A 111,296-nucleotide genomic window follows, 5' to 3' on the forward strand; every position below is an offset into this window, starting at 1 on the left:
CGCCCAGCCCCACGGCAGGCCCTCGTCCGCGCGCTCCGCCGGTGCGGGAGCCGCCGCGGCGGCCGGGGCCGGGGCGGGGTCGGCCGAGCGTGAGGGGGCCGGGGCCATGGCGGTGGTGCCCGCCTTCACGACGTGCTCGGCGTCCCACGGGAAGCCCGGCGGCTTCACCGGCCCCCAGTAGTCGGTCACGGTCCCGCCGGTCTGGCTCGGGAACGGCGGGGGCGCGACCTCCAGGCCGCCCGGCACGGTCAGCTGACCGAGGTTGTACGGCGCGAAGATCCCCTGCACCCCTTCGAGCTTCCACGTGCCCTCGGGCACCTGGATCGTGGCGGCGTAGTGGGCCGGCTCGGCCAGCCGCGTGCCGGGGAAGTCGAGCACCTTCACCCCGTCGGTGAGGCGCAGCCCCGTCTGCATCTCGGACGCGGGCCCCTCGAAGGGGTGCGTCCCGTGCTGGAGGACCCAGTAGCCGATCGTGTACGTCGCCCCCGGCTCGATCGCCCGGGGGAAGGTGTCGAGTTCCGTCACCGCCCACGCGCCGGCGTTCGCGGGGAGCGCCGGGAGGAAGACGGCGGCGACGACCGCCAGGGCGGCCAGAATTCGTCGTGTCATACCCCTGCTACCGGCCCGCGCGGGAAAAGGTTCTCAGCGGTGCACGATCAGCCACGTCGCCACGGCGGTCACCTCGGCCGACCGGTTGCCGATCAGGTGGGGGCGGTCGCACGGGAAGGTGACCGAGTCGCCGGGGCCGAGGGTGACGGTCTCCGACTCGAACTCGACGGTCAGCTCCCCGGCGGTGACCGTGCCGACCTCGTAACCGTCGTGCTTGAGGAACTGGCCGTGCGCGTTGGAGATCGACAGCGGCGGATAGGTCGACTCGAAGAACTCGACGTCGGGGGTGGGCGACGGCGACAGGCGCCGGAACGTGATGCCGCCGCTCAGCAGGATGGGCGCGACCTCCCCGGCCCGCCGGACGGCGAAGGCCACCGGCTTCACGTCGGCGGGGTCGAACACGTCGGCGAGCGGGACGCCGATCGCGGTCACGTAGGCGATCAGCCGGGAGACCGACGGGCGCATGAGGCCGCGTTCGATCTGCGAGACGGCCGACGGGGAGATGCCGAGTTCCCTGGCGACGGCGCGCAGGGACAGCCCGGACCGCCGGCGCAGCTCACGTAGCCGGGCCCCGAGCTGTTCTGTTCCGAGGGCCTCGGCTTCCATGGCTCCTTACCGATTGTCACAGCGGGTTAACAACGGCGAAACGGGTCGAGCGTTAAGTGATTGCTTAACACCATCACGATACCCCCGAGGAAGCTGTGATGACCGACGTCCAAACAGGCCTCATCAAACCCGGCTACGATCCCCGCCTCGCGAACGAGGACCTCGCTCCGCTGAAGAAGCAGACCTGGTCGTCCTACAACATCTTCGCCTTCTGGATGTCCGACGTACACAGCGTCGGCGGTTACGTCACCGCCGGTTCGCTGTTCGCGCTCGGACTGGCGTCGTGGCAGGTGCTGCTCGCCCTGCTCGTCGGCATCGTCATCGTCCAGGTCTTCTGCAACCTGGTCGCCAAGCCCAGCCAGGTCACGGGCGTGCCCTATCCGGTCATCAACCGGGCGATCTTCGGGGTGCTCGGCGCGAACATCCCCGCCATCGTGCGGGGCGCGATCGCGATCGCCTGGTACGGCGTGCAGACCTACCTCGCCTCGCAGTCGCTCCTGATCATCTTCCTCAAGTTCTGGCCGTCGACGGCCGCGCTCAACGAGTCGACCTTCCTCGGCCTGTCGCCCCTCGGGTACATCTGCTACGCCATCCTCTGGGTAGCCCAGGCGGCGGTGTTCTGGAAAGGCATGGAGGCGATCCGCCGGTTCATCGACTGGGCCGGTCCCGCCGTGTACGTCGTCATGGTCGTGCTGGCCGTCTACCTGGTCGGCGAGGCCGGGTGGGAGAACATCTCGCTCGACCTGAGCGCGGGCGAGAGCCTCGGGTTCGCCGAGTCGATCCCGGTCATGCTGGGCGCGATCGCCCTGGTGGTGTCGTACTTCTCGGGGCCGATGCTGAACTTCGGCGACTTCTCGCGGTACGGCAGGTCGTTCGACGCCGTCAAGCGCGGCAACCTGCTCGGGCTCCCGGTGAACTTCCTGTTCTTCTCGATCCTGACGGTCATCACCGCCTCGGCGACGGTGCCGGTGTTCGGTGAGCTGATCACCGACCCGATCCACACGGTCGAGCGGATCGACACGCCGTTCGCGATCCTGCTCGGCGGGCTGACCTTCGTCATCGCCACGATCGGGATCAACATCGTGGCCAACTTCATCTCGCCGGCGTTCGACTTCTCCAACGTGTCGCCGCAGAAGATCTCGTGGCGGATGGGCGGCATGATCGCCGCGGTCGGGTCGGTCCTGCTGACGCCCTGGAACTGGTACAGCAACCCCGACGCCATCCACTACACGCTCGGCGTGCTCGGCGCGCTGATCGGGCCGCTGTTCGGGATCCTGATCGCGGGCTACTACGTGATCAGCCGGCAGTACGTCGACGTGGACGCCATGTTCACCATGTCGCCGACCGGGCGCTACTACTTCAGCGGCGGCTACAACCCGAACGCGATCTACGCGATGCTGGCCAGCGGCATCCCGGCGATCCTGTCGGTGATCGTGCCGAAGCTGATCGGGTCGGGTCTGTGGATCGCCGACTACTCGTGGTTCATCGGGTGCGGGCTCGGCTTCGTGGCCTTCATCGCCTTCGAGCGGCGCAGCCCCCGGATCCTGGTGGACGCCGGGTGACCCACGTCAAGGTGATCAACCCCAACACCTCCCGGGACATGACCGAGCTCATCGGCGCGTGCGCCCGGGAGGTGTCGGCCCACGTCACCGCGGTCAGCCCGGCCATGGGCCCGGCCTCGATCGAGAGCCACTACGACGAGGCGCTGGCCGTGCCGGGGATCCTGACCGAACTGCACGGCGCCGACGCCTACGTGATCGCCTGCTTCGGCGATCCGGGCCTGGACGCCGCCCGCGAGGTAGCCGACGGCCCGGTGGTCGGCGTCGCCGAGGCGGCCATGCACGTCGCGACCCTGGTCAGCCGCAGCTTCAGCGTGGTCACGACCCTGGGCCGGACCGTCCAGCGGGCCCTGGACCTGGCCGACCGCTACGGCTGCGCGCGGGCGTGCCGGGGGGTGCACGCGTGCGAGATCCCGGTCCTCGACCTCGACGACGAGGCCTGCGACCTGGTCGCGGAGGTCGCCGAGGCCGCGCTGCGGCACGACCGTTCCGAGGCGATCGTGCTCGGGTGCGCGGGGATGGGGGCGTACACGAAGGAGATCGCGCGCCGGATCGACGCCCCGGTGATCGACGGGGTCCAGGCTGCGGTGACCCTGGCCGAGTCGCTCGTCCGGCTCGGCGTCACCACCAGCAGAAAGGGCGAGTACGCCGCTCCCCCGCCGAAGCCCTACGCGGGCCTGCTGAGCGAATTCGCGTTGCGGGCGGAAAGCCCGATATGAAGACTGTGCCGCATGATTCCGCTGCGGCAGATCAGGGCCCGCCACGACGAGCGCACGATCACCGTCTACCAGGCCTACAACCCCGAGATCGGTGAGTACGCCGCCACTCACGGCCGGTTCGCGCCCTCCTACAACCGGAACCGGATGACCTGGGTGAAGCCGTCGTTCCTGTGGATGATGTACCGCTCCGGCTGGGCGACCAAGCCCGGCCAGGAGCGCGTGCTGGCCGTCACGATCACCCGGGAGGGGTTCGAATGGGCGCTGGCCCATTCGGGGCTCAGCCACTTCGACTCGGCCGTCCACCACGACCGGGCGGCGTGGACGGCGACCCGGCACCGGCCGGTCCGGATCCAGTGGGATCCGGAGCGCTCGCCCGCCCTGCACGCGCTGCCGCACCGCTCGCTGCAGATGGGCCTGTCGCGCGAGGCGGTGGACCGGTACGTGGACGAGTGGATCGTCGGGATCGAGGACGTGACCGCCCTCGCCCACCGGATCCACGCGCTCCCGGCCGACTCCCGTGCGGCCGAACTCCCGGTCGAGCGTCCCTATCCGCTCCCGGCCGGCATCGCCGCCACCTGCGGGCTTTCCTCATGATCGAACAGGTGTTTGATATCCTGACGGACTATGAGCGCAGTGTTCCAGCCGTCGCTGCTCGACGCGACGGCCGACCACGAAGGGCCGGGGCCGCTCGGCGGCCACGTCCACCGCACCCTTCTGTCTGACGGCGCCTGGATCGACGTCCGCCCCGGCTGGATCTCCGGGGCCGACGCCCTCTTCACCCGCCTCGCCGACACCGTCCCCTGGCGGGCCGAACGCCGCCGCCTGTACGACAACGTGGTCGACGTCCCCCGCCTCCTCGCCTTCTACGACGAGGGCGAGCGCCTGCCCGACCCCCTGCTCGACCAGGCCAAGGCGATGCTCGACGACCACTACCGCGAGGAGCTCGGCGAGCCGTTCCGCACGGCCGGCCTGTGCCTCTACCGCGACGGCCGCGACAGCGTGGCCTGGCACGGCGACCGCATCGGCCGGGGCTCGACCGAAGACACGATGGTCGCGATCGTCTCGGTCGGCACCCCCCGGGCGCTGCTGCTGCGGCCCCAGGGCGGCGGCCCGACCATCCGCCACGACCTGGGCCACGGCGATCTGATCGTGATGGGCGGCAGCTGCCAGCGCACGTGGGAACACGCCATCCCGAAGTCGGCGAAGGCGCGGGGCCCGCGGATCAGCATCCAGTTCCGGGTGAGAGGGGTCCGCTGAGAGGTCTCGGCGGACGTCGAGAGAAGGGGACATCGACAGTGGACATGAAACTCGAGGTCATCGTCCTGCCCGTCGCCGATGTGGACCGGGCGAAGAGCTTCTACGCCGCGCTGGGCTGGCGCGAAGACGCCGACATCGTCACGGGAGACGATTTCCGCGTCATCCAGTTCACCCCGCCCGGGTCGCCCTGCTCGATCATCTTCGGCACCGGGGTCACCTCGGCGCCGCCCGGCTCGGCGCGGGGTCTGCACCTGATCGTCGACGACATCGAGGCCGCGCGGGCCGAACTGGCCGCCCGGGGTGCGAACCCGAGTGAGGTCTTCCACGACGAGGGCGGGATCTTCCACCACGGCGGCGGACAGGCGCGGGTCTCCGGCCCGGCCCCCGGCCGCGCCACCTACGGGTCGTTCCTGTCGTTCGACGACCCCGACGGGAACGGGTGGTATCTCCAGGAGATCACCACTCGCCTTCCCGGTCGGTAATCCTTATTCGTCCGGATAAATAGCGCTAAGATCGTCGCCCTGTCGTCAATAGCCGGGGAATGACGTGTCCATTCGAATTGCGACGGTAATTGTCGGCATTTATTCCGTCGCCGTGCTCGGCGCTCTCGCGTGGGCGATACTCACCGGGGATTGGCACGTCTTCTTCTTCGTGACCGTCTGGGAGCACCACGACTCCGCCTCTTCGCTCCTGGTGGTCCTGGTGCTGCTCGCGGCCGGGTTACGCGGCTGGGTGATCTGGACGGTGCTGGTCCGCCCGCCTTTCCAGGGGCCGCCCTGGACGCGGGTGCTGCGGTTCCTGCTCTATCTGAACGCCGTCCTGTTCGTGCTGGGCCCGGCCGTCTCCCTGGTCGCCGGATACGCCGCCTACCTGGTGAGTCTTCCGGTGCTCGCGCTGCTGCCCCTGGTATTCCGGCAGGTGCCCCTGGCGGTCCGGGTGGTCGTCGCGGCCGTCGGGGTGGCCGCGTGCGTCCTGCCGCTCTTGGTGGAGCTGCCGGGCGTGATGCTGGTCTGGCCGATCGCGGTGGTGCTGTTCCAGGTGTTCTGCCGGTGGAGCCCGGTCACCTGGGGGCTCGGCCTGGCCGCGCTCGTCCACGCCGGCGCGATGAGCCTGCTGCCGGTTCGGTTCACGACGTATGACACGAGCCCCGCCTGGCTGCTGCTGCTGCTGGACGCCTTCGCGGTGATCCAGGCGCTGTGGCTGGCCCACACCGCCGCCGACCTGGGCCGCGACCACGCGGCCGCACCGGCCGCGCCGCTCGCGTTCCGGCTGGGCGCGGTCGTGCTGGCCTCGGTGGTGGCGGGGACGGCGGCCGTGGCGGCCCTGCGTCCTCCGGCGGGGGCCGTCGACGAGGTGCTGGTCGTCAACGCGCTGACGAGCGGCGAAGAGGACTCCGCCGACCCCGTCGCCGGCTGCGAGCCCTGGACGGTACTCGGGAAGGAGTACGTCACCACCCTGCCGCACGACCGGGAGAAGGCCTACCTGTGCCTCACCCGCCACGACGACCGGCGGCCCGACGCGGCCCTGCTGGCGGAGGGGCGGGCCCTCTGCGCCGCCGAAACGCTCTACGGCGGCACCATGGAGCGACTGGTCTACCTGTGCCCCGAGCGGGTGGCGGCGGTGGCGCCGGGCCTGCTGCTCGGCCGGACCGTCATCGACGCGCTCCACGCGGCCTGCGCCGATCCCTGGCCGCGCGTCCGGTCAGGCGGGCAGTTCCCCACTGTGCCCCATCTGCTGGAGAAGCCCGGCGAGGGCTACCGCGTCGTCACCCATCGCCTGCACGACGGCCCGCCCGGCTGGCTCGACGAGGAGCCGGTCGCCGTCGGAGCGGGCGTGCAGGGGGTGTGCCTGACGTACAAGACGGTGAAGCGGCCGCCGCCCCTGCGGGCCGGCGGGTGGCGCAGCGTCGTCGAGGTCCCGCTGCGCTCCCACGGCTCCGTGGCGCTGCGCGACGGAAACCTTCTGGACGAGATCGGCGAGGGCCGCCAGCGGATGCGCGTCTACACCCGCGACCTGGCCGTTCCGGGCCTGAAGGCCGAACAGCACCTGATCGTGGCCTTCCCCGGCCGCTCTACGGAGCGGGTCGTGCACAAGTGACCCGGGTGTGGATCGTCGCTGACGGCCGGCCGGTCTATGTCTTCGTGGCCATGGACCTGGGCGTCCTGACCCGCTGGTGGCCGCGCACCGCCCGCGAGGCCGATCGCCGCCCGGTGGGAAAGGTCGTGCCCGCGTGAGGCGGCTCCTCGGGTTCCTCGTGTACGGCCTGGTGGTGGCCGCGACGCTGGACACCCTCGCCCTGCAGGTCGCGGCCTGGAGATCCCTGTGGCCGGAGCTCCCCGTTTACTGGATCGCCGGTGTCATGTCGGCCCTGCTGCTCGCTTCGCGCGCCCACGTGGCGTGGGAGCTGCTGCGCGCCCGCTGGCCACGAGACGTGCGGCAACGCTGCTTCCGCGTGGCCGTCTGGCTGGGGTTCGCGAACTTCGTCGAGCTGGACGACCTGCTGCCGCTGCCGCGCGCGGTCGAACCCGCCGTCGAGGTCGTGCTCGAACTGGCGGTGCCGGTCATGCTGCCGGTCCTGCTGACCTCGGCGCCGCTGGTCGCCCGGGTGTTCCTCGGCCTGGTCGGGGTGGTCGTCTATCCCGCCGAGACGCCCATCTCGTGGTTCTGGGTGGCGCTGGTGCTGCTGGCCCAGACCATGGACGGGCGGTGGAGCCGTTCGGTGCTGTGGCTCGGCTGGGCCTATAGCGCGGTGCTGCTCATCGGCGGGGTCTTCGCGCACTCGTGGTTCATCGTGTCGATACCGCTCGACGTCCTGCTGGTCACGCAGATGTGGTGGCTCGTGCGGACGTCCGTCGAGGCCGATCGCCTGGGTGGCGATCGGCCCGCGCGGTTCAGGCGACCGGCTCCACCGGGGCGGCGACCGCCGTCCGTGGCGCCGTCAGGACCGGGCGTTCGACCAGGGTGACGTCGACCTTGAGGCCCGGCGCGAGGCGGACGGCCTCGTGGCCCGGGACGTCGGCCAGGACCTCGCCGCCGCTGTCGAGCTGGACGCGCAGCCGGGCGATGGAGCCCCGGAACGACGAGGCGAGGATGAACCCGCGACCCTCCTCCGACGGGCTCACCCGCACGGCCTCCGGCCGGACCAGGACGTCGACCTCCTCGCCGGGGGCGGCGCCGTCGAGCGGGAGGAAATGGCCGAAGACCTCGACCGTCTCCCCGGACACGCGGCCCGGCAGGTGGTTCATCGTGCCGACGAACTCCGCGACGAACGGGGTCGCCGGGCGGTCGTACACCTCCGCCGGAGGGGCCACCTGCTCCAGGCGGCCCGACTTGAGCACCGCGACCCGGTCGGCGACCGAGAGGGCCTCCTCCTGGTCGTGGGTGACGAAGATGGTCGTGATGCCGAGTTCGAGCTGGAGGCGGCGGATCTCCTCGCGGAGGTTGACCCGCACCTTGGCGTCGAGCGCCGACAGCGGTTCGTCGAGCAGCAGCACCTTGGGCTGGAGGGCCAGGGCGCGGGCCAGGGCCACCCGCTGCTGCTGGCCGCCCGAGAGCTGGTGCGGGTAGCGCTCGCCGAAGCCGCCGAGGCCGACGAGTTCCAGCAGCTCGGCGGCCCGGCTGTGGCGCTCGGAGGTCGGCCGCCGCCGGACCCGCAGCCCGAACGCGACGTTGTCGCGCACGTTCAGGTTGGGGAACAGCGAGTAGCTCTGGAACACCATCCCGGCGTCGCGCCGGTTGGCGGGGACCCGGGTGACGTCGGCGCCGTCGATGAACACGGCGCCGGTGTCGGGGCGTTCGAACCCGGCCACGCAGCGCAGCGCGGTCGTCTTCCCGCAGCCCGACGGGCCGAGGAAGGCGATCAGCTCGCCCTGCTCGATGGTCAGGCTGAGGCCGTCGAGGGCGACCGTGCCGCCGAACGAACGGCGCAGCTCACGGAGTTCAACGGTCATTTCGACTTCCTTCCCGCTCCCGAGAGGGTGAGCAACAGCAGCCAGATCAGGCCGAGGCTGAGCACCGACAGCGCGACCGAGAGCTGGCCGTCGCTGCCGGAGACGGTGACGATCCACACCGGGAAGGTGCGGTAGCCCATGAGGGCCGCGATGGTGTACTCGCCCATGACGAGCGCCAGGCTGAGGAACGAGGCGCCGGCCACGGCCGAGCGCAGGTTCGGCAGGATCACCCGGAACAGCACGTACGGCCACGAGGCGCCCAGGTTCCGGGCCGCCTCCACGAGGGTCCGCACGTCGACGGCCCGCAGGCCGGTGTCCAGCGAACGGTAGGCGAACGGCAGCGCGAGCATGACGTACGCCAGCACCAGGACGACGGGGAAGTCCTCGTCCTGGATGGAGATGAGGGTCTGCCAGAACGGCGTGGCCGCCAGGGCGTCGGTGCCGCCGCGCAGGGCGTTGGCGATGCCGACCACGTAGGTGATCGGCGGCACGATGAGCGGCAGCGTCGTGATGGTCTCCAGCACCGGGCGCAGGCCGGGGGCCCCGAGACGTACGGCCAGCAGGGCCGGCAGCGCCAGGAGCAGGACCAGCACGATCACCGCGGCGCCCAGCAGCAGCGACTTGAGCAGGCTCTCGCCGAAGCCGGGGGCCGACACGATCCGGCCGTACGCGCCGAGGGAGAAGCCCAGCGACTCGTTGTAGACGGTGAACCAGACCGCGATGGCCAGCGGCACCAGGAAGTAGACCGCCGCCACGCCCAGCGTCAGACGCCGCCACGTCACGCCAGCCATCGGGAGCTCCTCTTCTGCAGCGGCAGGTAGACGGCCATCACCAGCAGCGCGATCACGATCATGTCGACGGACAGCGCGAGGGCGATGTTCTCGTACCCGATCAGGACGTTGCCCGTGAGGGCGTCGGCGATCTGCAGCGTCACCAGCGGCACCGACGCGCCGACCATCGCGGCGGCGGTCGCGTAGGCGGCGAACGCGCCGCCGAACAGCAGCACGCCCCCGCCGAGCAGCGCGGGGCCGAGCACCGGGATGCCGACGTGCCGCCAGAACTGCCAGGTGGACGCGCCGTTGTTCAGCGCGGCCTCCCGCCACTGCGGCTTGAGCCCGTCGAGCGCGGGGGCGATGACGAGCACCATCAGCGGGATGGAGAAGTAGAGGTACACCAGGGCCAGGCCCCAGAAGTTGTAGAGCACGCCCGAGCCGAGGCCGAGGGCGGCGGTGACCACGCCGGAGTTGCCCAGCGTGGCGATCCAGATGAAGGCGAGCGGCACGCCGCCGAAGTTGGCCAGCACCCCGGACGCGGTCAGCACGGCCTCCCGCAGCAGCCCCGACCGCGAGGTCAGCACCGCCTGCGCGAGGAACGCCCCGAGGACGGCGCCGAGGATCGCGACGACGGCCGACAGCTTGACGCTGCTCCACAGCGCCCCGATGTACGGCTCCTGCATCGTCGCCGACAGGTTGTCGAACCCGAACCCGCCGCCCTTGACCGAGAACGCGCCGACGCCCAGCACCACCGTGGGGATGCCGAACGCGATCAGGGTGACGACGAGCAGCGGGGCCGCCGCCAGCCACCCGGCGCCGCCACCGCGGCGCCGGGAACCCGTGAGACCGGCCATCAGCCCGCGACCGCGGCGCCCCAGCCCGAGGCGACGGCTTCGTTCGCCTTCGTGACCTGGTCGGGCGTCGGGAAGGCAGGCTCGCCGTCGACCGGCGGGAGGGCGGCGGAGGCGGCCTGGTCGACCGAGCCGTCGGCGATCATCGCGGGCAGCAGGACCGGGCGGGCGAAGCCCTTCAGGTACAGGTTCTGGCCCTCGGTGCTGTAGAGGAACTCCTGCCACAGCCGCGCGGCGGCCGGGTGGGGGGCGTCCTTGTTGATGGCCTGGGCGTAGAGCTGGAAGTACTTGCCGTCGCTGGGGATGACGGTCTTCCAGTCGAGGCCCTTGCCGGCCATGATCGGCGCGTAGGCGGCGTTGTTGTAGTCCCAGTCGATCGAGATCTGGGTCTCGCCCTTCTCGATGGTCGCCGGGGTGGTCTCGACCGGGTTGAAGTTGCCGGCGTCCTTGAGCTTCTTGAAGAAGTCGATGCCGGGCTGGATGTCGTCGAACGAACCGCCGTTGGCGAGCGCGGCGGCGTATACGCCGGCGAAGGCCGAGCCCGACTTGGTCGGGTTGCCGTTCATCGCGACCTTGCCCTTGTACTCGGGCTTGAGCAGGTCGGCGAAGGTCTGCGGGCAGGCGGCGATCTTCTTGGCGTCGCAGCCGATGGAGACGTAGCCGCCGTAGTCGTTGAACCAGAGGCCGGTCGACTCCTTCTGGCCCTCGGGGATCTTGTCCCAGTTCTCGACCTTGTACGGCGCGAACAGGCCCTCGGCCGCGCCGCTGATCGCGAACGACTGGCCGACGTCCAGGACGTCGGGGGCGCGGTCCTGGCCCTTGCGGGTCTTCACCGCGTTGATCTCGTCGGCGGAGGAGGCGTCGGGGGTCTCCTCCTCGATCTCGATGCCGGGGTACTTGGCCTTGAACGCGGCCAGGATCTCGCCGTAGTTGGCCCAGTCGGGCGGCAGCGCGATGACGTGCAGTTTGCCCTCGGCCTTGGCCGCCTCGTACAGCTTGTCGACCCCGCCGAAGTCGGCGGCCGAGGTGGCGGTACGGGCGTCGACCGCGGCGGCGCCACCCGGGGCGGCGGCGGAGGACGTGGAGGTTGCCTCGGTACCGGGCGCGGACCCACAGGCCGCGACGGCGATCAGCAGACCGGCGGTGAGGCCGGTGAGACGGACTCGGGAAGAGACCACGGTGAACTCCCACTGGAGCGATGTGCACAGAACTTGTTCAAACAAGCTAGGGACGCCACATCGCCCGCCACCGTCCTGCCGGTGAACAGTCGGAGGCCATTCGTCAAATGGCTAAACACCTACTTTTCCGAACGTTTCGTTGACCGTACGGTGAGGGCCGTCCCTGTACGCAGAGAGCTGGGAGCCGCCGTGCACCCGCGTTACGCGCGCATCGCCGACGAGCTCCGGGCGGCCATCCTCGGCGGTGAGCTCCCGGTCGGCGCGCCCCTGCCCTCGGAGACGGTGCTGGCCGCCCGGCACAAGGTCGCGCGGGGGACGATCCGCCAGGCCGTCGCGGTGCTGACCGCCGAAGGGCTGGTGGGCTCCCGCCAGGGTGCCAGACGGATCGTGCTGGGCCGCGAACGCAGCCAGAACTTCGCGGTGCTGCACAGTTTCGCGGAGTGGGCGCGGGCCGCCGGGCACGAGGTGACCGGCCAGGTGATCGACCAGCGCCGCCGCGTCGCGGGCGCCGCCGAGGCGGCCCGGCTCGGGCTGACCGTCGGCGACACGGTGCTGCAGGTGCTGCGGCTGCGCCGCCTCGACGGCGTCGCGGTGCTGCTGGAACGGACCGTGTACGCCGGCTGGCTCGCCCCCGCGGTCGAGCGGTTACCCGCTGACTGCGACTCGGTCACGCGGGCCCTCTACGAGTCGAGCGGGCTGGTGTTCGCGTACGGGGAGCATCTGATCGACGCCGTCGCGGCCGGGACGGAGGACGCCCGCCTGCTCGGAGTGCGGCGGGGCGGGCCGCTGCTGCGGCAGCGGCGGGTGACGACGACGCGGGAGGGGCGCCCGGCGGAGTGGTCCGACGACCGCTACCGGGCCGGCAGCGTGACGTTCGCGATCCGCAACGCGGCGGGCGCCCTGGCGGTGCACCCGCAGGACTAGCCGTAGTAACCGCTCTCGATGCGCTGCTTGAACACCGACTGGATGCCCTGGTGGGCCATGACGCCCTGCGAGACCGTGTAGTCGATCAGCAGGACGCTCGCCTCGAACCTCAGGTTCTCGGTCACCCGGGTCCCGGCCGCGCCGAGGTCCTCGAAGGTGATCGTCTGGTGGGTGATGACGTTGGGCAGCGTCCACGAGTCGACCTCGTAGAAGTAGCCGGCCGCGTTGATCCGCTGCTGGGCGTGGGTGTTGATCGGGGTCGCGGGCAGCCCCGGCTGGAGCGGCGTGTTCTCGATCGCGGTCTGGTTGACGGTGCGGACCCCGCCGGAGGTGGTGTCGGAGTGGACGACCACCCGCTGGAGCAGCGGGTTCGCGCCGATGTGGTTCTCGAAGTTCGAGTAGATCGCGAAGACCTCGTAGCGCGGGGCGGCGATGTCGACCGAGATGCTCTGCGACCGGGCCGCCCTGCCGAGGGCGGGGTGGGGGTGGTTCAGGGCCTCGACCAGGGTGTACGTGGTGCGGGCCAGCTCCCACTGGAGGGCGATCAGCGGGTCGGAGTCGGCCCTGGCGGGCGAGCTCATGACGGACAGGACCATCGTGAGGGCGAGCAGTGGAGCGCTTAACAGCCGGAACGGCTTCTTTCTCATGGGCACATCACACCCCAGAAGCCGTTGGAACGCTCCTGGCAACAACTGCCAGTATTTTCAGGGCACCAACCGGTACCCCACTCCGCGCACCGTTTCCACGACATTCGGCTCGCCGAGTTTGGCCCGCAGATGCGCGATGTGGACGTCGAGAGTGCGCGCCGCCGAGCGGCTCAGGTCCTTCCAGTTCTCCAGCAATAACGTCTGCTTGGTGACGACCTCGCCGGGCGTCTGCACGAGCCGCCGGAGTAACGCGAACTCCTTCGGCGTGAGCGGCACATTGCGGCCGTCGCGCCAGACCAGATAACGCCGCGCGTCGATCTGGATGTCGCCCGCCTGCAGCACGTCGGTCTTGCCGCCCCGGGTGCGCCGCAGGACCGCCTCCAGGCGGGCCTCCAGCTCCTCCATGCAGACGGGTTTGACCAGGTAGTCGTCCGCACCGGCGCGCAGCCCGCGGACCCGTTCGGCCCGGTCGTCGCGGGCCGACAGGACGATGATCGGCACATCGCTGACCCGCCGGATCTCCCGGCACGCCTCGGTCCCGTCGTCGCCCCGTACGCCGAGAAAGACGACGTCATATCCGAGTGTCGCCGTCCGGTCGGATCCGACCGTGACCGAATATCCGCTTTTCGCCAGCGCCGCCTCGATCTCGGCCGCCGTCTGACTATCTTCGTCCACGACGAATACCCGCATGTCTCCCCGTGTTTAAAGCTGTGGCCCCCGCCCCGTCCGGGCAATACTGGTGGGTATCCGTTGACCTGTCAATAATTGCCGAAGAACCAATTACGGACTCGTCAAATGAATGGCGGCCTCAGCCGTGAACGGCAGGAAGGTGAACGACTCCTGGAGATAGAGCGTCACCGTGGCGTCGGTATGGCTCAGATATCCGATGGAGACGTCCTGCCCGAGGTGCAGGTCGAAGTCGCCGCCCCGGGTGGTGAGCACGACCGCGCCGCTGATCGCCGGGGCCCAGATGATGTCGCCCGAGACGAACCGCTGGAGGTGCTCCAGCACCGGATAGCCGTGGTCGGCCGTCTCGGCGACCCCGGTGTAGGCGTCGGCCGACAGCAGCACCGAGTAGGGGCCGTCGACCCCGGCCATGCGCAGGATGCCGAGGGCCTGCGCGATGGCGTCGGGATAGCCCCGCACGTCGGCCGGGAGCACCAGCGGCGCGTGCGCGCTGAGCGGGATGACGCCGGAGATCTGGCCGGGGCCGTACCCCTCGAAGACGGCCCGGTCCTCGGCGATGGCCAGCGCGGCGGCGGCGTCCTTGACGGGCTGCCAGTCGGAGTCGTTGGAGCCGCGCTCGACGTCGTCGACCGCCTCCCGGTCGAGCTCGAACGGCCGGCGCAGCTCGACCAGCCGGGACACCTCACGCTGCCGGGCCTGGACGCCGGTCGCGGGCGGCTGGATCGGGGTCGTGTGTCCGGTCGACACGGCCGACAGTTCGGTTCCGTCGGGGCCGTGCACGTCGACCACCCGGCGTCCGGCGATGTGCCGTTTGAAGGTACGGGCGGCCTCCTCCTCGATCTGCGCCCAGGCGGCGTCGGAGATCGGGGCCAGCTCCCGATGGAGGTTGTTCATATCTGCGGCACTCCCTTGAGGTCACCGATGATCAGCCGGCCCGACGACACGGGCTCCGGCGGGTCTTCCAGGAAGGCACCTGAGGGGACGAAGTAGAGGGAACCGGTCAGCGCGGTGGAGAAGTCGAGGATCCGGTCGTAGTTGCCGGGCGGGTCCCCGATGAACATGTTGGTCAGCATGCGCTCCAGCAGGCCGGAGGTCCGCGCGTAGCCGATGAAGTAGGTGCCGAACTCGCCCCGCGAGGCGTTGCCGAACGGCATGTTGTCGCGCAGGATCTTCAGCTCCTTGCCGTCCTCCTCGATGACCGTGAGGGCGTTGTGCGCGTTCGGCGGCTTGACGTCGTCGTCGAGCTCGACGTTGGAGAGCTTGTGGCGGCCGATGACCTTCTCCTGGTCTTCGGTGGCGAGCCGGTTCCAGGTGGCCAGGTCGTGGACGTACTTCTGGACCAGGACGTAGGAGCCGCCCGCGTAGTCGGGGTCCTCGTCGCCGATGAGCACCGAGTCGTAGGCCAGGTTCCCGGTGGGGTTCTCGGTCCCGTCGACGAAGCCGAGCAGGTCGCGGGCGTCGAAGTAGCGGAAGCCGTGCACCTCGTCGGCGCTCGCGACCGCGTCCCTGAGCCGGTCCATGATCAGCCCGGCCAGCTCGAAGCAGAGGTCGTGACGGTTGGCCCTGATGTGGATCAGCAGGTCGCCCGGCGTCGAGGGCGCGTAGTGGGCGCCCCGGATCTCCTGGAACGGGTGCAGCCCCGCGGGCTTCGGCAGCCCCGGGAAGAGCCGGTCCCAGAACTCTGAGCCGAGGCCCAGCACGCACGACAGCCCGGGGTCCAGCGACCGGAACCCGACCGTCCGCAGCAGCCCGGCCAGGTCTTCGCCCAGCTCCCTGACCGCCTGGTGCCCCGTCGGCTTGATCGTGGCCACGATGAAGATGGCCGCCGGGCTGAGCGAGCCCAGGACCGCCTGCACACCGCTCCGATGGTCGTCCACCCCGTAAGGCGTCGCCGGTGACATGGTCGATGAACCTCCTGATCCGGTACGGGTTCGGCTATGCCCGGTAGTGGGAGACGACGGCCGGCTGGCCGGTGTAGTTGGGCCCGGCCGTGTCGTCGGCGCCCAGGTATTCGTAGGGCAGCTCGACCACGGCGGGGCCGGTGCGCGAGACGCGCTTGTTCCTGGGGTCGTAGACGAACCCCCGGCTTCTGAGCGCGGCCAGCAGCTTCCGGCGCGATCCGGCCTCGACGGAGGCGACGTCGAAGTTGGCCACGAATCTGCCGTGCTCGGTGAGCCATCCGGCGATGTCGGTGAGCGCCCTGAGCTTGTCGCCGAGGTAGTGGAGGCCGTGGACGACGGTGACGAGGTCGTATCGCTTTTCTGGCCGCCAGCCGGGAATGGACGCGACGACCAGTTCCAGGCCCTTTCCGGGAGGCACGGCGAAATGGCCGACCAGGTCGACCCCGGTGACGTCGGCGCCGAGCATCGCGGCCTCGGCCAGCGCGTGGCCCTCACCGCAGCACAGGTCCAGCCACGTCTTCCCGCTGACGGCTTCGGGCAGGTTCAGGCCCAGCTCACGGGAGTAGGCGCGCAGCCGGCGGCCCCGGTTCATGGCGTTGTTGGCGACGACGGAGGAGGCGTCGAGCTCGGCCGGCCCCAGCAGCCTCATGCGGCGCGGAACTCGTGGACGACCTCGATCAGGCCCACGATGTGCCGGTTGAACTCGTCGAGGTCCTCGGCCGGGACCCACAGTTCGAGGATCGTCTCGCCGCCGGCCTGCTGAACCGGGTAGCGCTCGGCGAACTCGGCGTCCACCTCGAATCGGGTGACGTAGCCGACGCCGGAGGCCGCGACGTTCCAGTCACGGGCGATCCTGACGGCGTAGTCCTCGTTGAGGACCGGATAGAAGATCGGCTGCTCGGGCAGCCTCGGGGGCCACGCGGTGAAGCCCGACCGGCGGACCAGCTCCAGTTCCTCGGGGCCGGTGGGACGCCACAGCGTCATTGTGCGCATACGTCCTATTTTGTCGCCAACTGCAGAAACCGGCGGGCATTTCGCACCGCCGCGCCGGTGGGGTCGTTGTTGAAGTAGACGTAGCCGTCTTCGGGAAGCCTTTCGAGCCAGGTCTTCATCGCCCGGTCGCCGTATTCGGGCGGGTGCTTCTTCGACGTTCCCTCGTGAAAGCGCACATAGGTCCAGGTCGTCGTCCGCCACAGCGGCCCCTGGAGCCGGCCGAGCCGGTCGCTCCAGACCAGGGCGGCCGACCGCCTTTCCAGAATTCGCCGCACGTCGTCGTTCCACCACGATTCGTGGCGCGGTTCGACGGCCAGCTCGACGCCTTTCGGAAAACATTTCAGGCAGTCGTCGAGGGCGTCTTCCTCATAGCGCAGAGTGGGCGGCAGCTGGATGAGGATCGGCCCGAGTTTGTCGCCGAGCCCCTCGGCCACTCCCATCAGACGCCCCACCGGTTCCTTCGGGTCTCTGAGTCGTCTGACATGAGTCAGATAGCGACTCGCCTTGACCGCCATGACGAAATCGTCGGGCGTGCGGTCGTGCCATTCTTCGAAGGTCTCGCGCCGGGGCAGCCGATAGAAGGCGCCGTTGTTCTCGACGGTGCCGAATTCCTCGCCGTAGTGTTCCAGCCAGCGTTTCTGCGGCAGGCCGGGCGGATAGAGCACTCCGCGCCAGTCGGCGTACTGCCAGCCGGACGTCCCCACCACCATTCCCTCAGCTTAGGCTTCGGCGGGTGAACACCAGGGAGATCGCCCGCCGCTTCGCCCAGACCTGGCAGACCGGCTGGGCCGCCCACGACGTCGACCTTCTTCTCTCCCTGTACGCCCCGGGCATCGTCCACCGCTCGATGCCCTTCCGCGAGCCGCACCGGGGCCTCGACGCGCTCAGGGACTATCTGACGTGGTCGTTCTCCGAAGAAGACGTGCTGGCCGTGGAGTTCGGGGAGCCGCTGGTCGACGGCGACACCGCGGTCGTCGAGTTCCGGGTGCGCGCCCGCGAGGGCGACCTGGCGGGGTGCGTGTTCGTGACGTTCGACGAGGCGGGATTGGCCGTCGCGACCCGCGACTATTGGCATATGTCAAACGATTCCGAATTATCACCATGAAGCGATTCCTGCCGGCCCTCCTGCTCGTGGCCGGGTGCGGCGCCCCCGAACCCACCCACGCCTACGCCTACGCCTGCAACGGACATCCCGTCCCCCTGGCCCAGCTGACCGGCCCGCCGGCGACGCGACTGGGGCCTGACGGCAGGGCCGCGCTGCAAGGGCAGGAGGTCGGGCGGGTCGAAGAACTGGAGAAGTGGCACATCGTCGAGGAGAGCGCCGATCGGGTGGCCCTGATCCGCGAGATCGACGAGCCCGTCCGCGCGGACTCCGGCGACAGCACCCACCAGTACCTGTCGATCGAGCGCCGGCTCCCGGGCGGCGGGTGGATGCTGAACACCTCCACCCGCTGCGACCTGAAGCGGGTCGTCCCCGGCCTGGGGCCCGCCGACGTCGCCCTCGGATCGGCGTCGGGCACCCGCCTGAACCTGCTGGTCACCGAGCGGGCGTGCGCGAGCGGCCAGTCGGCGGCGGGGCGGATCGAACTGGTCGAGCTGGAGGAGACCGACGAGGAGGTCCGGCTGACCGTGGCGGTCCGGGAAGGACAGTGGGGCGAAATCGTGACATGCCAGGGCAATCCACCCACGCCGTTCACCGTCGAACTCTCCCGGCCGCTGGATGACAGGGCCGTGCTGAACGTCGGGGTCCATCCCGCCCGGCGGCTGTAGCATCGCCCGGTGAATCTCCCCGCGTGGTACGCCGCCCTCCCGGTCGCCATCTCCGCCGCCGGTGTGCTCTTCACCGACGACGACGGCAGGGTGCTGCTGGTGCGGACGACGTACAAGAACGACTGGGACATCCCCGGCGGGGTGATCGAGGTCGGCGGCGGCGAGACACCCGCGGCGGCGGCCCGCCGGGAACTCCGCGAGGAGCTCGGCCTCGACCGCCCGGTGGGTGACCTGCTCAGCATCGACGTCCGCCCGGCCCGCCCCGACCGCCGCCCGCTGCTGGCCTTCCTCTTCGACGGTGGCGTCCTGAACCCCGACGACGTGGCCGCGATCCGCTTCGTCGACGAGGAGATCGCCGAAGTCCGCTTCGTCGCCCTCGATGAGATCGGCGGCCTGACCGAGGCGGCGCTGGCCCGCCGCATCCGCGCCACCCTCCGGCACCCCGGCACGGGCCTGCTGTTCCTGTCGGACGGCGAGCCGACCGGGGATGATCGTGCCCATGGATCACATGACCGCCCTGATCGACCAGAACGCCCGCTTCGCTGACCTGCTCGCCGACGCCGACGAGACGACGGAAGTCCCGACCTGCCCCGGCTGGACCCTCAAGCAGCTCTTCCGCCACGTAGGCCGGGGCGACCGCTGGTCGGCCCAGATCATCAGCGACCGGGTCGGCGAGTACCTCGACCCGCGCGAGGTCCGCGACGGCAAACCCCCGGCTGACCTCGAGGGCGCGTTGGCCTGGTTCGCCGAAGGCCCCCGCATCCTGCAGAGCGCCGTCGACGCGATCGGCCCGGACACGTACGTGTGGACGTTCTCGGGCCCCCGCCCGGCCGAGTGGTGGGTACGCCGCCGCCTCCACGAGGCGACGATGCACCGCGCCGACGCCGCCTTCGCCCTCGGCCTGCCCTACGACCTCGCACCCGAACTGGCCGCCGACGGCATCGAAGAGTGGATCGACACCGTCGCCTCGACCCGGCCGACCCTCGACCCGGGGGTGACCGTCCACCTGCACACGACCGACGTGCCCGGCGAGTGGATGCTGCGCGGCGAGGAGGACCGGGTGGTCTGGGGGCTGGGGCATGGGAAGGGCGACCTGGCGGTGAGGGGGCCTGCGACCGACCTGTTCCTGGCACTGCTGAACCGGCGCGAGGGCGACCTGGAGATCTTCGGGGACAAGGGGATCTGGACGTCGTGGCGGGAACGCGCCCGCTTCTGACTGCTGGGGAACGACCACGGCACGAGACCGACCGACTTCCTCACCAATCACGGTGCCGCCGACGCCTTTCTGGACGAGTGCGGCGCCCCCGAGGAGGTCTGGTCGGCGGGCCTGCTGCACGCCGCCTACGGCTTTCTCGACCGGTCAGAGCGCGCCATCCTGCGAGCCGCCATCGGCGATGACGCGGAACGGCTCGTGTACGCATACGCCTCCTGCGACCGCGCCGCCACCTACTTCGACCTGACCCGGTTCCGCGACCGCTTCACCGGCCAGATCACCCATCCTGACCGGCGGGCATTCCTCTTCGTGCTGACGGTGGCCGACATTCCCCGGACCATCGCCTTCTACCGCGACGTCCTGGGCATGGACGCGGTCACCTTCGGCGAGGGCCGCGACGCCCTGGTCTTCGGCCGCAACAAAATCAACCTTCACCGGGCGGGCGCGAGTTCAGCCCGCACGCACTGCACCCGGCCCCGGGCACGGCCGACCTGTGCCTGATCACCACGAGCCCGCTGGAGCGGGTGGCGGCCCGACTGACGGTGAAGGGGTGCCGATCGAGGGCCGGTCGAGAAGACGAGTGCTCTGGGGCTCATGACCAGCGTCTACGTCCGCGACCCCGACGGGAACCTCATCGAGATCGCCTCGTACGGCTATACCTCGAAGACCATCGACGCGTCATAGAACCGGCTGCGAGACGTTCTCCCTACGACGGCGACTCGCTTCAGGCGAACTTTCACCGAGCCCCACAACAAATTCCTGGCGAACGCCGAACCAACTGTCCTTTGTCATAGAGTCGCTTCCGTCAAAGGATCGACCGTCGAGTCCCTCTTGTGAGGAGTGCAGTCCACATGGGTTTTCTCCCTGCGATGACCATCGCCGAGGCTCTCAAGAGAATCCACAAAGGGGCCTGGGTGCTGCCGGCCATCCAGCGAGAGTTCGTATGGAACACCAACCAGATCAGAAGCCTGTTCGACAGCCTCATGCGCGGCTACCCCGTGGGGTCGTTCCTCTTGTGGGGCCTTGAGAAAGAGCAGGTCGAAAAATTCACCTTCTACGACTTCCTCACTGACTACCACGAGAAGAACCAGCCCTATGCCCCCACGGCCAACGTTGCCCATGGAGAATCCGTCATCGCCGTACTCGATGGCCAGCAACGCCTCACGGCAATCAACATCGGCCTTTATGGAAGCTACGCCGAGCGCCTCAAGTACAAACAAGCCAACAACCCGGAAAACTACCCCCGGAAGTGGCTCTATCTGAACCTGCTCGGCTCCGGCGGCGACGATGAATTAGGGCTCAAATATGACCTGCGATTCCTCACGAGCGCAAAGGCGGCTGAGCCGACGACTGACGGCAAGCGTCCCTGGTTCAAGGTCGCGGAGGTGCTCAAGTTTCCTGACGGCGGTCCGGCGATCATGGATGCGGTGGGAGCCCGAGGCTTGGACGTGGCTGAATTCCACTACGCCTACAAGCAGCTTTATGAGCTCTACCAGGCCATCCACACACAGCAGGTGATCAACGCCTTCCAAGAGGACTCCCAAGACCCTGACCGCGTCCTGGACATCTTCGTGCGCGTCAACAGCGGCGGGACCAAACTGTCCAACTCCGATCTGCTCCTGTCCATGGCCACCAATCAGTGGAAGGAGCTGGACGCGCGAGAGGAAGTCCGGTCTCTGGAGACGGAATTCACCGCCGGGCCGGGTCAGTTCAGATTCAGCAAAGACCTCATCCTCAAGGCCGGACTGATGCTGACGGAAGCGCCGGACTTTCAGTTCAAGATCTCGAACTTCACGCAGACGAACATGAGTCGCCTTGAACACGGCTGGGCGGAAATCCGAAGCAGCCTACTGAGGGCGGCCAACCTGCTCGCTTCGTTCGGGTTGTCCGCGAACAACCTCACAGCCGACAGCGTCGTCATCCCCGTCGCTTATTACCTCCACCGCCACGGACTCGGCGACAAATACCTGACGGCCTCCACCTTCGCCACCGATCGAGCCCTCGTTCGCCGATGGGTGTTCAAAAGCCTCATCAAGCGGGGGGTGTGGGGCTCAGGCCTCGACACCCTGCTGCGCTCCATCCAGGCAGTGATCCGTAGTTCGGCAACACCGGAATTCCCGGTGGATGCTCTGGAGTCTGCGATGGCCAGCCGCGGCAAGGGCTTGTCGTTCACCGACGAGGAAATCGACGGCGTCCTGGAGCTGCAGTACGGCAAGCCCCAGACCTTCCCGGTCTTGGCCATGCTCTATCCCGGGCTGGATCTCACCCAGCAGTTCCATGAAGACCACGTCTTCGCCCGCTCGCGTCTCACTCCTCAAGCGCTCCGCAAATCGGGCATTTCTCGTGAGCAGCACGAGGACTACACCAGCCGCGCCAATGGACTGCCCAACCTTCAGCTGCTGGCCGGCCTGCCGAACATCGCCAAGGGAGACGCCTGGCCCTGGGAGTGGCTCGACGGCCCGCACTTCACGTCCGACGCGGCGCGGGAGAACCATCTGGCGCAGAACGACCTGGACCTGCTGCCGCACGACCTAGCCGGCTTCGTCGACTTCTACGACGCCCGGAAGAAGCGCATGGCGGAGAGACTCTCGAAGCTGCTTGGGCTTCGGGCCGAAGTTCCCGAGACGTGACGTCAAGACGGACCCGGACAACAGCCGAGGACTCCAGATGCGTCGGAGCGCCTGCCCTAGGCATGAAAAAATCCCAGGCCAGAACAGCTCTGACCTGGGATTTTCGCTGTGCGCCGCCAGGGACTCGAACCCCGGACCCGCTGATTAAGAGTCAGCTGCTCTAACCAACTGAGCTAGCGGCGCTTGAAGCCCTTGTAGGTTACCGCGACTCCGAACCCCCACCAAATCGGGCTACAGTAGAACATCATTCGGTACGCCCAAGGGGAAGCCCACGTGACCTGGTTCGCCTCACCGTCGGAAGCCGTCACCCGTCTCCGCCAGACCGGATACCTCTCCGACGACGCCATCGCCACCTCGGTCTTCCTGGCCGGCGTACTGGAGAAACCCCTCCTGGCGGAGGGCCCGGCAGGCGTGGGCAAGACCCAGCTGGCCAAGGCGATAGCCGAAGCCACAGGCGCAGACCTGGTCAGGCTCCAGTGCTACGAGGGCCTCGACGAGGCCAGGGCCCTCTACGAGTGGAACTACAAGAAGCAGCTGCTCCGGATCCAGGCCGACGACGACGCCTGGGACGACATCTTCGCCGAGGAGTTCCTCCTGGAGCGGCCCCTCCTCAAGGCGATCAGGTCAGACCGCCCCACCGTCCTGCTGATCGACGAGACCGACAAGGCCGACGTCGAGGTCGAGGGCCTCCTGCTGGAGATCCTCTCGGACTTTCAGATCACCATCCCCGAGCTCGGCACCGTCGCCGCCACGAGGAAACCGTTCGTGGTGCTGACCTCGAACGCCACGCGAGAACTCAGCGAGGCCCTCAAACGCCGCTGTCTCTACCTCCACCTCGACTACCCCACCCCCGAACGCGAGCGCGACATCGTCCTCGCCCAGGTCCCGGGCATCGCCGAGACGGTCGCCGAGCAGCTCGCGCGGACGGCCGCCACGCTGCGCGCCCTGGAGCTGAAGAAGTCGCCGAGCATCGCCGAGACCGTCGACTGGGCGCACACCCTGCTCGCGCTGGGCCGTGAGGTGCTCGACGAGCAGACCATCGCCGAGACGCTGGGTGTCGTCCTGAAGCACCATTCCGACCAGCAGAGGGCCGCCAAGGAACTGGGCCTGCGGGCATGATCGACCGGCACATCGGCTTCGTCCACGCCCTGAGGGAGACCGGCCTGCCCGTCTCCCTGGCCGAGGGGCTCGACGCCGCCCGCGCCCTCCGGCACATCGACCTCGCCGACCGGGAGATCCTCCGCCAGGCCTACGCCGTGACGCTCGTGAAGCGGCCCCAGCACCGGGAGGGCTTCGACGTCCTGTTCGACCTCTGGTTCCCGTCCACGACGCAGGGGCCGCCGAAGCACCGAGCCGAAGATCCCGAAGACCTGAGAACCGAACTCGCCGAACTGCTCGGGGGAGATCCCGCCGCCCCCGAATTCCGTGCGTTCGCGCAGGCCATGGTCGAGCGGTTCGGCCGGGTCCAGGCCGGGCCCGGACGCCAGTCGTGGTTCTCCTATCCGGTCATGCGCGCCCTTTCCCCGCAGACCCTGATCGCCCGCCTGCTCGGTGAACGCGGCGGGCTGGCCGAGAAACTGGCCCGTCAGCGCGTCACCGCGAACATCGCCGCCTTCGAAGCCGAAGTGGCCTCAGACGTCAGACGCAGGATCGCCGAGGAACAGGGGCGCGAACGCATCACCAGATCGGCGGTGAGACCCCCGATCGACCGCCGCGACTTCCTCCGCGTCACCAAGGCGGAACTCGCCGAGATGCGCAGAGAGATCCATCCGCTCGCCAGGAGGCTGGCCACCCGTCTTTCGATGAAACACAAGAAGGGCGACCGGGGGCGCCTCGACTTCCGCCGGACGGTCCGCGCGTCGCTGCAGTCGGGCGGCGTGCCGCTGACCACCCATCTGAAGCCGCGACGCCCGCACAAGCCGGAACTGGTCGTCGTCACCGACGCCAGCGACTCCGTCGCCGGCTTCGCCCAGTTCACCCTGCTGCTCACCTTCGCGCTGCGGGAGCAGTTCACCAAGGTCAGGGCGTTCGCCTTCGTCGACACCGTCGACGAGATCACCAGGTATTTCGCGCCGGGAACCGACGTCCTCGACGCCATCACCCGCATGACCAGTGAGGCCGACATCTCGCGGTTCGGGCGCACCGATTACGGCCACGTCCTGAAGACCTTCGAGGAACGCCATACGAGCGTCCTCACCCCGAAAACGAGCCTGCTGATCCTCGGCGACGCCAGGTCCAACCACCAGCCGCCGAACACCGAGACCCTGAAACGCCTCGCCGGAAAGGTGCGGCACGCCTACTGGCTCAACCCCGAACCGCGAGACCAATGGGACACCGGCGACTCGGTGGCGAGCGGCTACGCCGCCATAATCCCGATGTATGAATGCAGGAACGTCCGGCAACTCGCCGCCTTCATCGAAGAGACCGTCGGCTGAGCTCAGGCTGGTCGTTCCCATCTGGAACGGCACCCTTCTCCTGGCGGACGTCGAGGCCATCGACGGTTCGGGGCCACTCAAGGAGGCATTCGTCGCTCCCGGCCGATTCGCGGGCGCGACCGACAACAGTCTCACCGCGCTGAGTGACTTCAACACCCGTCATTCCGACCTCATCCTTCAGCGCTGGAGCGAAGAACCGCCCCTCGACGTCGACTCCGACTCCGACTCCGCCGAACTGTCCGTTCGGCTGGCCTCGGGAAAAGTCGCACCCCATCTCCCCGTCGGCGGCGCGGTCCACGAGCACATCGATCTTGGCGCGCCCGGCCTGACCTGGCGACTGCGCGTCTTGCGACATCCCACCGGCGTGCCAGATGACTACGACGACGACGAAGACGACCCGATAGACGAGACGTTCGTCTTCCAGTTCTGGCCTGCGTAAGCCGTTCCGTCACGGCGCAGCCACAACGGGCGCAGGCGCACCCGGCACCCCTGGCTACTATGCGGTCCATGCCCTGGAAGACCGGGATGGTCGCCCGTGACCCATCCGAACCACACCGCACCGCCACGCCCCTTGAGCTGCTGTTCGACCTGGTCTTCGTGACCGCGGTCGCCCAGGTCGCCCTGCAGCTCGACCACGCCCTCCTCGAAGGGCACACCGCCGAGGGGATCGTCAGCTATCTGATGCTCTTCGGCGCGATCTGGTGGGCCTGGATCTCGTTCACGTGGTTCGCCAGCGCCTTCGACCCCGACGACGGGCCCTACCGCATCTTGGCGTTCGTGCAGATCGCCGGGTCGCTCGTGCTGGCCGCGGGGGTGCCGGCGGCGTTCAACGACCTCGACTTCCGCTGGACCGTCCTCGGCTACGTGATCATGCGCATCGGCTACGTCGCCCAGTGGCTGCGGGCCGGGCGGGAGCATCCGGCGGTCCGGACGCTGGCGATCAAGCTGGCGGCGGGGACGACGGCCGTGCAGGTCCTCTGGGTGCTGCAGCTGCTGCTGCCGGACGACTACCGGATCTTGGCCTTCATCGTCCTGTTCCTGGTCGACCTGTCGGTGCCGTGGTTCGCGGGCTGGAACGCCGACCAGGGCGGCTATCACGCGCACCACATCGCCGAGCGGTTCGGCCTGTTCACCCTGATCGTCATCGGCGAGTCGATCACCGCGGCGACGCTGGCCATCCAGTCGGCGTTCGAGGCGCAGGGCCACGTCGTCGAACTGCTGGTGCTGGCCGTGGCGGCGCTGCTGATCTCGCTGTCGATCTGGTGGCTCTACTTCGGCTACATGGACCACAAGGCGCTGACGACCAACCCCAGGACCACCTACATCTGGTCGTACGGCCACTACTTCATCCTCGCCGCCATCGCGGCCGGGGGCGCGGGGGTGGCGGTGATGGCCGGGTCGGTCGGGGGGCACGGCGCGCACCTGCCCGAGTGGGGGGCCGCACTGGCGGTCACCGCTCCGGTCGCGGTGTTCCTCTTCGCGTACGCCGCCATCGACGCACTGGGGAACGGCAGGCGGGACCTGAAGCCGGTCGTGTTCGCCGTCACCGGGGTGATCGTGCTGGCGCTCACGCCGCTGGCGACGGTGATCGGGGGGCCGTGGACGACGCTGGTCACGGCCCTGATCGTGGTCGCCCTGCTGGCGAAGGAGCTGCTAGCGCATCCGTCGGAGGATGCGCGCAGCCGTGCGGCCGAGTAGCTCGACCTGCTCGGCCGTCAGCTCCGCCGTCGGGTTGCGCCGGATGAAGCCGGGGATCCGCCTCGGGTAGGCCACGGTCAAGCCCTCGCCGCTGACCACGCCTGCCCTGTTGGCGATCGTGCACCCGTGCAACGCGAGCACCGGGCTGATGGTGACCGGGATGCCGGTCTCCTTCGACAGCACCTCGGCCAGGTCGGTCGCGGCCCCGATGAGGCCCTTGGCGACGCTGGTGCCGTACTTCTCGTCGAAGAAGAGGCGCTTGCCGTGCTTGGCCACGATCGTGTCGGGTGAGTAGGCCTCGTTGTCGACGATCCACAGGCCGCCCGGCCCGATGATCAGATGGTCGACCGAGGCCTTGCCCGGCACGGCGCGGCCGTCCATCACGTGGTAGCCGCGACGGCGGAGCATCGCCCGCAGGAGGCGGCCGGTGCGGACCTCGCCCCGGCGTTTCCCCCGCCAGACGGCGGTGCGTTCGTGGGACCGCCAGGCGATGAAGGCGTCGGTGCCGCCCGCCAGTCCGGCGAGGACGATCCCGGTGGCGACGACGTTCCAGCCGAATCTGCCGGCGAGGAGGCTTCCGGCGATGAGCCCGGCGACCGCGTAGGCGGCCCGGAGCCGGAGACGGTTCTTCCGGCCGGCGAGCCAGAAGGTCAAGTACAGGTTCTGCGGCGACGAACCGGTGAACTTGTCGTCGCGCGGGACATAGATGGACCCGTTGGGCACCCTGCACTCCCGGTTAGTTAGGACTGCTTTGCCTAAGGCGTACCCGATCGGGGATTCCAGATCCCCGATGGTGAGGGAACTAGCACACTTACGCCACCACCGCCGGAAACGACCTCGTCTTGACCGACCAGTCGGTATGCTGGTCGTCGATCAGAGGAGGCCGGCATGGCGCGTTTGGGCACGTCCGTCGAAGAACCGGTACGCCAGCGGTTGCTGTCGGCGGCGACGCGCCTGTTCGCCGAGAAGGGCTTCGAGAGCACTTCCGTCCAGGAAATCGTAGCGGCCGCCGGCGTCACAAAAGGGGCGATGTACCACTATTTCGACTCGAAAGATGATCTTCTTCAGGAGATCTACGGACGGGTCCTGCGCATGCAGATGGACCGCCTGCAGCGTTTCGCCGACGGTGAGGGGACCGTCGCGGAGCGCCTGCACGCGGCAGCCGCCGATGTGATCAATACCACAGTCGACAACCTGGACGATTCGAAGATCTTTTTCAGGTCCAATCATCAGCTGGCCCCCGACACCCGCAAGATCGTCCGCGCCGAACGCCGCCGCTACCACGAACGCTTCCGCGACCTTGTGATCGAGGGCCAGCAAGAGGGCGTGTTCCGCGACGACGTCCCGGCCGAGATGGTGGTCGACTTCTTCTTCGGCTCCGTCCACCACCTCGGCACCTGGTACCACCCCGACGGCCCGCTCACGGGCGGCGAGGTCGGCCGCTACTTCGCCGACCTCCTCCTCCGCTCGCTCACGCCGGCGAGCTGACCCGCCGACCGTCTGCTCCGGCCGCTCACACCGTCAGGCTCGCCCGTTCTCATTCTCCGTTACGGCTCCGCCCACCCGACCCCGCCCGCCGCCCCGCCTTGCGCCGCGACCGGCGCTGACCGGCCGCACCCACCGCGCCGGGTGACGACCCCCGGCCGTGCCGACTACTCCGGTCCCGGCAGGCCGACCAAGGGCGCGAGAGCAGTCCGATGGTCGCCGGGGGTGCCGAAGGCGATCGCGTCGGCCTTGGCGCGCTTCAGGTAGAGGTGGATGGGATGCTCCCAGGTCATCCCGATGCCTCCATGAAGCTGCAGGGCCTCCTCCGCGGCCCGTACCGCGACCTCGCCGCAGTGGGCGGCGGCGACCGCCACGGCCACGCGGGCATCGCCCCCGGCGGCGAGCTGGTCGGCGGCGTTGCGCGCCGCCGCCCGGGCGCCCGCGACTTCCAGCCACAGGTCGGCGAGCCGGTGCTTGAGCGCCTGGAACGACCCGACGGGCCGCGCGAACTGCCGCCGCTCCTTCAGGTAGCCCACTGTGGCGGCGAGACACCACTCCGCGATCCCCACCTGCTCGGACGCGAGCAACCCGGCCGCGAACAACAGCGCGTCCGGCACCGACCCCCCGTCGAGCACCATGGCGGGAGCCCGCTCGAACGTGACCGTGGCCAGCGGCCGCGTCACGTCGAGGGACACCACCGGCTCGATCCGCGCGTGCGCGCTTTCGACCAGGGCCACCAGGCCGCCGTCGCCCGGCACCACGAGCAGGTCTGCGCCGAGGGCGCCGGCGACCCCGGTGAACCGGCCGCTCACCCTCTCGTTCTCCAGGATCACCGCGGCGGCGACCGCCGATTGCCCTGCGGCCGGGTCGGCGTCGACCACGGCAGCCGGGACGTCGCGATAGGGCGACGCGGCCAGGGACACGCACAAGGCCGCCGTAGCCTCGCCAGACGCCAGCCGGGAGATATCGGCATATCCCGCGTCGACCAGCACCCGGGTCGCCAGCACCGACGAGGTCAGGAACGGCACGGGGGTGCCCGCCCGCCCCAGCTCCTCCAGCACGACCGCGACCTCGCGGGCCGACGCGCCGGCGCCGCCCAGGTCCTCGGGCACCAGCAGGCCCGCCACGCCGATGTCGCGGGCCAGCCCGTGCCAGGCCGCCGGGTTCTCGCCCTCGGCGGCGACGGGGGCCTTGTCGGCGAGGAGGTCGCGGACGGCGGTCCGCAGTTCCTCCTCGACCTCCGTGTAGAGCAGGGTCATCGAGGCAGGTCCTTCCAGGGCGCGGCGACGTCGGTGCGGGGTTCCGCCGGCAGCCCGAGCACCCGCTCGGCCACGATGTTGCGGAGGATCTCGGAGGTGCCGCCCTCGATCGAGTTGCCCTTGGCCCGCAGGTAGCGGTAGCCCGCCCCGCGGCCGAGGAAGTCGACCCCGTCGGCGCGGCGGAAGGTCCAGTCGTCGTAGGTCAGGCCGTCTTCGCGCAGGAACTCGACCTCCAGGGCCGAGACCTCCTGGTGGTGCCGGGCGAACAGCAGCTTCATGCCCGACCCCTCGGGGCCGGGGTGCCCGGCGAGGAGCTGCTCGCGCAGGCGCTGCCCGGTCAGCCGCATCACCTCGCCCTGCACCCACAGCTCCAGCGCCCGCCGGTGCAGGTCGTGGCTGCGCAGGTCGGGGCGGGCCTGCCAGGCCTCGGTGAAGACACCCATCATGGTCCGGCGCGGCGAGCCGGACGCGCCGATGGCCACCCGCTCGTTCATCAGCGTCGTCTGGGCCACCCGCCAGCCGTCGCCGACCTCGCCGAGCCGCAGGTCGTCGCCGAGCCGGACGCCGGTCAGGAAGACCTCGTTGAACTCGGCCTCGCCGGTGATCTGGCGCAGCGGCCGGACCTCCACGCCGGGGTCTTCCATGTCACACACGAAGTAGGTCAGGCCCCGGTGTTTGGGCAGGTCGGGGTCGTGCCGGGCGACCAGGATGCCCCAGCGGGCGAGGTGCGCGCTGGACGTCCAGACCTTCTGGCCGTCGACGATCCAGTCGTCGCCGTCGCGGACCGCCCGGGTCGCCAGCCCGGCCAGGTCGGAACCGGCGCCCGGCTCGGAGAAGAGCTGGCACCAGACCTCCTCCCCGGTCCAGAGGGGGCGCAGGAAGCGCTTCTTCTGCTCCTCGGTGCCGTAGGCGAGGATCGTCGGCGCGGCCATGCCGAGGCCGATGCCGATGCGGCCGGGATTGTTGTCGGGCGTGCCCCGGAACAGCTGGTCGACGACCCCCTGGAGGTCGCGCGGGGCGCCCAGGCCGCCCAGCCCTTCGGGAAAGTGCACCCAGGCCAGCCCGGCGTCGAACCTGGCCCTCAGCCAGTCGAGCGGGCTCAGCCCGGAAGGGTCGTGCTCGGCCAGGAACGCCTCCGCGCGCTGCCTGACCGTGGTCGCGTCCACCACGTGATTCCCCTGTCTGATGCCGTGCCAAAGTCGTACCGCACCGGGTCGTTGATCCGGTATCGGTGGAATCACGTGTGCTTCTTCAGCTCCCGGTACGCCAGGGAGCGCTTGTGGACCTCGTCGGGGCCGTCGGCGAAGCGCAGGCTGCGGGCGCCCGCCCACAGCGCGGCCAGCGGGAAGTCCTGGCTGACGCCGCCCGCGCCGTGAACCTGGACGGCCTTGTCGAGGATCCACTCGACCGCGATCGGCGTGGCGATCTTGATGGCCTGGATCTCGGTGTGCGCGCCCTGGTTGCCGACGGTGTCCATCAGCCAGGCCGTCTTCAGCACGAGCAGCCGCAGCTGCTCGACCTTGACCCGCGACTCGGCGATCCAGTCCTGGACGACCCCCTGCTGCGCCACCGGCTTCCCGAAGGCGGTCCGGGCGAGTGCCCGCCGGCACATCATCTCGATGGCCCGTTCGGCCATGCCGATGAGGCGCATGCAGTGGTGGATGCGGCCCGGCCCCAGACGCGCCTGGGCGATGGCGAACCCGCCGCCCTCCTCGCCGATCAGGTTCGCCGCCGGGACCCGGACGTCCTCGAAGATCACTTCGGCGTGGCCGCCGTGGTCGTTGTCGGTGTAGCCGAAGACCGACATGCCGCGCTTGACGGTCAGGCCGGGGGTGTCGCGCGGGACCAGGATCTGGCTCTGCTGCCGGTGCTTGGGCGCCTCGGGGTCGGTCTTGCCCATCACGATGAAGACCGCGCAGTTCGGGTTCATCGCCCCGGTGATGAACCACTTGCGGCCATTGATGACGTACTCGTCGCCGTCGCGGACGATCGAGGTGGCGATGTTGGTCGCGTCGGAGGAGGCCACGTCGGGTTCGGTCATCGCGAACGCCGAGCGGATCTCGCCGTTCAGCAGCGGTTCGAGCCACCGTTTGCGCTGGTCGTCGGTGCCGAACTGGTGCAGCACCTCCATGTTCCCGGTGTCGGGGGCGGCGCAGTTGGTCGCGACCGGCGCGATGGCCGGAGATCGGCCCATGATCTCGGCGAGGGGGGCGTACTGGAGGTTGGTGAGGCCCTCGCCCGGCAGGAACAGGTTCCAGAGGCCGCGTCTCCTGGCCTCGGCCTTCAGCTCCTCGATGATCGGCGGGGCGCTCCAGCCCGAGTCGCGGGCCTGCTCCTCGAAGAGCGGTTCGGCCGGGTAGACGTGCTCTTCCATGAACGCCTCGAGCTTCTCGCGGTGTTCATGAGTGGTCGCGTCGAAGGCGAAATCCATCTGTCAGACCTCCCGAAGGCCGCGCTCGACGAGCGGCGCGACGATGTCCCCGATGTCGGCGAACCCGTCGCCGACGGTCAGCCCCTGGGTGAAGCGGAAGTGGATGCCCTCGGTGATGACCGCGAGCTTGAAGCAGGCCAGCCCGACGTACCAGCCCAGCCGCGACACGTCGCGCCCGGATTCGGCGGCGTAGCGGGCGGCCAGCGCGGCGATGTCGACCTCGCCGCCGAGCCCGCCGACGTCGAGGTGCGGGAAGTCGGAGTAGAGCAGGAACAGCGCCACGTCGGTGAGGGGGTCGCCGAGGGTCGACATCTCCCAGTCGAGCACCGCCGCGACCCGCCCGTCGCGGATCAGCGTGTTCCCGAGCTTGAAGTCGCCGTGGACGATCGCCGGCGCCCCCGACGCCGGCACGTCCTTGGCGAGCCGGGCGAACAGCTCGTCGATCCCGCCGACCTCGCGGCTGCGCGAGGCATCGAGCTGCCGCTTCCAGCGCTTGACCTGCCGGTCGAGGAACCCGTCGGGCCGCCCGAAGTCGCCCAGGCCCACCTCGCCCGGGTCGATCACGTGCAGCCGCGCCAGTACGCCGACCAGATGCTCCCCCACCTCGGGGGTGAGGCGGGTGGGCGTGCCCTCGACGTACTCCATGACGTAGAAGGGGGCGCCGACCACCTCGACGTCGTCGCAGAAGTGGTACATGCGCGGCACCGGCACGTCGGTGTCCTGGAGGGCGCCCATCACGCGGAACTCCCGCCCCATGTCGTGGGCGGTGGCCAGCACGTGGCCGAGCGGCGGCCGGCGCACCACGACCGTGCGGTCGGCGTCGCGGACGACGTAGGTGAGGTTCGACTTGCCGCCCTCGATCAGTTCGGCGGTCAGCGGGCCACGGGTGACACCGGCCTCAGAGAGGCGGGCGGCGAGACGGTCGAGGTCGAGTCCGGGCACTGTCACAGCTCGCGAGCATACCGACCAGCCGGTATGAGTGTCGACGACACTCGGGGGTGACAGAGGCAACCGAAAGGATTTTTCTGGATATATCAGGACATGGACCTATCAGGTCTCGGTGCTTTGACCGGACCGGCCCCCACGACCCTAGGGTGACCCCCCATGGAACCGACGTTCTTCGAGCATCCCGACGAGTTCTACGCCTGGCTGGCCGCCAACCACGCCGCCGAGACGGAGTTGTGGGTCGGCTTCCACAAGCGTTCCACCGGCAGGCCGAGCCTCACCTGGCCCGAGTCGGTCGACCAGGCGCTCTGCTTCGGCTGGATCGACGGCGTGCGCAAGAGCCTCGGTCCCGAGTCCTACGTGATCCGCTTCACCCCCAGGAAGCCGCGCAGCACGTGGAGCTCGGTGAACATCAACCGCATCCGCGAGCTGATCGACCTGGGGGTCGTCCACCAGGCGGGGCTGGCGGCCTTCGAGTCCCGCAGTGAGGACCGTTCGGAGATCTACAGCTACGAGCAGCGCCAAGCCGCCGAGCTGCCCGAGGAGTACGCCGCCCGGTTCCAGGAGGACAAGGCCGCCTGGGACTGGTTCGAGGGTCAGGCCCCCTGGTACCGCCGGACCGCCATCTACTGGGTGATCAGCGCCAAGAAGGAGGAGACCCGGCTGCGCCGCCTGGCCACCCTGATCGAGGACTCGGGGGCCGGCCGCCGCATCAAGTCGCTGACCCGCCCTTGAACACGGCCGACAGGTATTCGGCGAAGGCGGCCCGCAGGTCGTCGAGCGTGGGAGTGCCCCCGGCGCCGACGACCGCGTCGAACAGCAGGCCCTCGGTGAAGGCGACCAGCTGGCGGCCGTGGCGGGCGGGGTCGGACGTGCCGGCGGCGGCGAACATGGCGGCGGCCGGTTCGCGGTAGCGGCGGCCGATGTCGTCGTAGACGGCGCGCAGTTCCGGCCGCCGGGTGGCCTCCAGGGCCAGTTCGTAGCGGGCGACGCTGCGCCGCCGGTCAGGGCCGATCATCTTGTGCGTCGAGACGGCCAGCAGCTCGACCATGGCCTCCCGCCGGTCGACCGGCAGCGGGTCGACAAGCAGGCTGCCGAAGTGCTCGTCTTCGAGCTCGGTCAGCCGGGCCAGGGCCAGCTCCAGCAGTGCGGCACGGCTGCGGGCGACGTTGGACGTCGATCCGGGCGGCAGCCCGGCCGCCGCGTCGACCGCCCGGTGGGTCAGGCCGCGCATGCCCAGGTCGGCGAGGATCCCGATCGCGGCGTCCCCGATGAGTCGTGCCCGCTCAGTGCTCACTTTCGCAGACTACACATGTAGTGCATACTACAGATGTAGTTTCCCAAGGAGGCATCATGAGACACGCCGTCGTGGTCGGCGCCGGGATCGGCGGGCTGACCGCAGCAGCCGCACTGCACCAGCAGGGATGGGCGGTGACCGTGCTGGAGCGGGCCGCATCGATCGAACCGGTCGGCGCGGGGCTGGCGATGGCGCCCAACGCGCTGCGCGCGCTCGACGTGATCGGGGTGGGCGACCAGGTGCGGAAGCTGTCGGCCCTCCAGGGGTCGGCCGGCATCCGGACCAAGACCGGCAAGTGGCTCTCGCGCACTAGCGCCGAGGCCGCCGAGGCGCGCTACGGCGACCCGACCGTGCTCCTCCACCGGGCGGTGCTGGCTGAGCTGCTCGCGGAGCGGGCCCCGGAGATCCAGCTGAACACCCCGGTCGAGTCGGTCACCCCCGAGGGCGTGGTCACCACCGCGAAGGGCGACCTCGAAGCCGACCTGGTGGTGGCCGCCGACGGCATCCGCTCCCGCATTCGGCAGGCCCTGTTCCCGGCGCTGCCCGGCCCGGTCTACGCGGGCGTGACGAGCTGGCGGGTGATCGTCGACGGCACGGCCCTGTCATCGGAGTCGTGGGGCGACGGGCAGGTCTTCGGCATGGCCCCCCTCGCCGGAGACCGGGTCTACGCCTACGCCACCGCGCCCTCCCCGCCCGGTCTGACCAGCCCCGACGAGCTGGCCGAGCTCAGGCGCCTGTTCGCCGGCTGGCACGACCCCATCCCGGCCCTGCTCGCCCGCGCCGACCCGGCGAAGGTCATCCGCACCGACATCCACAGCCTGGAGACCGCTCCCCCGGCCTTCCACTCGGGCCGGGTCGCGCTGCTCGGCGACGCCGCCCACGCCATGACCCCGAACCTCGGCCAGGGGGCCTGCCAGGCGATCGAGGACGCCGTCACGCTGGCGTACGCGAAGGATCTGGAGAGCTATTCGGCGGCGCGGATGCCGCGCACGGCGACGATCGTGCAGCGGTCGCGGACCATCGCCCGGATCACCTCCTGGCGCAACCCGGTCGCGACTGCGGCGCGGAACACGATGATCGGCCTCGCCGGCCGGCTCGGCACCACGGCGATGCTGCGTCAGATGGACGCGGTCCTCGCCTGGGAACCGCCCGTCAGACCGTGACCGGCTCGGGCTTGGCCTCGGGCGCCGGCGAGTGGTCGGGCGCGAGCCGGCTGAGCGTGATGGTGCCCCAGACGAGGATCGCGGTCGCGACGAGCGCCGGGACGACCTGGCCGACCCCGGCCGGCAGGGGTTCGCCGAGCAGGACGGTCCCGGCGGTGATCGAGGTGATGGGGTCGACGATCTGCACGGTCGCGTAGGCGATGCCGAAGTAGCCGACCTCGTAGGACTTCTGCAGCAGCACCACGGCCGCGATCAGCAGGAGGGGGATCGCGAAGGCGAACCAGTGCAGCAGGCCGCCCCACGCCCCGTCGAAGTTGGCGCCCACGACACGGACGAACGTCGACACGGTCGCGGTCACCGCCCCGGCGCCGATCGACATCCAGATGGCCTTGCCGGGCCCCGTGAAGAACCGCGCCGACACGAAGCTCGCGGCGGCGATCAGGGCGACCACGAGGATCATCCCGACGCCCTCGCCGGTGGACATCGACGGTCGCACGTTGTGGGCCGGGACCAGCAGCATCAGCCACAGCAGCCCGACCGCCACGGCCAGCGACCCCAGGTATTCGGCCCGCTTGGCCTTGCGCCCGTGCAGCCAGGCCGCGAGCGGCACCGCGAACACCAGCGTGGCGACGCTGATCGGCTGGACGATGATGAGCGGCGCGAAACTGAGCGCGACCGCGTGGAGACAGGCGCCGCTGAAACTGATGACCCCGCCGATCCACCAGCGCGGCCGGCGGACCAGCCGTAGGGTGGCTCCCTGGGCGACCGCCTCGAACTGCTGGAGGGCCGCCCCCAGCGCGTATCCGAGCGCGCCCAGCAGGGCGATGGTGAACCCCAGCCAGGTCATGGGCATGCTCCGGAGAAGTCGAGGGTGTGGGTCACCCGATCCAGCTTAGGGACATTCACCTGTTCCCCGGGTCGAGTCTCCCATATCTACCAGAACGGCCATTGCGGCATTCCGCCCATTGAGGGCGATCACACTGCCCCCCGGATGCGTCGCCGCGCCGCACAGATAGACCCCTTCCACGGGGGTCCGAGGGGTCAGCCGCCGGTCCCACATCTGGTCCGGCCGCACCTCCCCCTGGAAGATGTGGCCCCCCGTGAGCCCGACGCGCGCCTCGATGTCGGGCGGCCCGAGCACCTCGTAATGGGCCAGGCAGTCGGCGAAGTCGGGGGCGTACCGGCTGATGAGGTCGATGAACTGGCGGGCCACCTCGTCGCGGCGCGCCTCCCAGCCGCCCTTCAGGGCGTAGGGGGCGTACTGCCCGAAGACGCTCATCAGGCCGTCCTGTACGTAGATCTCCCCGAACCCCACCGCCGGTTCGCCGGCCTGGCACCGTTCGAAGGCGCGCTGGGCCTCGTCGAGGCCGGTCGTCACGTCGACCACGCCATGGGCCATGAAGGTCTGGCCGGGGGCGGCCGTCCAGGAGGGCAGGCGGCGCAGGGCGGCGTTGAACTTGACCACGGGGCTGCGGACGTCCCATTCGGCGATCCGCAGCCGGTAGTCGTCCGGCGCGTCGACCATGGTCATCAAGCGCTTGGGGTCGGCGTTGGAGACCACCCGGTCGGCGGCGATGAAGGTGCCGTCGTCGAGGCAGACCCCCTCACCCGGGAGCACCCGCGCCACCGGCACCCCGGCGGCCAGCACGGCCCCGGCCTCGCGGGCGGCGTCGGCGATGGCGAAGCTCACCATCCCCATGCCGCCCTTCACGTAGCCCCAGACCGCGCCGACGCCGTCGAGCTCGCCGATGAAGTGCATCAGCTTGACGGCGGCGGTGCCGGGGTCGCGCGGTCCGGCGTAGGTGCCGATGATCCCCTGGCCGAACAGGGCGTCCTTGAGGCGCTGGTCGGTGACGAAGTCGTCGATCACGTCCGCGATCGAGGCGTGGAAGAGGACGTCGGACATATAGGTGTCGCCGAGGATCTCGCCGAGCTCCTCGCGGGTGGGCGAGTCGCCCATCCAGGTGTCCCTGGCGCCCTTGCGGAGCTTGATCCGCATGCGGTCGAACAGGTCCTCGTACGCGAAGTAGCCGTCGATCTCCTTCTGGGGCAGGCCGAGATCGCGCAGCCCCCGCAGGGTGCGGTCGTGGTCGAGCCACTGGGCGAAGGCGGTGCCGTCGTCGTAGGGGATCCAGAGCTGGGGGTCGGCGATCGTGAAATCGAGGCCCCGTCGTTTCAGGTCGAGTTCGCGGATGACCGTCTCGTCGAGGAGCCCGACGACGTAGGCGCAGGGGCTCACGACGTACTGCTGATCTTCGAACGGGCGTTCCAGGGTGCACGCGCCGCCGAGCCGCTCCCGGGCCTCCAGCACCAGCACCCGCTTGCCCGCCCGTGCCAGGTAGGCGGCGCAGGTGAGGCCGTTGTGGCCGCCGCCGACCACGACCACGTCCCAGCGGCGACGCGCCAGGTCTTCCACGGGTTCGGGAAGGCCCACCCGGCCTAGCTGGACGGCGATCTCGTTCATCCATCAACACTGACTGGATAACCAGTCAAAGCGCAAGGCCCGCCCTTGGGTCTAGCATCGGTGATTCCGGGGTTTTTCCTACGGGGTGCCCTGGAACGACCTACTCGTGCGGCGCGTTGGAGCGGGCGTGGCCTCTCTATCCCAGATGATCCGGCGTTTCCTGGAGAAGCCCGGCAGCGTCGACATCGCGCCTTTCGAGCGCACCGTCGCCGCCGCCGGGGCGCTCGCCGACCGCGCGCGCGACCTCTCTCTTGAGGAGTTGCGCGAGATGGCCGCGGCGAACGTCGGCTCGGCCGAGTTCTGCGCGGCGGTCCGGGAGGTCGCCGACCGCACCCTCGGTGAACGCCCGTTCGACGTGCAGCTCGTCGGCACGCTCGCCATGCTGTCGGGGAACGTCGTCGAGATGGCCACCGGCGAGGGCAAGACCCTCGCGGGCGCGCTCGCAGCCGCGGGATTCGCGCTGCGCGGCAAGTCGGTGCACGCCATCTCGGTCAACGACTACCTGGCCCGCCGCGACGCCGAGTGGATGGCGCCCTTCTACACGGCGATGAACCTCACGGTCGGCTGGATCGCCGAGGCGTCCACGGCCGAGGAGCGCCGCGCCGCCTACGCGTGCGACATCACCTACGCCAACGTCAGCGAGATCGGCTTCGACCTGCTGCGCGACCGCCTGGCCACCGACCCCGAGGCGACCGTCCAGCCGGTCCCCCAGGTCGCCCTGGTCGACGAGGCCGACTCGGTGCTCGTCGACGAGGCCCGCGTGCCGCTCGTGCTGGCCGGCGCCACCGACGCGGGCGCGGCGGTCCCCGAGATGGCCGCGCTGGTCCGCCGCCTCTCGCGCGGTTACCACTTCGAGCTCGACGACGAGGGCCGCAACGTCTTCCTGACCGCCAAGGGCACCGACACCGTCGAGAGCGCCCTCGGCATCTCCCTGTACGACCACCCCGGCACCGTCACCGAGGTCAACCTCGCCCTCCACGCCCACGCGCTGCTGGTCCGCGACGTCGACTACATCGTGCGCGACGGCCGGGTCCAGCTCGTGAACCCCTCGCGCGGCCGGGTCGCCCAGCTCCAGCGCTGGCCCGACGGCCTGCAGGCGGCGGTGGAGGCCAAAGAGAAGCTGGCCCCCTCCGACACCGGCGAGATCCTCGACTCGATCACCATCCAGGGCCTGCTGACGCGCTACCCCGAGATCTGCGGCATGACCGGCACCGCCGTCGCCGTCGGCGAGAACCTGCGCGAGTTCTACCAGCTCAAGGTCGCCGTGATCGCGCCGAACCGGCCGTGCGTCCGGGAAGACGAGCCCGACCGCATCTACCCGTCGCTGATCGACAAGGAACTGGCCCTGGCCGACGAGATCGTCGCCCAGCACGCCACCGGCCGCCCGATCCTGATCGGCACGCTCGACGTGGCCGAGTCGGAGTCGCTGGCCAAGGAGCTGCGCTCGCGGGGGCTGGAGCCGGTCGTACTGAACGCCAAGAACGACGCCGAGGAGGCGGCCATCATCGCCCGCGCGGGCGAGCTGGGCGCGCTGACGGTGTCGACCCAGATGGCCGGACGCGGCACCGACATCCGCCTCGGCTCGCCGGAGGTCGCCGAGCTGGGCGGCCTGCTGGTCATCGGCACGGGCCGCCACCCGTCGAGCCGCCTCGACGACCAGCTGCGCGGCCGGTCCGGCCGCCAGGGCGACCCCGGCCGGTCGGTGTTCTTCGTCAGCGGCGAAGACGACCTGCTCAAGGCCTACCTGCCGGAAGAGACCCTGCCGAAGGCCGAGAAGGACGGCCGCATCCGCGACAAGCAGGCCGCCTACCTGGTCGGCCACGCCCAGCGGATCGCCGAGGGCGTCAACACCGAGATCCACCGCAACACCTGGCGCTACACGCGCGTCCTGGAGGAGCAGCGCACCCGCCTGCTCGACCACCGCGACCGCATCCTGTACGGCGACGCGGGCGCCGAGGCCCTCCGTGACGCCCGTCCCGAGCGCTACCAGGAGCTGGTCGAACAGTCGTCGGAGGAGGCCGTCGCCGCGGCGGCCCGCCAGATCGTGCTGTTCCACCTCGACCGCTGCTGGACCGACCACCTGGGCTACTTCGCCGACCTGCGCGAGGGCATCCACCTGCGGGCCCTGGGGCGGCTCAGCCCGATCGACGAGTTCAACCGGGAGGCGCTCCCGGCGTACCGGAAACTCCTCGAGGAGATCGAGAAGCGCTCGACGGCGAGCTTCGACGCCCTCGACCTGTCGGCGCCCCTGGCCGAGCAGGGCATGAAGCGGCCCTCGGCGACGTGGACCTATCTGGTGTCGGAGAACCCGTTCGGCAGCGACTGGGACCGCGTGCTGCGACGCGTCTCCTCGGCGCTGCGCGGCCGCAAGAAAGGCTAGCCCCGGCCGAACCCGGCGGAACGGCCACTGACCCGACTAGCGGCCCCGAGTGCCCGAAAAAGCGCGGAAAGGCTGACGGGAGTGGTGGCGTGAAAAAGGCCCGGCCCTTGCGGGCCGGACCTTTTCATCGTTTTCGGGGATTTACCGCCACGCGGTGAAATGCCACTTGTTGGGGACCGAGTAGGTGCACGACGACACCTGCCACCCGGCCGCCTTCACGGCGGACCGCCAGTAATTGCAGTTACCCGAGTCGGGGTAACCGTAGTAGAACTTGCTTTCCGCGTGGGCGGTTCCCGACATGGAGAAAACCGCTCCGGCGATGGCGAGACCGACGAACGCCCTTTTCAGAACTTTCATGGTGTTGCCTTTCCTGTGGCTGCGCGGGGAAATTGCCGCTACTCGGTCATCCTCAACCGGAGATCACCGGCACGCAAGGCCGGTAAGGGCGTGGAACGCGCCATTGGCAGAAATAGGCAAATCGCCGGAACATTTCGAGTGGCTCGAAAATTCAACGCGAATTCAGCGCCGTACACAGGACGATCCGCGCCCCCTGGGAGACGGGGCGCGGATCGCCGGTTCGGGGCCCGCTTCTTCCTTATGCCCCGGTCTTCTCGTGCCTGCCCTTCCTCGCCTGGACGATCAGGAAGCGCAGGCCGACCGCGACCAGCGCGCAGGCCACCAGCCCGGAGGCGATGACCGGCACGGGCGTCTCCGGCCGCGGAGTCATGGTGTCGGCGGCCACGTGGCTCGCCGACGGGATGGCGATGGTCTTCGGCTTCGGCGCCGCCGACGGCAGCACCGCGACCTTCTTCTGGGGGGCCTTGTGCGGGACGGCCTTCTGCGCCGCGATGGGCGCCTCGTCGGGGGTGCAGGTGACGTCCTGGACGCTCGACGGCTTGAAGGTGACCGGCGGCGCGTCGTCCGGACCGCTGCTCGAGTTGTACGCGCCGGACGAGAACGGCTCCGGGGCGCCCTTCTTGCCCAGGCCCTCACCCCACTTGGTGATGACGTAGTCGATGTCGATGTGGCCGGCGCCGCCGTTGCCCTCGACGGTCAGGCTGCCGTCGTTCCAGGAGCCGCCGGTGAGTTCGGCGAAGGTCTTGCCGTCGAGGTCGAGCATGACGCCGTCGCTCGACGGCCCGCCCGGTCCTCGGTCGCCGACGAAGAAGGGGGCCTTCTTGCCGTCGTGCATGACGTAACCTTCGGTGCCCATGGGCCAGCTCGGACTGGCCGCCAGTCCTTTCTGCATGGGCTTGCCCGACGCGGGGGCGCCGGTGTCTCCGTTGCGGCCCGAACCGTCGTCCCAGAAGTAGGACGCGGTGGTCGAGCCTTCGTACACGGGATGGACGACCAGGTCTGGCACGCCATACCCGGAGAAATCGGACGTGGACCGGGTCACCCGCTGGACCGAGCCGTTGAGGGCCTCGATCGTGGTGACCTTGCCGTCGGTGGTCTTCTCGACCACGCCGACCTGGCCGTGGTCCTTGAGGAAGGCGACCGCGCCGGGCTGGGGCTCGGAGGTCCAGGCGCCCTTCGACTTGAACCACTTGGCGTGGTCGGCGGAGGCGGCGAAGCTGCCGACCTGCTTCAGGACTCCGGCCGAGTGGCCGGCGTACGAGACGAACGTGTCGCACCAGGGGGCGGAGGCGAGGCCGGAGTCTTTGCCCTCGCCATACCAGGCGCCGTACTTGCTCTGCGTGCCCGCCTGCGCGGTGTAGCCCAGCTCCTGCCGGGCCGCGTCGAGCAGCGAGTCTGTGATGGGGGAAATGGGGGAATCTCCTTTGGTCACATCGAAGTAACCGGACATTAGGCCCCATTTACGACAGACCGTAAGAGAACACGACAAAACTTTGCCTTGGGTTTACTGATCGCCCTGGAAGGCAGAGGGGGTCCAGCCACAACGAAGGGACCTCCCATGACGACCACGGAGACGGTCGGCGGCGCCGCCCGCAGGGCCGCACAGCACCCCCTGCTCGACAAGCTGGCGAAGGTCGGATTCGCCGCCCGCGGCGTGCTTTACGCGCTGATCGGACTGGTCGCGCTGCAGATCGCCTTCGGCGGATCCGGCGGGGAAGAAGCCGACAAGTCAGGTGCGATCCACATGGTGGCCGCGCAGCCCTTCGGCTCGGTGCTGCTCTGGATCATGGCCGTCGGCCTGGCGGGCCTGGCCCTCTGGCAGATCGGCGAAGCCATCTGGGGCCGCCCGAAGCTGCGTGAGCGCGTCGAGTCGGTAGCCCGAGCGGTGGTGTACGTGACCCTGGTGGTCTCCATCACCAGCCTCCTGCTCAAGGGCAAGGAGGCGGCCAGCACCGACTCGCAGTCGCAGGACGCCACCCGCGCCCTGTTCGAACTCCCCGGCGGGCAGTTCCTGGTCGGCCTGTTCGCGCTCGGCCTCATGGCCCTCGGCGTGTACTGGATCCACGAGGGCTGGACCGAGAAGTTCATGCGCGACATGCACGTGACCGAGCCCAAGGCCCGGACCACGGTCGTCCGCCTCGGCAAGGCCGGCTACATCGCCCGCGGCGTCGTCGCCATCGCGGCCGGCGTCCTGGTCGGCCAGGCCGCCCTGACCTACGACCCCGACAAGGCGGCCGGCATCGACGACGCCCTCAAGTCCCTGTCGGAGACCCCGATGGGCCCGTGGCTCCTCGCCGCGGTCGCGATCGGCCTGATCCTCTTCGCCGCCTACTGCTTCGCCGAGAGCCGCTGGCACCGCACCTGATCCAGGGCGGAAAAAGAGGGACCTCCCGACCGGCCGGCGGGAGGTCCCTCGCTCTGTGTCAGGCGCTCTGTGTTCAGGCCTCGACCGGAGACTCCTCCTTGGGTTCGTGGGCCGGCTCCGGGGTGCGGGCGCGCCAGAGGCCGAAGCCCGCCAGGACCAACGCGGCGAAGACGTAGCCCAGGGCTATCTGGCCGCCGACGTTCCAGCCGACCTTCTCCGCGTGGACCAGGCCGATGAACGACAGCAGCGCGCCGAACAGCGCGTACCCGGCCGCCCAGTAGAAGTTGCGGTCGATGATGAACGCCACGATCGCGCCGAGCACCAGTCCGGCCAGGATCGCGCCGCCGCCCAGCAGGACCGTGCCGTGGTAGACCGAGCCCGCCGCGGCGATCTGCTCGCTCGTGACGGCCACGCCCGAGGCCGCGATGACGTTGTTCATCTGGCCGGCCGCCCAGGCGGCGATGTTGGGGATGATGGCCATCACGACCGCGACCGCGTGGACGCGGGGCACCGCCTGGAAGGCCTGGGCGCCGATGAGCAGGCCGATGTAGAGCAGGATCGGCACGATCGCGGGCGTCGGGAGCAGGGTCGACAGGACGCTGAACAGGCCCAGGAAGCAGAACAGGGCGATCACCACGCCGCTGGCCATCGAGTAGCCGGCCCGGCCGCCGGCCTCCTTCCAGCCCGGGTGGCCGATGTAGACGGCGGGCGGGAACGGGGAGCCCAGGGCCGAGCCGACGACCGCGCCGGCGCCGTCGGCGAGCAGGACGGAGCGGAGGTTGTACTTGTCGCCCGCCACGGCGGCCGACTCGACGTTGGTCATGCCCTCGGTGAAGTTGTAGATGCCCAGCGGGATGGCCGTCGCCAGCAGGGGCGCGACCTCGCTGAGTCCGCTGATCAGCAGGTCGATCTTCAACGTCGGCAGGCCGACCGCGATGTCGCTGATCGCCGCGCCGACGGCGGCGGGCTCCATGTAGCCGCCGATCCAGCCGATGGCCGAGCCGACCAGCAGGGCGGCCAGGCCGACCGGGATGTTGCCCGGCAGCTTCAGGTCGGTGAAGAAGCCGACCAGGATGATGACCAGCACCGGCAGCGCGATCCAGAGCGCCTCCCACATCTGGGCGGCCGGGCGCATCGAGATGAACGCGATCGAGATGCCGGCCAGGGTGCCGAGCATGGCCGCCTGCGGGGTGTACTTCCTGATCACCGGGCCGACGAACGCGCCCAGCAGGACGATCAGGCCGATGATGAAGCACCACGCCAGACCGGCCTGCCAGGCGGCGATCGGGTCGTTGGTGGCCAGGTACGTCGGCAACATGATCACGAACACGACGATGAACATGTGCGGGACCGACGGACCGTACGGCATCGCGCAGACGTCGAGGCGGTTCTCCTTCTTCGCCAGCCGTCTGGCCAGGTAGGTGTAGTAGACGTTGCCGATCAGCAGCTGGATGCCGAGGGCCGGGAGGATCACGCCGTACACGTCGCCCTCGGCGATGTGCACCACGCCGACGCACAGGGCCGTGAGGGTCAGGACGTTGACCAGGACGTTGAAGCCCAGGCCGAAGAAGGCGTTGGTGTCGCCGGGCACCCACCAGGGCACCTTCACCGCGGGAGTGGTCATCACAGCACCTCGATCAGGTTCTCGGAGGGGGCGACCCAGCCGAAGATGCCGCCCTGGGCGGCGATCATGGCGAGTCCCGCTTCCTGGAACTCGTCGAAGTACGACCCGACGCAGTCGGAGACGACGAGGCACTCGAAGCCCCGGTCGTTGGCCTCCCGCACGGTCGTGTGGACGCAGACCTCGGTCGTGACGCCGGTCACGACGAGCGAGGTGACGCCCTTCTCGGCCAGCAGTTCACCGAGGTCGGTGGCGTAGAACGAGCCCTTGCCGGGTTTGTCGATGACCGGCTCCTCGCCGAGGGGCTTGAGGTCGTCGACGATGTCGTGACCGTACTCACCCCTGATCAGGATCCGGCCCTTCGGGCCGGGATCCCCGATGCGCATCGACGGCGCGCCGCGGTTGAGCTTCGCGGGCGGGCAGTCGGAGAGATCCGGGAGGTGGCCCTCCCGCGTGTGGACGACCAGCAGCCCGGCCGCGCGGGCCGCGCCGAGCAGCCGCGCCAGTGGCGGGATGACCTTCTGCAGCTTGCCGACGTCGTTCCCGAGGGTCTCTCCGAAACCGCCGGGTTCGACGAAGTCGCGCTGCATGTCGATGACCAGCAGCGCGGTTGACTCGGGCTCGAACGTGAACGAATAGGGGGACGCGTCGACAGTGGGCACGACCGGCTCCTCGATTTCCAAGGCCGGTACGTCCCCCGACGCCGGACCGGCCGGGCGGTCCATATCGTCGATTGTCGACAGATTTGTATCGACTACCGGCCCGCCCGGTTAACGGCCGGTTACCCGATGTACGTCCGGGCCCCGTGGGAGGCCAGCGCGGCCAGCACGGTCGGCGCGTCCTGGCTCACGACGGCGTCGAGGAGCTTGCGGTGCCGGCGCACCCCGTCGCCCGGGTCGCCGACGTGCTCGACCTCCCGGCGCAGGTTGGCGGCCATGTAGAGCTGGAGCTTGCGGATGACGGGCCGGTAGGCGAGCAGCAGCTGACGCTGCCCGGCCAGCGCGACCATCGCGATGTGGAACCGGCAGTGGGCGTCGTTCTCCTCGCGCAGGTCGCCCTTGCGGGCGGCGACGTCCATGGCGTGCAGCGCGTCTTCCAACTCGCCCACGTGGGTGCCCTCGACGAGGGGCGTGGAGAGCGAGACGGCGTACTGTTCGAGCACGTCGCGCAGGCCGAACAGCTCGTCGACGTCGCGGTCGGACAGCTGCGCCACCCGCACCCCGCGCCTCGGCAGGTGCTCCACGAGCCCCTGCTCGTCGAGCAGCCGCAGAGCCTCGCGCAGCGGCGCCCGGCTGATGCCGAAGCGCCGCGTGAGCTGCTCCTCGATCAGGCGCTCCCCCGGCTGGAGCGCGCCACTCAGAATGTCCTCGCGGAGCTGGTTCATCGACAGCTCGACGAGGCTGGCCGCTTCGAGCACGCCCACCTCCTCAGACCCCAACTCTGGCAGATCATGCGCTGCTGCGGGCAGACCTTCCCACCAGCCCAAAAAGGCACTTCTGTACCATTAGAAGTGCCTTTGGGGGAGGTAAAGCGTGATAACACGAGTAATTACCATAATGGGGCTTTTGTCGACTCCGGCGTCGACACCCACACCGCCACCACCCGTGCCCGTCGCGCCCGCGCCGGCACCGGTACCGGCACCGGCGCCCGTGACCACGCCGGTTCCCGTCCCCGAGCCCGCCGGCGATCCGCTCAGGTTCCTCACCTTCAACGTCTGCGGAGGCCTGTGCGAAACGGGCTTCTCCCTGGCGAGGTGGACGTCGGTCCTCCTGCGCGAGACCAAGGACGCCGACGCCTTCTTCCTCCAGGAACTGTGCGGCCGGCAGTTCGACGCCCTCCGCAACCGCCTTTCCGGGCAATATCACGCCGAATACGTGGTGACCGTCCGCAAGAACAGGTCGTGCGGCCGGAACTGGGGCGACCGCCGTTTCGGCATCGCCGTCTTCGTGAAGGGCCCGGCGCTGGCCCGGGGGGTGTGGGCGCTGCCGAACCCGCACCGCGACGAACCCCGCGCCCTCCTCTGCGTGGACGCCGTCCTGGCCCACCGCCCGACCCGGCTGTGCACGACGCACGTCGACTACAAGGGCCACAACCGGGAGATGCACGTCAACTTCATCGACACCGTCATCCGGGGCTGGACCGGCCCGCTCGTCATCGGCGGCGACCTCAACCTGAGCCCGGGGACCCTGCCGATCCGCAACCTCTACCGCCGGTTCCGTGAGATCGACCCGATGGCGCGGGTGACCTTCCCCGAGCAGGATCTGAAGATCGACTACATCCTGCTGAGCAACCACTTCTCGCGCTTCACGGCAAGTGGCAGGGGCTGGCTGCCCTGGCTGTCCGACCACCGCGTCCTGCGCGGCTCGGCGCGCCCCAGTGACATGTGAATACTTGCTCAGACGTTTGATCGATGGGCGAAACGTCGATAACTCTCCGTAACCATCATCGTTCAGACGGAGGGGACATCGATGAACGACCACCCGCATCACGACCACGAGGACGCCGACCACGAGCACGAGCTCGACTGCGGCGCCGAGGCCGCCTGTGGTCCCGGCCACTGTCACGACCACTCGGCCCACTAGGAAGGACGCGTCCGGGCGGGCCGGCGCAGGCTCGCCCGGACGCGGGTTTTCGTCAGGCCGGACGGGCGCTCTTGGGGCGCATGTCCGTCCAGACCTCCTCGATGTGGGTCAGGCACTCCTCCCGGGTGCCCTCGAAACCGTCCGGGTGCCAGCCGTCGGGGATCTCCCGTCCGGCGGGCCAGAGGGAGTACTGCTCCTCGTCGTTGCGGACGACCAGGTGGGTCACGACGTGCTCCTTGCGGTGATGAGGGTGTGCGTGGGGGAACGGGTCAGATCGGTTCGGGTGACGTCGGCGGCGCCCGCCTCGCGGAGCCAGCCCTCCAGTTCGCCGGCCGTGTAGAGGCGGCCTCCCTGGGTGAGCCACAGGTTCAGGGCGAAGCCCTCGGTGAAGGCCTGGTCGGCCACGCCGCCGCGCGGGGTCGTCGTGGTCTCCAGGATGTGGACGTCGGCTCCCGACGCCACCGCCTCCCGCACCAGCCCCCGGGCCCGGTCGCGGGAGAAGCCGTGGACGACGTTGAACAGCAGCACGTGGTCGTAGCCCTCCAGCACCAGCGGCTCCGACAGGTCGGCCGCCACCAGCGGGACCGCGCTGGGCGTGCCCGGCAGGTCGACGACGACCGCCTCCAGGCCAGGCGTGGCGTCCTGGAAGGCCTGGGCGAAGACGCCGTGGCCGCCGCCGACGTCGGCCAGCCGGCCGGGGCTCATCGGGACCAGGCCGACGACCTCCTCGGCGAGCCAGCCCGCCAGGCCCGACTGCAACCGGTGGAAGACGGCCAGGGGCTCGGGCCGGGACGACAGCCAGTGGTAGAAGTCGGCGCGCGGGCGGCCGGTGGCCAGGCCGTCGTACAGGTCCCGCCAGAACTCGCCGATGATGGCTCCCCACAGGCGCAGCGGGGTGGCGTATCCGGCGTCGGTCCACATCGGCGACGCGCTGAAGACGTCGTCGGACCGGACGAGATAGCCGGTCGTCGTCAGCAGGTCGAGCAGGAGGGTGAGGCCCTCCTCGTCGGCGCCGGTCGCCTTGGCCAGGTCGGCAGGCGTGCCGGGGAGCGCGTTGAAGACGCCCAGCCGGACCGCCGCGTCGGCGGCGTAGAAGGACATCGCGCCGACGAGGTCGGTCGACGGGCCGGGGTCATGCGGTGGCAACGGCATCGGGCACCTCCTCGGTCTTCTTCGGGGCGGGTTCGCGCAGGAACAGCACGCGGACCGCGACCAGCAGCAGGATCACGGCGTCGGCCAGGATGACGAACGCGATCCCCCGGCCCTCGCCGGTGCCGATCAGCGAACCCACGCTGGAGGCGAGCGCGCCGTCGGGCTGCAGCAGCGGCCCGGCCACGTGCTCGGCCAGCGGCCCGGCGAGCAGGTAGGCGAACGGGGAGGCGATGCCGCCGATCGAGTGGACCGTCCCGAGGACCCGGCCGAGGCTGTCGGGTTCGATGCCCGACTGCAGCACCGCGTTGCCCGAGCCCTGCACGACCGGCAGCGTGAACAGGAACGCCGCCGCCGCGAAGGCCACCACCCACGGGTCGGGGCGCACCGTGTGCAGCACCAGGAAGAGCGAGCCGAGCAACATGAACACGCCCATGCCGCGGATGCGCTTCTTCGGGCCGCCCCACACGCCCATCACCAGGCCGCCGAGGAACACCCCGGACCCTCCGGCGAACATCAGCGCGCCCAGCACCGCCGGGGAGCCGAACGACAGGATCAGCGGCTGCACCAGCACCCCGGCCACGGCGAAGCAGAAGTTGTACGCCGTGAACGTCAGCGTCAGCGACATCAGGTCGCGCCGCCGCCGCAGGTAGTGCCAGCCGTACGACAGGTCGGCCAGCGGCGCCTTCGCCGACCCGGCCCCGGGGGCCTTCACCACCGAGGCGGGCAGCTTCACGACCAGCAGCGTGGTCACCGCTATGGCGAAGGTCACCAGGTCGAGGACCAGCACGCCGGTCATGCCGATCGCGCCGAGCAGCGCGCCGGCCGCCAGCGGGGCGGCGATCTGGGTGGCCACGGTGATCTGCATGAGGCCGTTGGCGCGGGCGAGGTGGCGTTCGGGGATGAGCAGCGGGGTCATCGCCTGGTAGGTCGTCATGTGCAGCGTCCCGCAGACGGCGCCCACGAGCGACCCGAGGCAGATGTGCCACACCTGCAGCGCGTCGTTGTAGAGCAGCAGCGCCTGCACGCCGGTGCTGACCGCCACGACGCAGTCGCTGATGATCAGGACGCGGCGCCGGTCGAACCGGTCGACGATCACCCCGGCGAACGGGCCGACCAGGATCGCCGGCAGCAGCCCCGACAGCATGACCAGCGCGAACAGGGTGGTCGACTCGGTGTTCTGGTAGACCCAGACGCCCAGCACGAAGCCCGTCAGGCTCGACCCGACGCCGGAGACCAGCGACGACAGCCAGACGATGCCGAATCTCACGAGGTCAGGCACATCGCCTCCACGTAACGCCGGATGAGCGCCCGGTCGGCGGGCGGGCAGGTGATCCCGGCGGCGGTCAGCGTCCGCCGGGTGCGCGAACAGTCGAACCACGGCCGGGGGAAGACCGGCCGCTCCTCGGGGAGTTCGGTGACGAACGCCGCGAGCGGCAGGTCGGGCAGCCCGTCGTGGACGGCGGCCCGCCACTCCGGCCAGGCCACCAGCCGCACCCCGAGGGCCTCGGCGATCTCCGCGTAGGTGATCGTCGCCTCGTTGAAGTAGTGGTGGTCCTCCCCCGCGCCGTGCAGCACGTGGTGGACGATGCCGTCGGCGACGTGGTCGACCGGGGAGACGTCCTCGTCGTAGGGCATGTCGGGGGCCATCCCGAGCCGCGTCATCGTGGCCAGCAGGCGGCTGAAGTAGTCGCCGTCGTTGCCCCAGCCGGTCCGGCTGTCGCCGCCGATCCGGGCCGGGCGGTGGATCGAGACCGGAATGCCGCGCTCCCGTGCCTGCGCGGCCAGCCGGTCGGCGACCCACTTGGTCTGGTTGTAGCCGCCGCCCAGGCCGGCCGGGTCTTCCGGCACGTCGGCCTCGGTGATCCGGCGGCTCTGGTAGGCCTTGCCGAGATGGACCCCGAGCGTCGAGACGTGGTGGACGGGGACGCCCCCGCCCAGCGCCGACAGCCGCAGGACCTCCAGGGTGCCGCCGACGTTGACGTCCTTCAGCCGGTGGTACGGCTCCGCGAAGTTGATCAGCCCGCCGTTGTGGCAGATCACGTCGACCCGCTCGGCGAGTTCGGCGAACTCCTCCTCCGACAGGCCGAGCCGGGGCGCGCCGAGGTCGCCGGGGATGCCGACGACCCGCGCCTCGGGCAGCCCTTGGGCGGCGAGCGCGGCCCGCACCCGGGCCTCGGCGGCGGCGGGGGTGTCGGCCCGGACGAGACAGAGCAGTTCCGAGACGGGGGCCAGCCGGGCGGCGAGGTGCGCCCCGAGGAAGCCGGTCGCGCCGGTAAGCAGGACCGTCGTCCCCGACCGCCTCCTCGGGACGGCCACCCGGATGTCGGCGGGCAGCACCGCCTCGGCGAGCAGGTCGGGTTCGTCCGAGGTCGCGTGGGTGCCCTCGATCGTGGCGGCGAGTTCGGCCAGGTCGGCGGTCTCGAACAGGGCGCGCAGCGGGAGGGCGACGCCGATCCGGTCCTTCAGGGCCGCCAGCACGCGGGCCGCGAGGAGCGAGTGGCCGCCGAGCTCGAAGAAGTTGTCCCGCCGCCCGACCCGCCGGTCGCCCGCGACGACGACCGACCAGACGTCGGCCACCGCCTGCTCGACCGGGGTCCGCGGGGCCTCGTACGGGGCCGACACGGTGACCTCGGGCAGGGCGGCCGTGTCGACCTTGCCGTGGCTGGTCCGCGGGACCGTCTCCAGCGCCACGAACACGTCGGGCACGAGGTAGTCGGGCAGCCGTTCCCGCAGGTGGGCACGGAGGTCGGAGTCCCCGGCGACGAACGCGACCAGGCGGTCGCCGACCGAGGTCACGTGGGCGTCGCGGACGCCGGGGTGCGCGGTCAGCGCCGCCTCGACCTCGCCCGGTTCGATGCGGTGGCCGCGCACCTTGAGCTGGCGGTCCTTGCGCCCCGCGAACTCGAAGCTCCCGTCGAGACGCCGCCGGACCAGGTCGCCGGTCCGGTACATGCGCGCCCCGGGCACTCCGGAGAACGGGTCGGGCCCGAACCGGTCGGCGGTCATGGCCGGCTGCCCCAGGTACCCCCAGGCCAGGCAGTCGCCCGCGAGGTGGAGTTCGCCGTAGACGTTGTCGGGGGCGAGCCCGCCGTGGCTGTCGACGACGTAGGCCCGCACGTGCGGCAGCTCGGTCCCGATGGGCAGGTGCAGCAGGCCGGTGGGCTCGGCCGCCGTGTGCGTGGTCGCGCACACCGTCGCCTCGGTCGGGCCGTAGTGGTTGACCAGCGGGGTGCCGGTCGCGGCCAGCCAGGTCTCCAGCGCCGAGGCGGGCACCGACTCGCCGCCGACCATCATCAGCCGGACCGGCCACTCGACCTTCCGCCCGGCCAGCTCGCCGGCCCAGCGCCGCCAGAGCGAGGCCGCCGTGTCGACGGCGGTGATCCCGTGGCGCTCGACGAAGGCCAGCAGCGCGTCCGCGTCGAGACGGGCCGGTTCGTCGTGCAGGACCAGCGCGCCGCCGGTGGCGAGCACCGGGAACAGGTCGCCGACGGACGCGTCGAAGGTGAGCGGCGGGATCATCAGCACCCGGTCGGCGGCCGTGAACCCGTGGACGTCCACGAACGCCTTCGTGAACCGCCGCAGCGACTCGTGGCCGACGGCGACGCCCTTGGGGGTGCCGGTCGAGCCCGAGGTGAAGATGACGTAGGCCAGCGAACTCGGCTCCACCGGAGCGTGGTCCCGGGGGTGGAAACCCTCGTGGTCGACGACGCCCACGGCGTTGGCCGCGTCGAGCAGCCGCGCCACGCGTTCGTCGGGGTGACCGGGGTCGAGCGGCAGGTAGGCGCAGCCCGCCCGGAGGATGCCCACGATGGCGGCGACGGCGTCGGGTCCGGCGGGGAGGCGTACCCCGACGACACTGCCCCGGGTCAGCCCGGTCAGGTCGAGGGCGTCGGCCCGGCGCAGCAGCTCGCGATAGGTCACCGTCTCGGTGTCGGTGATCACGGCGGGTGCGTCGGTGGGGGTGATCTCCCAGGCCGGCGCTTCGCCGGAGAGCGCGCCGGCGGGGCGGGTCCGCAGCGGGACGTCCCAGATGCCCTGGTCGGCGTCGTCGACGGTCGCGCGCAGGACGGCGACCATGTGGTGGCCGATCGCGTCGATCGAGGCGGCGTCGAACAGGTCGGTCGCGTAGTCGATGTGGACGCCGTCGCCCTCGACCACGACCGTCAGGTCGAACCGGGCCGGCGGCGCGGACAGGTCGTAGGCCCGGCCGGTCAGCCCCGGCGCGACCTCGATCGCCCCGCCCGGCTCGCCGGTCACCAGCATGACCTGGAAGATCGGGTTGTGGCTGAGGTCGCGCCGCCCGCCGGTGAGCTCGACGACCGAGTCGAACGGCAGCGTGCGGTGGTCGAGCGCGGTCATGGTCGTCTCGCGGGCGAGCCGGACCACCTCCCGCAGCGTCGGGTTCCCGGTGAGGCGGGTGCGCAGCGCCACGGTGTTGACGAACATCCCGGCCGTGCGCTCCAGCTCGGGCAGCTCGCGGTCGCTGACGGGGGTGCCGATGACGACGTCGTCGGTGTCGGCCATCCGGGCCAGCACGACGTTCAGCGCGGCCAGCACGACCATGAAGACGGTCGTCCGGTTGGCCTGCGCCCACGCCCGCAGCTCGCCGGCGAACCCGCCGGGGTAGACGACCGAGCGGCGGACGCCGTCGAAGGTCGGCCGGGCCGGGCGCGGCCGGTCGAGGGGCAGGTCGAGCAGGCCGCTGACGCCGTCGAGCCGCTGCGCCCAGAAGGCCCGGTCGGCCGCGCCGGTGTCGCGGGTCGCCAGCCACGCCGCGTAGTCGGGGTACTGCACCTGTACGGGCGGCAGGCGCTCCCCCCGGTAGAGGGCGTAGAGCTCGTCGAACAGGATGCCGGTGGTCTCACCGTCGCACACGATGTGGTGCCAGCACATCGCCAGCACGTGCCCGTCGCCGTGGGGGATCAGCAGGACGCGCATCAGCGGGGCGCGGGCGAGGTCGAACCCGTACGAGAGGAACTCCTCGATGGTGCCCTCGGTGAAGAAGGGCACCTCGGCGGCCGGGACGACGTGCTGGTGGGGCACCCCGTCACGCACCACGATCGCGGTGCGCAGGGACTCGTGCCGGGCCACCAGCGCGTCGATCGCCCGGTGCATCCGGGGCACGTCGAGGTCGCCGGTCAGCTCGTGGGCCGCCCAGCACAGGTAGCGGTCGCCGTCGAACCCCGCCTGGTCGAGGAACCACAGCCGTTCCTGCGACGGGGCGAGCGGCGCGTCGGAGCCCGGGGCGCGGCGCGGGATCCCGGACCGCTGCGCCGCGACCCGCGCCATGCGTTCGGACAGTCTGCTCACGAGGGCACCACGTCCCGCAGATGGGCGGGGACACGGTCGCCGAAGATCGCCCGGTACGCCGACACGTGCTGCTCGCGCGAGGTGAGGAACGGCAGGTCGGTGCTGACCATGTGCCGCACGACCAGCATCGGGACCGGCGCCTCCAGCGGGCGCAGCAGCGGGTTCCACAGCCCGCCCTTGTCCGGCGGGCCGTCGTGGAACTCGCCGACCATGACCCCGGCGGGCACGTGCCGGTCCTTGAGGACCTCCTGGGCGGCGTCGATCAGGTCGAGCCGCCGGCCCGCGTCGGGGAACAGCACCAGCACCGCCGTGTGCATCGAGTCGGCGATCGACCGGGGGGCGAGCTCGCCGAACCACTGCCGGTACGGCTCCACGGCGGCGACCACCTCCTCGACGGTCTCCGGCCGTCCAGGGCGGATGGCGAGCAGGAACCGCCCCCGGTCGATGGAGCCCTGGGCGTACGGGCAGACCGGGCCGCGGCGGCCCAGTTCCGGGTGGGGGCGGCACAGGTACTCGCGCGCCCACGTGGTCACGGTGCGGAGCTGGCGGATGTACATGGCGCCCAGCGGGTGCAGCGGGCGGCCGCTCTCGACGTCCTTGACGTCGAAGAGGCGTAAGGTCGGCTCGTCGGGGTGGGTGATCACTTCGGGTGCCTCCTGTCGCGGCGCCAGAGGAGGGCGGCCGCCAGCCCCACGGCCGCCGTCATCCCTCCCGCGCGGACGATCCGGTCCTGCTTTCGCGCACGCCGCAGCGCTTCGCCGTACGGCATGGTGGTGTGGCTGACCATCGTGTAGAGCGGTCGCCACATGTCGGGCAGCAGCCGGCTGAGCACGGTGTCCACCTGCTTGCGGGCCAGGTGGAGCGGGGAGCGCAGCCGGTCGCGGAGTTCCAGGAAGTTGTCGGCCGACAGGTCGGCCAGCACGTCGGTGTGCGGTTTCCTGCGCCGCTGGTACGCGGCGAACGCCGCGCCGAGATCGTCGGGGCGGGCCTCCACGCACTCGGCGAGGACGACGCAGTCCTCGAACGCCGAGTTCATGCCCTGGCCGTAGAAGGGGTAGACGGCGTGGCAGGCGTCGCCGATCAGCACCGCCCGGCCGTCCTCGTGCCACTTCGAGGTCCGCACCGTCACCAGGTGGCCGACCGGGTTGCGGGCCAGCTGCCCCGCCAGGTCGGGCAGGTCGGCGGCCGGGAGCACGCTCTTCACGAACGCGGCCAGGTCGGGCCGGGCGAGATCGTGGTGGTCCATGAACAACGTGCAGGTCAGCGACCCGTCGACGTTGGGGTGGGCGACCATCAGGCCCTGGTCGCCGGGCCACACGTGCAGCGCCTCCAGCCGTTCGGTGTACGGCAGGTGCAGCTCCTTGTAGCCCCACGGCAGGAACTCCTGCCGGAAGTCGGCCGGCCGGCCGCGCAGGAGTTCGGCACGCACCGCGGAGAACGCTCCATCGGCGCCGACGATCACGTCGGGGGTGACGGTCTCGCCGCCCGCCCGGAACGACGGGGCGTCGCGGTCGATCGCGGTCACCGGGGTGCCGAAGAAGAACCGCACCCCCTGGAGCTTCTCCGCGTGCTCGACCAGGGTCCGGCTGAGGGCGTCGCGCCGGATCGAGTGGAGGATCTCGCCGGGGTCGCGCCCGTACGGGTGGAAGAACGGGCGGCCCTCCCTAGGGTGGACGTACCGGCCGCGCATCGGGACGGTGTGGGTGCGCACCGCGTCCCACAGCCCGGCCTTGCGGAGGGCGCCGATCCCCCGGGCCGACAGGCCCAGGTTGATCGAACGGCCCTCGTCGGGGGGCGCGACCCGGGGGTCGGCCCGGCGTTCGTAGACGTCGACGCGGTGGCCCTGCCCGGCCAGGTACACGGCCAGCAGGGAACCCGCCAGCCCCGCACCGACCACCGCGAAATGGATGCTCAGGTCGTCGCGCATCAGCGCTCGGCCTCCTCCAGGATCTCGTCGACCGCGGCCGCGAACTCGGCGACCGTACGGCTGGCGAACAGGGTGCGCACCGGGACGACCAGGTCGACGGCCCGGCGGATGCGCGCCACCACGCGGGTGGCGAGCAGCGAATGCCCCCCGAGGGCGAAGAAGTCGTCGGTGGCCCCCACGCGCGGGGCCCCGAGCACTTCGCCGAATATCTGTGCGACCAGCTCCTCGGCGTCGGTCCGGGGGGCGACGTACGCCTCTCCGGCCGTGCCGGGGGCGGGCAGCGCCGTCCGGTCGAGCTTGCCGTTCCGGGTCAGCGGCAGCTCGGGCAGCGGCACGATGTGGCCCGGCACGAGGTGCTCGGGCAGGGTGCGCCGCAGGTGGGCGCGGAGACCGTCACGGTCGGGGTCGCCCGTCACGTAGGCGACCAGGGAGCCGTCGAGCGCGATCACGGCGGCGCTCCGGACCGAGGGGAAGGCGGTCAGCGCGGCCTCGACCTCGGCGGGCTCTATGCGTACACCCCTGATCTTGACCTGGTCGTCGAGGCGGCCCAGGAACTCCAGGTCCCCGTCGGCCCGGACGCGGGCGCGGTCGCCGGTGAGGTAGAGGCGGCCGTTCGGGGCGGGGACGAACCGTTCGGCGGTCAGGCGCGGCCGGTTCAGGTAGCCCCACGCGACGCCCGCGCCGCCGATGGCCAGCTCGCCGGGAACGCCCGGCGGCACTTCACGTCCGGAGGGGTCGAGGACGGCGACCGTGGTGCCCGCGACCGGGCGGCCGATCGACGGCCTGCCCGCGCCGAGGTCGGCGGCCGTGGCGATCACGGTGGCCTCGGTGGGGCCGTAGGTGTTGACCAGGCGGATGCGATCGCCGAATCGGCTGCGCCAGCGCTTGACCGCCGAGGCGGCGACGGGGTCGCCGCCGAGGATGACGAGCCGAAGATTCGGCGGCCAGGCGATCTCGTCGATCTCCTCGACGAGGGCATGCCAAAAGGAGGTCGGCAAATCGAGCACGGTTACTCGAGCCCCTTCGGAAGTGGTCAGGAAATCCGGCAGGGTGCGCCCGCCATTGGGCAGCATCACGACCGTAGCCCCCGCTTCCAAGGATGGGAAGATCTCTTCCACGTGGGCGTCGAATCCCAGTTCAGAAAACTGCGCCACGCGGTCGCCGGGCTGCAGGTCATAGGCCGTGCGCATCCAGGAAACGCGTTCCGATACGCTTTGGCGATCGATCACGACACCTTTTGGCAGACCGGTTGACCCCGACGTGTAAAGCACATACGCCGGTAAGGAATTGTCGGAGATTTCTGTCAGAAAAGGCCCGCTCAAATCCCCGGGCCGCACCGCCGCAATTCCCGGTACGAAGCCCGCGCCACCCACCAGAATGCGCGCGCCGCCGTCACTGAGCAAGGTCGAGACGCGGGCGGCGGGAAGGCCCGGGTCGACCGGCAGATAGGCGGCTCCGGCCCGCCAGACGGCCAGCAGGACCGGCACGAGATCGAGGTTCCGCCGCAGGCTCACCCCCACGACGTCGCCGGGCCGCACCCCCCGCGCGACCAGCCCGGACGCCATCCGCGCGACGCGTTCGCCCAGCTCCCCGTAGGTGAGCTCGACGCCGTCGCAGGCGACCGCCGGGGAGGCGGGGTCGATCTCCGGTGGAGGCGTCTCGACGTGTGACCCGACCGGCCGCGTGTCGAGGGCGCAGAACAGGTCGAGATCGCCGCAGCTCCGATGGGGGTGCGCCGCGACGTCGTCCAGGAGAACCCGGAACCGCGCCGCGAACCGCTCCGCCGTCGCCCGGTCGAAGCGGCCCTTGTCGTAGGTGAGGACGAGCCCGGTCTCGGTGGGGCCCTGGTAGACGTCCAGGGACAGGTCGCACTTGGCCGAGGCCAGCCCCGAGTCGTAGATCTCGACGTCGAGGTCGCCGAGGCGGGGGCGTTCGGTGGTGGTCCGGGTGTACTGGAACATCGCCTGGAACCGCACCCCGCCGGGCACCCCGTCCGGCACCGGGCCGTGGTCGAACGAGCGCACCACGGCCCCCCGCGCCCGGCGCAGCGCCTCGGTGAACGGCGGGTCGTCGCCCAGGTCGGTGCGGAGCATCGCCAGACCGGTGAAGTAGCCGACCAGGGGTTCGGTGTCGACGCGGTCGCGGCCGAGCACCGGAACGGCGACGCAGACGTCGTGCTGGGCGGCGTGCCGGGCCAGGAACACCTGGAAGGCGGCCAGCAGCACCATGAACAGGGTGCCGCGCTCCCTCCTGGCCAGGGCCTCCAGCCCGCCGACCAGCTCCGGTGGCAGGGCGGCGAAGATCTGGCCGCCCTGCCCGGTCGCCCGGGGCCGGTCGCCGGGCAGGTCGAGGACCGGCAGGCAGCGCAGCTCCTCGGCCCAGTAGCCGGGGTGCGAGCGGTCGCCGCGCGCGACGTGGTCGGCGAAGGTGATCGGCAGCGGCGGGAGCGCGCCGCCCCGGTAGAGGACGTCGAGCTCGCGCAGCAGCACGTCGACCGACCAGCCGTCGGCGGCGATGTGGTGGACGACGAGGCAGAGCACGTGGTCGTCGGGGCCGACCTCGATCAGGGTGAACCGGGCGACCGGGCCGGCGGCCAGGTCGAACGGCCGGTTGGCGCGTTCGGCCACGGCCGCCAGGGGGTCGCCGGTCTCGATCCTCTCCAGGGCCGGCCCGGCCGGGGTGACCAGCCGGACCGGGTTCCCGTCGTCGTCTTCGGCGTACCTGCCGCGCAGCACGTCGTGCCGCAGGGTGATCGCGGTGAGCGCGGCCTCCAGCGCCGCCTCGTCGAGGCGGCCCCTGATCCGCAGGGCCACCGGCATGTTGTACGACGCGTCGGCCGGGTCGAGGCGCTGCAGGAACCAGAGCCGCCGCTGCCCGGCCGACAGCGCACTCACGAACCGGCCCGGCGATCGGCCACGTCGGCGGCGATCCCGGCCACGGTCGGCACGTCGAAGAACACGTAGAACGGGACGTCGACGCCGAGCCGGTCGTGGATGCGGGCGGCGATCCGCGCGATGGTCAGCGAGTGGCCGCCGAGCTCGAACAGGCTCTCGTCGTCGCCGATGTGGTCGAGCCCGAGGACCTCCTCCCAGATCTCCCGGACGACCTCGGCCGTCTCATCGGACGCGGTCCCTGTTTCGTCGCCGAGAGACAGGTCGGGCGCGGGCAGCGCCGCCCGGTCGAGCTTGCCGTTCGGGGTCAGCGGCATCCGGTCCAGCGCCACGAACGCGCTGGGCACCATGTAGGCGGGCAGCACCCGCGCCGCCTCCCGCCGCAGGTCGCCGGCGGCGCCGACCGTGTAGGCGACGAGCTCCTCGTCGTGTACGGCCACCGCCGCCTCCCGGGCGTGACCGAGCAGCACCGCCTCGATCTCGCCCAGCTCGATGCGGTGCCCCCGGACCTTGACCTGGTCGTCGGTCCGCCCGAGGAACTCCAGCCCGCCGTCCCTGACGCGGACCCGGTCGCCGGTCCGGTACATCCGCGCCCCTTCGGCGCCGAACGGGCACGGCAGGAACCGCTCGGCCGTCAGCGCCGGCCTGCCCAGGTAGCCCCGGGCCAGCCCGGCCCCGGTGATGTACAGCTCCCCCGGCACCCCGGTCGGCACCGGCCGCAGGTCGTCGTCGAGCACCAGCAGCCCGGTCGCGGCCAGCGGCCCCCCGATCGAGATCCGGTCCGGGTCGGGCGGCACCTCCGCGACGGCCGACCAGATCGTCGTCTCGGTCGGCCCGTAGACATTGAGCAGCCGCGCCACCCTCGGACGCAACCGCGTGGCCAGCGGCAACGGCAGCGCCTCCCCGCCGACCAGCGCGGTGACGGGCGCCTCGAACCCGGCGTCGGCCAGCAGCCGCCAGGTCGAGGGCGTGGCCTGGACGTGGGTGACCCCGTGGGCCGACACGAGCGCCCGGAGCGCCTCGCCGTCGGCGGCCTGCGCCTCGGTCGCCACCACGACCCGGCCACCGGTGATCAGCGGCAGCCACAGTTCCAGGCCGGAGATGTCGAACGACAACGACGTGACCGCCAGCCACGTGGCCGAGGGGCCCGACCTGGTCTCGTCGCGCATGGACAGCAGCAGGTTGGTCAGCGCGGCATGCCCGACCTCGACCCCCTTGGGACGGCCGGTGGACCCGGACGTGTAGATCACGTAGGCCCGGTCACCGAGGACGCCGCCGTGACCGGCCGACCGGTCCGAGCCGTCGATGGCGGGCGCGGGCAGGTCGAGGGGGACTCTGACCGGACCGGACAGGTCGCTGCCCGCGTCGGCCAGCAGCGCCGTCGCGCCGCTGTCGGCGAGGACGTAGTCGAGGCGTTCGGCCGGATAGGCCGGGTCGAGCGGCAGGTAGGACGCGCCCGCCCGCCAGATGCCCAGCACGCCCGTGACCAGCCGCTCCGACCGGGAGGCCGAGATGGCCACCAGGTCGCCGGGGCGTACCCCCGCCCGCCTGAGGCGGTCGGCCACCGCGTCGGACCGCTCGATCAGCTCGCGGTAGGTGAGCCGGTTCTCGCCGACGACCGCGACGGCGTCCGGGGTCCGGGTGGCCTGGGCCGCCACCAGGTCGGGCACCGCCGACGCGCCCGGGTAGGCCCGGGTGGACCACAGGCCCGCCGGCTCTTCGGCCACGGGCAGCGCGGCGAGCGGTGCGGCCGGGTCGTCGGTGACGTGCCGCAGCACGTCGAGCAGGTGGGCGGCGACGCGCTCGGCGTCCTGGCGGGGCATCGACGCGGGCGGGAACTGGAGCATCACGCCGAGCCCGTCGGGGCCGTCGACCAGGTGGAACCGCAGGGCGTTGCGGGCGACGTGGTTGAACGCCACCCACGTCACCTCGGTCCGCAGGCCCGGGAACTCCGGGGGCGCGATCCGCCGCCGGTAGGTGAGGGAGACGGGGGCCAGCGCGATGCCGGGCCGCGTGCCGGGGGCGGCCCGGCCGAGGGGGACCTCGCGGACCCGGTAGAGCTCGCGCAGCCCGGCCCTGACCTGCCGGGCGTAATCGGTGAAGGTCAGGTCGGCCCGGGGGTCCGAGGTGAACGGCAGTTCGTTGACGTGGACGCCGATGCGCTCGCCCGCCCCTGCCTGGCGGGTGCCGAGGTCGAGGGCGGTGACGGGGTGGGCGTTGCCGTACCGGAACAGCATCGCGTGCACCGAGGCCACGACCAGCTCGAACCGGGTCACCCCGAGCTGGGCGGCGGCCTTCTCCAGGATCGGCTCGGTCAGGAAGAACTCGACCGACTCCCCCGGCTGGACCGCGTCGTCGGGCCGGTCGAGGCCCGGCAGCACGACGTCGGGGAACTCGGTCGGCCGCCCCGACCAGTAGGCCCGCGCGGCCGTCAGCCCCTCGGCGACCCGGCGGGCCTCGGCGGCGACGTCGAACGGCTCCGGCGCGGTCACCGGGACGGCCTGCCCGTAGAGCCGGGCCAGGTCGGCGACGAAGACGTCGGTCGAATGGCCGTCGAAGACCAGGTGGTGGGCCACGACCAGCAGCTCGTGCTCGGCCGGGCCGAGCCGGAACAGCGTGATCCGGGTCAGCGGCCCGGCGGCCAGGTCGAAGGGCCGCAGGATCGCCTCCCGCCGCGCGCCGGCCAATCGGTCGGGATCGGTCTCGATGATCTCGAAGGGCACCGGTGGCCCTTCGACCTGGTAGGGAGCGCCGGCCTCCTCGCGGACCGCCGCTCGCAAGGCGGGATGCAGGGTGACCACGCCCGCGCAGGCGTGGCGCAGCGCGTCCACATCGAGGTCACCGGAGAACCGGATCGCGAAAGGCATGTGGTGGACGGCCCCCGCGCCGCCGAGACGTTCGTTGAACCAGATGCCGCTCTGCGGCACCGAAAGTGGTACTCGTGACATTGCCTGCCCCAACGCTTCGCTTATTTCGTGAGTATGACCAGAAATTGCATTCACTTGCTAGATACTTGTGAGGATTCGTCTGGTCTGATTTACTCCCCTTCCGACCGTCTGCTGTACGCGGAAGAGGTGGGCCCATGACCGCGACCCTCCCCCACTTACTTCGAGCGAGGGCCGCCGAACAACCCGGAAGAACTGCGCTGATCAGCACAGACGGCCGGGAGCTGACGTTCGGCGAATGGGACGCGGGGGCCGACTCCGGGGCACACGCCCTGCTCGGCAAGGGCTTGCAACGAGGCGATCGGGTCGGTCTGCTCTTCGAAAACGATCGGTGGTTGGATTTCGCCATCGCCTGCATGGCTGTTTTGCGGGCCGGTGGCGTCGCCGTGCCACTGCCCGTCCGGCAGTCGGCGGCGACCCTGAAGGTGATGACCGACGACTGCGCGGCACGGTGGGTGCTGACCGAGACACCATCGGGGGCACCGTCGGGGGCGCCGTCGGGCTCGGGGGTGCCCGACGTCGGCCTCTCCCCCGACGATCCCGCCCAGATCCTCTACACCTCGGGCACGACCGGGACGCCGAAGGGCGTCATGGCCACCCACGCCAACCTGGCCTGGGGGCACTCCGAGAAGCCCGCCTTCCGGGCGTTCGGCCACTCGGAGCACTTCGTGCACGCGTTCCCGATCGGCACCAACGCCGGGCAGATGATGCTGGTCAACACCCTGACCGCGCACCCGGCGGCGGTGGTGGCGGGCCGCTTCGACGCGGCGGAGTTCTGCGGCCTGATCGAGAGGTTCCGCGCCGGGACGGTGTTCGTGGTGCCCGCGATGGCGACCGAACTCCTCGACTCGGGCGCCTGGCGCGGCCACGACCTGTCGAGCGTGGTACTGCTGAGCTCGTCGGCCGACGCGCTGCCGCCCCGGGTGGCGGCCGGCCTGCCGGAGGCCTTCCCGAAGGCCACGATCGTCAACTACTACACCTCGACCGAGGCGGTCCCCGCCCAGACGACGATGATCGTCGACCCCCGCCGCCCCGACTCGGTCGGCCGCGCGACCGCCCGCGGCGACCTGATGATCGCCGACGAGCAGGGCACGCCGCTCGCCCCCGGCGAGGTCGGCGAAGTGTGGCTGCGCGCCCCCGCCGCCCAGCGGACCTACTACGGCGACCCCGGCACCAGCGCGAAGACCTTCAAGAACGGCTGGACCCGCATGGGCGACCTGGGCCGCCTCGACGCCGACGGCTACTTGTACCTGGTCGGCCGCGAGAGCGACGTGGTCAAGTCGGGTGGCCTCAAGATCTCCCTGCCCCAGGTCGAGACGGCCGTCCGCGAACACCCGGCGGTAGCCGACGCGGCCGTCGTCGGCCTGCCACACCCCACGATGGGCCAGATGATCGCCGCCGCGGTGGTCAGAAAGCCGGCACGAATCTTTTTGGAAGCGCTCACATCAGGGGGCGAGGTCCTCACCGCAGACGGGTTGCGCACTTTTCTTCATCAGCGGCTTGCCCGTAACGAGGTGCCCTCCCGTTTTGTCTTCGTCGACGCGCTGCCCCGCAACGAGCTCGGGAAGGTCGTCAAGGCCGAGGTCCGGGCGCTGTTCGCGGTCGCCGGGCCCGCCGGTCGGCCCTTGGAGAGCGCGGAGGAGCGGGCCCTGGGCCGGTTGTGGACCGGTGTGCTCGGGGTGCCCGCGACCAGTGCGGACGACGACTTCTTCGCCCTCGGCGGGGACTCCCTCCGGGCCGCCCAGCTCGCCGCACGGGTGGCCGAACGGTTCGGGGTTCCCGTCGAGGGGACGTTCGCGTTCGATCGGCCCGTGCTGGCTGAGCAGGCCGGCCAGATCCGAGCCGCGGTCGCGACCGTCTCCCACGCCGGCGGCGCGGCGGCGGAGGACGGCGCCCTCTCCGGAGTGCAGGCCCACTGGTGGCGGTGGATGCACGCCTCCGGAGAGCGGCGTCACATGCCGCCCGTGCACGTCGCGGTGCGGGTCCCGGGTGGGCTCGATCTCGGCGTGCTGGGCCGGGCGGTGGCGGAGCTCGTCCGGCGGCACGACAGTCTCCGGACGGTGTTCCGCGATCCGGGGGTGGGGCCGGTGCTGGCCTCCCTCGACGTCCCGATCGCCGTCCACCGGCGGGAGAGCGAGGCCGAGGCTGCGCTGCTGGCGGCCGAGCGGGTGCGGGCGCCGTTCGACGTCGAGAACGGGCCGCTGCTGCGGGTCGAGGTGATCGAGCTGCCTCAGGGGTGTGTGCTGGTCGTCTCCGTCCACCACCTGGTGTTCGACGGCGGGTCGGCCACAGTGCTGCTGCGGGAGCTCGGCGTCCTCTACTCCGCCTTCCGGCACGGTGCGCCGTCGCCGCTGCCGCCCGCCGTCTCCTACGGCGACGTCGTCGCGTGGGAACGCCTCGAATGGGCGCGGCACCGGCCCTGGTGGGAGGCCACCCTGGAGGGCGCTCCGGCGTCTCTGGAGCGGCTTCCCGGGCGGGCCCGAGACGTCCGGCTCTACCTGGCCGACGCGCATCGGTTCGCGGTCCCGGACGTCCGGGAGCTGGCCCGCTCGCGGGGGGCCACGGTGTCGATGACGCTGGCGGCGGCCTGGGCGCTGACCCTCGGCGCGTGGGCGCGGGCCCCCGAGCTCGTGGTCGCCACCCCGGTCAGCGGGCGGTCGAAGCCCGGGTTCGAGAACGCGGTGGGCTGCCTGTTCCGGTGGAACCTCATCACCGTCCCGGGAACGGGCGCGCTGCCCGACGTGGTCGACCACGTCAGGCGGGAGTCGCTCGCGGCCGCCGAGCGGCAGTTCCACGACTGGGGCCACCTGCACGCGGCGGTGCCGTTCCCGGCGTACTTCCGGTTCGAGAGCTGGGGACACCCGGCCCACCTGCCGGGAGTGCCGTCGGAGGAGTTCGACGTACCGGCCGGGCCGATCATGGAGTGGACGATGCCCGACGACGACCCCGACCTGCACCCGCCGGAGATCCTGATCAGCGAGTCGCACGACGGGACGCTGCGCGGCCAGCTCATCTACAACCGGCACGCCTACGAGGCGGCCGCCATCGCCGACCTGGCCGCCGACTTCGTCCGGCGGATCACGTGATTACGACCGCGCCTCCGGCACGGCGGCCAGGGCGCTCAGATCCGACATCTTCCCTCCTCCGCTCTGGTCGCTGCGCTCCCGGCGCTTCGTCAGTCCAGACGTCGGCGCGTCCTGGCGTTATCTGGCCATCAGGGTGGCCCAGCGGGCCTGGGCCACCGCCAGCATCACGCCGCCGAACACGACCAGGTAGGCGGCGTTCAGCAGCAGCCCCGGCCCGACCTCGCCCAGCGCCAGCCCCCGTGAGAGCTCGATCGCGTGGTAGAGCGGGAGCGCTTCCACCAGCACCCGCACCCATTCGGTGTAGACGGTGACGGGATAGAAGGTCGTCGCGAACAGGAACATGGGCAGCATCACGAGCTGGACGTACTGGAAGCTGTGCCAGCCCCGGGCGTAGCCGGCCGCCGCCAGGCCGAACGCGCCGAACGCGAAGGCGGTCAGCAGGCCCGCCGGCACGGCCATGACCGCCCACGGCGACCTGACCAGGCCGAAGGCCGCGATCACGGCCAGGAAGCCGACGCCGGTGACGAGCGCGCGGGCCGCCGCCCAGAGGAGTTCCCCGGCGACCATGCCGCGCACGGTCATCGGGGTGACCAGCAGCGAGTGGTAGAAGCGGTCGAAGGTGAGCTTGCCGTAGACCGTGTTGGTGGTCTCCTCCAGGGCGCTGTTCATCATCGCCACCGCGAGGAGTGCGGGGGCGACGAAGGCGGCGTACGGGACGTCGATCCCCGGCACCTCGCCGACGAGCGCTCCCACGCCGACGCCCAGGGCCAGGAGGTAGAGGATCGGCTCGTACACGGAGAAGAGCGCCATCGTCCACGGGGTGCCGCCCTTGTGCACCCACACGTTGCGCAGCACGACCAGATGGGCGCCGCCGGCGGCCGGGAGCCTAGACATAGAGCACCTTCCGGAAGGTGACCCGCCCGATCAGGATCCCGGCGACCGCCATGGCGCCCAGGTAGGCCACGTGCAGCAGGGTCATGCCGGGGGTGGCGGTGCCGAGGGCCAGCGAGCGGCAGAGGTCGGCGCCGTGCCAGAGCGGGAGGGCATACATGATCGTCTGGAGGGCGGCGGGCAGCTGTTCGACGGAGAAGAACGTGCCGGAGAACAGGTACATGGGCATGACCACGAACCGGAACACCGTGTTCAGTCGCGGGAAGTCGGTCACGGTCACCGCCCAGGCGGCGACGAGCGCCGCGGGCGCGATCCCGGTGAGCGTGGCGGCCAGCAGGACCGTCACGAAGACCGAGACGGAGGAGACCAGCCCGAAGCAGGCCATCACCACCACGAAGGCCAGCGCTCCCACGAACACCCGCAACGCGACGAACAGCAGATGCCCGCCCATCACCTCGCCCGGCGACAGGGGTGTCGCGACGGCGGTCTGGTAGACCCGCTCCCGCCCCCGCGCCGTCGCCACCCCGAACCCGGCGTCGATGAACGCGTTCTGGAACGCGGCGGCGGCCAGCATGCCCGGCGCGAAGAACTGCAGGTAGGGCACGCCCTCGACGTCACCCTGCACCAGAGATCCGAGGCCGGCCCCGATGGCCAGCAGGAACAACAGGGGGTTCGCAACCGAGACGACGACGGTGCCCTGCCAGGTCCGGCGGTACCGGAACAACCAATAGGTCAAGGCGCGGATCATCGGCCCGCCCCCGATCCGGCAGGCAGACGCGGCTCACGAAGTCTGCCATCCGCCGGCCCGGCCCGGTCCACGAACTTGGCCGTCAGTCGGCCGGCGATTAAACCGGGAGCCTCCGGAAGCCGCCCGTCTACGAGCCCAGCCATCAGTCGACCAGCGGTCGAACCACGAGCCCCGTTCATGAGTCTGGTCATCAGTCGGTCAGCGATCGGCCGGTGAGGCGGAGGAAGACGTCCTCCAGCGTGGCCCGTCGGACCAGCGCGGTCAGGGGGCGCAGGCCCACCTCCGTCACGCGGGTCAGGACCTCGTCGCCGTCGTCGGCGTAGCAGAGGAGGCGGTCGGGGAGGACCTCCACATCGCCGCCCAGCTTCTCGGCCGCCTGTTCCTGTTCCCCGGGCGGGAAGCGGAGTTCCAGGACCTCGCGGGTCACGTGGCGGTCGATGAGTTCGCGGGGGGTGCCCTCGTCGGCGATCAGGCCCTTGTCCATGATGACCAGGCGGTCGCAGAGCTGCTCGGCCTCGTCCATGTAGTGGGTGGTGAGGATCAGGGTCACGCCGGCGCTCTTCAGGCGGAACAGCCGGTCCCACAGGATGTGCCGGGCCTGCGGGTCGAGGCCGGTGGTCGGCTCGTCGAGCAGCAGGATCTCCGGGTCGTTGACCAGCGAGCGGGCGATCGTGAGGCGGCGTCGCATGCCGCCGGACAGGTGTTCGACCCGCTCCCCCGCCTTGTCGGCGAGCTGGGCGAACTCCAGCAGTTCGGCGCTCTTGGCCCGCATGCGCTTCAGGGACAGGCCGAAGTACAGGCCGTACACGATCAGGTTCTCGCGGACGGTCAGCTGCAGGTCGAGCGCGTCGTCCTGCGGGACCACGCCGAGCCGGGCCCGTAACGCCCGGCCGTGGACCACCGGGTCCTCCCCGAGGATGCGCAGGCTGCCTCCGCTGGGCTGCGACACGCACGCCAGCATCCGCATCGTCGACGACTTCCCGGCCCCGTTGGGCCCGAGGAAGCCGAAGGCCTCCCCGCGTTCGACCCGGAACCCGATGCCGGCGACCGCGGCGAAGTCGGTCCCCGGATAACGCTTCTCCAGCCCTTCGGCCTCGATCAGTGCCATGTCAGCCCCCGTAGTGGCGCGAGCCCGTGACCGATTCATCGGGCAGATTCAGGGCGCGAGCCACGGCCTGCCTTCGGCAGGCCGCGTCTCGCGCTTCCCACGAGCGGTCACGGGCCCGAGTAAATGAACCCCCGTCAGCGCAGCCAGACGGCTGTGTCGGAGGGCAGTTCGTCGCCCTCCAGCGGGCCGCTGGCCAGCAGCACCTCGGTGTGCGGGGGCAGCGGCGCGGGTTCGGCGCCCAGGTTCACGACGCAGACCAGACCCGAGTCGCGCTGGAAGGCGAGCACGTCGTCGCGTGACTCGCACCAGGTCAGGGTGCCGTCGCCGAGCAGGTCGCGGCGCAGCTTGAGGCCCGAGCGGTAGAGGCTCAGCATCGAGCCGAGGTCCTCGCTCTGCGCCTCGACGGTCAGCTTGTTCCAGTCGGCGGGCTGCGGGAGCCACGGCTCGCCGGTGCCGAATCCGAACGGCTTCTCCTGGCCCGACCACGGCAGCGGCACCCGGCAGCCGTCGCGGCCCGGCACGGTGTGCTCCGAACGGACCCACATCGGGTCCTGGCGCAGCTCGTTCGGGATGTCGTCGACCTCCGGCAGGCCCAGCTCCTCGCCCTGGTAGATGTACACGCCACCGGGCAGGGCCATGGCCAGCAGCGCCGCCGCCCTGGCCCGGCGGTAGCCGAGCTCCAGGTCGGACGGGAAGCCGTCGCGGCGGGCGCCGTGGTCCCAGGAGGTGATCTCGCGGCCGTAGCGGGTCACCACGCGGGTCACGTCGTGGTTCGACAGCACCCACGTGGGCGGCGCGCCCAGCGGGGCGTGGGTCTCCAGCGTCGTGGTGATGGAGGCGCGCAGCGCCGCCGGCTCCCACGGAGCGGCCAGGAAGTCGAAGTTGAACGCCGTGTGCAGTTCGTCGGGGCGCAGGTAGCGGGCGAACCTCTCCTGGTCGGGAAACCAGACCTCACCGATGAAGATCCGGTCCGTGTACTCGCTGTCCGCCAGGCTCCGCCAGCTGCGGTAGATGTCGTGGACCTCGGGCAGGTCGGTGTACCCGTCGGGGTCGCCGCCCTCGAAGTTCTTGACCAGCACGGCCGCCGAGTCGATCCGGATGCCGTCGACGCCGCGGTCGAACCAGAACCGCAGGACGTCGTGGAACTCCGCGTGGACCTCCGGGTTGGTCCAGTTGAAGTCGGGCTGCTCGGGCGCGAACAGGTGCAGGTACCACTGGCCGTCGGGCACCTGGGTCCACGCCGGGCCGCCGAAGATCGACTTCCAGTCGCCGGGCTCGTCGCGGAACCAGAAGCGCTCCCGCTCGGGCGAGCCGGGCCCGGCCGCCAGCGCCGCCTTGAACCACTCGCTCTGGTCGGAGTGGTGGTTCGGGACGACGTCGATGATCACCTTGATGCCCAGCGCGTGGGCCTCCTCGATGAACCTCTCGGCCTCCTCCAGATCACCGAAGGACGGCTCGATGGCCCGGTAGTCGGCCACGTCGTAGCCGCCGTCCGCCATCGGGGACGGGTACCACGGGACCAGCCACACGGCGTTGACACCGAGGTCGGCGAGGTAGGCCAGGCGGCTGCGCAGACCGGCGAGGTCGCCGATGCCGTCGCCGTTTCCATCGGCGAAGCTGCGCAGGTAGACCTGGTAGATCGCGGCCCCCCGCCACCACGTTTCGGGCATGCTGGAACAACTCCTTAGGCTTTATTGGAGAGTGGGCGACACTGGCGACGGGGTCAGCCTTTTAGGCTTCCCGCCGTCAGACCGGCCATGATGCTGCGCTGGAACACCAGGAACACCAGGATCGCCGGGATGCTCGCGATGACGAGAGCCGCGATCAGGACGTTCTGCGGCATCTGGGCCGAAAGGGAGGAGATGCCGACGCTGATCGACATCTTCTCGCTGTCGGGCAGGACCAGCAGCGGCCAGACGAAGTCCTTCCAGACGTTGACCACCGCCAGGATGGAGACCACCCCGAGGATCGGCCGGGAGACCGGAAGAACCACCGACCAGAGGATACGCATCGGCGACGCGCCGTCGATCTGGGCGGCTTCGAGCAGCTCACGCGGGATCGAGTCGAAGAACCGCTTGAGCAGGAAGATGAAGAACCCGTTGGCCGCCGCGGGCAGCCAGATCGCCCACGGGGTGTTCAGCAGGTTCCACCCGAAGATAGGCAGTTCCACCACGCTCAGGTAGGCCGGCAGCAGGATCACCATCGGCGGGATCATCAGCGTCGACAGCACCAGCGCCAGGACCACCTTGCCGAACACCGGCCGCAGCTTCGACAGCGCGTAGGCCGCGGCCACGTCGAAGGTCAGCGTGAAGAACCAGGCGCCGCCCGCGTAGATCAGGGTGTTCTTCAGGAAGGTGCCGAGGTCGAGCAGCTCCCACGCCTCGGCGTACACCGAGAAGTTCAGCTCTTTGGGGAAAAAGCTCGGCGGTACCGCGACGAGTTCGTCGGGCGACTTCATCGCGCCGGTGACCATCCAGTACAGCGGGAACACGAAGGCGAGCGTGAACCCGGTGACCACGAACGTCACGACCGTCCAGTAGACGATCTTCCCGCGCCGGGTGGTCAAGGTGTGGGGCGACACCAGGCCGCGGAACTGCTGGGGCTGTTCCTTCCGCTTCCGGCGCCGCCGGGCGTGCTTCGGCGGCGGCGCGGTGTCCTTCACGGCCCTGACGGGCCGCTGGACGGTGCTCTGCGACATCGGTGTTCCTCCTCTCTGCCGGTCTCGGCTAGGTACGGTCGCGCGAGACGCGCAGGTAGAAGGCGGAGAAGACGATGAGGACGAGCATCAGCATCAGCCCGAGCGCGCCGCCGCCGCCGAAGTTCCCGAAGCTGAAGGCGTACTGGTACATGAGGTAGGCCACCGTCACGGTCGCGTTCTCGGGGCCGCCGCCGGTCAGCAGGAAGGGCTCGATGAAGACCTGCATGGTCGCCACGATCTGGAGCAGCAGCATGACCAGCAGGATCAGCCGCGTCTGCGGGATCGTGATGTGCCACACGCGCTTGAACAGGCCCGCGCCGTCGAGCTCGGCCGCCTCGTAGAGCTCGCTGGGGATGCTCTGGAGGGCCGCGAGGTAGATCAGCGTGCCGGTCCCGAGGTTCATCCAGGTGGAGACGATGACGAGCGAGGGCAGGGCGGTCGTGGTGGAGTCGAGCCAGCTCAGCGGGGGGATGCCGACCACGCCGAGGGCCTGGTTGAACAGGCCGGCGCCCGGGTCGTAGAACCACTTGAACAGCAGCACCGCCACGGCGGGCGGCAGCATCACGGGCAGGTAGACGATCAGGCGGAGGTAGCCCTGGGCGTGCCGGATCTCGTTCAGCACGACCGCGAACACGAACGGCACGATGTAGCCGAAGACCAGCGCCAGCAGGGTGAAGATCGCGGTGTTGACCCAGGCGGAGATGAAGGCCGGGTCGTCCAGGACGGTGCGGAAGTTCTCCAGGCCGACCCACTCCGTCGAGTTCACGAAGTTGGTCTTCTGGAAGGACAGGATGAACTCCCGGACCATCGGGATCCAGGAGAAGAACGCGAAGCAGATCAGCGCCCCGGAGAGGAAGCCGTAGGCCGTGAGGTTCCGGCTCACCGCGCGCCGCAGGGCTCCGGGGGGCCGCTGCCGGGGCGGCCGGACGTCCTTCGCGGAGAGAGTCGTCATCGGTTTGCGCTCACAATCTCAACGTGACTATCGGGGGCCGGCCCTGCGACCGGCCCCCGAACTTCAGGTCAGCCCGCTGCCAGCAGCTTGTTGACCTTCTCTTCCGCATCCGCCAGCAGCTCGTCGATGTTGGCGTCCTTGCGCGTCAGGACCGCCGACATCGGGGTGTCGAGGATGGCGTAGATCTCCTGGGCCTTCGGCGGCTCCAGCTTGAAGGTCACCGACTTGGTGCCCTCGACGTACGGGGCGAAGTGCTCGGTCGGGACGTTGGCGTTGGCCTCACGGTCGGCCTGGATCTGGGCACCGGGGGCGGCGGAGCCGTACAGGTCGGTGAGGGGCAGGCCCGTGGGCAGGCCGTCGGCCTTGTTGCGGGCGTAGTCGAACTGGCCCTGGCCCGGGGTGAGGAACTTGAACTCCAGCCACTTCAGACCGGCCTTGATCTGGTCGGGGGTGGCCTTCGCGTTGAACATGTAGCCGTCGCCGCCGGACAGCGACTGGGTCGACTCGGGCACGGCGGTCACGCCGTAGTCCTCGAACTTGCCCTTGAAGTCGTTGTTCACGGCCTGGACGACGTCGGGGGCGCCGATCATCATGCCGAGCTTGCCGGAGCCCATCAGCCGCATGAGGTCTTCCCAGCGGTGCAGCTGCTTGGTGCCCATGCTGTTGTCGTCCCACCGCATCTTGCGGAGGTTCTCCAGCACGGCCTTGCCCTGCTCGCTGTTGAAGGCGGCCATCTTGCCGTCCTCGCTCACGATCGCGCCGCCGCGGGCGTAGATCGACGAGGTGAAGTGCCAGCCGCCGGTGTTGCCGGCGGAGTACTCGCCGAAGCCGACGTAGCCATTGCCGAGCCCGGCGATCTTCTTGGCGGCGTCCTGGACTTCGGCCCAGGTCTTGGGCGGCATGTCCGGGTTGAGGCCCGCCTGGGTGAACAGCGCGCGGTTGTAGACCAGGCCGGTGGCGTAGTTGGTGCGCGGCACGCCGTAGGTCTTGCCGCCGGACTCGAACACGCCCTTCACGTCGGGGCGGATCTCCGCGAAGTGCGGGGCCTCGCTCAGGTAGGGCGTGATGTCGGCGGCCTGGCCGGCCCCGATGATGCGGGCGGCGTCGGTGTAGTAGACGTAGAACAGGTCTTCCATCTGGCCGCCGGCGAGCTTCGCCTGGAAGGTCTCAGGAACGATGCAGGGGAACGCGTCCTTGCTCTCGATCGTGATGTAGGGGAACTTCGCCTGGAACGCGGTGACGTCCGCGTCCCACTGCGCGCGCTCCTTCGGGTTCGTCTTCGGAGGCTGGCAGCCGACGCTGATCGTCACAGGCGCGTTCTCTGCGGCCGGGGCCGAGCCGCCGGCAGAGGGGTTCGCGGCCGGGGCCGGGGTCTCCTCCGTGCCACACGCCGCAGCGGCGAGGGTAAGCCCCGCCACGGCCAGCAACGTCGCGATTTTACGGGATTGCATCAATGATTCCCTCCTGCCGTGGCCAACCACGACACCTTGAGAGCACCTGTCCGTCTGGCAAGTTCCGGAACGAGCCCCCCGAAGGCCCGATCGATGAAGGTGGAGTTACGAGTCCGCTTCGTGTTACCGGTTGCGAGAAACATACAGAGACGAACAAGGCTGAGCAAGAGTCATGTACTCAAGATGCAAAAAAGTGACAGTGCGACGCAGCGAACACCCTCGAAACACGAACCTGCAGGTCACAGAGATGGCCTGCCTCGATGGTCGCTCTCAGGGCGCTGTCGTGCTTGAGATGACGCCTGACAGGACCATGACCGTTCCAGTCAAACACCGGGAATCGGTCGCAAACAAGCTCCTGCCAGCGCGCATGGATTCGACGTCCAGATGAACTGGAACGACGCGGCTTTCGATGCGCAGACAAGCGAAAGCCCCGCGCTTCCGGGGAAGGCGGGGCTTCTGGCGTGGCCGGCTAGGGGGTCAGACCGCGACTCCGACGCCGGCGCCGATCCTGGCGGGGCCGGTGGAGCCCCGGACGACCAGCTCCGGTTCGTAGAGGAGCTCCTCCGCCGTGACGGGTGTTCCGTCGATCTGGTTCACCAGCAGCGTGACGGCGGCGCGGCCGATCGCCTCGATGGGCTGGCGGACCGTGGTCAGCGGCGGGTTGGTGCAGTTCATGAAGTTCGAGTCGTCGAAGCCGACCACCGAGACGTCTTCGGGGACCGACATGCCCATCCGGCGGACGGCCCGGATCGCTCCAAGCGCCAGCGGGTCGGAGGCGCAGATGATGCCGGTGACGCCGAGCCTGATCAGCCGGTTGGTGACGGCCTGGCCGCCTTCGAGCGAGAACATGGCGTGCTCGACCGCGACCTCGGCGAGGCCGGCCTTCTCGGCGGCGGCGTTGATCGCGGCCAGCTTGCGCCGGGACGGTATGTGGTCGTCGGGGCCCAGCACTATCCCGAGCCGCTCGTGGCCGAGCGAGACCAGGTGGCTGAAGGCCTGCTCCACCGCGACCGCGTCGTCGGTGGAGACGCGCGGGAAGTCAAGGTTGTCGCTCGCGGCGTTCACCAGCACGACCGGCAGGCCGATGTCGAGCAGCCGGAGGTAGTGCTCGTGGGGGGCGTCGGCCTCCATGTAGTGACCGCCCGCGAAGACCACTCCGGAGACCTGCTGCTCCAGGAGCATCTCGACGTAGTCGGACTCGGAGAGGCCGCCCGCCGTGCGGGTGCACAGCACGGGGGTGAAGCCGCGCTGCGCCAGGGCGCCGCCGACCACCTCGGCCAGCGCCGGGAATATGGGGTTGCCCAGTTCGGGCAGGACCAGGCCGACCAGGCGGGCGCGCTCCCCCCGGAGCTGCGTCGGGCGCTCGTAGCCGAGGACATCGAGGGCGGTCAGCACGGCCGCGCGGGTCGCGTCGGAGACGCCCGGCTTGCCGTTCAGCACTCGGCTGACGGTCGCCTCGCTGACTCCGACTTTCTTCGCCACTTCTGCAAGTCGACGTGTCACAGCGCAAATCATACGCCCAAGGAACGCAACCTGCTTGCATTCCACCGATGCCATCTCGCCATGAGAGCGTTTTCCACCCATCGGGCCACGATCATGGAATCCCCTCCTGTCGACCAACGCTCCAGGTGAGGACCGGAAAACGATCGTTTGCGAGGAGATACGCGCGCTTACGTGTTCTTTACACGGGGCCTGGGACATATGAACGTTACACACGACGCCCCGTTGACCGGCCGGGCGAAAGTTTGCGTACCGAACCCACCAGAGGGCCCATAAGGCCAGCTCAGTGGCGCCGTCGAAGAGCAAGCACGGGCACGTGGAGCGCTTCGGACCCCATGACCGCAGGGGTCAGGTCCTGTCAGACCTCCACAGACGAGCCCTTTTGCGAAATCAAGTTGAAATATTGCGGACTTCTGTTGGCCATCCTATGGTGTGCTCATCTCGACACCGCCGATCGCGACGGAGGTGGCGAGCACCCCTCAGGCCCGTGTCACCCGCCGACCCCCCGGCGACGGCGCAGGCCCGCACCTGACAGAAGGGTCCGCCGATGCCTGAATCGGTAATCCGATCACGTCGTCTGTCCGCCGCCCTCGCGAGCGCCGCCCTGATCGCGGCGGGCGTGGTGGCCGTCCCCACTCTCACCGGCACCGCCGCAGCCGCCACGGCCGACTCCGTCTGGGGCATCCCCGGTCGCGGCGCGACCGTCCCCTTCACCGAGTTCGAGGCCGAGGACGTCGCCCACAACGGCACCGTCATCGGGCCCAGCCGGATCTACACGACGCTCCCCTCCGAGGCCTCCGGCCGCCGGGCCGTGACGATCGACTCGCCGGGCGAGTACGTCGAGTTCACCCTGACCAAGCCGGCCAACGCGATGACGGTGCGCTACAGCATCCCCGACGCGAACGGCGGCCAGGGCCAGACCATCAACGCCGACATCCGCGTCGGCGGCGCCAAGCTCAAGGACATCTCCCTGACCTCGGTGTACAGCTGGTTCTACGGCGGCTACCCGTTCAACAACAACCCGGGTGACACCAACCCCCACCACTTCTACGACGAGACCCAGACGCTTCTCGGCCAGACCTACCAGGCCGGTACGAAGATCCGCGTCCAGGCCCAGTCGAACACCCCCATCACGGTGGACGTGGCCGACTTCGAGGTCGCCCCCGCGGCGATCGGCAGGCCGGCCGGCTCGCTGTCGGTCGACGAGTTCGGCGCCGCCCGCAACTCGTCGACCGACTCCACCGCCGCCTTCCAGGCCGCGGTCGACGCGGGCAAGGCCCAGGGCAAGGAGGTGTACATCCCCGAGGGCACGTACACCCTCTGGGACCACGTGGTCGTCGACGGGGTTACCCTCCGCGGCGCCGGCCCCTGGTACACCAAGCTGACCGGCCGCCACCCGACCCAGCGCAACCGCGCGGTCGGCATCTACGGCAAGTACGTCTCCGGCGGCGGCTACCAGGGCGGCATCCGCGCCCACGAGGCCGGCGGCCCGAGCCGCAACGTGGTCGTGCGCGACCTGCACATCCTCGGCGACATCCGCGAGCGGGTGGACGACGACCAGGTGAACGCCATGGGCGGCGCGATGACCGACTCGGTCGTCGACAACGTCTGGATGGAGAACACCAAGGTCGGGGCCTGGATGGACGGCCCCATGAACAACTTCGTCATCCGCAACAGCAGGATCGTCGACCAGATCGCCGACGGCGTGAACTTCCACACCGGCGTGACGAACTCGACGGTGACCAACACCTTCGTCCGCAACAGCGGCGACGACGGCCTGGCCATGTGGCCCGACCGGATGGCGAACGTCAACAACACCTTCAGCTTCAACACCGTGATCGCGCCGATCCTGGCCAACAACATCGTCAGCTACGGCGGCCGGGACATAAAGATCACCGACAACGTGGTCTCCGACACGCTGACCAACGGCGGCGGCATCCACATCGCCAACCGCTATCCCGGGGTCAACTCCGGCCAGGGCACCGCCGTGGCGGGCACCCACACGGTGGCCAGGAACACCCTGATCCGGACCGGCAACAACGACTACAACTGGCGCTTCGGCGTCGGCGCGATCTGGTTCTCCGGCCTCAACGAGCCGGTCAACGCCACGATCAACGTGACCGACACCGACATCATCGACAGCTCGTACGCCGCCATCCACTTCATCGAGGGCAGCACCCAGACGGTCAACTTCAAGAACGTCAACATCGCCGGCACGGGCACCTACGTGATCCAGGCCCAATCGGGCGCCCGGACCACCTTCGAGAACGTGCGGGCGTCGTACATCGGCGCCGGGACGGCGATCCACAACTGCGTGGGCGGCGCGTTCGTGGCGACCGACCTGGGCGGCAACTCGGGCTGGTCCCCCAACAGCACGACCTGCACCGGGACCTGGCCGAACCCGAACTACATCTATCCGGGCGGCGGCGGCGGGAACCCCTCGCCTTCTCCGTCGCCCCCCACCTCGCCGAGCCCCAGCCCGAGTCCCAGCCCCAGCCCGAGCCCGTCGACCTGCAATCCCGGCACCGGTGACCTGGCGCGGAACAAGACGGTCACGGCGACCACCACCAACGGCTCCTTCGTCCCGGGCAACGCGGTCGACGGCAACGCCGACTCGTACTGGGAGAGCGCCAACAACCAGTTCCCGCAGACGCTGACCGTCGACCTGTGCGCACCGGTCAACGTCCAGCGCGTGGACCTGAAGCTGCCGCCCGCCACCGCCTGGAACACCCGCACCCAGACCATCGCCGTTGAAGGCTCGACGAACAACTCGTCGTGGACGACCCTCTCGGCCTCGGCCGGGCGGACCTTCAACCCGGCGACCGGGAACACGGTGTCGATCAACACCACCGCCGCGACCGTCCGCTACCTGCGCGTCGTCGTGACGGGCAACACCGGCTGGCCGGCCGCGCAGCTCTCGTCGGTCGAGGTGTACGGCACCCCGGGCGCCACCCCCTCGCCCTCGCCGTCCCCTTCGCCCTCGGCCTCGCCCTCGCCGACCCCCAGCCAGCCGGCCGGGAACCTGGCGCAGGGCCGCCCGGCCACCGCCAGCGGCGTCGCCCAGAACTACGGCCCCGGCAACGCGGTCGACGGCAACGCCAACACGTACTGGGAGAGCACCAACAACGCCTTCCCCCAGACGATCACCGTCGACCTCGGCCAGAACCGCACGGTCGGGCGCGTCGTCCTGAAGCTGCCCCCCGCGTCGGCCTGGGCCACCCGCACCCAGACCCTGTCGGTCCTCGGCTCCCAGGACAACTCGACGTGGAACACCCTGTCGGCCTCGGCCGGCCGGGTCTTCAACCCGGCGAGCGGCAACACGGTGACCATCACGTTCACCGGCAGCAGCCAGCGCTACCTGCGCCTGAACGTCACCGGCAACACCGGCTGGCCGGCGGCGCAGATCTCCGAGTTCGAGGTGTACGGCTCCTAGCTCGGACCACGTGACCGGCGCCCGGGAGGAGGGAGGACGCCCCTCCCCCCGGGCGTCAACGCGTGTCTAGAGGGAGTCGGCCGGGACCGGGATCGCCGGGAACGGGTTGTCCGGGAGCAGGATCACCCGACGGGCGTCGCGGCCCTCGCGCGCCGCCGCCAGGTGCAGCAGCGCCGCGCCGATCCCCGCCGCGCCGACCATGTAACCGGTGTCGGCCGTGATCTCGTGGGGCCGCAGCCGCCGGTACGCCTGGTACCAGCGCATCCCCCGCCCGTCGTCGCGGGTGGCCCGCTCGATCAGGTCGTCGCCCAGTTCGGTCGCCACGTCGAGGTATTCCCGGGTGCCCGTCGCGGCCCACAGGCCGACGAAGAACTCGATCAGCCCGGCCGCGCCGCAGCACTGGCATGCCACGTTCCAGTAGCCCTCGCTGCGGCGTTCGGGCACCCCGCTGTTGATGACGCCGCGGGCCAGGCGCTCGACCCAGTCGAGGTCGCCGGGGTCGCCGGTCACCCGGTAGAGCTCGTGGAACAGCCGGGCCACCCCAGCCGAGCCGGAGCAGAAGCCCAGGTAGTTGAGCGCCCGCGCGTGCGGCACGTGGTGGGGCACCAGGGCGCACTTGTCGCTGACCGAGCTGACCATCCGGACGAAGTCGGCCGCGCGGCGGGCCGCCGCGAGGAACATGCCGTCGCCGGTCACGCCGTAGAGGCGGGCCATGAGGAAGCCCGATCCGGCCGTGCCGGACAGGAAGCCGGGGGTCACCGCGTCGACCGGGAGGTCGCCGCCCTCGGCGCCGAACTGGTGGCCGGGGACGACCTGGCCGGCGATGGTGCGGCCGGTCATGATGGCGACCTCTTCGAGGTCGTCACGGCCGAGCATGCCGGCGATGTGCAGGAGGCCGAGGGCGATCCCGCCGTCGCCGCGCTGCGACACGTCGCCGGTCCAGGTCAGACCCTCTCTGGACGGCCGCTGCGACGCGAGCACCCGCTCGGCGATGCGCTCGGCCGCGACCTGGTGGGTGGCGTCGCCGGTGGCCCAGTAGGACTCGGTCAGCGCGAAGACCAGGCCCATCAGGCCGTGGTAGAAGGTCGGGTCGGTGATCGTGCCCGAGACGGTGACCAGGTGGTCGGCCCCGGCCAGGGCGTCGTCGAGGTAGGACTGGTCGCCGGTCGCGGCGGCCAGTTCCAGGTAGAACAGGACGATCCCGGCGGCGCCCGAATAGAGGGTGGCCGAGTGGCCGGCGTTGGCGGAACGGCCGCCGGGGTCGGGGTTGGCGAGCCAGTGGTGGCCGTGGTCGTCGTCGACGGCGGCCTCGCGGATCCACCGGGCGGCGTGGATCGCCGCGGTGACCGGCGTGTCGGCTTCCGTCCGCCCCATGTCGCCTCCCGGTATTTCCTACAAGGATAGTCTTATTTAGCGAGCCCGGCGAGCGGGGGCGGCAGCTCACGCTCATGGATCAGCACCAGGCGGCGGGTCGCCCTGGTCATCGCCACGTAGAGGTCGCGACCGGCCAGTTCCTCGGGCCACAGCACGATGACGCCGTCGAATTCGAGCCCTTTTGAGGTCGTCACGGTCAGCAGCGCCACCGGCGAGTCCAGCGGATCGAGCGTAACGGCTTCCGGGACCATCGACGCGACTTCCGCATACCGTTCACCGGACGTGATGATCGCCAGCCGGCCCTCCCCGTCGGCGAGGAGGTCTCGGGCCGCGGCGGCGATCTCCGCCCTGAGCACGTCGTTCAGCCCGGACTGGGCGGTCTGGACCACTCGGGGCGGCTCTTCGGCGGGCCGCACCGAAATCGGGGGTTCCTGGTCGGGGGCGATCTCCTTCAGGACCTCGGCGGCGGCGTCCATCACGTCTTTGGGGGTGCGGTAGTTGACCGTGAGGCGCTCCTCGCGCCAGGTGACGTACTGGTCGAGCATCTCGCCCCAGCTCGTCGCGCCGGCCGGGGAGCCGGTCTGGCCGATGTCGCCGACGATCGTCATCGAGCGGGTCGGGATGCGCCGCATGATCATGCGCCAGGCCATCGCGGAGAGCTCCTGGGCCTCGTCCACGATCACGTGGCCGTAGACCCACTTGCGGTCGCGCTCGGCCCGCTGGGCGGTGGTGACCTCCTCGCCGGGGGTGGCGTTCCAGTCGGCCAGCAGCGCCGCCTCGACCTCCTCCACGCCGGTGACGGTGAGCACCTCGCGGGCGAACAGCTCCTGCTCGGCCCGGTCGTCGTCGTCGCGCCGCGCCGGGCCGGGCTCCTCGCCGAGCAGCTCTGCGGCCTCGTCCAGGAGGGGGATGTCACCGGTCGTCCACGGGTCGCCGGGCGCCTTGCCGAGCATCCCCCGCACGAGCTCCTGCGGGGTGACGACCGGCCACAGGGCGTCGATGGCCGCCCTGACCGGGGGTTCGTGCCAGAGGACCTTCCTGATGTACGCCAGCTCGTCGGCGTCGGCGGGCCGGTCGAGTTTGGCCGTCTCGTCGATCGCGAGCGCGCGCAGCAGGTCGAGGACCATCAGCTTGCGGGCCACGTTGTGGGGGCGGCCCGACCTGCGGGCCCGGTCGCGGGCCTCGGCGCAGAGGTGGTGCGGGACCGCCAGGTCCAGCCCGTCGACGTGGATCTCCAGGTCGCCCTCGGGCACCCGCTGCCGGTCGGCCACCGCCCGCGCGACCGCGTCGACCATGCCGAGGTCGCCCTTGATGACGGCCTGGAACGGCTCGTCGTCGGCCGTGGCGGTGACGCCGGGGAACAGGTCGCCGACGCCGGCCAGCACCACGTCGGTCTCGCCCAGCGAGGGCAGGACCTGGCTGATGTAGCGCAGGAAGGTCGTGTTCGGGCCGACGACCAGGACGCCCCGGCGTTCGAGGGTCTCGCGGTAGGCGTACAGGAGATAGGCGGCGCGGTGGAGGGCGGCGACGGTCTTGCCGGTGCCGGGGCCGCCCTGGACGACGAGGGTGCCGTGCAGGCCCGACCGGATCACCCGGTCCTGCTCGGTCTGGATGGTGGCCACGACGTCGCCCATCCGGCCGGTGCGCCTGCGCCGGAGGGCGGCCAGCAGCGCGGCCTCGCCGACGAAGCCGCCGTCGACGTCCTCGCGGTCGAGGTCGAAGACCTCGTCGTCGACGCCGACCACGGTCCGGCCCCTGGTCCGCAGGTGGCGGCGGCGCACCAGCGTGCCCGGGTAGGAGGGGGTGGCGGCGTAGAAGGGCCGGGCGGCGGGGGCCCGCCAGTCGACCAGGATCGTCTCGTGGTCGTCGTTGCGCAGCCCGACGCGGCCGATGTAGAGGGTCTCCTCCAAGACGTCGTCGATGCGCCCGAAGCACAGGCCGCGCTCGACGCCGTTGAGCTGTGCCAGCCGTCTGGCGTGCTCCTTGGCCGACACCTCGCGCTCGACCCGCGCCTGGTGGGTGCCGCCCGAGGCGCCCTTGGCGTATTCGGTCTTCAGAGCCTCGGCCGTCCGGCGCCGGACGATGTCGAGCCGGTCGTAGAGCTGGGTGATCCGGCTCTGCTCCAATTCGAGCACTTGACGATTGGCCACGCTAGTGCTATCCTCTCCAACGGAGCTATGTGAATTGTGCAGCGACTGAGGCCGCAATTCATCAGGATAGCTCCTTTTTCATGCGCGCATCCGGCGTCGCCCGACCGGTGATTTCGCCGATGCGCCACCCCCGGTTCGATCCCGACGATGACGCAGTCAGCAATTCCGACAGGGCCGTCGTGCGGAGCCGGAAACGTGCCCGCAACACCAGCGGCTCTTCCGAGAACCGGGAGACACCCCCTTGCGACGCTTCTTCGCGGCAGATTCCCCACGCGAGCCACGATCGGCCTTCGGCCGCCCGCGTCTCACTCGCTTCTCGTCCCGACTGTCCCGCATCGCCACCGCCGCCCTCGCGTTCACCCTGGCGACCGGGACCGCCGTCACCCTCGCCCCCTCGGCGCAGGCCGCCGGCTTCGAGCGCGGCCCGAACCCCACCAGCGCGATCCTCGAGGCCTCGCGCGGCCCGTTCTCCGTCGCGACCACGAGCGTCTCGTCGCTCGTCTCCGGCTTCGGCGGCGGCACGATCTACTACCCGACCGACACCAGCCAGGGCACCTTCGGCGCGATCGCCATCTCCCCCGGCTACACCGCCCGGTGGTCGAGCCTCGAATGGTTAGGCCCGCGCATCGCCTCGCACGGCTTCGTCGTCATCGGCATCGAGACCAACTCGACCCTCGACCAGCCCGCCAGCCGCGGCAACCAGCTCCTGGCCGCCCTCGACTACCTGGTCAACAGCAGCTCCACCACGGTACGCAGCCGCATCGACCGCAACCGCCTCGCGGTCGCCGGCCACTCGATGGGCGGCGGCGGCACCCTCCACGCGGCCGAAGACCGGCCGTCGCTCAAGGCCGCCGTGCCGATCGCGCCGTGGAACACCGACAAGACGTGGGGTTCGGTCCGCGTTCCGACCCTGATCGTGGCCGGCGAGAGCGACAGCGTCGCCTCCCCGACGACGCACGCCAGCCCGTTCTACAACAGCATCACCCAGACCGAGAAGGCGTACCTGGAGCTCAACAGCGCCAGCCACTTCTTCCCGCAGACGACCAACACCCCGTTCGCCAAGCAGTTCGTCGCCTGGCTCAAGCGCTGGGTCGACGAGGACACCCGCTACAGCCAGTTCATCTGTCCCGGCCCGAGCGGCCTGGCGATCGAGGAGTACCGCAGTACCTGCCCTGTCTGACCCCGGCGTCTGACCCGGACCGGAGAAGCCCCGTGACGGCGGTCACGGGGCTTTTCCTTTCGCGCCGGAACACGGCGTTCGGGCTGCGGCGGACGGTCCTGCCCTGTATGTCTGTGAAGTGATCCGATTCCGCCTCCTCGGCCTCGCGGCCACCGCGCTCGTCCTGACCGCCTGCGGCGCCGCCGCCGCGCCGGGTCCCGTCCACACCGGCCTGACGGCCGCCGACGTCGTCAGGGAGCTGTCCGAGCACGGCATGGACGCCCACCTCGGCGTGACCTACCAGGAGGAGGGCGTCACCGGCGCCTCGTTCCAGGCCGACGCGATCGCCGTCACGGGCAAGGGCGGCGGCCCGGCCGACCTCGCGACCGGCGGCCTGATCCAGGTCTTCGCGGACGAGACCTCGGCGGCCGGCCAGCCCAGAGAGACCTCGGAGCACACCTATCAGGTGGGCAACGTCCTGCTGCGCATGGCCGAGGCCGTGCCGGAACAGGACGCGCGACGCTACCGGACCGCCCTTGAGGAGATCCTGCGGCAGGGCTGAGCCCGTTACCCGGCGAAGGCCTCGTCGACCGAGTCGTAGACCTTCAGCCGGGTCCGCAGGCCCAGGAGGTCGAAGAGCCGGGCCACCCGGGGTGTCAGGGCGCAGTAGGCCGCCGGGCCCCGGCGGTGGGCGTCGAGGAGGACCTGCAGGCCCCGGCTGTCGATGAAGGTCAGGCCCGCGAGGTCGAAGACCACCCGTTCGCCGGAACGCTCCCGGACGTAGTCGTGGAAGGCCGGTTCGGCCAGGGCGTCGATCTCGCCCCGGACCACGATGATCACGTCGCCACCACGACGGTGGGCGGTCACCTGGAAGGCGCGGCCCGCCAAACCGGGCTCGCCGTCGTCTTCCGCCGTCAATTCGCGCTCTCTCTCCAGAACGGCCCGCGCGGCTTCGCGGAGGTCGACCCCGCCATGCCACTCCGCCAGATGCGCCAGATGATAGGCGGCGGCGTAGCGGCGTTCAGCCGGGTGAGCGGCGCGCAGCCGCTGGTCCTGACGGACACGCTCGGCGGCACGACGATGATCCTCCACAATCCCCACTCTTTCACTCATCCCCGACGCCCGCCACATCGGCGTAAGACCCGGGGGTGGTGCCAGCACCACCTTTTTCCCGGATACCTCGTGGATGGTGACCGCCCCACCCGGTCTCTACGGTTGTCCCCATGGCCCTCACCCAGACGCTCACCCCGTGGGACCGGCTGCGCTCTCACTGGGCCGCCCCGACCTGGCTGCGCACCGCGCACGTGGTGACCGGGGCGCCGGTCGCGCTGCTGGCGCTGGCCGTGATCGGCGGCCTGGCCGCCGTCTCGATCATCTTCATCTGGACGATCGTGGTCCCCCTGGTCGCGCTGCCGCTCATGTTCTGGCTGCTGCGGCATCTGACCGGGCTGCAGCGGGGGCGCTTCGCGGCGTTCCTGTCCATCGAGATCCCGGCGATCCGGCGCAGGCAGAGCACCCGGAACCCCATCAGGTTCCTCTATGCCGAGATCCGCGACCCGCGCACCTGGCGGCAGCTCGCCTACCACCTGCTCGCCCCCTTCATCACCGGGATCGGGCTGTTCGCCATGATCGTGGCCTGGTCGGGGGCGTTGGCGGCCCTCACGGTGGCGATCAACTACTGGACCGACCGGGGCACCTCGGAGATCGAGGGCTGGTTCATGCTGACGCTCGCGGCGGCGCTGGCGGTGGCCGGGCCGTGGGCGGCCAGACTGATCTGCTCGGTCGACGAGGTGGCCGCCGTGTCGCTGCTCGGCCCGAGCACCGCCGACCTGCTGACCGAACGGGTCGAGAGCCTGCGCGAGAGCCGCGCCGAGGTGATCGACGCGGCCGACGCCGAGCGGCGCCGGATGGAGCGCGACCTCCACGACGGCGCCCAGCGCCGGCTCGTGTGGCTGGCGATGAACCTCGGTATGGCCCGCACCACCCTCACCGACCTGCCCGAACCGGCCCGGCAGGTGATCGCGCAGGCCCACGACGAGGCGAAGCTGGCGCTGAAGGAGCTGCGCGACCTGGTGCGCGGGCTCCACCCGGCGGTGCTCGACGAGCAGGGCCTCGACGCCGCGCTGTCGGGGGTGGCCGCGCGGTCGCCGGTGCCGGTGCGGCTGACCGTCGAGGTCGACCGGCGGCCCTCCCCGACGATCGAGGCGGTGGCGTTCTTCGTGGTGTCCGAGGCGCTCACCAACGTCGCCAAGCACGCCGAGGCCCACGAGGCGTTCGTCACCGTGCGCAGAGAGGGCGACCGGCTGATCGTCGAGGTGCTCGACGACGGGCGGGGCGGCGCCGACCCGGCCGAGGGCTCGGGGCTGCGCGGCCTGATCCAGCGGGCCGGTTCCGTCGACGGGCTGATCACGATCCTCAGCCCCGAGGGCGGGCCGACCACGATCCGGGCCGATCTGCCGTGCGGGTAGTCCTCGCCGAAGACTCCGTGCTGCTCCGCGAGGGCCTCGTCTGGGTGCTCCGGTCGGCCGGCATGGAGGTCGTGGCCGCCGTCGAAGACGCCGAGGGGCTGCTGCGCGCGGCTGAGGAGCACCGGCCCGACCTGGTCGTGACCGACGTGCGCATGCCGCCGTCCCACACCGACGAGGGCCTGCGCGCCGCCCTGGTGCTCCGGCGGCAGTGGCCCGACATGTCGATCGTGGTGCTCTCGCAGTACGTCGAGGAGCGCTACGCCGCCACCCTGCTGTCCACGACCACCACCGGGGTCGGCTACCTGCTGAAAGACCGGGTGGCCGACGTGCCCGAGTTCCTCGACGCGCTGCGCCGGGTCGCGACGGGCGGCACCGCCCTCGACCCCGAGGTCGTCGCCCAGCTCCTGGTCCGCCGCCACAGCGACCCGCTCGACCGTCTGACCCGCCGAGAGAAGGAGGTGCTGGCCTTGATCGCCGAGGGCCGCTCCAACACCGGCATCGCCGAGGCTCTGTCTGTCTCGGAGAGCGCCGTGGGCAAGCACATCAACAACATCTTCGCCAAGCTCGACCTGGCCGGCGACGACAAGGACCACCGGCGCGTGCTGGCCGTGCTCCGGTTCCTGAGGGTCTCGTGAACGCGGCGGCGCGGCTGCGCTGGCGGGTCTCCGGCGCGATCTTCACCGCCGCGATCCTGGTGCTCGGCGCGGCGGGCTTCTCCACGGCCGTGCTCGACGAACCGGGGGTCCCGATGGCGCTGGTCGACACCCGCACGACCGAGACCGTCCGCGACGAGTACCTGCTCTACACGCCGCAGTTCGTGCTGGTCGACCACAGCGGACCCGGCGTCCCGATCGACATCGAGCACGGCACGGGCGACCGGGTGGTCATCGAACGCGAGACCACGTGGGCCCGCGAGCGGCCCGACCAGTCGCAGTCGTGGGACGGCCAGACCCTGACCATCGACTCCGGCGGCTGCATGGACTGCACGGTCCGCTACCGGATCACCCTGCCCGAGCACACCGAAGTCATCCGGCGCGGCTAAGACAGCTAAAACCAGGTGAAACACCCGGCGGGGCCGGGTAGCGTCACCGGGTGATTCCGCTGGTAGAACGAGAGATCCGTGCCTCGTTCGTGAACTGTTCCAAGGGTGAGGCCTCGCGCCTCAACCTCCCGCGCGACCTGCGTGAGCTCGACTGGGAGTCGCTCGACTTCCTGGGCTGGCGCGACCCTCAGTCGCCCGAGCGGGGCTATCTGGTCGCCGAGCACGGCGGGCGGCTGACGGGGATCGTCATGCGGTTCCCGCAGGGCGTCAAGCGCAGCGTCGTCAAGACGACCGTCTGCTCGGTCTGCGTGACCTCCCACGGGGGCACCGGCGTGGCGCTGTTCGTGGCGCCCCGCGTCGGCGCGGCCGGGCGGCAGGGCAACACGGTGGGCGCCTATCTGTGCTCCGACCTGGCCTGCTCGCTCTACGTCCGGGGCCGTAAGGCCACCGACCGGCTGTCGGGTTCAGAGACGCTGTCGCCGGAGGACAAGATCGCCCGGCTGGTCGTGAACCTCGACGACTTCGTCGCGAAGGTGCTCGCCTAGGGTGGCCACGATGACCAGGCGGACGGCCCGCTTCCAACCCCGGCCCCGGGCAGGCACGACGCCTCCCGGGGCCTTCTTCGTGCCCGGATTTCTTAGGAAACTTTCCTAACCATATTGACCCGGACTGTCAGGTCTGTGTTGGATGAGCGCTCAAGAGCGCTCGTCCCACCCGTCTCTTTCTGTACGGAGTCTGCCGATGGCACGCTCGTTATGCGCACTTCTGGTGCTCTTGTCCACCCTCGTGGCCACGCCCGCCCAGGCCGCGCCGGCCGTGTTCGCCCATCCGGGCGTCATGGTCAGCCGGGCCCAGCTCGACTTCGTCAAAGGCCGGGTCGCGGCGAACGCCCAGCCGTGGAAGGCCGCGTTCGACCAGATGGCGGCCTCGCCGTTCGCCTCGCTGACGCGCAATCCGACGCCGCGCGCGGTGGTGGAGTGCGGCTCCTACTCCAACCCGAACATCGGGTGCACCGACGAGCGGCAGGACGCGCTGGCGGCGTACACGCTGGCACTGCGCTGGTACATCACCGGTGACGCGCGCTACGCGACCAAGGCCATCTCGATCATGGACGCCTGGTCGGCCGTGCTGCGCGACCACACCAACAGCAACGCCCCGCTCCAGTCGGCCTGGGCCGCCTCCACGTGGCCGAGGGCCGCGGAGATCATCCGTTACACCTACACCGGCGGCTGGCCGAACATGCAGCGGTTCGCCACCATGCTGCGTAACGTCTACCTGCCCGAGGTCGTCAACGGCTCGTCCAGCAACGGCAACTGGGAGCTGTCGATGATGGAGGCGGCCATCGGCATCGCCGTCTTCCTGGAGGACAAGGCCGTCTACGACCGCGCCGTCGCCCGCTTCCGAGCCCGCGCCGCGGCCTTCCTGTACGTCGCCGCCGACGGCCCCCAGCCGAAGTATCCGCCGGTGGGCGGCGTCGACACCTACGGCGAGCTGGTGAACTTCTGGCACGGCCAGACCACCTTCGTCGACGGCCTGAGCCAGGAGACCTGCCGCGACTTCACCCACACCGGCTACGGCATCAGCGCCATCTCGCACGTCGCCGAGACCAGCCGCATCCAGGGCCAGGACCTCTATCCCGAGCTCGCCGACCGGCTCCGGCACGCGCTCGGCCTCCACTCCAAGTACCAGCTCGGCACCGCCGCCCCGGCGTGGCTGTGCGGCGGCTCACTGCACCTGGGCCTCGGCCCGGTGACCGAGGTGGGCTTCAACGCGCTGAACACCCGCATGGGCATCGGGATGACTAACACCCAGACCCTGACCGAGCGCCAGCGCCCGGCCGGCACGAACTACCTGTTCGTGGCGTGGGAGACGCTCACCCACGCGAAGAACCCGAACTAGCGCATCAGGGCCAGGCGCCGGGTCAGCTTCGTGACCGGCGCCTTCGGCCCGAACACCACCAGGCCGACGTAGTCGATCTCCGCCGCCGGAGTCTCCGCCAGGGTCCGCAGGTACTCGCCGTACTCGCGGGCCCGCCGGGCGACCTCGGTGAAGCCGACGACCCTGACCTCCTCGGGCGCGGCGTCGTGGAGTTCGCGCAGCGCCTCGCCGGAGGCGGTCAGCACCGGCACGGGGTGGGTGTTGAGCCCGGGGTGGACGTTGCCGTCGGCGTCCTTGCCGTCGGAGCCGAGCCATTCGGTCAGCGCGTCGCCGAGGCTGAGGGCCAGCACGGCGGCGGCGTTCACGGCCAGGCCCGGGGGCAGGTCGTCGCGCAGCACCATGACGAGTTTGGTCTCCACCGGCGGACTCCGTTCAATCGAGTGGTCAACGCCGACGACTCTAGACATTCACCTGGAGCTCAAGGCCGCCAACCGAACGTATGATCGGCGCTAGGGTCCAATTCATGGATTTGGACGACATAGATTCGGCGATCATCGCCCAATTGCAGCTCGACGCACGGCAGTCGAACCGGGAGCTGGCCCGCAGAGTCGGCATCGCCGCCTCGACCTGCCTGGAGCGGGTCCGCGGCCTGCACGAGCGCGGGGTCATCACCGGCTACCACGCCCGGCTCGACCTGTCGAAGATCGGCCGCAGCGTGCAGGCGATCGTGGCGGCGCAGGTCAGGCCGTCGAGCCGGACCGTCATCAACAGCTTCCACGACTGGGCCGCGCCCCGGCCCGAGGTGCTGGAGGTGCTGGTCGTGGCGGGCGGCGACGACTTCCTGATCCGGGTGGCCGTCCAGGACAACGAGCGGCTGCACGGCTTCCTCATCGACCACCTGGCCAAGCGCAAGGAGGTGGTCAGCTTCCGCACCCTCGTCGTCTTCCAGCACTCGGCGACGACCGCGATCACGCCGCTGTTGACCATGACGTAGCGGCAACGTTTCTAATCAGAGGCATGCGGATCGGGGAACTCGCCGAGATGGCCGGGGTGTCCACCCGGACCATCCGGCACTACCACCACATGGGCCTGCTGGCCGAGCCCACCCGGCGGGCCAACGGCTATCGCGACTACCGGCTGCGCGACGCCGTCGTGCTGGCGCGCATCCGGCGGCTGGCCGAGCTCGGCCTGTCGCTCGACGAGATCCGCGACGTGCTGGCCGACGACGAGGGCCGGGAGCTGCGCGAGGTGCTGCTGGAGCTCGACGCCGACCTGGCCCGCGAGCAGCAGGTCCTGGCGGCGAAACGAGCGCGCCTGTCCATGTTGCTGGCGATCGAGGGTGATCTGAGCGCCGACGCGGTGGTCTCTCCGGAGATGGCCGACGTGCTGCGGGCGCTGCCCGGCGAGGGCTTCGCCAAGTTCGACCGGGAGATGATGTCGCTGCTGCCGCCCGACGTGCTGGCCGAACTGGGCCCCATGGTCGAGGGCGCGGCCGACCTCTACGCCCGCCTCGACGCCCTCCACGACGCCGCCCCCGACGACCCCCGGGTGGCCGCGCTGGCCGCCGACCTCGTCGGCCTCCTGCCCGCGTCGATGCTCGGCGGGCTCGGCGAGGAGGCCGGCGAACGCTGGCTCGGCGAGCTCGGCGTCGAGGTCTCCCCCGCCCAGGCGGCGGTCTTCCACCAGGTCATGACGATGTCGAGGGAGCGGAAGCGATGATCGTGCGGCTGTTGCGGTTCGAGGTCGACGGGCTGGTGTCGATCGGCCGGTGGCTGCTGCGAAGGCCCGACGTGCCGGCCGGAGCGGTGGCGGTGCCGTACGCGAAGGCCCAGAACATGCTTCTCACGGTCTTCCTGATCATCCAGCTCGTCGAGACGGTCGGCGTGGAGCTGCTGCTGCGGGGGCTCGGCGTGCCCGAGGTGGTGCGCACCCCGCTGCTGGCCCTGGGCGTCTACGGCACGGTCATGGTGGCCGGGATGATCGCGTCGGGCGTGGTCCGGCCCCATGTGGTGAGCGACGCCGGGCTCCGCGTCCGGCTCGGCCACTACCTCGACGTGCGCGTGCCGGCCGACCTGATCGAGAGCACCGGCGCGGTCCGCGGCTACGAGTCGTCGCTGAAGGTCGACGGCGAGCGGCTCGTCGTGCCGGTCGGGTCGCAGACCAACACGCGCGTCACCCTGCGCGAGCCGATCACCGTCACGCGGCCACTCGGAAAGCGGGCCGTGGTGCGAGTGATCGACTTCTACGCGGAGTCACCACCGGTTCCAGCGGCGAGAGCGTGGTCAGCTCCCGGGCGGTGAGCGCCATCCAGAGGGCGTCGGCCACGACAGAGGCGTCGAGCAGCACCTCGTAGGCCGCCCAGTGAGGGTCGCCCTCGACGAGGAGCTCCGGCGGCATCGGCACGAGCAGCCCCGTCAGGTGCGTTCCCATGGCGACCAGGCCGGCCACCAGTGTGGCGGCGCTCCAGCGCCCGTCCGAGAACTGGAGCATCAGCATCAGCCCCCACCAGACGATCAGGACGACCCCCATCGGCGGGCTCATGGGCAGGCCGATCAGGCCGAGGGCCACCAGCACGTTCCGCACCTGCACCGGCCACTCCGCGAACACCCCCGGCAGCAGGATCGCGATGACGACGAGCAGACCGAGGTAGACGAGCCCGACCAGGAGCTCCGGAAGTTCCATCAGCACCGTCCACAGGAGGGTGTCGCACAGCGCCAGCGCGATGAGGGCCTGCCGCAGGCCCCGGTGCACGGTCAGCGGCGGCATCCGCAGCAGCGCCCAGAGCAGCCACGCCTGGAGCCCGCCGATCACCATCAGACCGGGGACCAGCACCCAGCCGCCGGCGTCGTCGTCCCACCAGCCGTTCAGCGTCGCCACGGCGTGCAGCGCCCGGACCTCGCCGGTGATCGCGAAGTAGGTCAGCACCACACCATAAATGCCGACAATTGCCGCAACTAACGATTTCGACATGTCATTCATCCGTTTTCTGGTCGCAAAGCGACGATCTTAGCGCGGATTATTCGGATGAATGTGGGTGAAGCGGCAACCGCCTGACCTGGAGCAAAGCGGACTGCGATCCTGTCTCGGTCATGGTGGACCAGACTGCCTCCCTCGAACGGGTCACCGCCATCGCCGCCGAGCACCACACGGCACTCGATCAGGCGACCCGCCTGGTGCACGCCATCGCCTGGACCGGCGGTGGCGCCTCGGCGTTCGCCGAACTGCTCGGCGAGCAGCGCACCGCACTCCACACGGCCCTCTCCGAATCGATTTCCCTTTTTTCCGGTACGCCCGAACTCGCGGCCGGAATACCCGAACTCCCCCGGCCGAAGGGCGCATTCGCGGGTTTCTCCCGGAACGTGCTGCCGACCCTCGCCGGTGAATTGTGCGCCGCCTCCCGAGGCCTGGAGGAGATCGCCGTATTCCTGTCGCAGGAGTTCGCCGCGGCCGGAATGTCCGACCGCCCGGCGCGGGTCATCGCCGACCTCGCGTTCTGGGCGGGCGAACAGGCCAGAGACCTCCGCGCCCGGCTGCTCGAACTGCCCCCGGGCAAGACCCTGCCCGCCTCCCTGGCCGCCTACGGCGTGTTCGGCGCCCACGCCGGCGACGCCGCCGGGGCCGATCCCCTGCTCACGCGGGTCTCCGCCGGCGACCCCGCGGCCGTCGACGCCCTGCTGGGCCTCCAGCACCGCTGCGCCGACCCCGGCCTCGCGGACCGGCTGAACGCCTGGTGGACGTTGCAGCATCCGGTGGTCCGGGCCACCTCGCTCGGCCTGCCCGCGTTCGGCGGCCTCCACGGCCTCCCGGCGGTCGTGCGCGACTCCGCCAACCGGGAGTTCCTCCGGATCGAGCACGGCCTGCTCACCCACGACCTCCACCGGCTCGGCGCGTCGGTGATGTGGCAGTCCGACCGCGACCTGCCCCGCAGCTGGGACCGGGTGAACGTCCAGCTCAAACGCCTGGAGAAGATCAGGTCGGTGACGGCGCCGGTGCCCGGCTACCCCGATCCGATGCTGCTCGGCTTCGACGTCACGGGCCAGGGACGGCTGACCGTCTCGTGGGGCGACCCCGACACCGCGCAGACCACGGTGATCTTCGTCCACGGCCTGAACACCGGCCTCGCCGACGCGACGACCAGCATCACCCGCGCCCAGCTCCTGTGGCGGCAGGCCTCGACCATGGCCGGCACCCCGGTCGCCTGCGTCACCTGGGACGGCTACGACACCCCGCTGGTCGACTTCGGCGCCTTCACCCCCGACCGCAACGCCGCGCTCGGCGGCCAGGCGCTGACCGCGTTCTGCCTGGGCCTGCGGGCCGCGCACACCCCGTCGGCCACGGCCAGGAGCGTGCTGATCGGGCACGGCGACGGCGCGCTGACCGTCCACCGGGCCCTGGCCGGGCGGGCCGGGCTGGCCGACGACGTGATCATCATCGAACAGGGCGACGGTGACTGGCGGCCGGAGTCGGCCGCCCTCCGCGACGTGGCCACCATCGTCAACGGATCGGGGCCCCGATGAAGACCGCGCTCGCGTTCTGGTTCCTTCTCACGCTCACGGGATGTGGCATGTCGGACGACGACGAACTGACCCAGGTCCGGGCGACCGACCGGGTCGAGAAGCTGGTCCGCGACACGGCCGGGGCGCTGACCCCCCGGCCCCAGCTCGAACTCATCCCGGTGTCGGTGCCCCCGACGGCCTGCCTCGACAAGAGCGAGTCGCTGCAGAAGATCGTGGTCAGCCGCGCCTACTGGCTGCGCGGCGTCGACCGCAACCAGCACATGGTGGTCTCCCGCCAGGTCGCCGACTACTGGAAGGAGCAGGGTTTCCAGGTCATCGCCAAGAACGCCCAGCCCGACAATCCCGACCTCAGCGGGATCACCGAGCCCGACAAGTTCATCCTCGCGCTGACCTGGGGTTCCGGCGACCACATCTATCTGGCCGCGACCTCACCCTGCGTCTGGCCCGAGTCGTACCGGTAGCCGGTCGAGGGCGCGCAGCAGCGGCAGCGGCCGCCACCTGAGCTCCTCGGCGGGCGCGGCCAGGCTCATCTCCGGGAACCGCTCGAACAGCCGCGCCAGCGCGATCCGCGCCTCCAGCCGGGCCAGCGGCGCCCCCAGGCAGTAGTGGATGCCGTGGCCGAAGGCCAGGTGGGGGCCGTCGTCGCGGGTGAGGTCGAGCCGGTCGGGCTCGGGGAACTCCGCCGGGTCGCGGTCGGCCGCCGAGAGGGCCACCGCGACCAGCTCGCCCTTCGGGATGGTCACCCCGGCGATGGTGACGTCCTCCCCGGTCACCCGCTGCGGCGCGAAGTTGAGCGGGCCGTCGTACCGGAGGAACTCCTCGACCGCGTCGTCGATCACGCCGGGGTTCCTGAGCAGCTCGCTGCGCTGGTCGGGGTGGGTGAGCAGGGCCAGGACGGCGTTGCCGATCAGGTTGACCGTGGTCTCGTGCCCGGCCAGGAACAGCAGGAAGCAGGTCGAGATGAGCTCGACGTCGTCGAGCTTGTCCTCCTGGTCGCGGGCCTGCACCAGCCCGGTCAGGATGTCCTCGCCCGGCGTGGCGCGCTTGTCCTCGATGAGCGCCGAGAACCGCTCGACCAGGCCCGCGATGCGGCGGTCGCGCTCGGTCTGGTCGTCTCCGGCGCGGAAGGGCCGCTCCAGCAGCTCCCGCAGGTGCGCCCGCAGGTCGTCGCGGTCGCGTTCGGGCACCCCGAGGAGCTCGCAGATGACCGTCATCGGCAGCGGGTAGGCGTAGGCGTCGATCAGGTCGACCTCGCCGTCCATCCGGCCGAGGAGCCCGGCGGCGATCTCCTCGACGCGGGGCCGGAGCCGCTCGACGGCCCGGGGCGTGAACGCCTTGCTGACCAGCCGCCGCAGCCGGGTGTGGTCGGGCGGGTCGCTGTTGAGCATGTGCGAGGCCAGCTCGGCGGGCTGGACGCGGGCGTCGGGCGTGGTGACGGCGCGCTGGAGCGCCTCGCGGAGGGTGGCGGCGTCCTTGCGGAGCCGCGGGTCGGCCAGGGCCTCCCGGGCGTCGTCGTAGCCGGTGACGAGCCACATGCGGATCCCGTTGGGCATCACGACCTGGACGACCGGCCCTTCGGCGCGGAGCGCCTGGTAGGCGCCGTGAGGATCCCGCAGGTAGTCGTCTCCGAGCTCGGGCAGGCCATGCGACACGGGAGGCTCCTTTCCCCACCCGTAGTCATGGCCCGCGGGCCTGGTCGTGACGCCGACCGGGCCGAGCTTTTACGGGAACCGGTGCAGACCAGGACCTTTCCGGCCCAGGACGTCGCCGGGGTTCGAGTAGGGGCACGCCACCAGCGACAGGCAGCCGCAGCCGATGCAGTTGGAGAAGTTGTCGCGCAGCGCGGTCAGCTCCTCGATGCGCCGGGTCAGGTCGTCGTGCCACTCGCGGCTGATCCTGGCCCAGTCGCGCTTGCCCGGCACGCCCTCGTCCGGGAGGCGGTCGAGCGCCTCCTTGATGCGCTCCAGCGAGACGCCGACCCGCTGGGCCACCCGGATGAAGGCGATCACCCGCAGCACGTCGCGGCGGTATTCGCGGCGGTTGCCGGCCGTGCGGCGGCTCTCGATGAGGCCGAGGCTCTCGTAGTAGTGGAGGGCCGAGACGGCCACCCCGGCGCGTTCGGCGACCTGGCCGGGCCGGAGCCAGACCGCGTCGGGATCGATCACCCTCGTCTCCCCATTGACGTCAAGTGCGCTTGATGAAGTGGACTCTACCCATGGGAATCATGCGGGCGGCCGGAGTGGCCGAGTTCGGGCCGGCGGACCGGCTCCGGATCATGGAGGTGCCCCGGCCGGAGCCGGGGCCGGGTGAGCTGCTGGTCCGGGTGCGCGCGGCCGGGGTGCAGCCGGTCGACCTGGCGGTGCGGTCGGGCCGGATGCCCGCCGGGGCGCCGCCGGTGGAGTTCCCCGTCGTCCCCGGCAACGAGTTCGCCGGGGTCGTCGAGGAGACCGGCGAGGAGGTCGTGGGGTTCCGGATGATGCGCTGCCACGCGGAGTACGTGGTGGTCCCGGAGACGCAGGTCGTACCGAAACCCGAAGGGGTCGACTGGGCGGCGGCGGGGGCGCTCTCCGCCTCGGGGCAGACCGCCCACACCGCGCTGGAACACCTGGGCGTGCGAAAGGGCGAGACCCTGCTCGTGCACGGCGCGGCGGGCGGGGTCGGCACGATGATCACCCAGCTGGCCGTGCTGCGGGGCGTCCGGGTGGTCGGCACCGCGAGCGCCGAGAACCAGGACCACCTGCGGAGCCTCGGGGCGGTCCCGGTCGTGTACGGCGACGGCGAGCTCGACCGGCTCAGGGAGGCCGGGCCCTTCGACGCCGCGCTCGACGCGGCCGGGCACGGGAACCTGCACACCACCGTGCAGCTTGTCGGCGACCGGTCGCGGATCGGCTCGATCGCCGACTGGGGGCTCGTGCGGGAGCTCGGCTGCCGGTGGATCGGCAGCGACCGGAACCGGGCCCGGCTCGCCGAGCTGCTCGACCTGGTCGCCGCCGGCGACCTGCGGGTGACCGTCAGGGCGGCGTACCCGCTGGAGGAGGCCGCGAAGGCGCACGCCGACGTGGAATCCGGGCACGGACGGGGGAAGGTCGTGCTGATTGTCGGGTAGGGGAAGCCGATGGACGAAAACGGACTCACCGTGAACCTCATCGGCTATCACGTCGAGGCCGTCGACGGCCGCATCGGAACCGTCGACGCCGTCAGCGACGAGATCGGCGAGGGCTACCTCGTCATCGACACCGGCCCGTGGATCTTCGGGCACAAGGTCATGCTGCCCGCCAGCGTGATCACGCAGGTCGACGCCTCGCATCGGAAGATCTACGTCGACCGGACCCAGAAAGAGATCAGCAACGCCCCCGACTTCATCATGGCCGACGACCCACCCCAGCGGCCCTACGCCGAGCGCTTCCCCTACGGGATCCCGTAACAGGCGAAAGGCCCCGCCCCTCTGCGGGGGCGGGGCCTTTCTCAGGGGTCTAGGGCCAGCGGTCGACCGGCACGGGGGTCGGCTTCTCGATCACTCCGAGGCGTTCCAGCAGCACCAGGAACGTCGAGGCGTAGGGCGACGACTCGGCCACCCCGGCCACGCGGTCCCAGTCGACCTGCTCCCGCATCGCCCGGACGGTCGGCAGCAGGCCCGAGTAGTCGCAACTGTGCTCCGACAGCGGCAGGATCCACGAGATCACCAGGTCGGTCGCCTCCAGCACCGGCAGGCTCAGCGCCGCGGTGTTGATCATCGTGGCGCGCCCGATCATCTCGGGGGTGACGGGCCGGTCGGCCAGCTGGAAGATCAGGTCGACCAGGACGCCCTCTTCGTCGAAGGCCTTGACCAGCCAGTCCTCCGGTGGGCGTTCGGTCCGGAAGCCCATGTTCTCCAGCGTCTTCAGCGCCAGGGGGACGTCCTCTTCGACCAGCGCGAAGTCGACGTCGTGCAGAGACGGAGCCGCTCCCCTGGCGTATCCGGCGCAGCCGCCGGCCAGGGCGAAGCGGACGCCCACCTCTTTGAGGCCGGACCCCGCGCGCTTCAGCGTGTCCAGGATGGCGTCGGTTACCTCGTGACTGTGACTACCCACGCCGCACCGTTTGCCCCGGAACGTTCGACCCAAACAATCCGGGGTAATACGTCGCGCCATGACCGAGACCCTCAAAGAGATCAACGACGCGTATTCCGAGGAACGCCCTTTGGCTTCCTACGCCAGGGTCCTCGGTGTGTACGGCACCGCCGTCGCCGCCCTCCTGACCGCTGGAAAGCTGACCGGACGCGAGGCCCCCGACCGGGTGACCCCCATGGACCTCGCCCTGATGTCGATGGCCACCCACCGCCTGTCCCGGACGATCGCGAAGGACACCGTCACCAGCCCGCTCAGGGCGCCCTTCACGCGGTACGTCGGCGTCTCCGGGCCCTCCGAACTGAAGGAGGAGGTCCGGGGCGAGGGCCATCGCCACGCGGTGGGCGAGCTCCTGAGCTGCCCGTTCTGCCTGGCCCAGTGGATCGCGACCGGCTACGCGGCCGGGATGGTCTTCGCCCCCCGGGTGACCCGCCTGGTGGGCGCGACGATGACGGCGGTGGCGGTGTCCGACTGGTTACAGCTCGCGTACTCGAAAATGATCAAGGTGGCGAAATGACCGAACAAGAGCACAGGATCCTGCTGACCAACCCCGAGGAGAACCCCAAGGAACGGGTCGACCGTGAGCTGAGCGAGCTCCTCCAAGGCCTGCGCGTCCAGTCGACCGGGGTGCAGGTGCTGTTCGCGTTCCTGCTGACGCTCCCCTTCTCCGCCGGGTTCAGCCGCGTCGACGAGTTCGGCAAGTGGCTCTTCTACGCCGCCCTGGTGTCGGCGGCGGTGGCGTCGATCTGCCTGCTGGCCCCCGCGGTGCAGAACCGGATCCTGTTCCGTTCGGGACTGAAGGAGATCATGCTCCATCGGGCCAACGAGCTGGCGGTGGTCGGGGGGATCGCCCTGGCGGTGTCGATGACCTGCTCGACCGGGCTGGTCGTCGAGGTCTACCTGGGCGCCACCCCGGCCATTCTCATCGCGGCCGGAGTGGTCTTACTGAGCACCTGGCTGTGGTTCGTGCAGCCGCTGCTGACGCTTCAGCGGAACCGCGGCAGGATCGCCGACTCGTAGAACTCGAAGAAGCCCTCCTGGTCGGGCCCGATCTGGGCGATGTAGATCTCGTCGTATCCGGCGTCGACGAACTGCTGGATCGCGGCGACGTGCACCTCGGGATCGGGGCCGACCGGGAGGGTCAGGTCCTCGGGCCGGACCAGCGTGGCCAGCTGCTCGAAGTGGCGCGGCAGCGGCAGCAGCTGGTTGGCCTCGCCGTCGATGCCCTCGGTGGGCCACAGACGGTGGGCCAGCCGGCGGGCGTCGTCCTCGTCGGTGCCCCAGCAGACCTTCAGCCCCGCCTGCGCCGGCTTCCCGGCTCCCCCGGCCTTCCGGTACGCCTCCAGCAGGTCCGCGTCCGGCAGCACCGACACGAAACCGTCGCCGATCCGGCCGGCCAGCTCGGCCGAACCGGGGCCGAAGGCCGAGACGTAGATCGGCGGCGGTTCGTCGGGCAGCGTGTAGAGCCGCGCGTTCTCGACGTCGTAGTACTCCCCGTGGTGGGTGACCAGGCCGCCCTCCCACAGTTCACGGATGATCCCCACGGCCTCCTCCAGCATCCGCTGCCGGTCGCCGGCCGGGGGCCACGGGTCGCCGAAGATGTGCTCGTTGAGGGCTTCGCCCGTACCGACCCCCAGATGGAAGCGGCCGTCGAGCAGAACCTGGGCGGTGGCCGCGGCCTGCGCCACGATCGCCGGGTGGACGCGGACCAGCGGACAGGTCACCGCCGTCGTCACCGGGAGCGAGACCACCTGGGAGAGCGCGCCGATCACCGACCAGACGAAGGAGCTCTCGCCCTGCTCGTCGATCCACGGATGGAAGTGGTCGGAGATCCACAGACCCTCGAAACCCGCGTGTTCGGCGAGCACGGCCTGCCTGACCAGCTCTTTCGGGCTGTGCTCCTCGGAGCTGAGGAAGTAACCAAAACGTGTCATGAAATCTCCCCTGCCCATGTTCCCTGACGTTAATGACCGCTTCGGGAGGGCAGTCGAGCTTCATGGCTACTTTGCTCTGGATCATCGCCGTTGTACTCGTCATCGCCGGGATCTACGTGATCCTCGCTCGTAGGGACATCCTCTGGGGGATCGTCCTCATCGTCCTCGGGTTCCTCGTCGGGCCCGGCGGCGTCAGTATCTTCAACGTATAGCGATCATGAAAACACGACAATGGCGGCCGGAAAGCCCGGCCGCCATTACGTGTTCTAGCACTCTTCCGAGCCGAGGCAGTAGGTGGCGTACGCCCGGCGCAGCACCGGCAGCGCCACGTTCCTGACCCGGATGCCGCCGGGGGTCATGCCCTTCTCGGTGCCCGCGTGGGCGTGACCGTGGACGATCAGGTCGGCGCCCTCCGCGTCGACCGCCTCGGCGAGCAGATAGCTGCCGAGGAACGGGTAGATCTCCGGTGGCTCCCCGGCCAGCGTCTCCTTCACCGGCGAATAGTGGCTGAGCACCACCCGGTATTCGGTGTCGAGGCCCTTCAGCGCGATCCGCCACCGGTCGGCGATCTCCCGCGTGTGCCGGACGAAGGCCTTGGTCTCGGGCTCCCCGAACTCGCTGGCCGACTTGCCGGCGAACCCGCCGCCGAAGCCCTTGCCGCCGACGACGCCGAGCCGTCCGTCGAAGAGCGTCTCGGCGGTGTCGTCGAGGACGATCCCCCCGGCCTCCCGCAGGACCGCGATGATCTCCTCCTCGACGTCGGAGTGGTAGTCGTGGTTGCCCAGCACGAAGACGACGGGCACCGGCAGGCCGCGGAACTCCTCCGCGACGATCTTGCCCTCGTCGAGGGTGCCGTGGCGGGTCAGGTCGCCGCCGACCAGCAGCACGTCGGCGCGTTCTTCGATGCCGTCGAGCCGGGCCCGGTAGGTGCCCCGCTGGGCCGGGTCGAGGTGGATGTCGGCGACGGCCGCGACACGGATGCTCACAGCTGCTCCTCCTCGCCGGGGTCGCGGACCTCGACACAGGTCACCTCGTTGTGGACCGTCAGGCCGGGAGCGGCCTCCCGGGCGACGTCGGTCAGCAGGTGACGCTGCTCCTCCCCGCTCACCTGGCCGCGTAGGAAGACCTGGTCTCCCCGCACGTCCACCCGGATGCCGAGTTCGTTGGTCCGGCCGTCCTCCGCGATGGCTTGCTGCACGCGGGCGGCCACATAGTGCGGTGTGTCCATAGAGAAAACGCCTGCCCGCGCCTTTTCCGGCGAAACAGGATGTTTGCTGGACGGCTTTATAGGTTAAAGTGGAGGCAATATTGTGCCTAGGAAGCAGGCACCTCCCGTGTTGACGCATGCCGTCCCGGAGGTCCCTTGCTCAGCGCACATTCCCCCCTTTTCGCCGCGTCTAACCGGCGTGCTCTCCTCCCGGCTCCCGTGACCCCGGACTCGGGCTACCCGTTCGCTCGCGATCCCGCCTGCGAGCGGGATCAGCCGTTTCCGGAGGTAACCCCATGAAGATCGCCTTGATCTCGGAGCACGCCAGCCCGCTCGCCTGCGTCGGCACCACCGACGCCGGAGGCCAGAACGTCCACGTCGACGCCCTGGCCAGGGCGATCGCGGCCCTCGGTCACGAGGTCGTCGTCTACACCCGCCGCGACGACGAGAAGACCCCCGAGAGGGTGCGGATCGCGCCCCGCGTCACCGTCGTCCACGTGCCGGCCGGACCGGCGCGGAAGATCCCGAAGGACGACATCCTCCCGTGGGTGCCGCACTTCGCGAAGTGGCTGCGGGAGCAGTGGCTGTTCGACCGGCCCGACGTGGTGCACAGCCACTTCTGGATGAGCGGCCTGGCCGCTCTCGGCGCCGCCCGCGACCTGGGGATCCCGGTCGTGCACACCTACCACGCGCTCGGCTCGGTCAAGCGGCGCCACCAGGGCGCCGAGGACACCAGCCCGGCCGACCGGATAGAGGCCGAGACCCGGATCGGCCGGGAGGCCGACGCCGTCGTCGCGACCTGCACCGACGAGGTCGACGAACTGCGCCGGATGGGCGTCAGCCGGCGGCAGGCGCGGGTCGTGCCCTGCGGGGTCGACCTGGCCCGATTCAACCCGCACGTCCCGACGCCGCGCACGGCCCGGCCCCGGCTGGTGTCGATCAGCCGCCTGGTGCCCCGCAAGGGCGTGGCGACGATCATCGAGGCCCTGCGCGGGATCAAGGGTGTCGAGCTGGTGGTGGCCGGTGGGCCGCCCGCCCACGCGCTGCACCACGACCCCGAGGTGACCCGGCTGCGCTGGCTGGCCCAGCGGAACGGGGTGGCCGACCGGGTGACCTTCACCGGCCAGGTGGCCCGCCAGGACGTGCCGGCGCTGATGCGCTCGGCCGCCGCCGTCGTCACGGTGCCCTGGTACGAGCCCTTCGGCATGGTCGCGCTGGAGGCGATGGCCTGCGGCGTGCCGGTGGTCGCCTCGTGCGTGGGCGGCCAGAAGGAGACCGTGGTCAACGGGATCACCGGTGTGCTGGTGCCGCCGCAGCGGCCCAACGCGCTGGCCAGGGCCGTGCAGCGGCTGCTGGCCGACCCGGTGCGGATGAGCGCGTACGGCATCGCCGGGGCCGACCGGGCCAGGGCGCGCTACGGATGGAACAGGATCGCGATGGAGACGGTCGCCGCCTATCGAGAGGTCGGCGTCCGGTTGGAGGCGACGGCATGACGACCGCACTCGTGCTGCGCGCGCAGGGCATCGGCCATCTGCTGACGGCCGTGCCCGCGCTGCGCGCCCTGCGCCGCAGTGGCATCAGGATCGCCCTGGCCTGCCCGCCGGAGCTGAGCGAACTGGCCGCCCTCACCGGGGTGGTCGACCGGCTCATCCCGGCGTACGGCCTGGAGCCGATCATGTGGCCCGGACTCACCGACCGCAACTCCGACCTGCCCTTCTTCCCCGAGATCGCGGTCAACCTGCACGGCCGGGGGCCGCGATCCACGGAACTGCTGGCCGACCTGCGGCCCCGGAGGCTGTGGGCGTACGCCGAGGAGGCCTATCCCCCCGGCCCGAAGTGGGACGACGACGAGCACGAGACGCGGCGGTGGTGCCGCCTGGTCGAGTGGTACGGGCTGAAGGCCGACCCCCGCGACCTGCTGCTGCCCCCGCCGATGACGCCGAGCCCGGCCCCCGGTGCGGTGGTGATCCACCCGGGCGGGACGGGCCTGTCGCGGCGCTGGCCGCCGGAACGGTTCGCCCAGGTGGCGCGGGCGATGGCCGGGGATGACCTGCCGGTCGTCGTGACCGGCTCGCGCAAGGAGCGCCCGCTGGCCCTGCTGGTGGCGACGCAGGCGGTGCTGCCGCCGCAGATCGTGCTGGCCGGCCGGACATCGCTGCGGGAGCTGTGCGCGCTCGTGGCCGGGGCCCGGCTGGTGATCAGCTCCGACACGGGGGTGTCCCAGCTCGCGACGGCCTACGGCACCCCGTCGGTGACGATCTTCGGCCCGGAGCGTCCGGAGCGGTGGGGCCCGCCGAAGGAGCGGCCCCGCCACCAGGCCCTCCGCCGTGACGCCGACCCGACGAGCGTGACGACCGCCGACATGCTGAGGGCCGCCTCGGCGGTGTTGAGCGAGGGCCTGGTCAGGCGCTGAGCAGCTCGTCGGCCTGTGCGGCCACCGCTTCGGCGCCGACGTCCGTCAGCCACGACACGGGGTGGTCGCAGCCGCCCGGTTCCCGGAGGCCCGCGCCTCCGCACGTCGGGCAGTGCGTCGTCCACGAGATGAGGGGGCGGTGGTGGCTGCGGGTGAGCGGCCCGGCGTTGATCAGGTCGCCGCACCAGTAGACCCCGACGGTCGGGGTGCCGGTCGCGGCGGCCAGCCTCCGGGGACCGCTGTCGTTGGCGATCACCACGTCGCAGGCGGTGTAGAGGGCCGCCAGGCCGCCCGCCGACAGCGCCCCGACGACCGGGATCGACCTCGGGATCAGCGCGGCGACCTTCTCCACCAGATCGCGTTCGTGCTCCCCGCCGGTCACCACCACCGGCCGTCCCAGCCGGGCGGCGGCGTCGGCGAAGCAGGATGCCGGCCAGCGGCGCCGGGCGTCGCGGCCCCCCGGATGCACCGCGATCAGGCCGCGCGGTAGCGCGCCCAGGACCGACCGCAACTCCGCGTAGTCGCCGCGGGTCACCTGCATGCGCGGCTCGACGTGCTCGGAGCTCGCGCCCACCAGGCCCGCCACCTCCAGGAACCGCAGGGTCTCGTGCTGGTAGGGGACGTAGGGGACCCAGCGGTCGAGCGGCTGGGCGTCGTCGCCGCGCAGGCCGGCGGTCACCCGCGCGCCCAGGCCGTTGACGAAGGCGTTGGCGTGGTGCCCGTCGCCGTGCATCTGGAGTGCCAGGTCGAAGCGGCCCACGAGTTCCGGCGGCGCGTCCGGGGACCCCTCGATGGCCGGCACGGGCACGACGTCGTCGACCGGGCCGGGACGGCCGCGCAGGAACGGCACCTGCCACTCCCGGCCGAGCAGGGTGATTCTGGCGGCGGGATAGGCATGGCGCAGCGCTTCCACGGCGGGGAGGATCAGCAGCAGGTCACCCAGGGCCGTGGCCCGCAGGACGGCGATCCGCTCGACGCTCTCGACGATGAGGTTCATCGCAGGACCTTCTTAGGCAGATTCGCAGACGCGAGCCACGGCCGCCCTCCGGCCGTCGTGTCTCGCTTGGATCGGTTCGCTTTCGGTACCCCGGCCCGGTTACCCGAGGGGTTCATGAGCAAACACGCTGCGGTTTTCCCCGCACGCCCCCGGGCAGCAGAGACGCTTATGACGGAAGAGACAGTGCGCCGCTTCCCCGGCCTCACGGCCGTGGTCGTCGGGGACGTGATGCTCGACTCGTGGCTCCAGGGTCAGGCCAGCAGAATGGCGCAGGAGGCGCCGGTCCCGGTGGTCAGCGTCGAGCAGATCGAGGACGCCCCCGGCGGCGCCGCCAACACCGCCGCCAATCTCGCCGCGCTGGGTGCCCGGGTGCACCTGCTCGGCGTCGCCGGCGCCGACCCCGCGGGGACGGCGCTTATCGGAGCCCTCCTCCGCCACGAGGTGGACGGGCCCATCGTCACCCGCAGCCGACGGACCGCCGTGAAGCGGCGGGTAATGTCGGGCGGGCAGATCGTGGCACGTTACGACGAGGAGGACCGTTCCCCCATCCCGGCGCCGGTGGAGCGCGAGCTGGTCGCCCAGATCCGTGAGCTGGTGGACGTGGCCCACGTGGTCATCGTCTGCGACTCCGGCGCGGGCGTCTGCACCGAGGAGGTCCGCCAGGCCCTCTCGGGCCTGCCGATGCTGATCGTGGACGCCTACGACCCCGAACTCTGGCGCGACGCCGAACCGGCCGCCGTGCTGGCCAGATATGACGCCTGCGACCTCCTCCCGGACGACTGCGCCCCCATCGTGGTCACCGACGAGGGCGGCGGCGCGGTCGTCCACCGGGAGGGCCGCCCGCCCTACCGGACCAGGCCGAACTCCGGCGACCTCGTCGGCGCGGGGGCCGGCGACACCTTCACCGCGGTCTTCGCGCTGGCGCTGGCCGCCGGGGCCGATCCGGCCACCGCCGCCGACCTGGCCCAGGCGGGCGCCGACGTGGTCTCCCGCCGCCCCGGCACGGCGGTCTGCGACGCGGGCGACCTGCTCGCCGAGCTGGGCCCGCGCCCGGCCATGCCGGCCAAGGTCCTGGCCGAACGGGTCGCCGCCGAACGGGAGCAGGGCCGCCGCATCGTCTTCACCGACGGCTGCTTCGACGTCCTGCACCCCGGCCACGTGACCTGCCTGGAGCAGGCCCGGCGGTTCGGCGACGTGCTGGTCGTGGGGGTGCGGGACGACCGCAGCGCCGCCCTCAGGAAGGCGCCCGACCGGGTGGTCAACACCGCCGAGGACCGGGCGGCCGTGCTGGCCGGGCTGGGCTCGGTCGACTACATCACGCTGATCGAGGACGACACCCCGGCGTCCCTGCTGAAGCTCATCCGCCCCGACGTCTACGTCAAGGGGGGCGGCGGCCATCCGGACCTGCTGCCCGAGGCCCGCCTGGTGCGGGAGCTCGGCGGCGAGGTCCGGGTCGTCGAACGGCGATAGTGCACGAATTCGGAGGGTAGGGGATAAATCATGACAGAGCCGAGAAAGACGGAAGAACAGGTTGACGCCCGGGGCAAGCCCATGGTGGCGGCGACCCCGCGCGACGTCGTCCACGTCAGGCTCGGATCGTTCGGCCTGGTGATCGCGGTCGCCGTGGCGGTGATCGCCGGCATCAGCGGCGTGTGGTGGCTGATGATCGTCGGCCTCGTGGCCGCGGTCGCCATCGGCGTCGACATGTACGTCGCGACGCGCCGCCAGCGCTCGCTGGGAGGCGGGCCGCGCTCCGAGGCCGGCTAGCCGCACGGAGGATTGATGGGGCCGGGACGTGGCGTCCCGGCCCTCGGTTTCTCAGGAACCGACCGAGAACCGGTCGACGGTGATCGAGCTGCGGGTGAATCCGCCGGTCAGACAGGCCGCGGCGGCCGCGATGAAGTTGCCGGTGGCCCGGCCGTCGGCGCGGGCGACCCCGCCCTTGAAGACCCCGGCGGCCACGTCGCCCTCGACGTGGAGCGTCTTGCCCTCGCGGTTGAACGCCGACTCCGTGATCGTGGTCCGGGTGCCGTCGTTCCAGGAGATCGTGACCTTGGCCGAGGCGGGGTCGATCGGCCCCGGGCACTTGCCCGTGACGGTGGCCCTGACCCGGACCACTCCCCTGGTGATCCTCGGATGGCGCGCCGACTGGCATGAGTCGAGGTCGCCGCTGCCCCGCACCCGGATGGTCTTCTCGGTGAACGTCAGTCCGGGGGTGTACCGCAGGTGCAGGCTGCCGGACAGGCAGCTGACCCCGCCGATGTCGTCGTCGGCGACGGCCGGCTGGAGCGGGGCGAGGGCGAGGCCCAGGACGACGGCGGACCACAGGAGTGAGCGCATGCCCCCATCGTCAGCACGCGCGGCTCCGGGGGCCGTCGGCCACACGCGGGCTTTGACGAGGCGTTGACCGGCGACATCACACCCTTAGTGCTTGCACTACTACGTCGAGTGAGGAATGGTGATCATGCTCTGATCGGACCCTCTCCGAAGGAAACCACCATGACGTTCATTCGCCGCATGCTGTCCTGTGCCGTCCTCGCGACCACCGTCGGCGCGGGCCTCGCCCTGCCCGTCTCTGCCTCCGCCCAGGCGGCGAGCCCCGTCTGCGTCGACGCCACCAACAGCCGTGCGAACAACACCGACGTCCGTCTGTGGGCGTGCCTCGACCACGTCAACCAGAAGTTCGTGATCGACGCCGGACAGATCAAGGTCAAGGACACCATCGGGACCGCCCGCGAGGTCTGCCTCGACACGACCAACAGCCGCGCCAACAACACCAAGGTCCGCCTGTGGACCTGCCTCGACCACGTCAACCAGAAGTTCGTGATCGACGCCGGACAGATCAAGGTCAAGGACACCATCGGGACCGCCCGCGAGGTCTGCCTCGACGCCACCAACAGCCGCGCCAACAACACCAAGGTCCGCCTGTGGACCTGCCTCGACCACACCAACCAGAAGTTCGTGATCGACGCCGGACAGATCAAGGTCAAGGACACCCTGTCCTAGTCAGGCTGTCCTGGTCAGGCTTGGCGGGCGTACGCCGCGAGGCGGTCGGCGAGCCCGATGAGGAGGCCGCGCAGCTCGTCGGGGCGCTCGACGACGAACGGACGGTCGAGCGCCGCGAGGAGCGGCGGCAGCCAGTCGAGCCGCTCCACCCTCAGCCGGACGCGCAGCCAGCCCTCGTCCACGCCGTCTTCGTCGAGGATCGCGACGGCGGCGGGAAGGCGGGCGCGGATCCGCTCGGCCGTCGCGTGGATCCGCAGAACCACCTCGTGCCGGTAGCCGGCCGTGGCGAACCCCGACAGCAGACGCTCCGCCGGGTCGGGACCCGCGGGCGCCTCGAACGAGCCGGGCAGGGTCCGCGCGCCGGCGATGCGATCGAGCCGGAAGGTCCGGTCGGCGCCGATCCCGGGGTCGGCGCCCGTCACGTACCAGCGGCCCGCATGGGCGACGATCCCGTACGCGTGCAGCGTGCGTTCGGTGCGCCGGCCGTCGCGGTCGGTGTATCTGATCGAGACCGGCCGGCGGTTCCGTACCGCGTCGGCGACGGTGAGCAGGACCGCGGCGTCCGGGACGGCCGGCTCACCGGGCCGATCGGTGAAGGCCAGGGCTTCCAGGAGGGTGTCGAGCCGGCCGGCGAGGTGCTTGGGCAGCACCCGCCGGATCTTGGCCGAGGCCGTCTCGGTCGCGGTGTGACCTGCCGTCATCCCCGCTCGGCGGCCGGCGACCAGGCCGAGCATGACGGCCAGCGCCTCGTCGTCGCCGAGCATGAGCGGAGGCAGCCGGTAGCCGGGGGCGAGCCGGTATCCGCCGTAGCGGCCGCGCACCGACTCGACGGGCACGTCAAGATCGATCAGCTGGTCGACATAGCGCCGTACGGTGCGCCCCTCGACGCCGAGCCGGTCGGCGAGTTCGGCCACCGTCCGGGTGCCGCCCGATTGCAGCAGCTCCAGGAGTGTCAGCACGCGGCCGGCGGGTCGAGGCATACGCGCAGCCTACGGCCGATACCGGACCGATTCCGTCCACTATTTCTCCTAGCCTCGGCGGGCAGCGATTCCATCCCCTAAGGAGATCACCATGGACTTCGTCTCGATCCGCGTCATCACCGGCGACGTCGCCCGCCTCGTCGAGTTCTACGAACGGGCCACCGGAACGCGGGCGACGTGGGCCACCGAGGACTTCGCCGAACTCAGGACCGCCGGCGCCACGCTCGCCGTCGCCGGCACCCGCACCGTCCCGCTGTTCGCCCCGGACGCCGCCCGTCCGGCGGCCAACCAGAGCGTGATCATCGAGTTCCGGGTCGACGACGTCGACCGGGTGTACCGGAACCTGACCGGCTTCGTCACCGACGTCGTCACCGAGCCCACCACGATGCCCTGGGGCAACCGGTCGCTGCTGTTCCGCGACCCCGACGGCAACCTCGTCAACTTCTTCACCCCCGCCCGGTGAGAAAGCCGGACGCCGGGAAGGTCGTCGCGATGACCTTTCCCGGCGCTCCGGCTTTCGCATGGCTCAGATGGGGTCGTTGTAGTGGCGCTCCTCGTAGACGCGACGCTGGGTGGTGTGCACCTCGTCCACGGGGGCCACCGGGGTGACGGTGGTGGAGGCGCGGCGCACGGCGCTCAGCCGGTAGAGGCCGAACAGCAGCCCCGCCAGGCCGCCCACCATGAGGATGACCCCGATGACCTGGATGTCGAGCCCGGCGAGGGTGAATTCGACCGCCCAGGTGAGAATGGCGCCCAACATGATCAGGATGATGCTTCCGGCGATGGTCATGGTTCCCTCCTTCGACGGGTGCACTATCCCGTGAGCGAATCTCAAACGCGGGGGGACCAAAACCGCACCACACGGGCAGAATGCCCGTCATGAACGAGACCCCCGTCGTGATCATGGGTTTGATGGGCGCCGGCAAGAGCACGGTCGCGCGCCTGGTCGCCGAGGCGCTCGGCCGCGAGATGCGCGACAGCGACGGCGACCTGGAGGCCCGCTACGGCCAGACCGCCGCCCGCATGAACGAGACCGTCGGCGCCGACGTGCTGCACGACCGCGAGACCGAGGTCCTGCTCGACGCCGTGGCCGCGCGGCCCGCCGTGGTGGTGGCCGCCGCCGCCAGCACGGTCGAGGACCCGGCCGCCCGCGACGCGCTGACCTCGTCGTTCGTCGTCTTCCTGGACGGGCCGCCGGAGGTGCTGGCCGAACGGATGCTGTCGAGCAGCCACCGGCCGCACTTCGAGCCCGATCTGGTGCACATGCTGAAGACGCAGCGGGACAAGCGGCGGCCGAAGTTCCTGGAGGTCGCCGACCACGTGGCGGACGCGACGCGGACGCCGCACGAGATCACGACGGCGGTGCTGGCCGCGTTCCGCTAGGGCTTGTACGGACCTGCCGTTGGGTGAGAGAGGCCCGCTCCCGGACCTGCGGCATCAGTTCAAGGCGGTGATGTGGCGGTTCCGGACGGCCAGTCCATGGCGGGACCTGCCGGTGGAGCACGGGCCGCGGTCGACCACCTGTGACCGGTTCCGGGCCTGGGCCAGGGCGGGTGTCTCCCAGGACCTGGCGGCGGCGGTGAGGGTGAGAGCGGCGATGTGACGACGCATTTCGTTCCGTCCTTCGATCCGGCGACCCGGGTCCCCGTCAGGCGGATGCCCCAGGGAAAGCGCCTCGCCGCCCTCCGGTGTGTGCTGAGATGCGCGCCCAGAACCAGCCCGAATACCTTCATCGAACCTGCGGAGCCCCGACGTCCCACTCGGATCGGGAGCTCCTTGGGTCGATGATCTGAAGGTCGCGTCGTCGTTCCGCTGGCGGAATGGTGGATCAGCGCTCCGGCAGCGGAGCGGCGCGGTCGCCGATGACGTCAAGGGCGAGGAGGGCGAGGTTGGCGGCGATGGCGGCGCCGACGATCGCGGTCGTCACGCCGGGGAGGCCATCGGCGGCGGAGAATCCCAGCCAGGCTCCGGCGAGCGCCGCGACTGGTGCGGCGGCCAGGCCCCGGTGTCGTTGCCGGGAGGTCCGGTCGAGGCGGGTCCAGGCGCAGTAGGCGCCGTAGCCGATGGCGATGCCGACGGGCGGTACGGTGACGAGCGGGTCGCCGAGGTAGGTCGCCGGCCACAGGATCGACACGGCCAGCACGGCCAGGGACCAGCCGCCGAGGCCGAGGATCGCCGGGGTCAGGACACGCAGCCACCTGCCGGTTCTGGGCCCGAAGCCACCGCGGCGGCGTACCCGGCGGGTCATCCCGGCTAGCAGGGCGGCGGCGGCCAGCGTGAGACCGGTCAGGACGCCTACGACGATCTTGGCGATGTTCGGCATGCTGAGCGCGCCGACCTGGAAGTCGACCTTGTGGGTGGTGTATCCGGAAGTGTCAACCTCGCCGTGGTCGAAGAAGGTGGTCAGCAGCCGCCGGTTGGCCTGAGGCTGGTAGCGCCAGAAGTCGGTGGTGTGCCCCAGTTCGGCCAGGATCACCTGGTGGCCGTTGCGCAGTGCGGGCAGCAGTTCCCTGGTGGCCAGTTCGGCGGGTGTGGTGAAGTCGACGGTGCCGCTGATCAGGAGCGTTTCCACGTCGGTCGGGCGAGCTTGCTGGTATCCGCGGTTGCCGGGGCTGGACGGCCACGCCTTGGTGAGGCCACCGCCGGCCCACAGCAGATCCGCGCCCGCGTTGCCGAGGATCGAGCCCGGGTCGCCCCCCGCAACGTAGTAGCGGTCGACCGCCGCAGCGTCGATCATGGTGGTCGCGGCGGACTCTCCCCAGAGGAAGGACGTCGGGATGGTCAGGTCGGCGAGCAGGGAGACGGCCCAGAGCCCGCTGGGATCGCCTTCGGAGGCGGCCAGCCAGGCGTCGAGTATCGAGGGCGCGTTGAGCGGTGCGGCGAATCGGGTGGAGTTGACCATTCCGATCAGCGTCGCGGCGCGGACGTTGCCGCTTTTGACTGCCAGAGGTCCCCACCGTTCGGGAAGGTGGGCGGCGGTCGCCTTCATGGAGGCGGCGAGGTCTTCGGTGCGCGCCGCACATGCCTGGTCCTGGGCGCACAACCGCGCGTATCGGGCGAGCTGGTCGTCCGTGATGACGGGATCCCAGAGGAATCGGCCGGGCGGGTTCACACCGATCATCACCGACCGGTGGATGGACCGCGGGTGGCGCCAAGCGTAGATCATGGCGGTGCGGGTCCCGACGCTCTGGCTGATCAGGTTGATCCGCTGGTAGCCCAGTGCGCGGCGGACGGCCTCCAGGTCCTCCACGCGCTGCGGCAGCGAGTAGCCGTCGAGGTCGGCGCCGTCCTCGGTCAGGCGTCGGGCGCAGTCGGCGTAGGCCTGGGAGGTGCGCCGGGTCGTGCCGGGTTCGGCAAGGTCGGCGGAGTGCCGCATCGCCGTGGTCACCTCAGGACAGTCGAGGACGAAGGAACCGTCGATGCCGCGGTAGCCGACCAGGACGATGTCGTGCCGGTCAGAGAGGCGGGCGGCTTCCTTGAAGGTCATGTTCGTCTGGCCGGGCCCACCCCCGAGACGGAAGATCGGCTCGGCCGGGTCGGGGCCGGTGGCCCGGATGCGGTTCACCGGCAGCGTGATCGGCCGAGAGCCGGGAACGTCGTGGTTCTCCGGCACGGTCAGGGTGCCGCAGTCCGCTGGGAGCGCTCCGGATTCAGTCTCGTACGCGCAGGGGTTCAGAATCAGTGTGCCGACCTTGGCCTCGGGGGAGACCGCCGGTGTCGTCGTATCCCGTAAGCCCAGGTAACCGAGGGCAAGGGTGGTGAAAGTCGCGGCCGCCAGGGCGATGATTCTGGCGGGCGTCAATCTTGAGGTGTTCATGCCGACCTCTCCTGTGTGTCAGGAGCGAGTCTGGTGCGAAGGGACCGACGGCTCGCTGAGGCCAGCCGGTCTATCGGAGGTAAGGGCAGCACTACCGTGCGGGAGAGGCCGCCAAAAGAGCAGGGCGGCGGACGAGGTCACGGTCCGGTGCCGGTGACGCGACCGGGTTCCACGTGTTCATGGCGACGGCCGCCTCGGGCTACCCCATACCTGGCAAGCGGTCTCGTCGGCCTGATCGGGAGTGCCCTGCTCGCGTTGACGTTGCCCAGGGCTCCGTTCCGTCAGCGGGTGCCCAGGTGGTCATCGCATCAGGCCCCCCGGTCGGTGCTCGGTTGCGGGGTGGTCCATGACGTGAGAATGCGCAGGGCGTCGTGGGAGGGACTCCCGGGTTCGGCGGTCAGGATCATCAGGCGCTGTACGGACCCGTCCGGGCTGGCCCAGGTGTCGCAGTCGAGGGTGAGGTCGCCCACTAGATGGTGGCGGTACTGCTTGGTGCCGTAACTGGCGCTGTTGACGCGGTGTTCGGCCCACCAGGCGCGGAAGTCCGGATCCTGGAGGGACAGTTCGCCGACGAGCTGGGCGAGGTCGGGATCGTCGGGGTCGGCCGCAGCCTCCATGCGCAGCGCGGCGACGGCTTCCCGGGCGTCGTGGGCCCAGTCTTGGTGCAGCTGCCGGACCACCGGGTTCGTGAACAGCAGCCGCAGGTAGTTGCGCCGGTGGGCCGGGATGGCGGCGAAGTCGGTGTAAAGGGCTGCGGCGGCGGGGTTCCAGGCCAGGATGTCCAGGCGTTCGCCGAGGACGAGCGCAGGGGTTTCGGTGAGCTGGTCGAGCAGACGTCGCATGGCGGGACGCAGCCGTTGGGCGGGCCGGCGTCGGCGTGGGCGGGCGTCGGTTCGGCCGGCGAGTTCGTAGAGGTAAGCCTGCTGGTCGTCGTTGAGGCGCAGGGCACGGGCCAGGGTCGTGAGCACAGGTACGGATGCCCGGACGCGGCCCTGTTCCAGTCGTGTGTAGTAGTCCACGCTGATGGCGGCGAGCTGGGCGACCTCCTCGCGACGTAGTCCAGCGACTTTGCGGGCGGAGTCCGTCTCGGCGAGGCCGCACTCCCGTGGTATCAGCTGGGCCCGGCGGGCCTTGAGGAAGGCTCCCAGCGCCCGGGAGTCGGAATCTGAAGTCATGCTCTCAAGTGTGATTGCGCCGCGACGGCCACGGCACATGTGTGAGGGGGCAGGTTCTTTCCCAGGCAGAAACCTGGCTCTCCCGCCCCTGCGGAGACTGGCCGAAGGTGGATGTGTGCCCGGCGGGGTGCAGGCCCTCAGGTCCGCCGCGCGGGTGCGTCACCACACGTCATCACCGTTTCGGGGAGAGTACCTCATGGCCAGGACCACCGTCAGCTTCGACAGCGCCGGC

Annotated in this window: 112 protein-coding genes and 1 tRNA gene (1 of these 113 running past the window's edge); 53 read left to right on the plus strand and 60 right to left on the minus strand. The window is 70.6% G+C overall.

Annotation, left to right across the window (positions count from 1 at the left end):
• Positions 1-609: hypothetical protein (locus tag FDA94_RS39865; RefSeq protein ID WP_212735283.1), on the minus strand; the 609-nt coding region annotated here is incomplete at its 3' end.
• A gap of 33 nt (positions 610-642) precedes the next feature.
• Positions 643-1,215: a helix-turn-helix domain-containing protein gene (locus tag FDA94_RS11600; protein ID WP_137247072.1), complete on the minus strand. Its 573-nt coding sequence runs from the start codon at positions 1,213-1,215 to the stop codon at positions 643-645.
• Between the two features lie 98 nt (positions 1,216-1,313).
• Between FDA94_RS11600 and FDA94_RS11605 the strand changes: the two genes are divergently transcribed.
• From FDA94_RS11605 to FDA94_RS11635, 8 genes are all read left to right on the plus strand, one after another.
• Positions 1,314-2,777, plus strand: coding sequence for an NCS1 family nucleobase:cation symporter-1 (locus FDA94_RS11605; protein ID WP_137247073.1), 1,464 nt, complete (start codon positions 1,314-1,316; stop codon positions 2,775-2,777).
• Positions 2,774-3,493 carry an aspartate/glutamate racemase family protein gene (locus tag FDA94_RS11610; protein ID WP_246059777.1) on the plus strand — a complete coding sequence of 240 codons (720 nt, stop codon included), beginning with the start codon at positions 2,774-2,776 and terminating at the stop codon, positions 3,491-3,493. Before FDA94_RS11605 ends, FDA94_RS11610 begins: the two co-directional genes overlap by 4 nt.
• Before the next feature lie 12 nt (positions 3,494-3,505).
• Entirely contained in the window at positions 3,506-4,087 is a 582-nt protein-coding gene (locus FDA94_RS11615) for a DUF4291 domain-containing protein (RefSeq protein ID WP_170990891.1), read from the plus strand.
• 30 nt (positions 4,088-4,117) lie between these two features.
• Positions 4,118-4,750: an alpha-ketoglutarate-dependent dioxygenase AlkB gene (locus tag FDA94_RS11620; RefSeq protein ID WP_137247075.1), complete on the plus strand. Its 633-nt coding sequence runs from the start codon at positions 4,118-4,120 to the stop codon at positions 4,748-4,750.
• 44 nt (positions 4,751-4,794) lie between these two features.
• Positions 4,795-5,232, plus strand: coding sequence for a VOC family protein (locus tag FDA94_RS11625; RefSeq protein WP_246059778.1), 438 nt, complete (start codon positions 4,795-4,797; stop codon positions 5,230-5,232).
• A gap of 112 nt (positions 5,233-5,344) precedes the next feature.
• Complete coding sequence (locus tag FDA94_RS11630) at positions 5,345-6,847, plus strand: hypothetical protein (RefSeq protein ID WP_137247077.1); 1,503 nt, start codon at positions 5,345-5,347, stop codon at positions 6,845-6,847.
• 5 nt (positions 6,848-6,852) lie between these two features.
• Positions 6,853-6,984, plus strand: a complete 132-nt coding sequence (locus FDA94_RS41065; protein WP_281286564.1) for a hypothetical protein — start codon at positions 6,853-6,855, stop codon at positions 6,982-6,984.
• Entirely contained in the window at positions 6,981-7,715 is a 735-nt protein-coding gene (locus FDA94_RS11635) for a hypothetical protein (protein WP_137247078.1), read from the plus strand. The genes FDA94_RS41065 and FDA94_RS11635 overlap by 4 nt, the downstream gene beginning before the upstream one ends.
• Here FDA94_RS11635 and FDA94_RS11640 read toward each other — a convergent pair.
• Genes FDA94_RS11640 through FDA94_RS11655 form a run of 4 tightly spaced genes read right to left on the minus strand, consistent with a single transcriptional unit; the run spans position 7,642 to position 11,502 of the window.
• Positions 7,642-8,700, minus strand: a complete 1,059-nt coding sequence (locus FDA94_RS11640; protein WP_137247079.1) for an ABC transporter ATP-binding protein — start codon at positions 8,698-8,700, stop codon at positions 7,642-7,644. The genes FDA94_RS11635 and FDA94_RS11640 overlap by 74 nt on opposite strands.
• Positions 8,697-9,491: an ABC transporter permease gene (locus FDA94_RS11645; RefSeq protein ID WP_137247080.1), complete on the minus strand. Its 795-nt coding sequence runs from the start codon at positions 9,489-9,491 to the stop codon at positions 8,697-8,699. Before FDA94_RS11645 ends, FDA94_RS11640 begins: the two co-directional genes overlap by 4 nt.
• Positions 9,479-10,327: an ABC transporter permease gene (locus FDA94_RS11650; protein WP_137247081.1), complete on the minus strand. Its 849-nt coding sequence runs from the start codon at positions 10,325-10,327 to the stop codon at positions 9,479-9,481. The genes FDA94_RS11645 and FDA94_RS11650 overlap by 13 nt, the downstream gene beginning before the upstream one ends.
• Positions 10,327-11,502 carry an ABC transporter substrate-binding protein gene (locus FDA94_RS11655; RefSeq protein WP_137247082.1) on the minus strand — a complete coding sequence of 392 codons (1,176 nt, stop codon included), beginning with the start codon at positions 11,500-11,502 and terminating at the stop codon, positions 10,327-10,329. Before FDA94_RS11655 ends, FDA94_RS11650 begins: the two co-directional genes overlap by 1 nt.
• Before the next feature lie 189 nt (positions 11,503-11,691).
• On the opposite strand from FDA94_RS11655, the gene FDA94_RS11660 reads away from it, so the two are divergent.
• Complete coding sequence (locus FDA94_RS11660) at positions 11,692-12,426, plus strand: GntR family transcriptional regulator (protein ID WP_137247083.1); 735 nt, start codon at positions 11,692-11,694, stop codon at positions 12,424-12,426.
• Here FDA94_RS11660 and FDA94_RS11665 read toward each other — a convergent pair.
• The 7 genes from FDA94_RS11665 to FDA94_RS11695 form a co-directional block, all read right to left on the minus strand.
• Positions 12,423-13,073: an SRPBCC family protein gene (locus tag FDA94_RS11665; RefSeq protein ID WP_137247084.1), complete on the minus strand. Its 651-nt coding sequence runs from the start codon at positions 13,071-13,073 to the stop codon at positions 12,423-12,425. The genes FDA94_RS11660 and FDA94_RS11665 overlap by 4 nt on opposite strands.
• 57 nt (positions 13,074-13,130) lie before the next feature.
• On the minus strand, positions 13,131-13,763 hold the full coding sequence (locus FDA94_RS11670; protein ID WP_137247085.1) for a response regulator transcription factor: 633 nt from the start codon (positions 13,761-13,763) through the stop codon (positions 13,131-13,133).
• 90 nt (positions 13,764-13,853) lie between these two features.
• Positions 13,854-14,654 carry a family 1 encapsulin nanocompartment shell protein gene (locus FDA94_RS11675; RefSeq protein WP_137247086.1) on the minus strand — a complete coding sequence of 267 codons (801 nt, stop codon included), beginning with the start codon at positions 14,652-14,654 and terminating at the stop codon, positions 13,854-13,856.
• The gene (locus tag FDA94_RS11680) at positions 14,651-15,661 is read right to left on the minus strand and encodes a Dyp-type peroxidase (protein WP_137247087.1); all 1,011 of its coding nucleotides are present in this window, start codon (positions 15,659-15,661) and stop codon (positions 14,651-14,653) included. Before FDA94_RS11680 ends, FDA94_RS11675 begins: the two co-directional genes overlap by 4 nt.
• Positions 15,662-15,695: 34 nt before the next feature.
• Positions 15,696-16,310: a class I SAM-dependent methyltransferase gene (locus tag FDA94_RS11685; protein WP_137247088.1), complete on the minus strand. Its 615-nt coding sequence runs from the start codon at positions 16,308-16,310 to the stop codon at positions 15,696-15,698.
• Complete coding sequence (locus FDA94_RS11690) at positions 16,307-16,654, minus strand: hypothetical protein (protein ID WP_137247089.1); 348 nt, start codon at positions 16,652-16,654, stop codon at positions 16,307-16,309. Before FDA94_RS11690 ends, FDA94_RS11685 begins: the two co-directional genes overlap by 4 nt.
• A 5-nt stretch (positions 16,655-16,659) precedes the next feature.
• Complete coding sequence (locus tag FDA94_RS11695) at positions 16,660-17,319, minus strand: DUF72 domain-containing protein (RefSeq protein WP_246059779.1); 660 nt, start codon at positions 17,317-17,319, stop codon at positions 16,660-16,662.
• A gap of 68 nt (positions 17,320-17,387) precedes the next feature.
• Between FDA94_RS11695 and FDA94_RS11700 the strand changes: the two genes are divergently transcribed.
• From FDA94_RS11700 to FDA94_RS11725, 6 genes are all read left to right on the plus strand, one after another.
• A complete protein-coding gene (locus FDA94_RS11700; RefSeq protein ID WP_137247091.1) occupies positions 17,388-17,759 on the plus strand; it encodes a nuclear transport factor 2 family protein in 372 nt (123 codons plus the stop codon).
• Entirely contained in the window at positions 17,756-18,424 is a 669-nt protein-coding gene (locus FDA94_RS11705) for a hypothetical protein (protein WP_137247092.1), read from the plus strand. The genes FDA94_RS11700 and FDA94_RS11705 overlap by 4 nt, the downstream gene beginning before the upstream one ends.
• A gap of 9 nt (positions 18,425-18,433) precedes the next feature.
• Entirely contained in the window at positions 18,434-18,970 is a 537-nt protein-coding gene (locus FDA94_RS11710; protein ID WP_137247093.1) for an NUDIX domain-containing protein, read from the plus strand.
• Complete coding sequence (locus FDA94_RS11715) at positions 18,924-19,640, plus strand: maleylpyruvate isomerase family mycothiol-dependent enzyme (protein ID WP_137247094.1); 717 nt, start codon at positions 18,924-18,926, stop codon at positions 19,638-19,640. Before FDA94_RS11710 ends, FDA94_RS11715 begins: the two co-directional genes overlap by 47 nt.
• Before the next feature lie 69 nt (positions 19,641-19,709).
• Positions 19,710-20,138 carry a DUF6817 domain-containing protein gene (locus FDA94_RS41335; RefSeq protein WP_484083251.1) on the plus strand — a complete coding sequence of 143 codons (429 nt, stop codon included), beginning with the start codon at positions 19,710-19,712 and terminating at the stop codon, positions 20,136-20,138.
• A 368-nt stretch (positions 20,139-20,506) separates the two neighbouring features.
• On the plus strand, positions 20,507-22,267 hold the full coding sequence (locus FDA94_RS11725; protein WP_212735284.1) for a DUF262 domain-containing protein: 1,761 nt from the start codon (positions 20,507-20,509) through the stop codon (positions 22,265-22,267).
• Positions 22,268-22,376: 109 nt separating this feature from the next.
• On the opposite strand, the gene FDA94_RS11730 is transcribed toward FDA94_RS11725, so the two are convergent.
• Positions 22,377-22,450, minus strand: a tRNA-Lys gene (locus tag FDA94_RS11730).
• 90 nt (positions 22,451-22,540) lie between these two features.
• Between FDA94_RS11730 and FDA94_RS11735 the strand changes: the two genes are divergently transcribed.
• The 4 genes from FDA94_RS11735 (at position 22,541) to FDA94_RS11750 (ending at position 26,400) form a co-directional block, all read left to right on the plus strand.
• Entirely contained in the window at positions 22,541-23,386 is an 846-nt protein-coding gene (locus tag FDA94_RS11735; RefSeq protein WP_137247096.1) for an AAA family ATPase, read from the plus strand.
• Positions 23,383-24,702 carry a vWA domain-containing protein gene (locus FDA94_RS11740; RefSeq protein ID WP_137247097.1) on the plus strand — a complete coding sequence of 440 codons (1,320 nt, stop codon included), beginning with the start codon at positions 23,383-23,385 and terminating at the stop codon, positions 24,700-24,702. The genes FDA94_RS11735 and FDA94_RS11740 overlap by 4 nt, the downstream gene beginning before the upstream one ends.
• A complete protein-coding gene (locus tag FDA94_RS11745) occupies positions 24,647-25,141 on the plus strand; it encodes a hypothetical protein (protein ID WP_137247098.1) in 495 nt (164 codons plus the stop codon). Before FDA94_RS11740 ends, FDA94_RS11745 begins: the two co-directional genes overlap by 56 nt.
• 68 nt (positions 25,142-25,209) lie before the next feature.
• Entirely contained in the window at positions 25,210-26,400 is a 1,191-nt protein-coding gene (locus FDA94_RS11750) for a low temperature requirement protein A (protein WP_170990892.1), read from the plus strand.
• Here FDA94_RS11750 and FDA94_RS11755 read toward each other — a convergent pair.
• Positions 26,356-27,123: a nuclease-related domain-containing protein gene (locus tag FDA94_RS11755; RefSeq protein WP_137247100.1), complete on the minus strand. Its 768-nt coding sequence runs from the start codon at positions 27,121-27,123 to the stop codon at positions 26,356-26,358. The two genes, FDA94_RS11750 and FDA94_RS11755, sit on opposite strands and share 45 nt — an antisense overlap.
• Before the next feature lie 165 nt (positions 27,124-27,288).
• On the opposite strand from FDA94_RS11755, the gene FDA94_RS11760 reads away from it, so the two are divergent.
• Positions 27,289-27,888: a TetR/AcrR family transcriptional regulator gene (locus FDA94_RS11760; RefSeq protein ID WP_137247101.1), complete on the plus strand. Its 600-nt coding sequence runs from the start codon at positions 27,289-27,291 to the stop codon at positions 27,886-27,888.
• Positions 27,889-28,052: 164 nt separating this feature from the next.
• Here the strand turns inward: FDA94_RS11760 and FDA94_RS11765 are convergent, their stop codons facing one another.
• From FDA94_RS11765 to FDA94_RS11780, 4 genes are all read right to left on the minus strand, one after another.
• Positions 28,053-29,144 (minus strand): acyl-CoA dehydrogenase family protein, encoded by a 1,092-nt coding sequence (locus FDA94_RS11765; protein ID WP_137247102.1) that lies wholly within the window; start codon positions 29,142-29,144, stop codon positions 28,053-28,055.
• On the minus strand, positions 29,141-30,310 hold the full coding sequence (locus FDA94_RS11770; RefSeq protein ID WP_212735300.1) for an acyl-CoA dehydrogenase family protein: 1,170 nt from the start codon (positions 30,308-30,310) through the stop codon (positions 29,141-29,143). Before FDA94_RS11770 ends, FDA94_RS11765 begins: the two co-directional genes overlap by 4 nt.
• 71 nt (positions 30,311-30,381) lie before the next feature.
• Complete coding sequence (locus FDA94_RS11775) at positions 30,382-31,575, minus strand: acyl-CoA dehydrogenase family protein (protein ID WP_137247104.1); 1,194 nt, start codon at positions 31,573-31,575, stop codon at positions 30,382-30,384.
• Positions 31,576-31,578: 3 nt separating this feature from the next.
• Positions 31,579-32,523 (minus strand): phosphotransferase family protein, encoded by a 945-nt coding sequence (locus FDA94_RS11780; RefSeq protein WP_137247105.1) that lies wholly within the window; start codon positions 32,521-32,523, stop codon positions 31,579-31,581.
• A 156-nt stretch (positions 32,524-32,679) separates the two neighbouring features.
• Here FDA94_RS11780 and FDA94_RS11785 point away from each other — a divergent pair, with 156 nt between their 5' ends.
• A complete protein-coding gene (locus FDA94_RS11785) occupies positions 32,680-33,255 on the plus strand; it encodes a YdeI/OmpD-associated family protein (protein WP_137247106.1) in 576 nt (191 codons plus the stop codon).
• On the opposite strand, the gene FDA94_RS11790 is transcribed toward FDA94_RS11785, so the two are convergent.
• On the minus strand, positions 33,233-33,817 hold the full coding sequence (locus FDA94_RS11790; protein WP_212735285.1) for a TetR/AcrR family transcriptional regulator: 585 nt from the start codon (positions 33,815-33,817) through the stop codon (positions 33,233-33,235). The genes FDA94_RS11785 and FDA94_RS11790 overlap by 23 nt on opposite strands.
• A gap of 56 nt (positions 33,818-33,873) precedes the next feature.
• Here FDA94_RS11790 and FDA94_RS11795 point away from each other — a divergent pair, with 56 nt between their 5' ends.
• Positions 33,874-34,980, plus strand: coding sequence for an FAD-dependent monooxygenase (locus tag FDA94_RS11795; protein ID WP_137247107.1), 1,107 nt, complete (start codon positions 33,874-33,876; stop codon positions 34,978-34,980).
• On the opposite strand, the gene FDA94_RS11800 is transcribed toward FDA94_RS11795, so the two are convergent.
• Both FDA94_RS11800 and FDA94_RS11805 read right to left on the minus strand, forming a co-directional pair.
• Entirely contained in the window at positions 34,970-35,827 is an 858-nt protein-coding gene (locus tag FDA94_RS11800) for a DMT family transporter (protein WP_137247108.1), read from the minus strand. The two genes, FDA94_RS11795 and FDA94_RS11800, sit on opposite strands and share 11 nt — an antisense overlap.
• 45 nt (positions 35,828-35,872) lie before the next feature.
• A complete protein-coding gene (locus tag FDA94_RS11805; protein ID WP_137247109.1) occupies positions 35,873-37,444 on the minus strand; it encodes a phytoene desaturase family protein in 1,572 nt (523 codons plus the stop codon).
• A 145-nt stretch (positions 37,445-37,589) separates the two neighbouring features.
• Here FDA94_RS11805 and secA2 point away from each other — a divergent pair, with 145 nt between their 5' ends.
• Positions 37,590-39,824 (plus strand): accessory Sec system translocase SecA2, encoded by a 2,235-nt coding sequence (secA2, locus tag FDA94_RS11810; RefSeq protein WP_137247245.1) that lies wholly within the window; start codon positions 37,590-37,592, stop codon positions 39,822-39,824.
• A gap of 141 nt (positions 39,825-39,965) precedes the next feature.
• Here the strand turns inward: secA2 and FDA94_RS11815 are convergent, their stop codons facing one another.
• Both FDA94_RS11815 and FDA94_RS41510 read right to left on the minus strand, forming a co-directional pair.
• Positions 39,966-40,181: a hypothetical protein gene (locus FDA94_RS11815; protein WP_137247110.1), complete on the minus strand. Its 216-nt coding sequence runs from the start codon at positions 40,179-40,181 to the stop codon at positions 39,966-39,968.
• 238 nt (positions 40,182-40,419) lie between these two features.
• Entirely contained in the window at positions 40,420-41,631 is a 1,212-nt protein-coding gene (locus FDA94_RS41510; protein ID WP_425460140.1) for a CHAP domain-containing protein, read from the minus strand.
• 108 nt (positions 41,632-41,739) lie between these two features.
• On the opposite strand from FDA94_RS41510, the gene FDA94_RS11825 reads away from it, so the two are divergent.
• Positions 41,740-42,546: a DUF1206 domain-containing protein gene (locus FDA94_RS11825; protein WP_137247111.1), complete on the plus strand. Its 807-nt coding sequence runs from the start codon at positions 41,740-41,742 to the stop codon at positions 42,544-42,546.
• Positions 42,547-42,619: 73 nt separating this feature from the next.
• On the opposite strand, the gene FDA94_RS11830 is transcribed toward FDA94_RS11825, so the two are convergent.
• The 3 genes from FDA94_RS11830 to FDA94_RS11840 form a co-directional block, all read right to left on the minus strand.
• Positions 42,620-44,170, minus strand: coding sequence for a regulator (locus tag FDA94_RS11830; RefSeq protein ID WP_137247112.1), 1,551 nt, complete (start codon positions 44,168-44,170; stop codon positions 42,620-42,622).
• Positions 44,170-44,829 (minus strand): cysteine hydrolase family protein, encoded by a 660-nt coding sequence (locus FDA94_RS11835; RefSeq protein WP_212735286.1) that lies wholly within the window; start codon positions 44,827-44,829, stop codon positions 44,170-44,172. The genes FDA94_RS11830 and FDA94_RS11835 overlap by 1 nt, the downstream gene beginning before the upstream one ends.
• 119 nt (positions 44,830-44,948) lie before the next feature.
• Positions 44,949-45,584 (minus strand): GntR family transcriptional regulator, encoded by a 636-nt coding sequence (locus tag FDA94_RS11840; RefSeq protein ID WP_212735287.1) that lies wholly within the window; start codon positions 45,582-45,584, stop codon positions 44,949-44,951.
• A gap of 232 nt (positions 45,585-45,816) precedes the next feature.
• Here FDA94_RS11840 and FDA94_RS11845 point away from each other — a divergent pair, with 232 nt between their 5' ends.
• Positions 45,817-46,554, plus strand: coding sequence for an endonuclease/exonuclease/phosphatase family protein (locus FDA94_RS11845; RefSeq protein WP_170990893.1), 738 nt, complete (start codon positions 45,817-45,819; stop codon positions 46,552-46,554).
• 247 nt (positions 46,555-46,801) lie between these two features.
• On the opposite strand, the gene FDA94_RS11850 is transcribed toward FDA94_RS11845, so the two are convergent.
• From FDA94_RS11850 to FDA94_RS11885, 8 genes are read right to left on the minus strand one after another with little or no spacing between them, the layout of a single operon-like run.
• Positions 46,802-46,975, minus strand: a complete 174-nt coding sequence (locus FDA94_RS11850; protein WP_137247115.1) for an MbtH family protein — start codon at positions 46,973-46,975, stop codon at positions 46,802-46,804.
• Complete coding sequence (locus FDA94_RS11855) at positions 46,972-47,901, minus strand: methyltransferase (RefSeq protein ID WP_137247116.1); 930 nt, start codon at positions 47,899-47,901, stop codon at positions 46,972-46,974. Before FDA94_RS11855 ends, FDA94_RS11850 begins: the two co-directional genes overlap by 4 nt.
• The gene (locus tag FDA94_RS11860) at positions 47,882-49,180 is read right to left on the minus strand and encodes an MFS transporter (RefSeq protein WP_170990894.1); all 1,299 of its coding nucleotides are present in this window, start codon (positions 49,178-49,180) and stop codon (positions 47,882-47,884) included. Before FDA94_RS11860 ends, FDA94_RS11855 begins: the two co-directional genes overlap by 20 nt.
• Complete coding sequence (locus tag FDA94_RS11865; protein WP_137247118.1) at positions 49,165-53,211, minus strand: non-ribosomal peptide synthetase; 4,047 nt, start codon at positions 53,209-53,211, stop codon at positions 49,165-49,167. Before FDA94_RS11865 ends, FDA94_RS11860 begins: the two co-directional genes overlap by 16 nt.
• Positions 53,208-53,855: a DUF6875 domain-containing protein gene (locus FDA94_RS11870; RefSeq protein ID WP_137247119.1), complete on the minus strand. Its 648-nt coding sequence runs from the start codon at positions 53,853-53,855 to the stop codon at positions 53,208-53,210. Before FDA94_RS11870 ends, FDA94_RS11865 begins: the two co-directional genes overlap by 4 nt.
• A complete protein-coding gene (locus FDA94_RS11875; RefSeq protein WP_137247120.1) occupies positions 53,852-55,138 on the minus strand; it encodes an FAD-dependent oxidoreductase in 1,287 nt (428 codons plus the stop codon). The genes FDA94_RS11870 and FDA94_RS11875 overlap by 4 nt, the downstream gene beginning before the upstream one ends.
• Positions 55,138-58,032, minus strand: coding sequence for a non-ribosomal peptide synthetase (locus FDA94_RS11880; RefSeq protein WP_137247121.1), 2,895 nt, complete (start codon positions 58,030-58,032; stop codon positions 55,138-55,140). The genes FDA94_RS11875 and FDA94_RS11880 overlap by 1 nt, the downstream gene beginning before the upstream one ends.
• On the minus strand, positions 58,029-60,977 hold the full coding sequence (locus FDA94_RS11885) for a non-ribosomal peptide synthetase (RefSeq protein ID WP_137247122.1): 2,949 nt from the start codon (positions 60,975-60,977) through the stop codon (positions 58,029-58,031). The genes FDA94_RS11880 and FDA94_RS11885 overlap by 4 nt, the downstream gene beginning before the upstream one ends.
• Before the next feature lie 134 nt (positions 60,978-61,111).
• Between FDA94_RS11885 and FDA94_RS11890 the strand changes: the two genes are divergently transcribed.
• Positions 61,112-64,060 (plus strand): AMP-binding protein, encoded by a 2,949-nt coding sequence (locus FDA94_RS11890; protein ID WP_137247123.1) that lies wholly within the window; start codon positions 61,112-61,114, stop codon positions 64,058-64,060.
• A gap of 117 nt (positions 64,061-64,177) precedes the next feature.
• Here FDA94_RS11890 and FDA94_RS11895 read toward each other — a convergent pair whose 3' ends face one another.
• From FDA94_RS11895 to FDA94_RS11930, 8 genes are all read right to left on the minus strand, one after another.
• Positions 64,178-64,954, minus strand: coding sequence for an ABC transporter permease (locus FDA94_RS11895; RefSeq protein ID WP_137247124.1), 777 nt, complete (start codon positions 64,952-64,954; stop codon positions 64,178-64,180).
• Positions 64,947-65,687, minus strand: coding sequence for an ABC transporter permease (locus tag FDA94_RS11900; protein WP_212735288.1), 741 nt, complete (start codon positions 65,685-65,687; stop codon positions 64,947-64,949). Before FDA94_RS11900 ends, FDA94_RS11895 begins: the two co-directional genes overlap by 8 nt.
• Positions 65,688-65,889: 202 nt before the next feature.
• Entirely contained in the window at positions 65,890-66,807 is a 918-nt protein-coding gene (locus tag FDA94_RS11905; RefSeq protein ID WP_212735289.1) for an ABC transporter ATP-binding protein, read from the minus strand.
• A gap of 134 nt (positions 66,808-66,941) precedes the next feature.
• The gene (locus FDA94_RS11910; RefSeq protein WP_137247127.1) at positions 66,942-68,477 is read right to left on the minus strand and encodes a glycoside hydrolase family 13 protein; all 1,536 of its coding nucleotides are present in this window, start codon (positions 68,475-68,477) and stop codon (positions 66,942-66,944) included.
• Between the two features lie 53 nt (positions 68,478-68,530).
• Entirely contained in the window at positions 68,531-69,505 is a 975-nt protein-coding gene (locus tag FDA94_RS11915) for a carbohydrate ABC transporter permease (RefSeq protein WP_137247128.1), read from the minus strand.
• A gap of 28 nt (positions 69,506-69,533) precedes the next feature.
• Entirely contained in the window at positions 69,534-70,457 is a 924-nt protein-coding gene (locus tag FDA94_RS11920) for a carbohydrate ABC transporter permease (RefSeq protein ID WP_137247129.1), read from the minus strand.
• A 68-nt stretch (positions 70,458-70,525) separates the two neighbouring features.
• On the minus strand, positions 70,526-71,908 hold the full coding sequence (locus FDA94_RS11925) for an ABC transporter substrate-binding protein (RefSeq protein ID WP_137247130.1): 1,383 nt from the start codon (positions 71,906-71,908) through the stop codon (positions 70,526-70,528).
• Between the two features lie 477 nt (positions 71,909-72,385).
• Complete coding sequence (locus tag FDA94_RS11930) at positions 72,386-73,390, minus strand: LacI family DNA-binding transcriptional regulator (protein ID WP_425460141.1); 1,005 nt, start codon at positions 73,388-73,390, stop codon at positions 72,386-72,388.
• A gap of 565 nt (positions 73,391-73,955) precedes the next feature.
• Here FDA94_RS11930 and FDA94_RS11935 point away from each other — a divergent pair.
• Entirely contained in the window at positions 73,956-76,841 is a 2,886-nt protein-coding gene (locus FDA94_RS11935; RefSeq protein ID WP_137247132.1) for a galactose-binding domain-containing protein, read from the plus strand.
• Positions 76,842-76,907: 66 nt separating this feature from the next.
• Here the strand turns inward: FDA94_RS11935 and FDA94_RS11940 are convergent, their stop codons facing one another.
• On the minus strand, positions 76,908-78,215 hold the full coding sequence (locus FDA94_RS11940; RefSeq protein WP_137247133.1) for a lanthionine synthetase LanC family protein: 1,308 nt from the start codon (positions 78,213-78,215) through the stop codon (positions 76,908-76,910).
• A gap of 32 nt (positions 78,216-78,247) precedes the next feature.
• Positions 78,248-80,365, minus strand: coding sequence for a HelD family protein (locus FDA94_RS11945; protein ID WP_246059782.1), 2,118 nt, complete (start codon positions 80,363-80,365; stop codon positions 78,248-78,250).
• Positions 80,366-80,606: 241 nt separating this feature from the next.
• Between FDA94_RS11945 and FDA94_RS11950 the strand changes: the two genes are divergently transcribed.
• Positions 80,607-81,545 (plus strand): alpha/beta hydrolase family protein, encoded by a 939-nt coding sequence (locus FDA94_RS11950; RefSeq protein WP_425460142.1) that lies wholly within the window; start codon positions 80,607-80,609, stop codon positions 81,543-81,545.
• Positions 81,546-81,663: 118 nt separating this feature from the next.
• The gene (locus FDA94_RS11955) at positions 81,664-82,086 is read left to right on the plus strand and encodes a hypothetical protein (protein WP_137247134.1); all 423 of its coding nucleotides are present in this window, start codon (positions 81,664-81,666) and stop codon (positions 82,084-82,086) included.
• A 5-nt stretch (positions 82,087-82,091) separates the two neighbouring features.
• On the opposite strand, the gene FDA94_RS11960 is transcribed toward FDA94_RS11955, so the two are convergent.
• Complete coding sequence (locus FDA94_RS11960; protein ID WP_170990895.1) at positions 82,092-82,616, minus strand: STAS domain-containing protein; 525 nt, start codon at positions 82,614-82,616, stop codon at positions 82,092-82,094.
• A 131-nt stretch (positions 82,617-82,747) separates the two neighbouring features.
• Between FDA94_RS11960 and FDA94_RS11965 the strand changes: the two genes are divergently transcribed.
• The 5 genes from FDA94_RS11965 to FDA94_RS11985 all read left to right on the plus strand — a co-directional run bounded on the left by FDA94_RS11965 (position 82,748) and on the right by FDA94_RS11985 (position 86,933).
• Positions 82,748-83,992, plus strand: a complete 1,245-nt coding sequence (locus FDA94_RS11965) for a sensor histidine kinase (protein WP_137247136.1) — start codon at positions 82,748-82,750, stop codon at positions 83,990-83,992.
• Positions 83,983-84,627 (plus strand): response regulator, encoded by a 645-nt coding sequence (locus FDA94_RS11970; RefSeq protein WP_137247137.1) that lies wholly within the window; start codon positions 83,983-83,985, stop codon positions 84,625-84,627. The genes FDA94_RS11965 and FDA94_RS11970 overlap by 10 nt, the downstream gene beginning before the upstream one ends.
• Positions 84,624-85,034, plus strand: coding sequence for a hypothetical protein (locus FDA94_RS11975; protein WP_137247138.1), 411 nt, complete (start codon positions 84,624-84,626; stop codon positions 85,032-85,034). Before FDA94_RS11970 ends, FDA94_RS11975 begins: the two co-directional genes overlap by 4 nt.
• Positions 85,035-85,084: 50 nt before the next feature.
• On the plus strand, positions 85,085-85,579 hold the full coding sequence (locus FDA94_RS11980; RefSeq protein ID WP_137247139.1) for an FBP domain-containing protein: 495 nt from the start codon (positions 85,085-85,087) through the stop codon (positions 85,577-85,579).
• A gap of 196 nt (positions 85,580-85,775) precedes the next feature.
• Positions 85,776-86,933, plus strand: coding sequence for an alginate lyase family protein (locus FDA94_RS11985; protein ID WP_212735290.1), 1,158 nt, complete (start codon positions 85,776-85,778; stop codon positions 86,931-86,933).
• Here the strand turns inward: FDA94_RS11985 and FDA94_RS11990 are convergent.
• Complete coding sequence (locus FDA94_RS11990; RefSeq protein ID WP_246059784.1) at positions 86,930-87,331, minus strand: DUF2000 domain-containing protein; 402 nt, start codon at positions 87,329-87,331, stop codon at positions 86,930-86,932. The two genes, FDA94_RS11985 and FDA94_RS11990, sit on opposite strands and share 4 nt — an antisense overlap.
• 104 nt (positions 87,332-87,435) lie before the next feature.
• On the opposite strand from FDA94_RS11990, the gene FDA94_RS11995 reads away from it, so the two are divergent.
• From FDA94_RS11995 to FDA94_RS12005, 3 genes are read left to right on the plus strand one after another with little or no spacing between them, the layout of a single operon-like run.
• On the plus strand, positions 87,436-87,906 hold the full coding sequence (locus FDA94_RS11995; RefSeq protein ID WP_212735291.1) for an Lrp/AsnC family transcriptional regulator: 471 nt from the start codon (positions 87,436-87,438) through the stop codon (positions 87,904-87,906).
• 23 nt (positions 87,907-87,929) lie between these two features.
• On the plus strand, positions 87,930-88,631 hold the full coding sequence (locus FDA94_RS12000; RefSeq protein WP_137247142.1) for a MerR family transcriptional regulator: 702 nt from the start codon (positions 87,930-87,932) through the stop codon (positions 88,629-88,631).
• Positions 88,628-89,212: a hypothetical protein gene (locus FDA94_RS12005; protein ID WP_137247143.1), complete on the plus strand. Its 585-nt coding sequence runs from the start codon at positions 88,628-88,630 to the stop codon at positions 89,210-89,212. Before FDA94_RS12000 ends, FDA94_RS12005 begins: the two co-directional genes overlap by 4 nt.
• Here the strand turns inward: FDA94_RS12005 and FDA94_RS12010 are convergent.
• Entirely contained in the window at positions 89,109-89,837 is a 729-nt protein-coding gene (locus FDA94_RS12010) for a hypothetical protein (protein WP_137247144.1), read from the minus strand. The genes FDA94_RS12005 and FDA94_RS12010 overlap by 104 nt on opposite strands.
• A gap of 164 nt (positions 89,838-90,001) precedes the next feature.
• On the opposite strand from FDA94_RS12010, the gene FDA94_RS12015 reads away from it, so the two are divergent.
• The gene (locus tag FDA94_RS12015; RefSeq protein ID WP_137247145.1) at positions 90,002-91,429 is read left to right on the plus strand and encodes an alpha/beta hydrolase; all 1,428 of its coding nucleotides are present in this window, start codon (positions 90,002-90,004) and stop codon (positions 91,427-91,429) included.
• Entirely contained in the window at positions 91,426-91,890 is a 465-nt protein-coding gene (locus FDA94_RS12020) for a hypothetical protein (protein ID WP_137247146.1), read from the plus strand. The genes FDA94_RS12015 and FDA94_RS12020 overlap by 4 nt, the downstream gene beginning before the upstream one ends.
• Here FDA94_RS12020 and FDA94_RS12025 read toward each other — a convergent pair.
• Both FDA94_RS12025 and soxR read right to left on the minus strand, forming a co-directional pair.
• Complete coding sequence (locus FDA94_RS12025; RefSeq protein WP_212735292.1) at positions 91,858-93,081, minus strand: cytochrome P450 family protein; 1,224 nt, start codon at positions 93,079-93,081, stop codon at positions 91,858-91,860. The genes FDA94_RS12020 and FDA94_RS12025 overlap by 33 nt on opposite strands.
• A gap of 69 nt (positions 93,082-93,150) precedes the next feature.
• Positions 93,151-93,591 (minus strand): redox-sensitive transcriptional activator SoxR, encoded by a 441-nt coding sequence (gene soxR / locus FDA94_RS12030; protein ID WP_137247251.1) that lies wholly within the window; start codon positions 93,589-93,591, stop codon positions 93,151-93,153.
• A 53-nt stretch (positions 93,592-93,644) separates the two neighbouring features.
• On the opposite strand from soxR, the gene FDA94_RS12035 reads away from it, so the two are divergent.
• Both FDA94_RS12035 and FDA94_RS12040 read left to right on the plus strand, forming a co-directional pair.
• Complete coding sequence (locus FDA94_RS12035) at positions 93,645-94,535, plus strand: NADP-dependent oxidoreductase (RefSeq protein WP_342778465.1); 891 nt, start codon at positions 93,645-93,647, stop codon at positions 94,533-94,535.
• Between the two features lie 9 nt (positions 94,536-94,544).
• Positions 94,545-94,853, plus strand: coding sequence for a PRC-barrel domain containing protein (locus tag FDA94_RS12040; RefSeq protein ID WP_137247147.1), 309 nt, complete (start codon positions 94,545-94,547; stop codon positions 94,851-94,853).
• Positions 94,854-94,902: 49 nt separating this feature from the next.
• On the opposite strand, the gene FDA94_RS12045 is transcribed toward FDA94_RS12040, so the two are convergent.
• On the minus strand, positions 94,903-95,499 hold the full coding sequence (locus FDA94_RS12045; protein WP_137247148.1) for a nucleotidyltransferase family protein: 597 nt from the start codon (positions 95,497-95,499) through the stop codon (positions 94,903-94,905).
• 58 nt (positions 95,500-95,557) lie between these two features.
• Here FDA94_RS12045 and FDA94_RS12050 point away from each other — a divergent pair, with 58 nt between their 5' ends.
• The gene (locus FDA94_RS12050) at positions 95,558-96,052 is read left to right on the plus strand and encodes a DUF1360 domain-containing protein (protein ID WP_137247149.1); all 495 of its coding nucleotides are present in this window, start codon (positions 95,558-95,560) and stop codon (positions 96,050-96,052) included.
• Entirely contained in the window at positions 96,049-96,555 is a 507-nt protein-coding gene (locus FDA94_RS12055; RefSeq protein ID WP_137247150.1) for a DUF6328 family protein, read from the plus strand. Before FDA94_RS12050 ends, FDA94_RS12055 begins: the two co-directional genes overlap by 4 nt.
• Here the strand turns inward: FDA94_RS12055 and FDA94_RS12060 are convergent.
• Positions 96,522-97,469, minus strand: coding sequence for a TIGR03557 family F420-dependent LLM class oxidoreductase (locus tag FDA94_RS12060; RefSeq protein WP_137247151.1), 948 nt, complete (start codon positions 97,467-97,469; stop codon positions 96,522-96,524). The two genes, FDA94_RS12055 and FDA94_RS12060, sit on opposite strands and share 34 nt — an antisense overlap.
• Positions 97,470-97,531: 62 nt before the next feature.
• Here FDA94_RS12060 and FDA94_RS39085 point away from each other — a divergent pair, with 62 nt between their 5' ends.
• The gene (locus tag FDA94_RS39085) at positions 97,532-97,681 is read left to right on the plus strand and encodes a GPGG-motif small membrane protein (protein ID WP_169807523.1); all 150 of its coding nucleotides are present in this window, start codon (positions 97,532-97,534) and stop codon (positions 97,679-97,681) included.
• A gap of 54 nt (positions 97,682-97,735) precedes the next feature.
• Here FDA94_RS39085 and FDA94_RS12065 read toward each other — a convergent pair whose 3' ends face one another.
• Entirely contained in the window at positions 97,736-98,455 is a 720-nt protein-coding gene (locus FDA94_RS12065; protein ID WP_170990896.1) for a metallophosphoesterase family protein, read from the minus strand.
• On the minus strand, positions 98,452-98,697 hold the full coding sequence (locus FDA94_RS40435; RefSeq protein WP_137247152.1) for a BON domain-containing protein: 246 nt from the start codon (positions 98,695-98,697) through the stop codon (positions 98,452-98,454). Before FDA94_RS40435 ends, FDA94_RS12065 begins: the two co-directional genes overlap by 4 nt.
• Positions 98,698-98,972: 275 nt before the next feature.
• On the opposite strand from FDA94_RS40435, the gene FDA94_RS12075 reads away from it, so the two are divergent.
• Together FDA94_RS12075 and FDA94_RS12080 are read left to right on the plus strand one after the other, a co-directional pair.
• Positions 98,973-100,169 carry a glycosyltransferase gene (locus FDA94_RS12075; RefSeq protein ID WP_137247153.1) on the plus strand — a complete coding sequence of 399 codons (1,197 nt, stop codon included), beginning with the start codon at positions 98,973-98,975 and terminating at the stop codon, positions 100,167-100,169.
• On the plus strand, positions 100,166-101,089 hold the full coding sequence (locus tag FDA94_RS12080; RefSeq protein WP_137247154.1) for a glycosyltransferase family 9 protein: 924 nt from the start codon (positions 100,166-100,168) through the stop codon (positions 101,087-101,089). The genes FDA94_RS12075 and FDA94_RS12080 overlap by 4 nt, the downstream gene beginning before the upstream one ends.
• On the opposite strand, the gene FDA94_RS12085 is transcribed toward FDA94_RS12080, so the two are convergent.
• The gene (locus FDA94_RS12085) at positions 101,079-102,086 is read right to left on the minus strand and encodes a glycosyltransferase family 9 protein (protein ID WP_137247155.1); all 1,008 of its coding nucleotides are present in this window, start codon (positions 102,084-102,086) and stop codon (positions 101,079-101,081) included. The genes FDA94_RS12080 and FDA94_RS12085 overlap by 11 nt on opposite strands.
• A 168-nt stretch (positions 102,087-102,254) precedes the next feature.
• On the opposite strand from FDA94_RS12085, the gene FDA94_RS12090 reads away from it, so the two are divergent.
• The gene (locus FDA94_RS12090; protein WP_170990897.1) at positions 102,255-103,556 is read left to right on the plus strand and encodes a PfkB family carbohydrate kinase; all 1,302 of its coding nucleotides are present in this window, start codon (positions 102,255-102,257) and stop codon (positions 103,554-103,556) included.
• A gap of 30 nt (positions 103,557-103,586) precedes the next feature.
• A complete protein-coding gene (locus FDA94_RS12095) occupies positions 103,587-103,853 on the plus strand; it encodes a hypothetical protein (RefSeq protein ID WP_137247157.1) in 267 nt (88 codons plus the stop codon).
• 51 nt (positions 103,854-103,904) lie between these two features.
• Here the strand turns inward: FDA94_RS12095 and FDA94_RS12100 are convergent, their stop codons facing one another.
• Complete coding sequence (locus FDA94_RS12100) at positions 103,905-104,426, minus strand: hypothetical protein (RefSeq protein WP_137247158.1); 522 nt, start codon at positions 104,424-104,426, stop codon at positions 103,905-103,907.
• A gap of 159 nt (positions 104,427-104,585) precedes the next feature.
• On the opposite strand from FDA94_RS12100, the gene FDA94_RS12105 reads away from it, so the two are divergent.
• A complete protein-coding gene (locus FDA94_RS12105; protein ID WP_137247159.1) occupies positions 104,586-105,092 on the plus strand; it encodes an RICIN domain-containing protein in 507 nt (168 codons plus the stop codon).
• A 14-nt stretch (positions 105,093-105,106) separates the two neighbouring features.
• Here FDA94_RS12105 and FDA94_RS12110 read toward each other — a convergent pair whose 3' ends face one another.
• Positions 105,107-106,072, minus strand: a complete 966-nt coding sequence (locus FDA94_RS12110) for a helix-turn-helix transcriptional regulator (RefSeq protein WP_137247160.1) — start codon at positions 106,070-106,072, stop codon at positions 105,107-105,109.
• Positions 106,073-106,163: 91 nt separating this feature from the next.
• On the opposite strand from FDA94_RS12110, the gene FDA94_RS12115 reads away from it, so the two are divergent.
• Entirely contained in the window at positions 106,164-106,535 is a 372-nt protein-coding gene (locus FDA94_RS12115) for a VOC family protein (protein ID WP_137247161.1), read from the plus strand.
• A 63-nt stretch (positions 106,536-106,598) separates the two neighbouring features.
• On the opposite strand, the gene FDA94_RS12120 is transcribed toward FDA94_RS12115, so the two are convergent.
• A complete protein-coding gene (locus FDA94_RS12120; RefSeq protein ID WP_062341224.1) occupies positions 106,599-106,862 on the minus strand; it encodes a DUF6458 family protein in 264 nt (87 codons plus the stop codon).
• 89 nt (positions 106,863-106,951) lie between these two features.
• Between FDA94_RS12120 and FDA94_RS12125 the strand changes: the two genes are divergently transcribed.
• Positions 106,952-107,455 carry a shikimate kinase gene (locus tag FDA94_RS12125; RefSeq protein ID WP_170990898.1) on the plus strand — a complete coding sequence of 168 codons (504 nt, stop codon included), beginning with the start codon at positions 106,952-106,954 and terminating at the stop codon, positions 107,453-107,455.
• Between the two features lie 70 nt (positions 107,456-107,525).
• Complete coding sequence (locus FDA94_RS41515) at positions 107,526-107,675, plus strand: transposase (RefSeq protein ID WP_425460143.1); 150 nt, start codon at positions 107,526-107,528, stop codon at positions 107,673-107,675.
• A gap of 225 nt (positions 107,676-107,900) precedes the next feature.
• On the opposite strand, the gene FDA94_RS12135 is transcribed toward FDA94_RS41515, so the two are convergent.
• Positions 107,901-109,889 carry an alpha/beta hydrolase gene (locus FDA94_RS12135; protein WP_137247164.1) on the minus strand — a complete coding sequence of 663 codons (1,989 nt, stop codon included), beginning with the start codon at positions 109,887-109,889 and terminating at the stop codon, positions 107,901-107,903.
• Between the two features lie 308 nt (positions 109,890-110,197).
• Complete coding sequence (locus FDA94_RS12140) at positions 110,198-111,064, minus strand: helix-turn-helix domain-containing protein (RefSeq protein ID WP_137247165.1); 867 nt, start codon at positions 111,062-111,064, stop codon at positions 110,198-110,200.
• Between the two features lie 196 nt (positions 111,065-111,260).
• On the opposite strand from FDA94_RS12140, the gene FDA94_RS12145 reads away from it, so the two are divergent.
• Positions 111,261-111,296: the start of an alpha/beta hydrolase gene (locus tag FDA94_RS12145; protein ID WP_137247166.1), read on the plus strand. The gene runs 888 nt beyond the window's last position; only the first 36 of its 924 coding nucleotides appear in the window; it begins with the start codon at positions 111,261-111,263; the stop codon falls past the right edge of the window.

The organism is Herbidospora galbida (assembly GCF_005233835.1).
Classification (GTDB): Bacteria; Actinomycetota; Actinomycetes; order Streptosporangiales; family Streptosporangiaceae; genus Herbidospora; species Herbidospora galbida.

What these genes read in the sequence shown, in the direction of transcription:
- FDA94_RS11910 (WP_137247127.1), bottom strand. Translation starts at nt 68,477, where the DNA reads ATGCCCGAAACGTGGTGGCGGGGGGCCGCGATCTACCAGGTCTACCTG.
- FDA94_RS12000 (WP_137247142.1), top strand. Translation starts at nt 87,930, where the DNA reads ATGCGGATCGGGGAACTCGCCGAGATGGCCGGGGTGTCCACCCGGACC.
- FDA94_RS11600 (WP_137247072.1), bottom strand. Translation starts at nt 1,215, where the DNA reads ATGGAAGCCGAGGCCCTCGGAACAGAACAGCTCGGGGCCCGGCTACGT.
- FDA94_RS11800 (WP_137247108.1), bottom strand. Translation starts at nt 35,827, where the DNA reads ATGACCTGGCTGGGGTTCACCATCGCCCTGCTGGGCGCGCTCGGATAC.
- FDA94_RS11795 (WP_137247107.1), top strand. Translation starts at nt 33,874, where the DNA reads ATGAGACACGCCGTCGTGGTCGGCGCCGGGATCGGCGGGCTGACCGCA.
- FDA94_RS12055 (WP_137247150.1), top strand. Translation starts at nt 96,049, where the DNA reads ATGACCGAACAAGAGCACAGGATCCTGCTGACCAACCCCGAGGAGAAC.
- FDA94_RS12005 (WP_137247143.1), top strand. Translation starts at nt 88,628, where the DNA reads ATGATCGTGCGGCTGTTGCGGTTCGAGGTCGACGGGCTGGTGTCGATC.
- FDA94_RS11605 (WP_137247073.1), top strand. Translation starts at nt 1,314, where the DNA reads ATGACCGACGTCCAAACAGGCCTCATCAAACCCGGCTACGATCCCCGC.
- FDA94_RS11875 (WP_137247120.1), bottom strand. Translation starts at nt 55,138, where the DNA reads ATGCGCGACGACCTGAGCATCCATTTCGCGGTGGTCGGTGCGGGGCTG.
- FDA94_RS11995 (WP_212735291.1), top strand. Translation starts at nt 87,436, where the DNA reads ATGGATTTGGACGACATAGATTCGGCGATCATCGCCCAATTGCAGCTC.
- FDA94_RS41510 (WP_425460140.1), bottom strand. Translation starts at nt 41,631, where the DNA reads ATGTCCGGTTACTTCGATGTGACCAAAGGAGATTCCCCCATTTCCCCC.
- FDA94_RS12050 (WP_137247149.1), top strand. Translation starts at nt 95,558, where the DNA reads ATGACCGAGACCCTCAAAGAGATCAACGACGCGTATTCCGAGGAACGC.
- FDA94_RS11915 (WP_137247128.1), bottom strand. Translation starts at nt 69,505, where the DNA reads ATGTCGCAGAGCACCGTCCAGCGGCCCGTCAGGGCCGTGAAGGACACC.
- FDA94_RS11715 (WP_137247094.1), top strand. Translation starts at nt 18,924, where the DNA reads ATGGATCACATGACCGCCCTGATCGACCAGAACGCCCGCTTCGCTGAC.
- FDA94_RS41515 (WP_425460143.1), top strand. Translation starts at nt 107,526, where the DNA reads ATGTGGCGGTTCCGGACGGCCAGTCCATGGCGGGACCTGCCGGTGGAG.
- FDA94_RS11830 (WP_137247112.1), bottom strand. Translation starts at nt 44,170, where the DNA reads ATGACCACTCCCGCGGTGAAGGTGCCCTGGTGGGTGCCCGGCGACACC.
- FDA94_RS12020 (WP_137247146.1), top strand. Translation starts at nt 91,426, where the DNA reads ATGAAGACCGCGCTCGCGTTCTGGTTCCTTCTCACGCTCACGGGATGT.
- FDA94_RS11940 (WP_137247133.1), bottom strand. Translation starts at nt 78,215, where the DNA reads ATGGGGCGGACGGAAGCCGACACGCCGGTCACCGCGGCGATCCACGCC.
- FDA94_RS12105 (WP_137247159.1), top strand. Translation starts at nt 104,586, where the DNA reads ATGACGTTCATTCGCCGCATGCTGTCCTGTGCCGTCCTCGCGACCACC.
- FDA94_RS11985 (WP_212735290.1), top strand. Translation starts at nt 85,776, where the DNA reads ATGGCACGCTCGTTATGCGCACTTCTGGTGCTCTTGTCCACCCTCGTG.
- FDA94_RS12125 (WP_170990898.1), top strand. Translation starts at nt 106,952, where the DNA reads ATGAACGAGACCCCCGTCGTGATCATGGGTTTGATGGGCGCCGGCAAG.
- FDA94_RS11775 (WP_137247104.1), bottom strand. Translation starts at nt 31,575, where the DNA reads ATGGATTTCGCCTTCGACGCGACCACTCATGAACACCGCGAGAAGCTC.
- secA2 (WP_137247245.1), top strand. Translation starts at nt 37,590, where the DNA reads ATGATCCGGCGTTTCCTGGAGAAGCCCGGCAGCGTCGACATCGCGCCT.
- FDA94_RS11705 (WP_137247092.1), top strand. Translation starts at nt 17,756, where the DNA reads ATGAAGCGATTCCTGCCGGCCCTCCTGCTCGTGGCCGGGTGCGGCGCC.
- FDA94_RS11740 (WP_137247097.1), top strand. Translation starts at nt 23,383, where the DNA reads ATGATCGACCGGCACATCGGCTTCGTCCACGCCCTGAGGGAGACCGGC.
- FDA94_RS12080 (WP_137247154.1), top strand. Translation starts at nt 100,166, where the DNA reads ATGACGACCGCACTCGTGCTGCGCGCGCAGGGCATCGGCCATCTGCTG.
- FDA94_RS12090 (WP_170990897.1), top strand. Translation starts at nt 102,255, where the DNA reads ATGACGGAAGAGACAGTGCGCCGCTTCCCCGGCCTCACGGCCGTGGTC.
- FDA94_RS11925 (WP_137247130.1), bottom strand. Translation starts at nt 71,908, where the DNA reads ATGCAATCCCGTAAAATCGCGACGTTGCTGGCCGTGGCGGGGCTTACC.
- FDA94_RS11765 (WP_137247102.1), bottom strand. Translation starts at nt 29,144, where the DNA reads ATGACCCTGCTCTACACGGAGGTCGAGGAGGAACTGCGGACCGCCGTC.
- FDA94_RS11685 (WP_137247088.1), bottom strand. Translation starts at nt 16,310, where the DNA reads ATGAGGCTGCTGGGGCCGGCCGAGCTCGACGCCTCCTCCGTCGTCGCC.
- FDA94_RS11805 (WP_137247109.1), bottom strand. Translation starts at nt 37,444, where the DNA reads ATGAACGAGATCGCCGTCCAGCTAGGCCGGGTGGGCCTTCCCGAACCC.
- FDA94_RS11640 (WP_137247079.1), bottom strand. Translation starts at nt 8,700, where the DNA reads ATGACCGTTGAACTCCGTGAGCTGCGCCGTTCGTTCGGCGGCACGGTC.
- FDA94_RS11815 (WP_137247110.1), bottom strand. Translation starts at nt 40,181, where the DNA reads ATGAAAGTTCTGAAAAGGGCGTTCGTCGGTCTCGCCATCGCCGGAGCG.
- FDA94_RS40435 (WP_137247152.1), bottom strand. Translation starts at nt 98,697, where the DNA reads ATGGACACACCGCACTATGTGGCCGCCCGCGTGCAGCAAGCCATCGCG.
- FDA94_RS11885 (WP_137247122.1), bottom strand. Translation starts at nt 60,977, where the DNA reads ATGTCACGAGTACCACTTTCGGTGCCGCAGAGCGGCATCTGGTTCAAC.
- FDA94_RS12015 (WP_137247145.1), top strand. Translation starts at nt 90,002, where the DNA reads ATGGTGGACCAGACTGCCTCCCTCGAACGGGTCACCGCCATCGCCGCC.
- FDA94_RS11750 (WP_170990892.1), top strand. Translation starts at nt 25,210, where the DNA reads ATGCCCTGGAAGACCGGGATGGTCGCCCGTGACCCATCCGAACCACAC.
- FDA94_RS39085 (WP_169807523.1), top strand. Translation starts at nt 97,532, where the DNA reads ATGGCTACTTTGCTCTGGATCATCGCCGTTGTACTCGTCATCGCCGGG.
- FDA94_RS11785 (WP_137247106.1), top strand. Translation starts at nt 32,680, where the DNA reads ATGGAACCGACGTTCTTCGAGCATCCCGACGAGTTCTACGCCTGGCTG.
- FDA94_RS11855 (WP_137247116.1), bottom strand. Translation starts at nt 47,901, where the DNA reads ATGCCGTTGCCACCGCATGACCCCGGCCCGTCGACCGACCTCGTCGGC.
- FDA94_RS12095 (WP_137247157.1), top strand. Translation starts at nt 103,587, where the DNA reads ATGACAGAGCCGAGAAAGACGGAAGAACAGGTTGACGCCCGGGGCAAG.
- FDA94_RS12075 (WP_137247153.1), top strand. Translation starts at nt 98,973, where the DNA reads ATGAAGATCGCCTTGATCTCGGAGCACGCCAGCCCGCTCGCCTGCGTC.
- FDA94_RS12100 (WP_137247158.1), bottom strand. Translation starts at nt 104,426, where the DNA reads ATGCGCTCACTCCTGTGGTCCGCCGTCGTCCTGGGCCTCGCCCTCGCC.
- FDA94_RS12035 (WP_342778465.1), top strand. Translation starts at nt 93,645, where the DNA reads ATGGGAATCATGCGGGCGGCCGGAGTGGCCGAGTTCGGGCCGGCGGAC.
- FDA94_RS11645 (WP_137247080.1), bottom strand. Translation starts at nt 9,491, where the DNA reads ATGGCTGGCGTGACGTGGCGGCGTCTGACGCTGGGCGTGGCGGCGGTC.
- FDA94_RS11905 (WP_212735289.1), bottom strand. Translation starts at nt 66,807, where the DNA reads ATGGCACTGATCGAGGCCGAAGGGCTGGAGAAGCGTTATCCGGGGACC.
- FDA94_RS11670 (WP_137247085.1), bottom strand. Translation starts at nt 13,763, where the DNA reads ATGCGGGTATTCGTCGTGGACGAAGATAGTCAGACGGCGGCCGAGATC.
- FDA94_RS11745 (WP_137247098.1), top strand. Translation starts at nt 24,647, where the DNA reads ATGAATGCAGGAACGTCCGGCAACTCGCCGCCTTCATCGAAGAGACCG.
- FDA94_RS11890 (WP_137247123.1), top strand. Translation starts at nt 61,112, where the DNA reads ATGACCGCGACCCTCCCCCACTTACTTCGAGCGAGGGCCGCCGAACAA.
- FDA94_RS11675 (WP_137247086.1), bottom strand. Translation starts at nt 14,654, where the DNA reads ATGAACAACCTCCATCGGGAGCTGGCCCCGATCTCCGACGCCGCCTGG.
- FDA94_RS11725 (WP_212735284.1), top strand. Translation starts at nt 20,507, where the DNA reads ATGACCATCGCCGAGGCTCTCAAGAGAATCCACAAAGGGGCCTGGGTG.
- FDA94_RS11965 (WP_137247136.1), top strand. Translation starts at nt 82,748, where the DNA reads ATGGCCCTCACCCAGACGCTCACCCCGTGGGACCGGCTGCGCTCTCAC.
- FDA94_RS12040 (WP_137247147.1), top strand. Translation starts at nt 94,545, where the DNA reads ATGGACGAAAACGGACTCACCGTGAACCTCATCGGCTATCACGTCGAG.
- FDA94_RS11650 (WP_137247081.1), bottom strand. Translation starts at nt 10,327, where the DNA reads ATGGCCGGTCTCACGGGTTCCCGGCGCCGCGGTGGCGGCGCCGGGTGG.
- FDA94_RS11665 (WP_137247084.1), bottom strand. Translation starts at nt 13,073, where the DNA reads ATGAGAAAGAAGCCGTTCCGGCTGTTAAGCGCTCCACTGCTCGCCCTC.
- FDA94_RS12140 (WP_137247165.1), bottom strand. Translation starts at nt 111,064, where the DNA reads ATGACTTCAGATTCCGACTCCCGGGCGCTGGGAGCCTTCCTCAAGGCC.
- FDA94_RS12085 (WP_137247155.1), bottom strand. Translation starts at nt 102,086, where the DNA reads ATGAACCTCATCGTCGAGAGCGTCGAGCGGATCGCCGTCCTGCGGGCC.
- FDA94_RS12110 (WP_137247160.1), bottom strand. Translation starts at nt 106,072, where the DNA reads ATGCCTCGACCCGCCGGCCGCGTGCTGACACTCCTGGAGCTGCTGCAA.
- FDA94_RS11680 (WP_137247087.1), bottom strand. Translation starts at nt 15,661, where the DNA reads ATGTCACCGGCGACGCCTTACGGGGTGGACGACCATCGGAGCGGTGTG.
- FDA94_RS11690 (WP_137247089.1), bottom strand. Translation starts at nt 16,654, where the DNA reads ATGCGCACAATGACGCTGTGGCGTCCCACCGGCCCCGAGGAACTGGAG.
- FDA94_RS12115 (WP_137247161.1), top strand. Translation starts at nt 106,164, where the DNA reads ATGGACTTCGTCTCGATCCGCGTCATCACCGGCGACGTCGCCCGCCTC.
- FDA94_RS11825 (WP_137247111.1), top strand. Translation starts at nt 41,740, where the DNA reads ATGACGACCACGGAGACGGTCGGCGGCGCCGCCCGCAGGGCCGCACAG.
- FDA94_RS11935 (WP_137247132.1), top strand. Translation starts at nt 73,956, where the DNA reads ATGCCTGAATCGGTAATCCGATCACGTCGTCTGTCCGCCGCCCTCGCG.
- FDA94_RS12120 (WP_062341224.1), bottom strand. Translation starts at nt 106,862, where the DNA reads ATGACCATCGCCGGAAGCATCATCCTGATCATGTTGGGCGCCATTCTC.
- FDA94_RS11615 (WP_170990891.1), top strand. Translation starts at nt 3,506, where the DNA reads ATGATTCCGCTGCGGCAGATCAGGGCCCGCCACGACGAGCGCACGATC.
- FDA94_RS11620 (WP_137247075.1), top strand. Translation starts at nt 4,118, where the DNA reads ATGAGCGCAGTGTTCCAGCCGTCGCTGCTCGACGCGACGGCCGACCAC.
- FDA94_RS11760 (WP_137247101.1), top strand. Translation starts at nt 27,289, where the DNA reads ATGGCGCGTTTGGGCACGTCCGTCGAAGAACCGGTACGCCAGCGGTTG.
- FDA94_RS11920 (WP_137247129.1), bottom strand. Translation starts at nt 70,457, where the DNA reads ATGACGACTCTCTCCGCGAAGGACGTCCGGCCGCCCCGGCAGCGGCCC.
- FDA94_RS12060 (WP_137247151.1), bottom strand. Translation starts at nt 97,469, where the DNA reads ATGACACGTTTTGGTTACTTCCTCAGCTCCGAGGAGCACAGCCCGAAA.
- FDA94_RS12135 (WP_137247164.1), bottom strand. Translation starts at nt 109,889, where the DNA reads ATGAACACCTCAAGATTGACGCCCGCCAGAATCATCGCCCTGGCGGCC.
- FDA94_RS11895 (WP_137247124.1), bottom strand. Translation starts at nt 64,954, where the DNA reads ATGTCTAGGCTCCCGGCCGCCGGCGGCGCCCATCTGGTCGTGCTGCGC.
- FDA94_RS11625 (WP_246059778.1), top strand. Translation starts at nt 4,795, where the DNA reads ATGAAACTCGAGGTCATCGTCCTGCCCGTCGCCGATGTGGACCGGGCG.